Origin of the sequence: Streptomyces sp. GMY02, assembly GCF_019056675.1 — a bacterium.
Lineage (GTDB): Bacteria > Actinomycetota > Actinomycetes > Streptomycetales > Streptomycetaceae > Streptomyces > Streptomyces odonnellii.
The window spans coordinates 7,421,780-7,537,122 of sequence record NZ_CP077658.1; the positions used below are offsets into that span (position 1 = coordinate 7,421,780).

The following is a 115,343-nucleotide window of genomic DNA, read 5'->3' on the forward strand; positions in this document are numbered from 1 at the left end:
AGCGGCCTTGCCCGCCGTCACGGCCAGCTTGGCCCGTGGCGTCAGCGGGTCCGTGTTGCCTGCCATCGTCCTTGATCCTCCTTGCGTCGGTCCGGGGTCAGCCTATCGAGATCCGGCCAAGCGCCCGAACCGCGGCACCGGGCGGGAAGGCGGAGGTCACCGTGACCGTACCCTGACCGGCATGTCGAACCGTTCGATCCCCGGCAGCGCCGGGCGGGTACGCGCCTTGAGAACACTGGGCGATCCGGTCCTGCACGCCCCCTGTGAGCCCGTCACAGACTTCGGTCCGGCCCTGTCCGGGCTGATCGAGGACTTGTTCGCGACGATGTACGCCGCCCGGGGGTCGGGCTCGCCGCGAACCAGATCGGCGTGCCGCTGCGGGTGTTCGTGTACGACTGCCCGGACGACGAGGACATCCGCCACCTCGGACACCTCGTCAATCCGCGATTGACCCGGGCGGACGACATCGTGCTGCGCGGCCCCGAGGGCTGTCTCTCGCTGCCTGGACTCGAGGCGGGCACCGAGCGGTACGACCACGCCGTCGTGGAGGGCGTCGACCGCCATGGGGAGCCGGTACGGATCGAGGGGTCGGGCTTCTTCGCGCGCTGCCTCCAGCACGAGTGCGACCATCTCGACGGTACGGTCTACCCCGACCGGCTCAGCGGGCGCCGCCGCTCCCGGGTGCTGCGCGCGGCGCGCCGGGCGCCCTGGTCGGGGCTCGCCTGAGAGGGGCATTCCGGGGGTTCCGGATCCGGATCCGAAGCCGCTTCAGAACCCCGGCCCGCCCTCGCGGTCGTCGACCGTCGCCAGTCTGCCCCACAGCAGGTCCGCCAGGCTCCGTACCAACTGCTCGCGCGAGCAGGGCCGTTCACCGAGCCACCAGTCACCGGCCGCGTGCATCATCCCGACGATGCCATGGCCCCAGACCCGCGCGAGCTGCCCGCTGTCCGGGCCGAGGTCCACCCGCTCCTCGATGACCTTCGCGAGTTCCTCGCCGAGGCGGCGCAGCAGCGGGGCCGAGTGGCGGCCCACGTCGAAGCCCTGCTCGGGCAGTTGGCTGTCCTCGGCCGGGTGCATCAGGAACCGGTAGACCTGCGGGCGGGCCTCGATCGCGGCGAGGTACGTGTCGAGGGTGGCCTCCACCCGCTGGCGCCGCTCGGCGGGCGCGTCCAGCGCGGCCCGCAGGGCGTCCAGCAGCGCGTCGGTGTGGCGCTTGGCGAGGGCGCGGTACAGCCCGCCCTTGTCCCCGAAGTGCCGGTAGAGAATGGGCTTGGTGATGCCCGCCTCGGCGGCGATGGCGTTCATGGAGGCCTGGGGGCCGTCCCGGAGCACCACCCGGTCGGCGGCCTCCAGCAACTGGCGCCTCCGCTGGCGCGCGGACCGCTGCTGCTCCGCCTGCTGTGTGGTCTCCATAGCTGTGTCTCCCCGCCCATGCGATTGCCCGACGCACCGGCAACGTAACACCCTGCCCGCCGTCAATGCTGATCAGACCATGGCCGGTTGACATTCTCTACCTACGAGTAACAGACTGGGGTTACCGGGAGTAACGTCATTGGCGGCGCCATGGTGGCGGGGCGCCGACGCAGTGCTGGAGGGGAACATGGCCGAGTTCGCGTTCGAACTCAACGACGACCAGAAGCAGGTCCGCGACTGGCTGCACGGCTTCGCCGCGGACGTCATTCGTCCGGCCGCCGCCGAGTGGGACGAGCGCGAGGAGACCCCCTGGCCGGTCATCCAGGAGGCCGCGAAGATCGGCGTCTACTCCCTCGACTTCTACGCCCAGCAGTTCTTCGACCCCACCGGCCTCGGTATCCCGATGACCATGGAGGAACTGTTCTGGGGCGACGCGGGCATCGCCCTGTCGATCGTCGGTACGGGCCTGGCGGCCGTCGGCGTCCTCGCCAATGGCACCGACGAGCAGATAGGCACCTGGATCCCGCAGATGTACGGCGACACCCACGAGGTGAAGGTCGCCGCCTTCTGCTCCTCCGAGCCCGATGCCGGCTCCGACGTCGGCGCCATGCGCACCCGCGCGGTGTACGACGAGGCCACGGACGAGTGGGTGCTGAACGGCACCAAGACCTGGGCGACCAACGGCGGTATCGCCAATGTCCATGTCGTGGTCGCCGTCGTCGACCCCGGTCTCGGTACGAAGGGCCACGCCTCCTTCATCGTCCCGCCCGCGACCCCCGGTCTCTCCCAGGGCCAGAAGTTCAGAAAGCACGGCATCCGCGCCTCCCACACCGCCGAGGTCGTCCTGGGGGACGTCAGAATTCCCGGGCACTGTCTGCTCGGCGGCAAGGAGAAACTGGACGAGCGGCTCGCCCGGGCCCGCGAGCGCGCGAAGGAGACGGGCGGCGAGCGGGTGAAGAACGCGGCGATGGCCACCTTCGAGGCCTCCCGTCCGGCCGTCGGCGCGATGGCGGTGGGCACGGCCCGCGCGGCGTACGAGGTGGCGCTCGACTACGCCATGACCAGGAGCCAGTTCGGCCGTCCGATCATCGACAACCAGGGCATCGCCTTCCAACTGGCCGACATGCGCACCCGGATCGACGCCTCCCGGCTGCTGGTGTGGCGCGCCTCCTGGATGGCCGCCACGGGCAAGCCCTTCACCTCCGCCGAGGGCTCGATGTCCAAGCTGTACGCCAGCGAGACGGCCAAGCAGGTCACGGCGCAGGCCGTACAGATCCTGGGCGGCAACGGCTTCACCCGCGAATACCCGGTCGAGCGCATGCACCGGGATGCCGCGATCTACACGATCTTCGAGGGGACGAGCGAGATCCAGCGGCTGGTGATCGCCCGCACCCTGTCGGGCATGCCGATCCGCTGAGTCCGGACGCGGAGCCGGGGCCGCCACGGGCAGCCCCGGCCGTGGTGCGTCAGCCTGTCACCGGCCGACGTGTCACCGGCCTGCCTGTCAACCGGTCGGTCTGTCACTGACCGGTGTGTTGCCGGCCGGTCTGTCGTGGGTCAGCCGGGAAGCTGGGCCTCGATCGCCGCGATCACCTCGGGCGCCTCCGGCTCCGTACGCGGCCGGATCCGGGCGACGACCTCGCCCGTACGGGAGATCAGGAACTTCTCGAAGTTCCACTGCACATCGCCCGCCGCGCCCTCGGCGTCGGCCGTGGCCGTCAGCTCCGCGTAGAGCGGGTGCCGGGTCTCCCCGTTCACATCCGTCTTCTCCAGCAGCGGGAAGCTCACCCCGTAGGTTGCCGAGCAGAAGGTCTGGATCTCCTCCGCGGTGCCGGGCTCCTGCCCGGCGAACTGGTTGCACGGCACGCCGAGAACGGTGAAACCCCGGTCCCCGTACTGCTGCTGGAGCCGCTCCAGACCGGCGTACTGCGGGGTCAGGCCGCACTTGGACGCGACGTTCACCAGCAGTACGGCCGTGCCCTTGTAGGCGGCCAGGGAAGTGGGTTCACCCGCGAGGGTGCGCAGCGGGATGTCGTACAGAGTCATCAGGATCTCCTCGGTCTCCGGCGTTCTGCCCTCATTGTGGACCCGCCGTCCCGTGCCGCCGGAACAGCCCCTCCTGCACCACCGACACCAGCAGCCGGCCCGCGCGGTCGTAGATCCGGCCCCGGGCCAGCCCCCGGCCGCCCGTCGCGATCGGCGACTCCTGGTCGTACAGAAACCACTCGTCCGCCCGGAACGGCCTGTGGAACCACATCGCGTGGTCCAGGGATGCCATGTCAAAGCCCCGAGGGCCCCACAGCGGCTCGACGGGGATACGGACCGCGTCCAGCAGGGTCATGTCGCTCGCGTAGGTCAGCGCGCAGGTGTGCACGAGCGGATCGCCGCCCAGCGGCCCCACCGCCCGCATCCACACCGCGCTGCGCGGATCCGCGTCCTTGATCTCCTCCTGCGTCCAGCGCAGCCGCTCGACATACCGGATGTCGAAGGGCGTGCGCCGGGCCATCCGCTCCAGCGACTGCGGCAGTTGGCCCAGATGCCCCCGTACCTCCTCGGTGACGGTGGGCAGCGTCTCCGGGTCCGGGAAGTCCAGCCGCGGCGGCAACTGGTGCTCGAAATCGCCCTCTTCGGGGCGGTGGAAGGAGGCCGTCAGATTGAAGATCGTGCGGCCCTGCTGGACGGCGGTGACCCTGCGCGTCGTGAACGACCGCCCGTCCCTGATCCGTTCGACCTGGTAGACGATCGGCACGCCCGGCCGCCCCGGCCGCAGGAAGTACGCGTGCAGCGAGTGCACCGGCCGGTCCCCGTCGGTGGTACGGCCCGCCGCGACCAGGGCCTGGCCGGCCACCTGGCCGCCGAAGACCCGTTGCAGGGACTCCTGGGGGCTGCGCCCGCGGAAGATGTCGACCTCGATCCGCTCCAGATCGAGCAGATCGACCAGCCGCTCGGCGGGGTTCGTCATGGTGCGCTGTGCTCCCGTTCTCTGCTTGCCGTTCTCGGCCCCATTCTCAGTGCTTCACGCGTCTCAGAGCTGCCCGACGGCCGTGACACGCACCACTGCGAGACCCTCCTCGTCGGAGGCCGCGAGATCGACCTCTGCGCTGATGCCCCAGTCGTGGTCGCCATTGGGGTCGGCGAAGGTCTGGCGCACCCGCCACAGCCCGTGCGCCGGATCCTCCTCGATGGCCAGCAGCTTGGGCCCGCGGGCGTCGGGCCCGGTGCCCAGCTCCTCGTACTCGTCCCAGTACGCGTCCATCGCCTCGCCCCACGCGTCCGCGTCCCACCCCGACTCGGCGTCCAGCTCGCCGAGTTCACCGATCCGGTCCAGGGCCGCCAGCTCGACCCGGCGGAACATCGCGTTGCGTACGAGCACCCGGAAGGCGCGGGCGTTGGCCGTGACCGGCCTGACCTGATCGGCCTTCTCCTGCGCCTGCTCGGCCGTCTCCACCTCCGGATTGGCGAGCTGCTCCCACTCGTCCAGCAGACTGGAGTCGACCTGCCGGACCATCTCACCGAGCCATGCGGTGAGATCCTCCAGATCCTCCGACTTGAGGTCGTCCGGAATGGTGTGTTCCAGCGCCTTGTACGCGCCCGCCAGATAGCGCAGCACAATGCCCTCGGTCCTGGCCAGCTCGTAGAACGAGGTGAACTCCGTGAAGGACAGAGCCCGTTCGTACATGTCCCGGATCACCGACTTGGGCGAGACGGGATGGTCACCCACCCACGGGTGGCTCTTGCGGTAGGTGTTGTACGCGTGCACCAGCAGCTCTTCGAGCGGCTTGGGGTACGAGACCTCCTGGAGCCGCTCCATCCGCTCCTCGTACTCGACACCGTCCGACTTCATCGCGGCGACCGCCTCGCCCCGCGCCTTGTTCTGCTGTGCCGCGAGGATCTGCCGCGGATCGTCGAGCGTCGACTCGACGACGGAGACCATGTCCAGCGCGTACGAAGGCGATTCGGGGTCCAGCAGCTCGAACGACGCCAGCGCGAAGGTCGACAGCGGCTGGTTCAGCGCGAAGTCCTGCTGGAGATCGACGGTCAGCCGGACGATACGGCCCTCCGCGTCCGGCGTCGCCAGCCGCTCCACCACCCCGCCGTCCAGCAGCGAACGGTAGATGGCGATGGCCCGCCGGATGTGCCTGAGCTGCTGCCTGCGCGGCTCGTGATTGTCCTCCAGCAGCCGGCGCATCGCCTCGAAGGCATTGCCCGGCCGGGCGATCACCGACAGCAGCATGGTGTGGGTGACCCGGAAGCGGGAGGTCAGCGGCTCGGGATCGGAGCCGATGAGCTTCTCGAACGTCGTCTCCGACCAGGCCACAAAGCCCTCGGGAGCCTTCTTGCGCACCACCTTGCGACGTTTCTTCGGGTCGTCGCCCGCCTTGGCGAGCGCCTTCTCGTTCTCCACCACATGCTCGGGCGCCTGTGCCACGACCAGACCGGCCGTGTCGAATCCGGCGCGCCCCGCCCGGCCCGCGATCTGGTGGAACTCCCGGGCGCGCAGCGTACGGACGCGATTGCCGTCGTACTTGGTGAGCGCGGTGAACAGCACCGTACGGATGGGGACATTGACGCCGACGCCGAGCGTGTCCGTACCGCAGATGACCTTCAGCAGACCCGCCTGCGCCAGCTTCTCCACCAGCCTGCGGTACTTGGGCAGCATCCCCGCGTGGTGCACACCGATCCCATGGCGTACATAACGGGACAGATTCCGTCCGAACCGGGTGGTGAAGCGGAAGTTGCCGATCAGATCGGCGATACGGTCCTTCTCCTCCCGCGAGCACATGTTGATGCTCATCAGCGACTGCGCCCGCTCCACGGCCGCGGCCTGGGTGAAGTGCACGATGTACACCGGCGCCTGCCGGGTCTCCAGCAGCTCCGTCAGCGTCTCGGTGATCGGGGTGAGACGGTATTCGTACGACAGTGGTACCGGCCGGGTCGCGGACCGTACGACGGAGGTCGGCCGGCCCGTACGACGGGTCAGGTCCTCCTCGAAGCGCGAGACATCGCCGAGGGTCGCCGACATCAGGATGAACTGCGCCTGCGGCAGCTCCAGGATGGGGATCTGCCAGGCCCAGCCGCGGTCCGGCTCCGCGTAGAAGTGGAACTCGTCCATCACGACCTGGCCGATGTCCGCGTACTTGCCGTCGCGCAGCGCGATCGAGGCCAGCACCTCGGCGGTGCAGCAGATCACCGGGGCGTCCGCGTTGACGGACGCGTCACCGGTCAGCATGCCGACGTTCTCCGTACCGAACAGCTTGCACAGGTCGAAGAACTTCTCCGAGACCAGTGCCTTGATCGGCGCGGTGTAGAAGGTGACCTTGTCCTGGGCCAGCGCCGTGAAGTGCGCACCCGCCGCGACCAGGCTCTTTCCCGAGCCGGTGGGGGTGGACAGGATGACATTGGCCCCGGACACCACCTCGATCAGCGCCTCCTCCTGAGCCGGGTAGAGCGTGATGCCCTGGCCCTCCGCCCAGGAGGAGAAGGCCTCGAACAGGGCATCGGGGTCGGCGTCCGGCGGGAGCTGATCGATAAGGGTCACGCCCCCATCTTGCCTGCCTTCCCCCCGGATCAGGGAACCGGAGGCGGAAGCGAAGATCGCGGAAGGTACGCTGGCCTGTCAACTGAGCCCGGCCACGCGGGGTTTCTCCGCGCGGGGCTCCACCACAACTGCATTGGGGCGGGTACGAGCATGATGGGACCGGCACACTCCCTGTCAGGGGCGGCGGCCTGGCTGGGGGTGGGTGCCGCGGCGGCCGCCGCCGGGCACGGGATGCCCTGGCCGGTCCTGGTGGCCGGCGCGCTGATCTGCGCGGGCGCCGCGCTCGCGCCCGACCTGGACCACAAGGCCGCCACGATCTCCCGCGCGTTCGGCCCGGTGTCCCGGGGGCTCTGCGAGATCGTCGACAAGCTGTCGTACGCCGTCTACAAGGCGACCAGGAAGCCGGGCGATCCCCGCAGGAGCGGCGGCCACCGCACGCTGACCCACACCTGGCTCTGGGCGGTCCTGATCGGCGCGGGCGCCTCGGTTCTGGCGTACGCCGGCGGGCGCTGGGCGGTGCTCGCGATCCTCTTCGTGCATGTCGTACTGGCCGTGGAGGGGCTGCTGTGGCGGGCCGCGCGGGTCTCCAGCGATGTGCTGGTGTGGCTGCTCGGCGCGGCCGGTGCCTGGATCCTGACGGGTGTGCTGGACGAACCGGGCAACGGCGCGGACTGGCTGTTCACCGCCCCGGGGCAGGAGTACCTCTGGCTGGGCCTGCCGATCGTCCTGGGCGCGCTGGTGCATGACATCGGGGACGCGCTGACGGTGTCGGGCTGCCCGATCCTGTGGCCCATACCCCTGGGCCGCAAGCGCTGGTACCCGCTGGGCCCGCCGAAGGGAATGCGCTTCCGGGCCGGGAGCTGGGTGGAGCTGAAGGTGCTGATGCCGGCGTTCATGGTGCTGGGCGGAGTCGGCGGCGCGGCGGCGCTGAACGTCATATAGCGGCGGTACGGAGGGTCACGGCGGCCGGACCGCGGGACACGGCGGCCGGACGGGTATCGAGAGACCTACGGGTATCAAGGGGCCTACAGGTATCAGGGGGCCGGGGACACCGTCGCGGTGAGCCCCGGCCCCTTTCCGTGCTCACCCGTGCCAGGACCGCCACAGTGCCGCGTACGCGCCGTCCGCCGCCACCAGTTCGTCATGGCTGCCCAGCTCGCTGATCCGGCCCTCCTCGACCACCGCGATCACATCCGCGTCATGCGCGGTGTGCAGCCGGTGCGCGATCGCCACGACCGTACGCCCGTCCAGCACCCGGGCCAGTGAGCGCTCCAGATGCCGGGCGGCCCGGGGGTCGAGCAGCGAGGTCGCCTCGTCGAGGACCAGGGTGTGCGGATCCGCGAGGACCAGCCTGGCCAGAGCGATCTGCTGGGCCTGGGCCGGCGTCAGGGCCGTGCCGCCGGAGCCGACCCCGGTGTCCAGACCGTCGTCCAGGGCCCGCGCCCAGCCGTCCGCGTCGACCGCCCCCAGCGCCGCCCACAGCTCGGCGTCCGTCGCGCCCGTACGGGCCAGCAGCAGATTGTCGCGGAGCGAGCCCACGAACACATGGTGCTCCTGGTTGACCAGGGCGACATGCTCCCGTACCCGCTCGGCCGGCATGCGCGACAGCTCCGCGCCGCCGAGGGCGATACGGCCCCGGCGCGGCCCGTATATGCCCGCGAGTAGCCGGCCCAGGGTCGACTTCCCGGCCCCCGACGGGCCGACCAGTGCCAGCCGGGTGCCGGGGCTGACATCCAGGGTGACCTTGTGCAGTACGTCGACGCCCTCGCGGTAGCCGAAGTGCACCCGGTCCGCGCTGACGTCCCGGCCGTCCGGCACCACCGAGGCGTCGCCCGCGTCCGGCTCGATGTCCCGTACCCCGACGAGCCGGGCGATGGACACCTGCGCGACCTGGAGTTCGTCGTACCAGCGCAGGATGAGTCCCACCGGCTCCACCAGCATCTGGGCGAACAGCGCGCCCGTCGTGAGCTGGCCGACCGTGATCCAGCCCTGGAGGACGAAGGAACCGCCCAGCACCAGCACGGCCAGGAAGATCGTCGAATGGGTGAGGTTGATGGTCGGGAACAGGACCGACCGCAGCCACAGCGTGTACCGCTCCCAGGCGGTCCACTCCTTGATCCGCTGCTCCGACAGCGCCACCCGGCGCCCGCCGAGGCGGTGCGCCTCGACCGTCCGCCCGGCGTCGACCGTCTCGGCGAGCATGGCGGCCACGGCCGCGTACCCGGCGGCCTCCGAGCGGTACGCCGAGGGCGCGCGCCGGAAGTACCAGCGGCACCCGGCGATCAGCAGCGGCAGCGCCAGCAGCACCGCCAGCGCCAGCGGCGGTGCGGTGACCGTCAGCGCGCCGATCAGCAGCGCCGCCCAGACCACACCGATGGCGAGCTGCGGCACGGCCTCGCGCATCGCGTTGGCCAGCCGGTCGATGTCGGTGGTGATACGGGAGAGCAGATCGCCGGTGCCGGCCCGCTCCAGGACGCCGGGCGGCAGCGCCACGGACCGTACGAGGAAGTCCTCACGCAGATCCGCGAGCATCTCCTCGCCGAGCATCGCCCCGCGCAGCCGGACCAGCCGTACGAACACGGTCTGGACGACCAGCGCGAGCGCGAAGATCGCCGCTGTGCGGGCCAGGGGCAGTTCGCGCGCCCCTTCGGAGAGGTCCTCGACGATGCCGCCGAGCAGATAGGGGCCCACCATCGAGGCGATCACCGAGACCGCGTTGACGGCGATCAGCAGGATGAACGCCGTGCGGTGCCGGCTGAGCAGCTCCTTCACATAGGACCGTACGGTCGCGGGGGTCCCGACCGGCAGGGTCGTCGCCGACTCCGGGGCCGCCGGGTCGTACGCCGGTGGCGCCACGCCGATCATGCTGATTCCTCGATCTCTTCCCGTGCCCGCGATGCGGCGGGCTCCATGATGGGGTCCCGTTTCGCGCGCTGTTCCTGTTCCAGCTCTTGTCCGGCTTCTTGTTCGGCCTCGGTCTCACGGGTGACGACTTCCCGGTAGCCGGGCTCGTCGCGCAGCAGCTCCCGGTGGGCACCCACTGCCGCGACCTCGCCCTCATGGACGAACACCACCCGGTCCGCGTGATCCAGCAGCAGCGGCGAGGAGGCGAACACCACGGTCGTACGGCCGGCCCGCAGTTCCTTCACGCTCCGGGCGATCCGCGCCTCGGTGTGCGAGTCGACCGCGGAGGTCGGCTCGTCGAGCACCAGCACCTCCGGGTCGGTCACCAGCGAGCGGGCCAGGGCCAGCCGCTGGCGCTGGCCGCCGGAGAGCGAACGGCCGCGCTCGGTGATCCGTGACCGCATCGGATCGCCGCTGCCGTCCACCGACGCCTGCACGAGCGCGTCGAGCACATCCCCGCACTGGGCGGCGGCGAGTGCCTTCTCCGGGTCGACCGCGCCGGAGGCCGGAACGTCCAGCAGCTCCGTGAGGGTGCCGGACAGCAGCACCGGATCCTTGTCCTGGACGAGGACGCTGGCGCGCGCCGCGTCCAGCGGCAGATCGTCCAGCGCCACCCCGCCCAGCAGCACGGAAGGGCTCTTCTCCTCGACGGCCGCGTGACCGCCGAGCCGCTCGGCGAGCCGCCCCGCCGCGTCCGGATCGCCGCACACCACGGCGGTCAGCAGCCCGGCGGGGGCGAGCAGCCCGGTGGCCGGGTCGTACAGGTCCCCGGTCGGCCTGGCGTCGTCGAGGCCGCCGCGCTCGTCCTCGTACGCGGTCCGCTCCAGCGACAGCACCCGGGCCGCGCGCCGTGCGGAGGGCCGGGAGAACGAGTACGCCATCGCGATCTCCTCGAAGTGGCGCAGCGGGAAGAGCATCAGGGTCACCGCGCTGTAGACGGTCACCAGCCCGCCCACCTCGATACGCCCGTCCAGGGCGAGCCGCGCCCCGTACGTGATGACGGCCAGCAGCAGGGCTCCTGGCAGCAGCACCTGGACCGCCGAGATCAGCGACCACATCCGGGCGCTGCGGACGGCGGCCCTGCGGACCTCCTGCGAGGCGGCGCGGTAGCGGCCGAGGAACAGCTCCTCGCCGCCGATACCGCGCAGCACGCGCAGCCCGGCGACGGTGTCCGAGGCCAGCTCGGTGGCCTTGCCGGCCTTCTCGCGCTGGACGTCGGCGCGCTGGGTGGCGCGGGGGAGCAGCGGCAGGACGGCCAGGGCGAGCACCGGCACCGAAAGCGCGACCAGAACGCCCAGCGCGGGCAGATAGATCACCAGGCCCACACAGACCACCACGATCGCGAAGGCGGCGGCCAGGAAGCGCGAGACTGCCTCCACGAACCAGCCGATCTTCTCGACATCGCCGGTCGAGACGGCGACGACCTCACCGGCGGCGACCCGGCGGGTCAGCGCCGAACCCAGCTCGGCGGTCTTACGGGCGAGGAGCTGCTGGACACGGGCTGCGGCGGTGATCCAGTTGGTGACGGCGGCGCGGTGCAGCATGGTGTCGCCGATGGCGATGGCCGCACCGAACAGCGCGATCAGACCGCCGGAGAGCGCGAGCCGGCCGCCCGAGCGGTCGACCACGGCCTGGACGGCCAGCCCGGCGCCCAGCGAGAGCCCTCCGATACCGGTGAAGTGCAGGAGGCCCCAGGCGAGGGCCTTGAGCTGCCCGCCCAACTGGTTGCGTCCGAGCCACAGCAGGAACCGGGGGCCCGACCGGACGTCGGGAATCCCCGGATCGGGATACGGAAGGTCGCGAATCTGCATGATGTCCCATGACTCGTGGAGTGGCCCAGGCCGAGTGGCGCAAACCGTGCAAGGTTCGCCTCATTCGGCAGCTCACGGCAATGGGTTTTCCGTGCGGAGAGCCAGATCGAGCCAGCGGACGATGCGAAAGGCCCGGTCATACGGGGTCGCGTGGGTCTGGTGCGACCCTTCGGACGGGCCTGGCGACGCTCACCCGATGGTGGCTCACCCGGTCGTGACTCAGCAGGGGCGGTGGCCTCCGTCGACCAGCGTCGACAGCAGTCCGCCGAGCACTTCGCGCTGGTCGGGGGTGAGCGGCGCGAGTATGTCCTCAGCCGCGGCCCGCCGCGCGCCGCGCAGCGCCCGCAGAGTGGCCCGGCCGGTGTCGGTCAGCTCGACCCGGACAACCCGGCGATTGGTCCGATCGGGTGCTCTCCGCACCCAGCCGCTCGCCTCGAGACCGTCCACCAGGCTGGTCACGGCCCGGGGCACGACTTCGAGCCGCTCGGCCAGATCGGCCATCCGCGGCGGCTGTTCGTAATACGCGAGCGTGCGCAGCAGCCGGGCCTGCGCGGGGGTGATCCCGATCGGCTCCATCTGCCGCTTCTGGATGCGCTGGAGCCGACGGGTCAGCCGCAGCAACTGCTCGGCCAGCATGCCGTCCGCGTCGGGAGTGCTCATGGCGGGAACAATATCAGGAGCCCGTTCATTGTGTACATAGGTAACAGTGAGCTAGGCTCTCAAAGCCAAGCCCGACCAAGCGCTTCCACCGAAGCCGTTCCGCTCGTCGAAGGAGCCCATGAAACCCGAGGAATCCACCTGGTCACCCACGCCCCGCACCGAGCGTCCGGGGCAGCCGGAGCCGCCCGCGCAGCTCCGGCGCATCTTCCGCCTGTTCCGTCCCTACCGCGGCCGGCTCGCGATCGTGGGGCTGCTCGTCGGCGCCTCGTCGCTGGTCTCGGTCGCCTCGCCGTTCCTGCTCCGCGAGATCCTCGACACCGCGATCCCGCAGGGCCGTACCGGACTGCTCAGCCTGCTCGCCCTCGGCATGATCGCCACCTCGGTGGTCAACGGCGTCTTCGGCGTGCTCCAGACGCTGATCTCGACGACGGTCGGCCAGCGGGTCATGCACGATCTGCGCACCGGTGTCTACGCCCAGCTCCAGCGGATGCCGCTCGCCTTCTTCACCAGGACCAGGACCGGCGAGGTCCAGTCCCGTATCGCCAATGACATCGGCGGTATGCAGGCGACGGTCACCTCGACCGCGACATCCCTGGTCTCCAACCTCACGGCCGTCGTGGCGTCGATCGTCGCGATGGTCGCCCTGGACTGGCGGCTCACCGCCGTCTCGCTGATCCTGCTGCCGCTGTTCGTCTGGATCAGCCGTCTGGTCGGCCAGGAGCGGAAGAAGATCACCACGGACCGCCAGCGCCAGATGGCCACCATGGCCGCCACCGTCACCGAATCGCTCTCGGTGAGCGGCATCCTCCTCGGTCGCACGATGGGGCGCGCGGACTCTCTGACCAAGTCCTTCTCCGACGAGTCCGAGCGGCTGGTCGACCTGGAGGTACGGGCCAATCTGGCGGGCCGCTGGCGGATGTCCACCATCGGCATCGTCATGGCCGCCATGCCCGCCGTCATCTACTGGGCCGCGGGCATAGCTCTGGGCGCCGGGAGCACCGCCGTCTCCATCGGCACACTCGTCGCCTTCGTCTCCCTCCAGCAAGGCCTTTTCCGGCCCGCCGTGAGCCTGCTCTCCACCGGAGTGCAGATACAGACCTCACTCGCCCTGTTCCAGCGCATCTTCGAGTACCTCGACCTGCCCGTCGACATCACCGAGGCCGAGCACCCGGTCGGGATCGAGCAGGTGCGCGGTGAAGTGCGGTTCGACGGGGTCGACTTCAGTTACGACGACAAGGGCGGGCAGCCGACACTCAAGGGAATCGAGCTCACCGTTCCGGCCGGCGGCAGCCTCGCCGTCGTCGGGCCCACGGGCTCCGGCAAGTCGACCCTGAGCTATCTCGTGCCCCGGTTGTACGACGTGACCGGCGGCCGGGTCCTGCTCGACGGTGTCGATGTGCGCGACCTGGACTTCGACACCCTGTCCCGGGCGGTCGGCGTGGTCTCCCAGGAGACCTATCTCTTCCATGCCTCCGTCGCCGAGAATCTCCGCTTCGCCAGACCCGAGGCCACCGACGAGGAGATAGAGAAGGCCGCCAGAGCGGCCCAGATCCATGACCACATCACCTCGCTCCCCGACGGTTACGACACCCTGGTGGGTGAGCGCGGATACCGGTTCTCCGGAGGTGAGAAACAGCGGCTCGCCATCGCCCGCACCATCCTGCGCGACCCGCCCGTGCTGATCCTGGACGAGGCGACCAGCGCGCTGGACACCCGTACCGAACACGCCGTACAGGAGGCCATCGACGCGCTCTCGCGGGGACGCACCACGATCACCATCGCGCACCGGCTCTCCACCGTCAGGGACGCGGACCAGATCGTGGTCCTGGACGCGGGCCGGGTGGTGGAGCAGGGCACCCATGACGAGCTGCTCCAGCAGGACGGGCGCTATGCGGCCCTCGTCCGCAGGGACAGCCTGCCGGGCCACACCGATAACGACAGCCTGCCGGGTCACACCGATGAGGAACTGGCCCCGGTCGCCCCCTGAGTACGGCAGTGCCGCCGCTCCTTCGAGCCGGGAGCCGGCGGCACCGCATCCGGGGCAGCCGGGGGTCCATGACGCGGTCGCCATGCGTACATGGACTGGCGGAATATCCGTCCGTATGTATACGAACCGTGTCGCCGCACCGCAGGTGCCAGGATCGGTGATCACTCCGGGTTACCGTGCCCATATGATGAACGAGCTTCCGGATGCGAGACCCGGTGGCAGGCCCCGTCTGACCCGCCGTGGCCGACTGGTCCTGCTGGTGGCCGCCACCCTTGCCGTCGGAGCGGCGGTGCTGCTGCCCGTACTTCTCATGACCGAGGAGAGCGGCGGCGAGAAGACCTCGACGCTGGTCATCACGGAGGGGCGACGCGCCACCGATGTGTACGCCGCCGTCGACAAGGCCCTGGAACTGCCGACGGGCACCACCAGGAACGCGGCGGCCACGGCCCGGCTCAAGCTGCCGGAGGAGGCCAAGGGCAACCCCGAGGGTTATCTCTTCCCGGCCACCTATCCGATCGATTCCTCGACCACCGCGGCCGGTCTGCTGAGCTATATGGTCAACACCGCCAACAAGAGGTTCACCGGCGATCACATCACCGCCGGAGCCCAGCGCAATGGAATGACGACCTATGAGTCGGTCACCATCGCCAGCATCGTCGAGGCCGAAGCCGAGTCGGCGGCCGATATGCCCAAGGTCGCGCGGGTCGTGCACAACCGGCTGGCCCTGGGCATGCCGCTCCAGATGGACTCGACCCTCAACTACGCGCTCAACCGCAACACACTCGACACCACGCATTCCGATACGCGGATCGACAGCCCCTACAACACCTATCAGCACAAGGGTCTGACGCCGACACCGATCGGGAACCCGGGGGAGCAGGCGATGGACGCGGCGCTCAACCCCTCGCGCGGGGAGTGGCTGTACTTCGTCACCGTGGCGAAGGGGGACACCCGCTTCACCAACAACTACTCCGAACACCTCGCGAACGTCGAGGAGTTCAACGAGAACCGCGCAAAGGCAAAGGGCAGCGCCTCCGCCGACACGAACACCGAAGGCTGACCGTGGGCGCCGACTTCGACAACGCTGTTCAGGCCGCCGCCACGGGCTCGCGTTCCAGCAGCCGCTTGATCTCCCGTACCGCGGCCCGTCCGGCACGGTTGGCGCCGATGGTGGAGGCGGACGGCCCGTACCCGACCAGATGGACCCGCTCGTCCCGTACCGCGCGCGTTCCCTCGACGCGGATCCCGCCGCCGCGCTCGCGCAGGCCCAACGGCGCGAGATGGTCGATGGCCGCGCGGAACCCGGTCGCCCAGAGGATCACATCGGCCGGCACCGTGCGCCCGTCGTCCCAGGCCACCCCGTCCGGGGTGATCCGGTCGAACATTGGCAGCCGGTTCAGTACGCCTTCCTCCCGCGCCCGGACGATCGCCTCGTTCAGCGGAAGTCCGGTCACCGAGACCACGCTCCCGGGCGGCAGGCCCTGGCGTACCCGCTCGTCGACGAGCGCGACGGCCGCCCGCCCCTGTTCCTCGCCGAACGGTCCCTCGCGGAAGACCGGCGGCCGGCGCGTCACCCAGGTGGTGTCCGCCGCCACCTTCGCGATCTCCATCAGATGCTGGGTCCCCGAGGCGCCGCCGCCCACCACGACCACACGCAGTCCGGCGAACTCCTCCGGTCCCGGATAGCCCGCCGTGTGCAACTGGCGGCCCCGGAAGGTCTCCTGGCCCGGATAGCGAGGCCAGAAGGGGCGGTCCCAGGTGCCGGTGGCGTTGATCAGCGCCCGCGCCGACCAGTTCCCCTCGGAGGTCTCCACCAGCAGCCGCCCGCCGGTTCCCTCCCGTACCGCCGTCACATCGACCGGCCGGTGGACCCGCAGGCCGAAGCGCCGCTCGTACTCCGTGAAGTAGCCGCTGATCACCTCCGACGAGGGCCGGTCGTCATCGGCCGGCCCGGTGATCAGCTCCATACCGGGGAGCGCGTGCATGCCGTGGACCTTGCCGTATGTCAGCGAGGGCCAGCGGAACTGCCAGGCGCCACCCGGGTGCGGGGCATGGTCGAGTACGACGAAGTCCTCGTCCGGTACGAGCCCGGACCGCCGCAGATGGTGGGCGCCGGACAGACCTGCCTGTCCGGCGCCCACGACGACCACATCGATGTCCCGTGCCCCGTCCCGTACCCCGAAGTCGTTCACGTTTCTACAAACAGCCTTGGATCCGGGAATCTTCCCGCTTCCGGCGTGCCCAGAGCGAGGGCGCCTCGCTCGGCTCAGCGACCGCCGGCGAACAGCAGCGGAGCGCCGCCGGGCGCGGACGCCGGCCGCCCGTTGGCCGCGGGCACGCCCAGCAGCGGAGAGGGCGGCACCTGTGCCAGCAGCCCGCGCGCCGCCAGCTCCGGGGTCACGCCCTCGCCGAACCAGTACGCCTCCTCGAGGTGCGGATAGCCGGAGAGGACGAAGTGCTCGATGCCCAGCTCGTGGTACTCCTCGATCCGGTCGGCCACATCGGCGTGGCTGCCCACCAGCGCGGTGCCCGCGCCGCCGCGTACCAGACCCACCCCCGCCCAGAGGTTGGGCGAGATCTCCAGCCCCTCGCGCGAGCCGCCGTGCAGGGCGAGCATCCGCTGCTGCCCCACCGACTCGCTCCGGCCCAGCGCCTGCTGGGCCGCGGCGACCGTCTCGGGGTCGAGATCGTCCAGCAGCCGGTCCGCAGTGGCCCAGGCCTCCTTCGCGGAGTCCCGCGAGATGGCGTGCAGCCGGATGCCGAAGCGGACCGTACGGCCGCGCTCCTCGGCCAGCCCCCGGATCCAGTCGATCTTCTCCTTCACCTGGGCGGGAGGCTCGCCCCAGGTCAGATAGACATCCACATGCTCGGCGGCGACAGGGCCCGCCGCCGCGGACGAGCCGCCGAAGAAGATCTCCGGCAGCGGATCCGGCGGCAGCGCGGTGAGCCCGCCCTCCACCTGGAAGTGCTCACCGTCGAAGTCGTAGGGCCGTCCGCCCCACACCCCACGGATCACCGACAGGAACTCCGCCGTCCGCGCATAGCGCCGGTCGTGGTCGAGATGGTCACCGAAGCGCCGCTGCTCGGTCGAGTCACCGCCGGTCACCACATTGAGCAGCAGCCGGCCCCGGGTGACGCGCTGGTACGTGGCAGCCATCTGCGCGGCCAGCACCGGCGAGATCAGCCCCGGCCGGAAGGCCACCAGGAACTTCAGCCGCTCGGTCTGCTGCGCGAGCGCAACCGTCGTCAGCCAGGCGTCCTCGCACCAGGTGCCCGTCGGCGTCAGCACCGCTTCGAAACCGAGCTGTTCGGCCGCCTTGGCGATCTGCGCCAGATACTCGATGTCCGGCGCCCTGACCCCGCTCACCGGAGTGATCCTGGAACGCGTGATACCGCCGTCGGTGTACGCGTGGCGGTCCACCAGCGTCCGTCCGTCGCCCCCGGTCGGCAGGAACCAGTGCAGATGAATGCTCATCGGGAAGAGGCCTTTCCGTAGCTGCGCGCCGGGGAGGTCGACGGCGGCAGGTCCTTGTTGAAGCGGTCGTCCACGAAATCGGCGAAGTCGAAGCGGCGGGGGATGAGTTCGAGATCGGCGAAGGTGTCGGCGATGCTCTGTTCGGATGCGATGGCGGCCTGGTCCAGCGCGACCGGTACCCGGGTGCCGTGCGTGAGCTTGACGGAGTCCAGGGCCACTTCGTACGGCAGTCCGGTCTCCTCGGCCCAGACCTTCGCCCACTCCTCGGGGTGGTCGAAGACCCAGTCCTGCGCCCGGCGCAGCCGCTCGACATAGTCGCCGATGGCCGCGGCCTTGTCCTTGTCGGCGAGGGCGGACGGCGCGGCGACCTGGAAGTTCAGCCCGTTGACAACGCCTTCGCCGTCGGTCAGCACCCGGCCCTGTCCGCCGCGCAGGACCTGGGAGGTGTACGGGTCCCACACGGCCCAGGCGTCCACCTTGCCGCTGGTGAACGCGGCCAGCGCGTCGGCCGGCTGCAACAGCGTGACCTTGATGTCGTCCAGTGTGAGACCGGCCTTCCTGAGGGAGGCGATGAGCTGGAAGTGCGCCGAGCTGCCCTGGGCGACGGCGACCGACCTGCCCTTGAGGTCGGTGGTCCTGGTCAGCGGCGAGTCCTTGGGGACGAGGATCGCCTCGCCCCGCGAGCCGCCGTGGGTCGCGGCCACGACCGTGATCTTCGAACCGGCTCCGGCGGCGAAGACCGGAGGCGTGTTGCCTACGGAACCGACATCCACGGCCTTGGCGTTGACGGCTTCGAGCAGCGGCGGTCCTGAGGTGAAGGTCGACCAGGTGATCCGGTAGGGGAGATCGTCGAGTTCACCGGCGGCGCGCAGGACGGCCTCGGAACCGCCTTTCTGGTCACCGACGTTGAGGGTCACGGAACCCTTGCCGTCGGTGTTGCCGCCTGCGCCGCCCGAGCCGTCGGCGGAGGCGCCGGAGCAGGCGGCGAGCAGCAGGGTGAGGGGGAGTGCGAGGGGGAGGAGTACGGCGGGCAGGAAGCGTTTCATGGGAGAGGAGGCTTTCTGGGGAGGGGCGGGCCGGGGTGGTGGGGCCGGTTCCGTACGGGGTGACAAAGGGGGCGGGTCTGTACGGGCTGGCCAGGGGGGACGGTCCCGTAAGGGGCGGGCGGGGCGGCGGGGGAAGAAGCCGACCGGGCGTGCTGGGACGGTCCAGGCGGGCTCAAGCCGCTTCCGGGCGGGGCTCAGGCGGCGTCCGCAGCAGGTTCGTCGACACCGAGTTCGCCGAGCAGCCGGGAGCGCAGCGCGGCGAAACCCGGATCTCCCACGGAGCGCGGACGGTCCAGCGCGACCTCCGTCTCGTACGCGATGACGCCGTCGCGCATCACCAGCGCACGGTCCGCGAGCAGCAGCGCCTCCTCCACGTCATGCGTGACCAGCAGTACCGCGCAGCCGCGCCGCTGCCACAACTCGGCCACCAGACGCTGCGCGTTGAGCCGGGTCAGCGCGTCCAGCGCGCCGAACGGCTCGTCGAGCAGCAGCAGATCGGGTTCCCGTACGAGCGCCCGCGCGAGCGACGCGCGCTGGGCCTCGCCGCCCGAGAGCGTCTTGGGCCAGGCACCGGAGCGATGGCTCAGCCCGACCTCCTCCAACGCGCTCTCGGCGACCGCCCGTTGGGGCTTGCCGTCCAGACCGAGCAGCACATTGCGCCAGACCCGTTTCCACGGCATCAGCCGGGGCGCCTGGAAGGCGACCGCGCGCCGTTTCGGTACGAGCACCGTGCCCTCGATGTCGCGGTCGAGGCCCGCGAGCACCCGCAGCAGGGTCGACTTGCCGCAGCCGCTGCGGCCGAGCAGGACCGTGAACTCCCCGGGCCGCAGCGTCAGATCGAGCTTGTCGATCACCGGACGTCCGTCGAAGGCCCGGGTCAGCCCTTCGACCCGTACCGCCGCACCGTCCTGGCCGGAGGCGGCGGGGCGCGGGCTCACTGGCCCGTGAAGGTCGGTCGCCATTGCAGCAGCAGCCTTTCGAGAGTGCGGACGACGGCATCGGCGAGCAGCCCGAGAAAGGCGTAGACGACCAGGCAGACGACGATCACATCGGTACGGAAGAACTCCCTGGCCTGGTTCATCAGAAAGCCGATACCGGCGTCGGCGTTGATGGACTCGCCGAAGACGAGCGCGAGCCAGGCGGTGGCGAGCGAGTACCGCAGACCGGTCATCGCGCCGGGCAGCGCGCCCGGCAGGACGACATGCCGGATCAGCCCCCAGCGGCCGAGTCCCAACGACTGCCCGGCCTCGATGAGTTGCTCGTCCACCCCGCGGATGCCCGCGTACACATTGAGATAGAGGTGGAAGGCGACACCGAGCGCGATGAGCGCGATCTTGGGCGCTTCGCCGATGCCCAGCCAGATGATGAAGAGCGGGATCAGCCCGACCCAGGGCACGGTGCGCAGCATCTGTACGGTCGCGTCGACCAGGTCCTCACCGAGCCGTGAGAGTCCCGATACCAGGGCCAGCGAGATACCGATGACCCCGCCGAGCAGCAGTCCGACCGCGACACGCCGGAGCGAGACACCCATGGCGGAGGGCAGCGTGCCGTCGGCGATCAGATCGCCCGCGGCCCGGGCAATGGTGCCGGGCGAGGCGAGGACGTCCTCGTGCAGCACCCCGGTCGCACTGAGCACCTGCCAGGCGAGCAGCAGCAGCAACGGCCCCACGGTGCGCCGCAGCCACCGGGGTACGGAACGCCGCCGTGAGCCGGGTGCGGAGGCGGGGGTGATCGGCTCCAGGCCGGGCGACGGGTTCGTGGACGTGGAATTCCTGGACGTAGAATTCTCGGGCAAGGGGGAAATGTCGGGCGGGGCGTGGCCGAGGGTCATAACAGCTCCACGGGGGCGAAAGAGCGCGGAAAAGAAGAAGGGCGCGCCTCGACGGCCGTGTGCGGCGGCACTGCCACGTCACACGGTCAGGGGCTTGCGGCACTCATCCGAGAAGGAAGCCGGGGCGCCACCGGCGGAAAGAACGACAGGGATGCCAGGTCACGCAGATGCGGGATCACGCGGAGACGAGGTCACGCGGACACACAGGCGCCGGAAAGGATCAGCGGCCGCGACAACACGCGGCGGACGCCACCCGCAGCAGGTCGATATGACCGCGCGTGGTGAGCAGAGCTGAACTCAACATGGCGCTGAACGTAGCGAGCCTTTCCGGATCCGGTCAATGGTGTCTCGGCACGCGGACGGGCGATTCCGAGGGCCGGGCGAGAGGATGTCCGTATGTCCGACGCGTTCACCACCAGAATCCTGAACATCACGACCGGCACGCGCGAGGCCGTGACCGATCTGACCCACGCCTGCGAGGAATTCCTCCAGCAGACGGCCGCGGGCCGCGACGGCCTGCTCAATGTCTTCGTCCCGCACGCCACCGCAGGCCTGGCCCTCATCGAAACCGGCGCGGGCAGCGACGACGACCTGCTCGCCGCCCTCCAGTCCCTCCTCCCGCCCACCACCCCCTGGCAGCACCGCCACGGCACCCCGGGCCACGGCAGAGACCACGTACTCCCGGCCCTGCTACCCCCACACGCCACACTGCCGGTCATCGGGGGCAGGCTGGCCTTGGGCACATGGCAGTCGGTGTGCCTGGTGGACACGAACACCGACAACCCCGAACGTCAGGTGAGACTGAGCTTCCTGGGCTGAGCTTGCTGGCTTGAGCAAGATCGTCCTGGGTGTGGCCGCCAAATCTCCGTACCTTGCGTGTTCGAAACGGAGATGTCTTGCGCGGTACGGACCTGAACATGATCGAACGCCCCTACGACGGATGCGGGAAGTGCCTGCTCGGCGTGCGACGTCTGTCGCGGATGAAGCTCGCGACATCGTCGCCGGAGCGGCAACGGGAGGACGTGCTGACCGCTGCCGCGTCTGTCGGGGGCCACATCATCGGCTGGGCCGATGACTGGGAGGTGTCGGGCGCCACCGACCCGATGACCCGGCCGAAACTGGGCCCGTGGCTTCGCGATGAGGGGGGGCCTTACGACGGGCTGGTGGCTGCAGCCGTGGATCGGCTCGGCCGCAACGTCGAACATCCTTCTGTCTGAGGCGGCCCTGGGCTACTTGATGCACCAGGGGGGCGGCACGCCGAGGTTCGAAGTCGGCGTACCGGCCCGCGTGATCGCGGGCCGGTACCGGCTGCACACGCCCATCGGCGCGGGCGGCATGGGCGAGGTCTGGCAGGCCTACGACGAGCGCCTGGACCGCCGTGTCGCGGTCAAGATGATGCTGGCCGAGAGCCCGGTCCCGTCCGGCTTCCAGGGCGTGGCCTTCGAGGAGACCCTGCAGACCCGCCGCGCCCGCTTCCTGCGCGAGGTCCAGATCACCGCCGGCATCGAACACCTGGGTGTGCCGGCCGTCTACGACACCGGAACCGACGAGGCCAGCGGACGGCTGTTCGTCGTCATGCAGCTCCTCCAGGGACGCGAACTGCAGACATTCATCGACGAGACCGACTACGAAAGCGAGACGGTCTCCGTCTCCTGGGCCGCGGCCGTCGGCGCCCAGATCGCCTCCGTCCTCGACACCGTGCACCACCACGACGTCGTTCACCGCGACATCAAACCGTCCAACCTGATGCTCACCCCCGGAGGCGTGGTCAAGGTCCTCGACTTCGGCGTCGCCGCCCTGCGCGGAGTTGGCACCCTGCCCCGCCTCACCCAGGTCGGCATGACCGTCGGCACCCCGCCCTACATGTCCCCCGAACAGAGCCTAGCCAACGCCGTCGGCCCCGCCGCAGACGTCTACGCCCTTGCCTGCGTGCTCCACGAACTCCTCACCAGCAAAACGCCGTTCACCCCCGACGACAGCCGCTCCCACATGTGGCACCACGTCCACACCCCACCCCCGCCCATCCGCACCCTGCGCCCGGACGTGCCGGCCGACATCGAGAAGCTCCTGCTGGCGATGCTCACCAAGGAAGCCGAGCAGCGCATGGACGCGATGGAGGTCTACGACACCCTCCTGCCCTTCGTCCACGCCGCCACCGGCACCGCAGCTACGACCGACGAGGGCATCCTCGACCCTCGTCTGCCGTTCCTGCGGCCCTTCGGCGGCCGGACACCAAGCCCCGGTGTCGCCGCCTCGTACACCCCCACACTCGTCGTTCCCTCGCCGCTCGCGCCCCCATCAGTCGCCGTACCGCAGGGGTCTGTGCCAGGCCCCGCCGCACTGACCGAGCAAGAGGCGGACGTGTCTCCGACCGGGCAGCGCGGCTGGCTCAGGATGGCCAGTTCACCCAGGCGGCCGACGCACTTGCCGAAGCCATCGCCAGAGCTGCTGACCCGGAGCTCAAAGAAGGCATGCAGTTCAGTCTTGCCCAGGTGAAGTTCCTGGCCGGAAGCCATCGCGAAGCCCTCGTGCTCTTCGAGCCGCTCGCCCACCACTACACCGACCGCTACGGCGACCACGACGAGCAGGCCCAGCTGTGCTGGTACTACGCCGCGCAGTGCCGGATGGAACTCGGCGAAGCCATCGCCGCCATCCAAGCCTTCGATCGCGTAAGTGAGGCCACGCCCACCTCCGACGACGAGGACGCCGTCAACCGCTACTTGGACGCCCTTGCACGATTGATGGGGCTGCATGCCGCGTCGGAAAACCTCCCGCAGGCATTGCACGTAGGTGAACGGCTCCTATCGGAGACCTCGCGCCTCCGGGGATGCGACTGGCCCGGCTTGGGGCAGATCGACGCCTATCTTCGCCGCCTTCGCCAAGACCTGGGCTAATTGCTGGAGAAGAGCTATCGCGCCATTGATCGGCCCCACCCCCTGGAAGCGAGTGGAGCAGTAGACCTGGGTCTCGCCTTGGTAGCCAAGCTCGTCGACTGGATATCCGCCGACATAGGTGCAGTTGGAGAATGGCTCCCGAAGGATCGACCTATGGAGGTAAGAGATGGTGAGAAAAAGAGTCGAGATTGAGTACGAAGAAGGCGTACAGCTTGGGCGATCAAGAGACGGTGATGGTGCATCGAGTCCAAACCTGTTTATATCTGGCTCGAAAGGAGTTAAGGGGCAAGTCAAGATCTATGAAATCGACGAGGGTGAAGGGGATTCGCTGACGGGTTCGTCGTCGGTCGTCTATGTCACCGGTGAGTACGGGGCGGATTCTCGAGCGCAGGAGCGCTTGGAACCCGAGGAAATAATCGAGGCCCTAGTTATTCTCGTCAAAGCTGCTGAGAGGTCTGCACCCCACCTCAAGAGATGGTGGAATGATCAGGCCCGCCCGTTCATGAAATCGACGCGTAACAGACTTGTCCGGACTCGCAAGGCTGACAGTCAAGCCATCTCTCCTGAGCCGTCCACCCTGGTCGAATCTGCATCTTCAGAGGATTCGCGAGAATTGGCTACCGCCCTCGACGGGCATAGAGTCAGTATGAGTAGCGCGGAAGGGCAGGAGCGCTTCACTGCGGCTCTAGTGGCCAGGCTATTCAGTGAAGAGCAGTTGAGGATTCTGCGCAATGCTCGGATCGAGGATGAAGGTGATGCTTTGGAACTGAATGTCCCAACGGAGACGCTTACGCCTAAGCAGGTTGAGGACAGCATCATGCTGATGCTTGAGGCCAATCCTTCGTTGCTCGGCGAAGAGACGTTGGCTGAAATCGGGAAGATTCTCGGGGGAGGTCGAGTCGAGCGGGCGCCTTCGATTGAGAAGCGAAACGGGGAGAAGGGCACTACGTCTGGCTGACGGTGATGTGTTGCCCTCCCGTTGAAGTACCGAGAGCCTCTCCCGCGCAGCTGTTGCACAGTCGCCGGCGCATATAATAGGAGCGTGCCTGTGGCCGGAAAGTGGGTCCTCCTCACAGTCCGACCTCGGCCCATGAGGGGGCCGAAATGCCTCTGTGCTGTCCTGTCGTTGGTCAGGGGCAGTCGGGGAATCTGGGTACAGGCAGCGGGTTCGGGAGCGGGTGGCGCGTCCAGCCGGTGTCGTGGTCCCAGTGCAGGACGTGGGTCTGGTCCAGCAGGCAGCCCACCCAGAGGCCGGTGATGCCGCCCGGTACGTTCGGAGACCGCGGGGGCAGCAGGCCTGGAGCGGCGAGACGGTGCCATGCGGAGGAACGCATCCAGGTGAGCCAGAAGAACACCTCTCGGCGCGGTCGGTCGGAAGCCGCGTTGAGCTTCAGGGCCAGGTCCTCGTGCAGCCCGAACTCGACTTCCAGCAGGTCCACCAGATCCGTTCCGCCGTCGGCGTCAGCGATGGGCGGCGGGTTCGCCGGGAGCGCGGTCCGCCAGGTCAGGGATCGTGCGAGGTTGATCCGTTCGCTCACGTCCCGGCGGGCCAGTTCTGCGAGTTCGGCATCGGTGTGGCGACCGGGGAAAAGGGCTCGCGTCGTCTCGGCCGATTTGTGTTCGTCCTCGGCCCGGCGCTTCTCCAGTGAAGCGAGGAAGCCCGGATCGAACGACCACAGCACCGGGCCGATTCGGAGTGGTTCCGGGAGGGGAGAGGGCGGTGGGGGCTTTCCCTGGCGGCGGTTCTTCTCGGCCTTCCCGGCCCAGTGGTCCGGGTTGAAAGCCGGCATCTGGTCGGACCCCGTCAGCAGGCCGGCGCTGATGTAGCCGGTGGTCGTGTCGCTGGGCACGGAACAGCCGGAGACTACTCCGGCACTGCGCAGGATGCCGTACGGGCACGCCGCCTCGTGGAACGGATGCTCGATACAGGCCGTGCCAGGGGTGAAGAGGTGCACACCACGCCGTTCCAGCTCGGCCAGGGCCGGGCTGATGAAGGTTAGGGCATCCCTGAAGCGAGGGTTCCCCTTGCGGCCCCCGTAGGTTGCCTTCGCCGTACTCTCGAACACCACGTGCCAGCCCAAATTCAACTCGGGTACCGCACGCTTCTTGAGGTACGGCTCCCAGGAGCGCCGGTTCTGCTCAGCCACACTGCTGGTCACCTGTGTGACCTCGACTGCCCGATCATCGCCGCACATAAGGTCGAAGCGCCCGTCGGGGGCAGCGCGCACCTCGTGGAAATCACCGCACCGAGGGCAGCGGTCATACGGTTCGACGGTCTCACCCGTGCAGTACCGCAGGACGCCTGCCGCCCTCAGCTCCACCGGATCACTTGCTCGGGGCATGAGCCTTGTCCGTCCCGGCAGGCGCGTCCCAAGGGAGTACCAGCTGTTCCAGCGGCAGACGGGACAAGGTCTTGAACAAGTCGTCCCGGCGGTACCCGAGCCCCGCGGCAAGCAGAATTCGCACGTGCTGATCCAGTGCCTCGATCACGGTCGAGGGCAGGCCGACGGCCTGCGGGATGACCCACGCATCCCGCAAAAGCAGCGCCAGATCGGTATCGCCAACCGGCAGATGGAGATGCAGCTCCCACGGAGGGACGGTCCGCAGAGGGCCCCGTACCGCCCGGCTCCGCCGCGCGAGCAAGCGCCGACCGGCCACTTGGAGAGCACGCAGCACCGCCAGTTCGGCCATGGCCGCCGCCACGGTCTCACGAGGGCTCTGGATCATGATTCTCCTACTGGATCTCGGAGGCGTGCCGCGGCTGGAGGAACGGGATCAGCGGGGCCGGCAGCACGGCGGGGGATCCGAGCAGCTCCCATTGACAGTCCGGCACTTTGCCGTCGAGGTCGCGCAACGACCGCCGCATCATCAACAGGATCAGGGAGTCCGACGCCCGGTCTGTGGGGGACCAGTGGCGGTCTCCCACCTGGGCCGTCAGCAACAGCCCCGACACGAAGGCCCTGCCCATCAGCCAGGCGAGGGCCGCGTCGCCCAGCTCGCCGGCCTCGAGCTCCGCCTCGACCCGTGCGCACAGGTCCAGCGCCCACTCGCGGGTCGCCCCGCTCACCTCCCAGGCGTCCCGCAGGTCCTCCAGGGTGGCCGTCTCCGCCAGACTCAGCAGGGCGCCGCGGACGTCACCGTCGGGAACGGTGCTCATCCCGCCGTCCGGAAGGAACACCTCCTGGGCGGCATCAGGGACGTCATCGACCGTGTACTCGGCCAGTGACGCCCCCGGGTTGCCCCACCCCGTCGGCTGCACGGCCCGCAGCACGTCACCGATCCCCTGCGGCGTGACGGCGGCACCTCCACGCAGCACCGTGGTCACCGCGGCAGCCGTGACCTCCCCGCCGGACAGGCTCGGAGGTTCCGGGTTCGCGTCAAGGTCGGCCAGCTCGGGAGGGGGCCACACCACCCCCCGGTCACGCATGTACCGGGCGATGCCCTCATCGATCCGACGCACCCGCGCGGGAACGAGCCGCACCCGCTGCCCCGAGGCGACCACCTCGTCGGCGACGCGCTCCGCCCACTCCTCCTTGTTCTCACCCTCTTCCGGACATTCCTCGCCGAGCCCGGCGCCCAAGCCCCGGACCGCCTTGCCGAAGGCGTCCCGCACGGTCTCCTCCGGCACCGGGTGCCCTTCGCTGAACAGCGCCAGCGCCAGATGAGAGGGCCGAGCCCCCTCCGCGCCAGCCGGGCGAGCGCCACGACCAGACCGAATGCCTCATCGTCCGGAACCGACGTGCTCCCGCGCCCGCGGCCCAGCGCCCGCTTCGTGTGTGCCGGCAACAGCCCCGCCCGCCGCCACGACGCAAGCTGCTTCGCCGACACCACGAAACCGTGCTGGCGCGCGTGCTCAACGAGCTGCTGATCAGCAGAGACTGGACCAGGAGAAGACATGCCGCGAACCTACCCACTTCCGTCGGAAGAGGCCGCGCCTTCGGTAATTAGAGACCCCCTACCTTTACCCGGGCCGGGCGCACCACGCCTGGTGACCTGGGGGAACCGCCGCAGCGCACGGCCCGGCGACACATTAGGAGGAACCATGCTCACTGCACTGACCGCCCTGCTCCCGACCACCGGGCCCTTGCTCTGGGGCCTGATCACCGTCCTGCACATCTGGATCACCGTGTACGTCGTCATCGTCGGAGTCGCCCTGCTACACCCCCGCCGCTCCCGCCGGAGGGAAGCCCGCCAGATCCTCGACTGCCACCTCCTCGTCCCCAGGCCCCTGTGACCCTGCTGGAGAAGTGACCGCGGGGTTGAGGCAAGGGCCGGCCCCGGCCCTTGCCATCTAGGAGTGATCTCCGGCCGCACCAAGCGAGGAAATGTGCCCGGCTCAGGTCAAGGCCAGGTGAGCCGTTCCTCGCGGCGAAGGCGCAGCAGGGTGTAGGCCCACTTCCCCAGAAGTCGGCCTCACTGCCCGGAGTCAGAAGTCGCCGCCATGGCGTCTCGTAGCCATGCCCTGATGCCTCGGGACTGGGTGCGGAGCTCTTGGGCGGCATTCGATTGCTCGTTAACGTGGCGCTGGGTAACCGTCCAACCTTCGTCGGCCGTATCCTTGGCCTCTAGATAGTGGCCGAGCCTGGCAAGCCGCACGGCCAGGTTGTTCAAGCTCACGGCAAAGTCCGGGTAGACATCGACTTCTCTCAGCCCGGCGAGGTTGCGATACAGCTCGACAGCCTCCTCGGCGGCCCGCAATGCATCTCGGTGATGTCCGAGCCCCCTAGCCGGTTGCCCAAATTGGTCAGGCTGGTGGCGAGAGCACGTCCGTGCGTCGTGTTGGCGTCCAAGCCGACCAGAGCACGGTTGATGGCGACGGCTTCGCGGATCGTCTCAAGGGCTTGCTCCGAGTGCCCCGCAGCGGCCATGTGGTTGGACAGGTTGGTCATGACCATTGCGAGACCGGGACCGTACTTCCCGAAGTCCTGATCGCTCAGCTCTCGATGCATCTGTACGGCCTCGGTCAGGCGGGCGAGGCTTTCGTCTGCCCGACCCGCTTCGCCCAACCTGACAGCGAGATCGCCAAGGGACCTGGCGAGGTCGACCGGATAGGCCTCCTCGGTAGCCAAGGTCTTGTCCCGGTACAGAGCCACGGCTTCCTGAATGGCTCTCAGCGACTCGCTTGTCCGGCCAACGGTGGCCAGGTGGCCGGACAACCTCATGAGACTTACTGCCAGTTCGGGACCGTAGATGCGTGGATCGAGCCGAGCCAGCCGGCGGCCTCGTTCGACAGCAGCCTCATCGGTGGCGACGGCCTGCTCCAAGGTTCGAGCCATTGCCGATGGGCCGACCGACGCCGGGGAGAAGGCCGAGACCAGGTCGGCCGGGGAAGGACGACGGGCAGGGACGGCATCCAGACAGGTCCAGAGAGTTTCCAGGAGCTCTGGGTTCCATCGCCATGCGGCCAGGTTCGACCGGTTCCCCTGGTCGACGCTGAAGTCCTCCCATCGGCCAGTCAGAACAGACAGAAGTAGTGCGCCGATGGCATAGACATCGGCCTCCGGGGTGGGTGAGGACGCCGCATCACTCGCTACGAGGTACGAGTCGCTGACAGGGAACGCGTCGCGATGAGGGCTGTCGATTCCGTCGACGCTCGCCGTCATCCAGCCGATCAACCGAATGTCGCGGTCGGTTACCAGAACAGACCGCGGCGCGAGTGCGCCGTGCACGAGCCCGACGCCATGGGCATGCTCGAGGGCCTCGGCCAGGCCACGGCCGATCCGCAGGAAGAGTTCCGCCGAGATGGCTCCCTTGTGGGTATCAACGACCGTGCGCAGGTTTGACGCTGGCCAAGATGACGGATCGTCAGTGCGATTCACGCAAGCGGCGGCAACCCATGGCCGCCCATCGGAGTCCAATCCCTTGTCGATGAGTTCGGGCGCATACCTGCCTCCCATCCGCAGCAGGCTCTCGGCTTCCACGCGGATGAGGTCCCGAGCGCTCGGGTCGCTGATGTAGTGGGGGGACGGTGCTCGGACTGTGACGAGGGTGCCGATCTCGTCAACGGCCAGGTACATCGCCATGTGGGGCCAGCCACGGACACTACGGCCCTCGAGCTGGAATCGGCCGAGTCGCGCCGGGTCGCCCGGTTCGAGCGGTGCCCAGCCCCGCGGTAGATCGCTGAGCCGGTGGGCGTACGGCATGCCTGGTTCATCGATCTCCGCGGACTGCTCGTCCACCTCGTCGACGCCATGAGGCCGTTGTGTCACGGGTGTCGGCGGAGCTGCGGTCGCGGCTGTCACGCCGAGGCGTGTCAGCAACTGCTCTTTCAACCAGCCGAAAGAGCGCCCCGTGTCATCGATGACGGCGAAGCCCTCCGGGTGGCCGACCCAGGCAGGAAAGACCGGGGCGCGCCCCACGGCGGCCTCGATGCGCTCGGTGACGGTCGTGGTGGTGCGCAACAGCTCGCCGGGGGAGACGGCGCTGAGGAGGATGCGGCGGGCGTCGGCGGAGAAGTCGAAGCGCCGGTGGTGGGGCAGCCGGTCGGGTTCGTCGATGCCGAGCTGGTACATGAGGCCGCCCAGGAACACCTCCATGAGATGTCCGGGGTCGGTGGAAGGCCCGAGTGCGGTCTGCACCAACCGCATCACCGGCGGCGTGACGGGTGAGACCGCCGCCAGATGGGCCGCGAGCCGGTAGGCCTCGGCAGAAGCAGCCTCCCTGAAGCGCAGGATCGCCTCGGCGTCGTCGCTCTGGCCGGTCTCGGTGACAGGCTGTCCGGTGGAAGGCCGGCCGCTGGTCCACAGAGGAAGGAGCGCTGTTCCGCCAGGCGAGGCGATGAGCCGCGCCCAATCGGCTACGGCGGCGGGGCTCGGTTCAAGAACCGGGATCGGTACGGAGTCGAAGCTGACGAGGTCCGGCGGCAGGTCCGGATCGGTGACCTGCCAAGCGGCTGTCGGGCCACCGCGGCGGTGTGTGGTGACCTGCCAGCGTTGCGCGCTGATCCCGGTACTCGCCCAGAGTCTCGTGGGCAGCGCCTGGACGATCGCGGTGGGGCCACACCGAGCCCAGCGCTCCAGCACGTGCCGCATGCCGCCGGCCTGCCATGCCTCTCCCACGCCGTCGCTGACCACGAGGACGAGGGTGTTACGGGTGGGGTCGCTCAGCGTGTTCGGCGACTGGCGGCGGCCGCTGTCACGGTAGGGGCTGGTACGGATAAAAGGCGTGCCTTCGCGTGTGTGCAGCCCATAGACACGCACGTCGCGAAAGGCTCCGGCGCGTTCCATGAGCGCTCGGATCTCGGCGGCGAGACGCTGCCAGAGGATCATGGAGATGCCGTCGTCGATGACGAGGGCGAGGGAGAGCCAGCGGGTCGGCACGGGACGGGTAACGGTCTCGGGCATTCTGGTATCCGCCATGGCGGCGACGGTCCGGGCAACGTCGAGTTCGTCACGTCGGCGGTCGGGAAACCGCTGCCGCAGTGGACGGACTGCCTTCCCGAGCGGCAGCTGCCCGGTGCCGACGGGCCGGGTGTCCGGTGCGCGGACGGCGACCGCGCGCGAGGACGGCGTGTCCGTGTTCTCGTACGCGTGCTGCTGTGCCGCGGCCATGAGCGGGCGTGTGAGTTCGGCGTCCGTATGCTCGGCGGTCGTTACGCTGGGCTCTGCGAACTCCGACGATCGTGAAGGTGATCCGTCCGGTTCCCGACTGTCCGGTTGCGGACTGTCAGGGGCCGTCGCCGGTACGACGGCCCGGGCCAGGGCCCCGGCGCCCCTGGGCAGCTTTCCGGCGAGCCAGAGCGTGTCGAGCAGTTCCTCGTGAGAGAGCTCCGCCCCGCTGTCGGCCAAGACCTTCGTTACGCGTGAGATCACGGCGTCACACGGTTCCGCCGAGCCGGTGCAGGACGGCCTGCAGAAGGGAGCCGGCGTCGAGGTCGACGCCGCCCTTGCGGAGAAAAACCGCGTTCAGAAGCTGATCGGTGGCGAGTTCGCCGGAAACTCGGCGGTCGAGGAACTGCCGCAGCAAGTCGTCGACGCTGTCGAGAGCCCCGGGGCCGAGGTGTGCAGCGACAATGTCCCTCAGGCGCTGTTCGTCGGGCTCCGGGAGGTCCAGTCGGACACAGCGCCTGAGGAAGGCAGGCGGGAAGTCCCGCTCACCATTGCTCGTGATGATTACGACGGGGAACTCCCGACAGCGGACATGGCCGTGTGTGACCGGGGCCGGGGCACTCGGGTCGTCGGTCTGGACGTACACCGGCACATCGCCATTGGGCAGGCGGGTGAGCTCAGGAATAGTGAACTCACCCTCCTCGAAGACCGTCAGCAGGTCGTTGGGCAGGTCGACATCGCCCTTGTCCAGTTCGTCGATGAGGAGCACGCGGGGACGTTCCTGGGGAATGAGTGCGTTGCCCAGAGGGCCGAGACGGATGTATTGGCCGATGTCCGGTTCCCTGCCGTCCGCGTCGCGGCTCAGGTTGGCCTCCCGGAGCCGGCCGACGGCGTCGTACTGGTACAGGGCGTCGTGCAGGACGGAACGGCTGTTGACGGGCCACTGCAGGACACGGCCGAGCGCCAGTTCATGGGCGACGGCGTGGGCCAGCGAGGACTTTCCCGTACCAGGAGCTCCGGTCACCAGCAGCGGCCGACGCAGATGGAGCGCCGCGTTCACGACATCGGCCTCGTCGGGGCCGATGAGATAGGGCCGGGCAGCCGGGCTCACCCCTTTCGTCGGCGGTACTTTCGGCAGGTCGAAGCGGCGCCACGGCGGCGCTTCGGGAAACGGGACCTCGCGGCGCTCTCCGTCGCCGCGGAAGAGCCGCCAGCGGTCTTGGTCGGACGTGGAGGGCTGGGAGTACGTATCGCCCGCGGACTGGGGGGTGCTCATGACGCGTAGGTTCCTTTCCTGGGGTCCCTCAGCCGCAGCGGTCCAGGCCTCTGGTGCTGACCGCCGGGTTCCCAGACGAGGGCGGGGCGAGCCTGATGCTCTCCCGGGTAGGCGAGCGAGCGGCTCCGGTACTCGCGGACGCGCTCGGGAAGACCGTCCAGCTCGCCGCCAGGCGCGAGGCTTCTCAGCCTGGGCGAGTCAACGTAGCCGTCGGCGTCGCGGTCGAAGAGGATGACCGGAACCCCCAGAGCGAGGCAGAGTGCCAGCCAGGACTCTCGTTGATCGGCGGGGCCATTGAGTACAACCTGTGCGACGTCCCGGTGTTCGTTCTCGAGGAGATATCTGAGCTGCTGGAAGGTGACGGACGTGGAGTCGGTGACTAGAGCGCTCGTCTGTCCGAGCTTCCACCGGCGCGTCTGGTCCGTGTCACGTTCGGCTCTGAGGCCGCTCATCTCAGGGCAGCTCAGGGTCACGCGGTAGTCTGCCCCGATCGGCTGAGCGGGCATGAATTCGTCGAGACACGCAGGTGTCCACTCGTCGACGGCCAGATGGAGGCTTCTCCGCTCCACTACGACCGTCACCCATGGCACATGGTCCCCCTGCCCGGGCTCCTCCCTCGTGGCGGCTACGGCCTCGCGCAGACTGTGCGCGGCCTCCTGAGGCGTCTTCGCAGGCGATCCTGTCTCGTGGAGCACGCTGTGTGAGCCGTCCGTGCGGGCCAGCAGGAACTGGCACCGATACTGTTCGTCCCCCGCGGAGTCGTCGAGTTCCAACTTCATCACTATTCGCGCCACCGGCGCACTTTCGCGCTTCGCCCAGTGGGCGGCGTCCCGGCGCCGTTCGTCCAGGGCGTCGGGGTGGATACCGAGCCGGGTGGCGGTCGCCGACGTCCACGAGCGCAGTTTGACGGCCGTTTCGGGGCCCGACGCCGCCGCCACGTACTCGACGAGACGCAGGAGTGCCGGGACCGGTGGCGTGCCCTGGGGGACGCTCTCGCTGTCGAAGAGCGCCTCCAGTTCCACGATCGCGTTGTCGAGGAGGTCCTCCGTGAGACGGGGACGGGTGAGGCTCTCGGGAAGGACTGTGTAGCGCAGCGCCTCGCGTGCGGCCCGCGGCAGCAACGTCGAGTGCTCCTTGCAGAGCCCGTGCAGAAGGTCGAACAACTCCTCGTGCTCTGCCAGGGAGAGCAGGGAACCGCATTCGAGTATCTGGGCCTGGAAGAACAGGGCGGTAAGAGAGGCGCGGTTGGCTTCGCCTGCACCCGTCGCGGCGAGCGCGCCGCCGAGCGATGCGAGGGCGCGGGGGTGTGCCGCCAGGAGGGCAGAGAGGTCGGCGAGGGTGGGCTCGTAGCCCCCTATGTCGTAGCCCAGACCACGCGCCAGGTCCCGCGCGTGTGGTATTCGCAGGGCGGGATCGGCGAACAGCGGCGTGAGCAGCTTTTCAAGTTCGCGCTCGGTGGGCGTACGCCCGGCGGCGGGTCCGGCCTTCGGTAGCGCGGCTGCGTCGAGTACGGTCACGCCGGGGGACCCGCCACCGTGCTTCTCGACGTGGGCCACGAAGCCGGCGTCTTCGACAAAGGTGTGGACTGGGACGGCGAAAAGACGTCTTGCCGCGTATGTTTGCGGTTCCCGGATCACGACTCCGACGAGGTGGTCGTCGCAGAAGACAGCGGTTCCCGAAGCCCCGCCCCAGGCCATGCTGTCGCCAGACCCGGGAGCGGGCGCGGGGCCTTGGTCCAGGACGTAGCGGTCGCCAGAGCCTGACAGGGGTGAGAGGACGCCGCGTAGATGCTCGACTTGCCGAGTGTCGACGGCCGCCGCTTTCGGGAAGCCGAGACCGTCGTACTGCAGCGGTACCTTGCCTGCCGGACGGCCCCATCGGACGGGACCCGACACGTCCGTCTCGTGGTCGATGCGCAGAAGCGCGACGTCCAGCCCCTCCGGGTGTTCCCAGAGGAGTTCCGCCCCCACGTACGCCGTCAGGCCGTCACGCGGGTGGCCCAAACGCACCTGGATCTTCGGCCAGAGCTTTCCCGTGTCGGCTTGCAGCAGCACATGACGGGCGGTGAGCACCAATCGTGGGGCGATCAGATAGCCGGAGCCGACACTGTGGCGTCGCTGGTCGATCCCGCAACGGATCAGCGCGAGTCTGCGCGGATCCACGTCACTCCTCGTCCCAGGACCCGGATTCCGCGTCGCTGATCTCGGGGCTCGTGCCGCCTGCGGCACGATCGCGGACGGACAGCTTGAGGGTCAGCCGATGGGTGCGGACGCTGGAGACCTCCCCGCCGACTCCGACAGTGGCCACACCGAAGGTGAGCTTGCCGTCGCCCTTGCCGCTCTTGCGCAGTTCGAGTAGCAGCTCCAGTTCCGCCTCTTCGACGGTGAAACCGAACTGCTGCCCGGCGCCGAGGTCTTGTGCCTGGTAGAGCTCTTGCCGGAGCTCTTCGATGGCGGCGGCCAGCCCGATCGTCGACACCCTTGCCTCGCCCCCCGGTTCACGAAAATCCGCATGCCGTCGTTACGTTACAGCGCAGGCGAGGCGGCTCCAACCTCGATCATGGACAATCGAGACGGGTCGAAGTACTGAGACCGCGACCCGCGCACCGGCAGCTGAAGGAGCCCGATGGAACCGCTGGACGGACCCCCTGACGACCAGGCGGAGCTGCCGGACGCCGCAGATGCGGTGACTGTTCAGGATTTCCTGTGGCAGGCCGTCGACAAGCTCCGAGGTTCTGTCGACGCCGCCTTCCACAAGGAGTTCGTCCTTGGCCTTGTCTTCCTCAAGTACGTTTCCGAGTCCTTCGAAGAGCGCCGCAGGGAACTGGTCGGAGAACTCGCTGCGGACGGAGTCGCCGGGGATCTCGTGGACGCCCGTTTGGAGCGGCCCGAGGAGTACACGCGCGCCGGTGTGCTCTGGGTTCCGCAGACCGCGCGCTGGTCCCGGATCGCGGCCCACACCGACGGCCGGACGAGCGGCCGGATCCTCGATGAGGCGATGGACGCGCTCATGCGGGAGAACGCCTCCCTTCGTGGTGCCCTTCCAAAGAACTTTGAACGAAGCGCGGTCCAGCAGGTACGCCTCGACGAACTCGTCAGCCTCATTGACGGAATCAATCCCCGCGACGCGTCCGGAACGGCGCAGGACGTGGGCGGTGCCCTCTACGAATACGCCCTCGCAGGCTTCGCGGACCTGGAGGCCAGACGAGGAGGCGAGTTCTACACGCCCCAGTCGGTCGTCCGGCTGATCGTGGAGATCCTGCGGCCACACGAAGGCCGACTGTACGACCCGGCGTGCGGCTCGGGCGGCATGTTCGTCGAAGCGGCCAAGTTCGTCCGAGCCCACGGGGGAAGAGGGCACGAGTCCGGCATCACGGTCTACGGCCAAGAGGTCAATGCGCGGACCTGGCGCCTGGCCAAGATGAATCTCGCCGTCCACGGCATCCACGGCGACCTCGCCGGAAGCTCGAGCGACTCCCTCGTCGACGACCAGCATCCGGACCTCAAGGCGGACTTCGTCATGAGCGTCCCGCCCTTCAACGTGAAGTGGGGACTGAGCAACACCGACCCAAGGTGGCGGTACGGTGTTTCGCGGGGTACCAACGCCAACTATGCGTGGCTTCAGAACGCGATCGCCAAGCTCGACCAGCGCGGCACGGCAGCCATTGTTCTCGCCAACGGCTCGATGCACTCCACCGTGAAGGCTGACGCCGGGATCCGCAGGGCGATACTGGAGGCGGACCTCGTGGCCTGCGTCGTCGCGTTGCCGGATCGGCTGTTCCTGTCGACAGGGATCCCGGCGAGCCTGTGGATCCTCACCAAGGACAAGCCGACGGCCCGGCATGGCCAGATCCTCTTCATGGACGCTCGGCAATTGGGGAGTTTTGCAAGCCGGACGCGGCGTGTTCTGACAGACGCCGACCTGGCCAGAATCGCCAGGACGTACCACTCGTGGCGGGGGACGGCATCGGCAGGCGAACACGGAGTAACGTATGCGGACGAACCAGGGTTCTGCGTCTCGGAGTCGCTAGACAGCGTGTGTCAGCACGGCTTCATTCTGACACCCGGGCTCTACACAGATGCCTCACCAGCCCCAGCCATCGTGAAACCGGGCACGGCCGACCCGGATGACCTCGTCAAGTTGGCGAGTGACCTGTACGCCCTCTTCGACTGGGGACCGTCCGTACGAACAGCAACGACACGTCCGCCCCAGACGCAACCTAAGCGTCGCCAGGAGGAGGATCTGCCTCGTCGGCAGGATCCCGACGTTTCGGTCGGAACGCTGATCGGTGACGAGCGCGAGTTGCTGCGTCTGATCGCCCAGTCTCCGGAGCCGGTGGCTGCATCCACGTTCTTTGACGCGATCAACCCGCCGGACTTCGAGCGAAGCGCCGCGGAGGAAGACCCGCGCCGGGTGGCCTGGCAGGAGAAGCAGTTCGGTCTCTACCAGGCGGTGCTCGACTTGCACGACGGGGGTCTGATCCGGATCGTGCACCCGGCGAACGGAGCGCGGCCGGACCTTATGGAGGCCACCGAGGCCGGCTACGACGCGCTCGCTTGACAGTCGGGTTCAGCATGACCACTGCCGAGAAGGCAAGATAGTCCGAAGGTGCATGCCCGCCTGCTGGCATCTGCTGATGATACAAGTCGTCTGTCTGCAGCTTCGCCAAGCGCTCGGACCATCCGGAAGCCGGCCAAGAGCGGACAACCTCCGCCTCCCGCCCTGGAGCCTCGGTAGAGTTTGCGTTTTCTTTGCCCGTGTGGGTCGCTATCAAAGAGAGCTTGATGTGGTTGAAGTGCCACCGCTCAGGCTGGCGGCAGTCGCTCCGAATGACTGCGGCTCCGCGTCGGGAGTCTCTCCTCGAGGCAATAACCCTCAGACCTTCAAGTCGCGAAGGTTGCCATCCCCGAGCTGGCACCTGCTGACTGGAGCGGCCTGCGTTTCGCTACTCTCGGGTTGTCCTAACGGAGGTTGGCGGACACGAACACGAGTAACACGGACCGTCGGGTCCGGTTGAGCTTCCTGGGGTGACTTTCCTGCCTTCTGAGGAGTTGGTGGGCGGCCGTTGGTCGGGGACGTCGAGGGCACGTCATCCCGGTAGGCGCGTCATGCGGCGTTGATGTGGTCTCGATGACGCACCACGTGGAGTGTGTCGCCATCCTCGAACCGGCTGCGAATCCCTTCTGACCTGCGGTTTTGCCTGTGCGCATTATGTGCGGTGTGGGCGTTACGGGCGATATCTTGACGCTGAAATGACGCTCATTTGACGCTCGTTCTGATGGGGCGTCAGGTGACCTGTCGGGCAGGTCAGGCCCTGTGAGGGGGCGTGTTAGTAAGGCGCCGAGGGTGAGCGACGCTCTGCGTGGGGATGCTGGTTCCTGCTGGTCGGTTGTCGCGGATGAGACCGGCCAGCCCCGTGACATACCGCGATGAGTGGCTGATGACAGCTGACCTGCGCCAGGGCGCTTGCGTGGGGGGCATCGTTCATCCCCCTCAAACTGAGCCTGGATGAGAATCGTTACGATTTGGAGGAAATACGCAGGCGCCGACGGACCTGAGAGCGGTACTCTGCGGACTCCGCCCTGGCGTCGACCCGGCCAGGAAAAATGAGGACGGGGTCCTCTTCGAGCGTCTGGCCTGCGGCGTGGGCATCGGCGCCACCCGTCCGGGCGACTGTGGCTCGGAGGCTATCCGATGACGTAGCCGGCAGGTCCGGCGGGGTGCTGTGCCGGGCCGAAGCGGACGATGGCCTGCTCGGTGGTGCCGGTGCGCGGGTGGCTCGCGTCGATGAGCGCGGCCAGAAGCCGCGAGCGGAATGCGTCACGGAACGACCAGGTCGGCGGCGCAGGTGATGCGGCCGCCGGCAAGACGGCGCTGGCGTATGAGGCAAGCTGGGCGCTGACGAGGATGGGACCATCCCTGCATGCCGGGGGGAGGAGGTCTTGCTGGACGACGAGGTCGTGTACGAACTGCTCCCCGCCCGCGGGGATGGTCCCCAGCGGTATATTTCCGGGCTGACGACCCGGGTCTGCTCCCCGTGCCTGCGGGGATGGCTCATTCGGCTGCCGCACTTTCCCGTGAGGGCCGGCCCGGCCGACTGCGCCCGCCGCACCGGTCCGGTGACGCGCCCCGCCGGACGGCTGCCGCCACGCCTGGCCGCGCCGCCGTTCCGGGTGGACCCGGCACCCGCGCGTCAGACGGACCTGCTGCCCGAGTGCTTGCTTCCGTCAGGCGCCGGCGTGGAGGTAGGCGGCCCACAGGAAGGGAGTCCGGGGCCGGTCGAGCGGGCCGGGCAGGTCGTGGCCGTCTCGTACGCTGCGCACGGCCTGGTGCAGTGCCCAGGCTGCCCGGTTGGTGTCGATGGTTCGGTCGGGGGTGCGCAGGTGGGTGTAGAAGGTGTCGGCGACGGTGACGGCGATCTTGTCGTCGATCTCCCAGAGGGTGCCGACGACGTGGGGGAATCCGGCGAGCTGGAAAGCGGAGGTCAGGTGGATGGCCTCGTCGACCAGGTGTGCGGCGTCGAGGGCTGCGGTGCGGCAGGCGGACAGGTAGGCCAGCTGGGCGTGGTCGAGGCGGACTGAGGTGAGGCTGGCGACGGTGAGGGGGTCGCTTTGATGGTCGTGGAGCAGCAGCAGGCTCTGGGAGGGGTCTGCGGGATTGCTGGCGCCGTGGCAGGCGAAGTGGGCGATGTGGCAACGGGGGAGGTGGTCCAGGACGGCTGCTTTGGTCGGCCTGCTCGGTGGCGGGCCGGGAGAGTGGCTGCCGGGATCGGGTTCGCTCAGCAGCACGGTGCGCGGCAGGTGGCGGCGGAGCACCTCGGCTTCGGTACTGACGTGGTTCAGCCGGCCGTCGTGGGGGAGGCCGGGGGTTGTAGGCATCGCGACGACCAGTCCCTGGCCGGGGGTGTCCGGGTGCGGGGTGTGTTCCCGAGTGTGCTGGCGGGCGTAACGCAGGGCGCGGACTGTGGGGGTGTGGGACGAGACGACCCGGTCCATGACGGTGCGCCGGTGCGGGTCGTCGGCGGCGTCGGTGTGGTAGCCGGCGGCGTGCAGGGGCAGTAGTCCGAGCAGTCCGCCCGGTACCCACCACACCCGCGGCCAGTCGGTGTCCGCCGGAGGCTGGCGGTGATGGCCCAGTTGCTCCAGAACGGGCCCGGCTGCGGTATCCCACAGCCATTGCAGGACTTCCGTCATCACGTCCTGGGCCTGCCGCCGCTGGGCTTTGTCCCCGCTCGCGGTAGCGGTGTGCAGCGCCTGTCGGAAGGAGCCTGCCTTCTCGGACAGGGCGCCGGTTGTGAGCTGGGGGAGCTCCAGACAGGTGATGCCCGCCCGGGTGAGCAACAGAGCGTCGCTGCGGTAGTTGCTGACGTTGAACACGACGATGGGGCCCTGTTGCGCCTGGGCGAGAAGTTCCTCTGTGGCGGGTGGGAGGGCGAAGGAGGCGAATTCGTCCAGATCGCGGATCCCGGCCAGTGTCCGGGCGAAGTCGCGGGCCAGTTGGTGCCGGTCGTGTACGGCGCGGTCCTGGCGCACCGTACGGGTGCCCGTCTCACCGCTTCCGTCGGCGGCGGTGCCGGTGGGCTGGTCGAGCTGGTCGCGCAGCTGAACGAACCGCGCTGCCAGGTCGGGGCGCTGCCGGTCCAGGTCGTTGAGATCGCCGCGGGTATCAAGCGCTTGGCCGAGCAGCACCGCCCGCCCGGCCTCCAGCAGCCGCAGCGCGCGGGTGGCGCGTTCCTGCCGGGTCCCGCGGGGATCAGCGAGAGCCAGTGCTGTGGCGTCCCCGGCCAGTCCGGCGAAGCGGCCGAGCGCATGCTGGAGATCGCCCCGCCTCAGCTGGCGCAGGGTCACCTCGGGCAACAGCCGTACCGCGGCCTCGGCTGCCTCCGCCGCCCGCCCCGCATCAGACCGTGCGATGAGCCCCGCAACCGTCCACGCTGCCCGGATACGGACCGAAGGTACCGCCGAAACGGCACCGCCCGCCTCGCCCAGAACAGACACCGCCGCGTCCAGGTCCACCTGGTCCCCCGTCAGCCCGAACCGGTCCCGCAGTGCCAACCCTAGGTTGCTCAGGTACACCGCTCGGTCGGGGTGGCTGGCAGGCGCGGCCCGGACCGCGGCGTGGTGACAGTCGATGGACTGATCCAGGTCAGTCCGGTCCCCGGTCAGCCCGAACCGGGCCACAAGCGCCAGCCCGAGGTTGTTCAGGTGCCCCGCTCGGCTGGCATGGTCGGCGGGTGTGGCGTCCACCACTTCCTGTCCGATGACGATGGCCTGCTCCAGGTCTGACGGATCCCCCGCCCGTCTGAACCGGACGTGCAGGGCACTCCCCAGGTTGTTCAGGCGCTCCGCCCGGTTGGGGTGGTCGGTGGGTGTGGTGTGTACGGCTTCCTGTCCGATGGTGATGGCCTGGTCCAGGTCTGACAGATCCCCAGTCCGCTCGAACCGGAGTTGCAGCACACCCCCCAGACTGGACAGCGTCGATGCCCGGTCGGAGTGGTCGGCCGGCGGGGCGTGTACCGCGGCCTGGAGATCGTCGATGGCCTGGTCCAGATCCGTCTGGTCCCCGGTCAGCCCGAACCGGACATGCAACGCCAGCCCCAGGTTGGACAGCGTCGACGCTCGGTCGGGGTGGTCGGTGGGTGCGACCCGGACTGCGGCTTGGAGACGATCGATGACCTGATCCAGGTCAGACAGGTCCCCCGTCCGCTTGAACCGGTCCTCCAGCGTCAGCCCCAGGTTGTTCAGGTACTCCGCTCGGTCGGTGGGGTCGACGGGTGTGGCCTGGACTGCGGCTTGGAGGCGGTCGATGGCCTGACTTAGGTCCGACAGATCTCTCGTCCGCCCGAACCGTTCCCGCAGCGCCAGCCCCAGGGTATTCAGGTGCCCCGCTCGGTCGGTGGGGTCGGTGGGTGTGGCCTGGACTGCGGCCTGGAGATGGTCGATGGCCTGGTCCAGGTCCGGCAGGTCCCCGGTCCGCCTGAACCGGTCCCGTAGCGCCAGCCCCAGGTTGGACAGTATCAACGCCCGGCGCAGGTAGTTGGTGGGCGCGGCGCGTGCGGCTTCCTGCCCGATGACGATGGCCTGGTCCAGGTCCGACAGGTCCCCGGTCCGCCTGAACCGTTCCCGCAGCGCCAGCCCCAGGTTGGACACCAACAACCCCCGGTGGGGGTGGTCGGCGGGCGCGGCCTGCGCGATGCGCCGGCACAAGTCCACGGCGGCGGTGAGCAGGTCCGGGTCAGCGGAGTCACGTGCTTGCTGGAACAGGAGCTCAGCGTACGGTGCCGCGGTGTCGGCGAGAATCGGTAGGAGAGGTTCGGGGAGGGCGCCGGTGCCTGTGAGGAAGCAGGGCGTGAACGCTTTTACCGCGCTGCCCAGGTCCGTACCGCCTTGGCCGTCCGGGAGAGCCGTGTACCTGTGGAAGTGGAGCCAGCCAAGCGCGTACCAGGCTGTTATGTCGCTGAACTCAGCCGTGTTGGTGTGGAGGAGTTCGGTGAGCTGCCGGCCCTCGATGAGGGCCCGGGGTTCCAGTGCCGGGGAAGGATCGCCGGTGTCGGCGATCCGCTGTAACCGGGCCCACACCGCGGTCAGCCATTCCTCAAGCACTCCGGCCTCCTCTGTCCGCCATGTGTTCCGTGGCATGTACGCCCCGCCGTGCCGGAAGGACGCCCCGAGTACCCTCGTGGTGTCGGCCAACCCTGGTCCATTCCAACGTAGTTGGCCGGAGGCAGGCCGGTGACAAGAACGGGCAGGGCAGGCGGGAAGGGAACCCATGGCCGACGGGGGCGGGCTGGCGGCGCCGGACGGGGCGGAGAGGCTGGCCGCGGTCTGCGCGCATCTGGAGGAGATCCGCGCGGATCTACGGGACGGGCCGGGCGGGGAGCACGGCCCGGTGGAGCGGGTACTGGCCGCCGCACACGGCGGCGGAGACGTAGTGGCCCCTCTTGCCGTGCTGCACGCCGTCCTGCAGGCCGGCGGCGACCCTCAGGGCCTGGACGGCTACACCGACCACGCGGGCGCGATCCGTGGTCTGCGGCCGGCCGGGATCAGCACCACCCGCGCCGAGCAGGTGTATCTGTGTCCGGCAGGCAGGTGTGCCCGCTACTGGTGGCCCAAGGCCGCTGCCCCGGTGCCGCACTGCGCCATCAGCAACAGCACGCTGCGCAGGGAACGGCTGTAACCGGTGGGCGGCTTCCTGTCGGAGCTGGGCAAGAAACTCGCCGAGCGGTGGCTGTCCCTGCTGGTTCTGCCCGGCGCCCTCTACCTCGCCATCGCCGTGACCGCCCACACCCTCGGCCACACCCGCCCCTTCGACCTGCCACTCCTCACCCGACAGATCACCACCTGGGCAAACCACCCGGCCACGAGCAACACCGACGGCTACGTGGTGCTGCTGGCCGCGACACTGGCCGGCGCCGCAGCCACGAGGCTGGTAGCCCAGGCCCTTGGCTCCCTGACAGAACGGCTCTGCCTGGCCGCCGACTGGCACACCTGGCCACCCCCACTCCGCCGGCTCGCCGCCAGGCAAACGGCCCGGCGGCACGACCGCTGGACCCGCGCAGCCCGCACCTGGCATCACCACCGTGAGCAAGACGCCCAAGCCCTGGCCCACGGCCGACGCGCCGACCCTGCCGCACGCCGCGCCGCCGAACGCACCATGACCTGCATCGCACCCGAGGAACCCACCCGCCCCACCTGGAGCGGAGACCGCCTCAACGCGGCAGCCGTCCGCCTCGAGCGCGACCACCACCTCGACCTGGCCACCCTCTGGCCACACCTGTGGCTGATCCTCCCCGAGGAGACCCGCGTTCAGATCACCACCGTCCGTCAAAACCTTACCCGCGCAGCCACCCTGACCGCCTGGGCCCTGCTCTACCTCCCCCTCGCCGCCTGGTGGTGGCCCGCCGCACTCATCACCGCCACACTCACCCTCACCGGCCGGGCACGCACCCGCACGGCCACCGACACCTACGCGCTCCTCCTGGAAGCCGCCACCCGCCTCCACATCCGCGACCTCGCCGACCGCCTCGGCCTCAACCCCACGAGCCCCACCACCCCCGAAACTGGCGGCGCCCTCGGCCTCAACTCCACCGGTGGTCCCCTCACTTCCGAAGCCGGCGACATCCTCACCCGCCACCTGACACCCACGCCGCCCCCGCCTCCCGCGGGGTAACCATTCGTCACCCGGCGGGCCACGGGCCCACCAGACTGAACGGGAAGGACCCGGGACCCATCACCAAATGCACACGCCACGGGACGGGACCTCCGGCCCTGACTCTATTCCGCAACCACGGCCGCCGTCTTCCCAGATGTGCCGTCGTCTGTGGTGACTGACGCGGGTTTGGTGTCGTCGTCGGCGCCAGCACAACGTCAGAGAGGGGCAGGGGATATGGGCGACCGCTGGCGGTGTTGAGCCTTGCTGTCCAGGACCCGCTCCGTCCGCCGAACGATCACGGTGTGGCGTTCGGTAACGGACGAACCGTCACGCCAAGGGGTAGTTGCGGGGTGAAACGGACACCGATGGTCGGGGTGAACAGACGGCGGTGGGCCCGCAGGGTGGCGTCGTCCCACGCGCATCGCGCGCCGACACTGCTAACTGGCGGGGATAGAGCCGGGTCGGTCCTGCTGCATTGGCGGACGGCTATGCAGCCCGACCCGAAGTTGGTCGCGCAGCTGCGCCGCAGCCGACGGATCCGCCCGCCAGTTTCTGACCGCGTGGGTGTGCCTTGGGTTCGACGGTTTTGTCCGTGCTGACGAGGTCGAGGTCGGCGTGGCGTCCGGTGCCGCTGGCCGGGTCTTCGAAACGGACCGGGCCCGCGGCCAGTTCGGTGGTGAGTAAGCCGTCCTTGTTGACCCACGTCGTGGAGGTCTCGGTGCGTTCGGAGAGGGCTGCCGGACAGCCTCGCCGCCAACCGCGCGGAGGAGATGTCGGCAGCCTGGGTCGGTGCGGGTTTGTTCGTTGCGGCGAGTACCTGGGGTACGGCACCCATCGTGATGCTTGTCCCATCGAGCAGAGTCACGGCCGGAGTCAGGGCGAGACTTCCGGCTATGTAGCGCAGGCTCTCCCCGAAGTGTCATGAGTCCTCTGTCTCTTCAGAAGAAGCATGAGGGAAAGTACATCGTCACCAGTGACGCTTATGGTTCCGTCGAAAGGTACGGGGGCGGCATCAGTAAGGACCGTGCGTCAGTCAAGTATGCAGTCCGTGACGCGATGAAGAGCAAAGAGATGCTGGACGGGTTGAAAGGCTATTACCAGACACTTTCTTCGGGCTCCGGCTCTCCCGTGGAAAGGCCCAGAGGAATGACCGAATGCCCCCTTTCCTGAAACGGCAGCCGTCCAATTCGAAGCGGTGCGCCCCTTGTCCGATTCTTATGCGGCCACTCGGACACATCCGAGCGACTCGTCAACTGTTCTTGGAGTGGCGGCCCGGTCCCTGGAGCTGGCCGAGGAGGTGCCGCTGGGCGTTGCCGATCAGTTGCCGCTGTAACGAACGATCATTTCGACAGCGAATAAAGAGCAGCAGATGCAGACCGCTATCACGCCCAGCCGTCGCCCCATCGACATGGTGGCGAAACGAAAATATACGACCATGGCGCGGCGATGTCGATACCACGCCACCGCGCGGGGAACTGTCTCCGACGCCTTTAATGTCATTGTTGAAAATGAAATAAACAGGATGAGGCTGGCGAAAAGGATCGCACGTGTCAACAAATCGAGCTCGTCCCCTGCAAAAGGTAAGAGGGCGTACTGCAACGATGTCAGTCCCGCCACACAGCACAGCAGGGCCAGTGCATGCGTGCTGCCGGAATCGACTATCTCCGACCGGACCAGCGTTTCATGCCGCTGCTTCCATGTGGGGTGGGTCCGCCACAGATCGGTAAACCATCGCCTCGATGCGGCCCGCCGCACGTGCCCCGGGCCGACGGTGGCCCTGACCGCCTCGGCACGGTACGCGGTGTGCCACATTGCCGGATCGGCACCGATTGCGACTGCATCGAGATCGGCGACCAGTTCGCGTCGGCGAAGGGCGTCGGCCCGGGTCAGGTAGATCATGGCGGTGAGGAGCACGGACGACGCCACCCAGGCCAGGTCAGGTTCAGCGTCTTTCCAGGGGATCCTTTCCTCTCCCTGCCAGTGCCTTTCCATGAGCAGCCAGCAGGCGACAGCCTGACACGGCAGCAGTACGGCCGAGAGGTAGACCCGCCAGAGCGATAAGGCGACGTAGGTTATGTCCACGTCGCCGTTGCGGAGATGTGCCAGTTCATGCAGTACCACGGCTTGGAACATCTTCGGCTGCCTGTCGCGGAGTATCACCAGGCCAATGTCCAGGCACACCGTGTGCCTGCCGCCCCGGCCGAAGACGACAGCCCCCGTCGACAGCGCGCCGACGTCGACGACAAAGCTAGGCGGACGGCGGATGCCTCCCTGGCGCGTCAGTCGAGACAGATGCTCTGTCAGTGATTCGCGGGGACCGGGCGCCTCGTTCTCGGGCTTCTTCCCGTCTTCTCGTCGGTGCCATTCCTCGGCGGTCCAAATTCTTTGCCATTTCTGCTGCGGAGCGAGGACCACCGGTTCCGGAGGGGCCCCGGACCCGAACTGGGCAGCGGGAATCAGTCGTCGCCGGTGGCGCCGCCAGGACGGCAGGGTCCAGTACACGACCAGCGCCGTGCACAGAACCACTCCTGTCCCACTCAGCGCGGTGCGCAGCGCCCTGGACGCTTCTTTCTCACGGCAGTCGTCAAACTCGGCCAGTACAGCGCGGGCCGATTGCGCGGAACGGAGCATGTCGGCTTCCGCTCCCACGACGTCGGCGCAATACATGGACAACGACTCTGCCTGCAGTGCCAGGACCACAGCGCCTATCTGGGAGAGACATGACCCCATCAGCATGACCACTAGCAGCGCGAAGCGTCGTGCGGTCCCTCGTCCTTGGACGAGTTGGTCGACCGGATTCACAGGAGGATCTGCTTACTGGCTCTCGCGCGCCAGCCGCGAGACCACCGCGTCAGCCAGCAACTGGGCGTTTGCCCCCTCGATACCAGCATCGGCCGCCCGCTCAAGCACTCTACGGTGCACGGCGTCCAGTTGTTCGGCCGAGAGCGGGGGTACGGCCGCAGGCTCTGCCTGTGAACGCCGCAGCAGACTGCGCGTTCTGGACTGGAGACGGGCGAACAGGCTATCAGCCGCCATGCCCGCCCCTCGGTTGATCACTTCGCTGACCACCAACCAGACCACAGGAGTCACCAGGGTTGCGGCCTCCGTCAGACCGAATCCCAATGGGTCTGTTTTGCTGTTCTGGCGGCTGAGCAGACGAGTGATGTGCGCTTCGTCCAGCATCTGCAGGCTCTGGAGTACGGGGAGCTCTTGCGGAGCTGCAACTGCCACGACGTCCCTGGTCACCTCACGCCTGGTCGCACCCATATCACTAACTCTATTACAAGCAGGGCGAGTTGAGCGACACCCAGCCGCGCGCTGAGCGTGCCTGAGACTGCGTCGGCCGCTACGGCGAGGTGCCTCTGCTCTGGCTGTCCGATCGGACAGGAGCGAACCACCGGGCCGGTCGACGGGGGCGCGCTTCACGGTTTAAACGTGTGATTAGCGTCACGCCACGAAGAAGGGGTGCAGGTCACACGCTGCGTGACGTGGAGATGATCACCGTGTGTAAAGTGTTCGTGCCTCAGAGTTAACTTGGTTGGGTGTGCAGATCTCGTCAGCATCGTCCACGGAGGACAATCCCCGCAGGATGCGGTCAAGGACCTCATGTCACGCACAGCGAAACCCGAAATCCGGTAGCCGCCGTCCGCGAGCCGCTCTACTCGAACCGTCACGGATACGGGTGCCGCTGCCACCGGATGTCCGGTACCGACCAGAACGCCGGTGACGCGCTGCGGAAGCAACCGGCGCCAGCGGCGACCGAACACGGACGGCGGCCCATCACCGGCGCGGGTGGTCACCCCGGGCGACGCCTACAGACTTTGGGGGCGCTGGGCTCGGCGCCGAGTCGCCGTGATCTCGACCGGGAACCGTCTAGCTGTATCGACTTGTGGTTTCTTACGGTGCTGGTGGCTGGTCGGCTCGCGGGGGAGCGGCCGGGTGACCGAGGGGGTACGAGGTGAGTACGGGGGACGCGGGGGCGGCTTCGGCGCTTGCGGAGCGTATTGCTGAGCGGCGTGTGGGGGTGGGGGATCCGCGGGCGCTGGTGGGGGAGTTGCGGCGGGCGCTGGTGCTGGTGCCTTTGGAGGGCGGTGGGTTGTGGACGGCGGAGCTGGGCGGGGTGCGCTGGGTCTGCGGGTTCACGGACGAGGCCGCTTTGGCGCGGTTCGCGAAGGCGCGGGACGGCGGGGACGGGCAGGTGTCCGGGCGGGAGTGGGAGTTCGCGGAGATCCGGGGCGCGCGGCTGCTGGATGAGGTGATTCCGGCGATGGGGGTGTCGGCGGGGGTTGCGGTGAATATCGCTGATCCGGATGGGTCGATGCTGTTTCCGCCGGTGGTAGGGATTGTGCCGGACGCGGTGGCGGTCGACGGCGTCGACGCGAACGCCGACGCGCGTGACGGGGGGCGGGGCTGATGGGCGGTTTCGGGGATCTGCGGTTCGACGAGGAGAGTGTCCGGCGGATCACGGAGGGTCTGCGGGCGGCGGTCGGGGAGTTGCGGGAGGTCGGTACCGGTACGGGGGCGGTGCTGGGGAAGGGTTTCTCGGAGCTGGCCATGACGGGCATGGAGGCGGGGCATCGCGGGTTGTCGGTGGAGTTCGAGGATTTCTGTGAGCGGTGGGAGTGGGGGGTGCGGGCGCTGGTCCAGGATGCGAACACGATTGCGTCGACGCTGGGGCTGGCGGCGGGGCTGGTGTGGGAGGAGGACCAGTACATCCAGGGGACGTTCAAGGTTGCGGTGAACGCTGCGGTGGGCAATCCGCATGCCTCGGAGGAGGAGATCACCGGGCAGGGCTGGGGTGATGTGCTCACGCCGGATTATCTGAGTCCGGACTACAGTGCGGAGTCTTTCCAGCGGGCGGGGGACGAAGCGTTGCAGACGTGGCGGGACACGGGGCGGACGGTGCTGACGGAGGGGCAGGGCGGGCGGCAGTCGCGGATACTGAACGATCTGCTGGGGGTGGATGAGCAGTCGTGGGACCAGGCGCTGGACGACACGTTCGGCCCGTCTCCGGAGGAGCGCGCCCAGCAGGCCCAGCAGGCCGAGCAGCCGGACTCCGGGGGGAACTGATCCATGGGCATCGGTGATTTCGTTCCGGACGTCATCGAGGACGCGGCCGAGGGTGCCACGGAGTGGGTGGGCAACCGGGTTGAGGATGCCGGGCGGTGGACGGCGGACCGGCTGGAGGATGTGGGCTGGCAGTCCGGTGCGGATTGGGTGCGTGAGCAGTCGGGTTCGCTGGCGAACCGGATGGGTGCCGAGGTCGACGAGCTGGATCTCGGCCAGAGTGAGGACAGGACCAAGCTGGTCCACGGCAGTCCGGGCAGGATCCGCAGCACGGCCTCCCATCTCCGCGACCTCGAAGGCGCGTTCAGCAGTGTCGGCGAGGGTTTGCGCGGCCTGGACTCCAGCTCACTGCGGGGTGAGGGGGCGGACGCCTTCCGGGAGACGGTGTCGGTTGAGCCGCCGAAGTGGTTCCGGGGTGCGGAGGCGTTCGGGAAGGCGGCCGGGGCGCTGGAGTCGTTCGCCGGGACGGTGGAGTGGGCGCAGGGGCAGGCGCAGACCGCGATCGACAAGTGGAGGGCGGGTACGGAGGCGTCGGAGTCGGCGCGGGACACGTACAACGGGCGGGTTGACGCGTACAACCAGGCCGTCGACCGGTACAACGCGCAGCCCGCCGACCGGCGTGATCCGGCCTCGCTGCCGACGCGCCCGGGTGAGTTCAGTGATCCGGGGCGGGCGCGGATGGAGGAGGCGCAGGAGCTGCTGGCCGAGGCCCGCCGCCAGCGGAACTCGGCGGCGGAGACGGCGCGGAGTGCGGTCGCGGAGGCGCGGGATACGGCGCCGCCGAAGCCCTCGTACGCCGAGCAGGCCATGGACGGCCTGGACGAACTGGAGGTCATGCAGACGCATTTCGGTGCGGGCATTGTGCGGGGCACGGCGGGGCTGGTCAGTTTTGTACGGGGGATCAATCCGACCGACCCGTACAACATCACGCACCCGGCGGAGTATCTGCTGTCGCTGAACAACACGGCGGCGGGGCTGGTGCAGGTGGCGAACGACCCGTGGGGCGCGGGCCGTCAGATGGTCACCGACTTCATGCGCGACCCGGCTGAGGGCTTCGGCCGGCTCGTCCCCGACCTGGTCCTGACCGCCGCGACCGGCGGCGCGGGCGCCGGAGTCAAGGCCACCCGGCTGGCCATGGACGCCGCCGACGCAGCCGCCGACGCCAACCGCGCCCGCAGACTCCTCGACGATGCTCCCGAAGGCACCCACGACCGCAAACCCCGTGAGCGGGAGACGGGGCGTACCGATCCGGTGGACCTGGCGTCGGGCCGGATGTTCCTGCCTCAGACCGACGTGTCGCTGCCCGGGGTCCTACCGCTGGTCTTCACCCGCCGCACCGAGTCGGGGTACACGGCGGGTCGGTTCTTCGGGCCGTCCTGGTCGTCCACGGTGGACGAGCGCCTGGAGATCGACGCGAACGGTGTCATCCATGTCACCGCGGACGGCCTGCTGCTGGCGTATCCGCATCCGGTTCCGGGCGTGCCGACGCTGCCCGAGTCGGGCACGTCGCGCGGGGTGCTGGCCCGCGACGCCGACGGCGATTACACGGTCACCGACCCGGACACCAGGCTGGTACGGCACTTCACGGCCCCGCCGGGAGCGGAGCCGGGCGGCGACGGCGAGGCGTGGCTGACGCAGATCAGCGACCGCAACGGCCACACCATCACCTACGACCGGACCCCCGACGGCACCCCCCAGGCCCTGGCTCACTCGGCGGGCCACCACCTGACCGTGACGGTGGCAGGGGACCGTGTCACGGCACTGTCCCTGGCGGAACCGGGCGAGGGCGGTGCGAGCTGGAACGGCGCGGCCGACGGCGGTTCAGACGGGAGCGGTACGAGCCGGAGCACCGCGGACGAAGCCGGCCCGACCTCACCCGGCGTCGCCGCCCCCGGCCTCGGAGTGGCCGCACCCGGCGCCGCCGCGCACCGTGCCGCCCGTCTCCTCATGTCGTACGTCTACACCGATGGCGATCTCACCGGCGTCACCAAGCCCTCCGGCGCCACCCTCGCGTTCGCGTACGACGACCACTGCCGGGTCATCGCCTGGACCGACTCCAACAACAGCCGTTACGACTATGTCTACGACGACCTGCACCGTGTGATCGCCGAGGGCGGCGAAGCGGGCCATTTCCAGCTCACTCTCGCCTACAGCACCCCCGACCCCGCCACCGGCCACCGCACCACCACCCTCACCACCGCGCAGGGCCACGCCACCCGCCATCTCATCGGCGACGGCTGCCGCGTCCTGGCCACCACCGACCCCCTCGGCCACACCACCAGGTACACCTACGACGCCCGCGGCAACCAGCTCACCCGTACCGACTCCCTCGGCCGCACCACCGTCCACGCGTACGACGGCGACGGCCGGCTCACCACCCTCACCCGCCCCGACGGGAGCGAAGTGCGCGCTGTGCGTGATGGGTCGGGCCGTCCGGCCGAGCTGACTGGACCGGACGGTGCCCGCTGGCAGCAGGAGTTCGACGAGCGCGGCAACCGCACCGCCGTCACCGACCCCGCCGGCCACACCACTTACTACGGTTATGACACCGGCGGCCGGCTCGTCTCGGTCACCGATCCGCTGGGCGCCGTGACCCGGGTACGCTGCGACGCGGCCGGACTGCCGCTGGAGGTCACCGATCCTCTCGGCGCCACCACCCGCTACGAACGCGACCTGCTCGGCCGCCTCATATGCGTCACCGACCCCCTCGGCGCGGTGACCCGTCTGGAGTGGACCGCCGACGGCGAACTGGCGCGCCGCACCGGCCCGGACGGGACGACCGAGTCCTGGACGTACGACGGCGAGGGCAATCGCACCAGCCACACCGACCGCCTCGGGCAGACCACGCGCTTCGAATACACCCACTTCGACCTGCTCGCCGCCCGTACCACCCCCGACGGCACCCGCTACGAGTTCACCCACGACGCCGAGCTGCGCCTCACCGAAGTCCGCGGTCCGCAGGGCCTGACCTGGAGCTACGCCTACGACCCGGCCGGCCGCCTCACCTCCGAGACCGACTTCGACGACCGCACCCTCACCTACACCCTCGACCCGGCCGGACGGGTAGCGGCCCGTACGGACGCAGTCGGCCGGACTATCGCGTACGAACGGGACGCGCTCGGCCGGGTGACTCGCAAGGACGCGGCTGGTGAGGTGTCTACGTACGCGTACGACCGGGCGGGGCGGATGGTGCACGCGGCCGGCCCGGGCGGCGAGCTGGTCTACCAGTACGACCGCCGCGGCCAGGTCAAGACGGAGCTGGCCGATGGTCGCGCCATGACGTACGCGTATGACGCGCGAGGGCGCCGCGTTCGCCGTATCACCCCTACCGGCCGGGTCACTGCGTATGCCTACGACGCCGTCGGCCGTGCGACTCATCTGACCAGTGGCGATCACCGGATCGCGTTCATTCACGACGCGGCGGGCCGCGAGCTGGAGCGTGCCTTCGGCGAGAACCTGACCCTCACCTCCACCTGGGACGAAGCAGGCCGCCTGGCCACCCAGCAGCTCACGACCGGCACCCGTACGCTCAACCGCCGCGCCTACACCTACCGCGCCGACGGCTACCTCACCGCCCTCGACGACACCCTGCGCGGCACTCAGCACTTCGACCTCGACCCCGCGGGCCGGGTCACCGCCGTCACGGCCGCCGACTGGACCGAGACGTACGCCTACGACGCGGCCGGCAACCAGACCAGCGCAACCTGGCCCTCTTCCCACCCGGGCTATGACGCCACCGGGCCCCGTGCCTACAGCGGCACTGCCATCACCCGTGCCGGGAACGTCCGTTACCAGCATGATGCCCTGGGCCGCATCACCCTGCGCCAGAAGACCCGACTCTCCCGCAAGGCCGACACCTGGCACTACGAATGGAACACGGAGGACCAGCTCACCGCCGTCACCACCCCCGATGGCACTACCGCTACGACCCCCTCGGCCGCCGCACTACCAAACAACGCCTGGGCGGCGACGGCTCGACCGTGGTGGAAGAGGTCCTGTTCACCTGGGACGGCACAACCCTGTGCGAACAGACGACCAAAGCCGATGCGCTTCCCCGCCCGGTCACCCTTACCTGGGACTACCGCGGTCTGCGCCCTCTGGCCCAGACCGAGCGTCTCCTGACGGTCGACGCCTCCCAGGAGGCGGTCGACGAACGCTTCTTTGCCATCGCCACCGACCTGATCGGCACCCCGACCGAACTCGTCGACGAATCAGGCACCATAGCCTGGCGCACTCGCACCACCCTCTGGGGCACCACGACCTGGGCCAGAACCAGCACGGCGTACACCCCGCTCCGCTTCCCCGGCCAGTACTACGACCCGGAAACCGGCCTCCACTACAACCACCACCGCTACTACGACCCCGAAACCGCCCGCTACACCACCCCCGACCCCCTGGGCCTCACCCCCGCCCCCAACCCGACCGCGTACGTTCACAACCCCACCACCTGGACCGACCCCCTCGGCCTCGCACCCGTGGACGATTGCCCGCCCAGGGGAGAGCGTTCCAATCCGTTCGACCGTAGAGTCGACGCGGAGAGGGCGGCGTTCGACGCTGCGGGAGTGCCGTACGGTGAAACACCGGTCGCCGAGTGGGTGGTGACCGGGGACAGGAATCTCAAGCACGCTCCCGGGTACACGTACTCAAGCGACGAAAGCCATTGGGGTAATTTCCGGCAGTTCGAGACAGACCAGGGGTCCAGGGTTATCGTGGAGCATACCCATGATCCGGCGGGGCCACATTTCCACGCGGGAAAACCGAAGATCGATGACACCCGGAGTTTCGTCAACTTCGGCTGGGACAACAGCAGGGTGCAGCGGTCGGACGGTTCCTTCGGGTATCCCGAGAACATGGAAAGATACGCCAAGATAAACAAGCCGGGCGGAGACCATCATTTCTTCTACACAGGAGACTGACGGCGACGTCTGAACGTTCGGGAGAAGAGTCGCATGGCAACAACCGCCAGTTCCGGGAAACCTGCTTGGCAGGACACCCTTGAAGCCTCTGGACTGCTTGTTATCGGGATGGAGACGCCCGGTCCGCTCCCCGCTGTCCTGACCGCCATCCACGCCGTGACGGGAGTCGAGGTCACACCTGACGCGACGGTCCCGGAGTCGCACCCCGACGCGGCGGCGGAGCTGGATCGCCAATGGCAGGCCCGGACTTCGAAACTGCCCCTCATGTCGGACAACCGGGAATTCCTCATCCTGCCCCCAGGCCAGGGAGGCAGCTCAGTGGGCTGGGTGCTCGTCCGGGATGATTCCGAGAGCGGACTGCCTTCGCGCGTAGCTGCCGCCACGGGCTCACCAGAGTTTCTCGCGCTCTCCGCCGACGGCCGTCATCTCTGCGCCGTGTCAACAGAGGAAGACGAGTACTGGATCGTCGCGCGCACATTCGCCTGAAGTGCGTCAGATGACAGATGGCGTTCGGGGGCACCGGGCGTGGGCTCGGCCCGGGTGGTCGCGCCGGAGGCTGGCGGCGGGCGAGGAATTGGCAGCGGACCAAAGAGGGTAGCGTCAGCCGCGTCGTTGGGGGCGCTGCCGAAACATCCCTGGCTTCCGGGTTGGTTCAGACTCCACCGGAATCGCCTGGGACTCGGCGGAAGGCGTGGACTGGATAGTGTCCGTGATCTTGTGCTGAGACAATAGGGCGTCGGACGTCGGGCGCACGATGGGACTGACCGCGACCTCGACACTTATCTGGGCGCGGGAGATCCTGCGCCAACTCGGAGCGCCCGCCGACTGCACCCTGGAGGTGCTGGTGCCGGATGTCAGTGCGGAACCCGAAGTACCGTATGGCGAAGCAGCGTTCACCTCGCGCCTGGAGATCCAGGGCGGGGAAGCCGACGGGCCGTGGGTCGCCGATCAGCCCAACTGCCTAGGTGTCGTGCTCGCGTTTGACGACGCGTTCTCCACCAGCGTGCTTCTGGAGGATTTCCTGGACGAGACCGAGTCGGTGGTCTTGGTGGCCGAGCAGTTCCAGGACAGTGTGCTGGAGCACACAGGGGGCGTCCCAGCCCCGCCCTGCCCGGGACACAGCCACCCCGCCGTGGCCGGAGTGATGTGGCACGGCATCCTGGACCTGCCCACAGAGCGGCAGCCGGCACGGCCGGGACGGGAGCGCCAGAACGCGCCCCATCAGTGCCCTTCCCGGGCCTGCCCGACAGACGGCGTAACACCCGGTTCCCCCCTCGAAAAACCCAACGACGCAACAGACGAGCTGTCCTGAAGCCCCAGCGCACCAACATCGCTTCCCCACAAAACTGACAACGAGGACAGCGACCGGGGCTGCCTACGATGGGTCATGGCCGTGCCCCTAGTGCTCCTCTATACGGTCGCGGCCGGCTGCTGCTACTACGCGGTGACCATTTGCCCATCGGGCACCTGGGACAAGAACGACTACGCCGCGATCAGCCCGCTGTGCCTCCTCACCATCGCCACCAGCGCCCTCGCGCTGCTCCTCACGGTGGCCCCCGCCTCGGTGCGGCGCGCGATGGGCCGGTGGTGATGGGGCTCGTTGAATTTGGTTCTGGCCGCGCTTCCGTGATGGCTACAGCTGGAGGAGGATACGGGCTTCGACCAGAGCGAGGCCGCCGGAGACGGCGCGGAGGTCCTGGCGGACGGTGTCCGGGAAGATGCGTCTCGTGGCTGTGCACCAAGTGATGTGGTAGCCGAACGGGTGTAAGTCACCTAGCGGTTGAGATCTACGAGTCGGGGTCACCGACGGATCCGGCCTTATGCTGGCTGCGCAATCAGGTCATCAGTGGGCGGGGGCGGCGTGGACTTAATCATCTCTCTTTCTGACGAGTCCGAAGTGGCTTCGCTGGGCGCCTGGCTCCGGGAGGAACGCTCGTTCCCCGTCACTCTCGTTCCAGGTCCGCCGACGCCCGAGAGCCTTGGCTTGACGTCGCAGATTCAGGTGACCGTTACTTCGGCCTCGGCGCTCACCTCGGCGATTTTGGTAATCACAGACTGGCTGCGTATGCCGAGGAGGGCATCCGTCCAGCTCACCATTGAGGGCCCGTCGGACCAGCGGGTGATCCTCACAGCCGCGAGTCGCGACGACGCAGTCGAGCTCAGCCGTGTCCTGACGGCGCTAGGGGGCCAGCAGCGAGACGCATCGATCGCCACACCAGATGGTCACACCCCTCCCGGGCCCCCGCTCGACCCAGATGATGACTGGCCACGGGAAACACCGGAGCAGTAACCATGGGAGACATCGCCAAAGGCGTGCTTGGAGGCGGTTGGGCACTGCTGGTGGGGTGGATCCTGCCCACGGCTCTCAACCTTGCCATCTTTACCCTCGCCGTTGCCCCGAGTCTGCACCGCCCGACCGTGCTGGATCCTTTGTGGCCGGCATCCAACGGCCCCACCGCACTCCTGCTGCTTGTGGCCGCCGTCCTGCTCGGGCTCGTCCTGAACTCTCTGCAAACACCCCTCTACCGCATCCTGGAGGGGTACGCCCTGTGGCCGACCGCCGCATATGAGCGAGGCTGCCGGGTACAGCGATCCCGGCGCCAAAGGACAGCTGACCGCCTTGCCGACCCCACCTTCACCTCGCCCATCCGGCGAGCCATCCTCCGGGAGAAATTCAACCGCTATCCGGTGAGCGACAAACAGATCACCCCGACCCGGCTCGGCAACGCCATCCGCCGCTTTGAGGAGTACGGATACGACCGCTACCGCCTTGACACTCAGGTGCTGTGGAACGAACTGGCGAGCGCCGCCCCGGAGCCGACCACTAAGCAGGTCGTTACCGCCCGCACGAGCGTCGACTTCTTCGTAGCCTTGTTGTACGGGCACGTGGCCGTGGCCGTGGCCGCGTTCGCCTCGCTGTCTGCCTCCCACGCCCACCGATCAGTGCTCGTCATCACTGGGGTGACCCTGGCCGTCCTGACCCCGGCTTGGTACCACGGTGCAGTGGCCGCCACGGACGAATGGGCCGCAGCCGTACGGGCCCTGGTCAATCTGGGCCGCAAACCCCTTGCCGACGGGCTTGGCCTCGTCCTCCCCAAAAGCCTGGAGGACGAACGCCGCATGTGGCAGCTGGTTACACGTATGTCCACCAAGTCCTACGCTCCGGCCGCTGACACCGCTTTCGAGCCCTACCGCATTAACCCGACCCAGTCGAGTGGAGAGCCTCCACAGCCCACTTCTTGACCCTGATAGGGCTCTTTGAAATTCGCAGATCCCCATCAGTGGCGGCTTGTCCCGCCCTTGACCCTCATCGTAGTCGCCACAACTCGATGGATGTTGGGTAGCTGATGCTGCCATCGGGGTTGGATATCGTGCCGGTTGTCACCGTACGCAGCTCCGATACTTTGACTCCGCCAGCGGGTGCCCCAGTGTGCAGAGGCTTTTACCACGGCCGGCCTGCTCCTGGACAACCGCAGGCGAAACGCGGGCTGCACCTGTAGGGCATGTGGTGGCGATCGGCGGCCAGCCGGTCGAGCCCGGCTCCTGCCAGGCGTTCCTGTCCGGCGCGGCCGCGAGCTGGCGGCGCCTCGCGGCAAGCAAGCAGTACGGATCGAACGCAGTCGGCGCCTGTGGCTGTCGCTCTGTGCCGCTGGGCGCACCGCTGGCCTGCGGTGGAGTGAGCAGCAGCCCTTATCCGGCAGGCGCGGGGCGGTGGAGCTTTGGCAGGTCGTTTTCTCCTGCGTTGACGCGGGCAGGGCCCCGTTACGCTGCAGGGTCCGGGGTGCGAGGCCGGTTGGGTGGTGACGGCGGCGTTCACATGCCCGGCGGTGACGGCAGGGGCCCGACTGGGCGGGAGAGGGCGGATGCCGGGTGGCAGCCTCGTGTTGGTGGAACATCCCCGCGTGAGCGGGGAGCAAGGGTGTCCACTTTGTCACCCGGCCCTGCGGTAAATAAACGTACCGTACCGCCTTGGTGGGTGGGTGTCCAGGGCGGCGGCCTGCCCGGGGCGGTGCCCTGGTGGCGGGCGGACGGCGTGAGGGTGCCATTCCCGCGCAGGCCGCGTCGTCCCCGCGCAAGCGGGGCTGCCCCACCGGGCCGCACGGAGAACCTCCGGCCCTGCACCCCGCCCCCGCTCACCAAACGGCTCCCAGCCTGGCGCAGGCAGTGGTGGAGGCTGCGTACGAGGCGGGCGCCGAGGTTGCGCAGGGCGGTGTGGTGGGTGGCGCCGCGGTCCGGCTGCTGCCGGTAGTAGTGGGCGGCTCCCGGAGAGCGGGTGAGCGCGCAGAAGGCGGTCTGGTAGAGCGCCGCGCGCAGGGCGTGGTTGGCCGCGCGGCGGATGGAGACGCGTGCTGTGGTGCCCGATGCCCAGGTGACCGGGGAGACTCCGCCGTGGGCGGACAGGGCTTTCGCGTTCTTGAACTGGCCTGGCGCGTCGCCGATCTCGCCCAGGATCTGGCTGCCCAGAAGGTCTCCGACGCCGGGAGAGCTGGTGATGATTTTGTAGTGGGGGTGCCGGGCGAAAGCCTCCGCGGCCTGCCGGGCGAGGCCCTCGGCCTGCCGGCAGATATGGTCCAGGGCGCTGAGCTGGCTGAGCGTCTCGGCCGTGTGTGCGGCCTCGACGTCCTGATGCGTGGACAGGGCGGGGCGCCGGAAGTGCAGGCGCAGGCGGTGGGCTTCCTCGTCCACGGTGCGCCAGCGTCCGCCGGCGCGCAGGGCCTGCGCGATCTGGCCGCGGGTCAGCTGGGCGGCGATACGCGGGGACGGCGCGGGCCTGTGGATGGCGCAGGCCCATGCGGGGACCGGCGGTGACGGCTGCGGGGTAGTAGCTGACGAGAAGGGCTCGGAGGCGGTGCAGGGCCCGGACGCGTTCGTGGGCTGCGGCGCGCTGTGCCTGCGCGAGGATCCGGATGGCGCGGGCGGCTGGGGAGCTGAGGACGATCGGGGAGAAGTTCCCCGTGCGGATCATGTTGGCCAGCAGGTATGCGTCCGCCCGGTCGGACTTGGTGGCGCCGCCCACTGTTGCGGCCTTGCGGGCTCGTGCCGCCAGTGTGGCGTCCACGTGTATGACGCTCATCCCGCGGTCCATCAGGGCCTGGCCGAAGAGGATGTGCGGGTCTTCGATCGCGGTGGGGATCCTCCGCCACCGGCGGTTGAGTCCGCGCAGGAAGTTCAGGTATTCCTCGACGGGATCCGGGCTGTCGGCGTAGACGATCCGCTGGTGCCCGAGGGGGTGCCGTCACGGCGGACGACGGCGCAGTCCATCCAGCCGTCTGCCCAGTCCGCTCCGGCGTACATCGTCGTCATTTCACCGTGCCGGAAGTGATCAGAAACAGGGACGTAAGTGCTCTCGGGCATACCCCCCGGGGATCAGCCCCGGTCGGCAGTGGTAAATAAACGTACCATTGGTGGGGCGGCGGAACGGCCGCGCTCCCAGCCCGCGAGAATCCGAGCTGACAGACATGACCGTGGTGCTGACGACATTGCTGGGATGGGACGTGCGCAACCCCAAGGACGACCCGCCCGCGGAGTACGCGCGCTCCAATGGCGAGTGGCCCGAGGTGGACCTGGTCGACGACGCTCCGCCCACCGCGCACATCGGCCGGGCGCTGGCACAGCGGCTCCAGGCGGTCATGGATGAGAAGGACCTCAGCACTCGCGGTGTGGCGGCGGCTGCCGGATGCACCCATCCGACCATCTCCCGGATCCTCGACGGCACCGGACTACCGGACACCCGCACCGTCTTCCTGCTCGAAGTAGCCCTCCAGGTCCCCCTCTGGCCGCACGCCCTGTACAGCCGTTTCACCCTCCGTCTGGAGAAATGACCCGCTGGCGGAACCGGGCTAGGGGCTCTCTTACGGATCACTTGGCGGGGTTCGATCTCCGGGCCTGCTGGCACTGGCGGGGCCGTTCCCTGCGACGATGCGCTTGTGAGTTATGACCTTGCGGTGTGGGACGGCGACCGTCCACTCGACGACCGCCAAGCGGGCTTGACCTACGACCAGCTCTACGGGCGCTACCTGGAGTCAGACGATGTCGTCGTGCCTCCGGCGCCACGCATCGTGGCGTATGTGGAAGCACTCGTCGCGCGATATCCGGACGACGTCGATCGCAGTGTCGTATGGGCGTCCCCGCCGGCTATCGAGGAAGCATCGGGCCCGATCGTGTACTTGCTCATGTCCTATGGCGAGGCGGAGGAGGTGTCCGAGTACGCCGCTACGCTGGCTCGCGAGCACGGACTCGTCTGCTTCGATCCGCAGGGAGAATGCCTCCGGCCCTGATCTGCTTGTTCGTTCAGCGGGCAGACCAGAGGAAGATGCCCGCGATGAGGAGGCCGGCGCCGTAGACCGTGGCGGTCTTCTCGTAACGGGTGGCGATGCCGCGCCACTGCTTCAGCCGGTTGATACACCGCTCGACCGTATTGCGCTGCTTGTACGCCTCACGGTCGAAGGCGGGTGGGCGACCGCCGAGGCTGCCTCGACGAAGACGGTGGCCCCGCTGGTCCGCCGGAACCGGAATCACTGCCCGGATGCCGCGCTTGCTCAGGTGGTCACGAATAGCGCGTGAGGAGTACGCCTTGTCGGCCAGGACCACATCCGGCCTGGTGCGAGGTCGTCCGCGTCGGCGCGGGACACGCAGGCGGCCCATCACCTCTGCGAAAGCGGGTGCGTCACCGGCCTGGCCGGCGGTGAGCACGAAGGCCAGCGGCCGACAGTTGCTGTCGGCGGCGAGGTGAATCTTCGTGGTCAGCCCGCCGCGGGAGCGGCCGATGGCATGGTCGCCTGGCTCCTGGGCCGGGGCCCCTTTTTGCGAGCGCCGGCAGCGTGCTGGTGAACGCGCACGATGGTGGAGTCAACCGCAACGACCCAGTCCAGGTCGCCGTCGGCATCGGCCTGGGCGAGAAGCGCGGTAAACACACGCTCCCAAGTGCCATCGATGGCCCAGTTTCTTAGCCGCGTATAGACGCCCTTCCACGAGCCGTACTCGGCGGGCAGGTTCACCCACTGGGACCCCGTCCGGAACTTCCAGGCGATCGCATCGATCACCGATGATCACGCCACCGCCCGCCCCGCCTCGGCGTCCGATCAGGCAACAACGGCTCTATTCGCGCCCACTGCGCGTCAGTCAACGGCACAGGCAGACCAACGATCCGATGATCGGAAAGAAACGCCCTAGGTGCCCGACTGTTCACCGCCCGCGCACGTGGCAGTCCGCCGAAGAGGACGTGCCGGGCAGCAGGTCCAGCCCCCGGTCGAGCACCACACTCTGCCTGGCTGTCCCGGGAGATCTCCTCGTCGAGGCGCAGTGGCGCCTCCGCTCATGTACAGCTTCAACGCCCCTTAAGATTCTCCGAACTCGCGCGCTTCGCAGAGGCCGGTGGGGTTTGCGTGGCTCTTCCGTCTCGGGTGTGGCTGGACAGCTGGGTGCGGCCCGGTCGTCAGTCCTGCTGGACGGTGTCCGTGCCGGGCCCGCCGAACAGCTTGTCGTCCCCTCTGTCGTGCTCGTTGTCGTTGGCGTTGTCGCCCTCCAGCAGGTCGTCGCCGCTGTTGCCGTAGATGACGTCGTCGCCGACGCCGCCGTACAGCCGGTCGTCGCCGGGACCGCCGTAGATGAAATCGTCGCCTTGGTCGCCGTGCAGTCCCTGGCTGCCCGCGCCGCCGTAAAGCACGTCGTCGCCGGGGCCGCCCAGGCCGCCGGCGGTCTCGCCGTCGGCGTAGATCGTGTCGTTGCCCTCGCCGCCTTCGGCATGCGCGCCCGTGTGCACCGTGAGGGTGTCGTCGCCGTTGTCGCCGTAGACGGCCTGGGCCTCGCGTCCGGTGCCGGTCCAGGTGTCGTTGCCGGCGCCCAGGTGGATCACGTTGTAGCCCATCTGGAAAAGGTCGCGGGGGGTGTTGTCGTGCACGGTGGCGGTGTCATCGGAGTCGCCGAGGTTCAGCAGGAGCGTACGGTACGGGCTCGTGGCCATCTCCTCGATCGCGATCCTGCAGGCGACCTTGGTGCGGTCCTCGTCGTCGGGGTAGGTGCAGCCGCGCCCCGACGCCTTGATCGGGACCACGTCGTCGATCACGTACGTGATGATCCTTCCCCCTCTGTCTTGCGTCTGCGTGACGGTCACGTGGTTGGCCTGATGACGGGCGGCCGTGTAGACAACCTCGATGCCCACCAGGGCCGTGGTCGGCGCGGCCACGGCCGTGGCCGACGGCCCCTTGTAGGGCGCGGGCCCGCTCAGCGTGATCCGTACGGCGAGGCTCGCCGCGAGCGCCAGTGCCAGTACCGCTGCGACGAGGAGCCCCCGGTGACCGGCGAGTCGAGAGAGCATGGCGGTACCTCCGTGGGCCAGTTGTGGATCCGACACCACGACCGACCGTCGGCCCGCACCTCTGGTTGCCCGGCACTTCCCAGCGTTCGCCGAGCGTTCATATACGTGGTCCGCCTTAAGAAGCCATCTCATTTGGAAAGTCTGCGGTAGCAGATGCGGGGTGCAGGCGATGCTGGTGAAGGCGAGGAAGTGGTCGGCTTTGCGTTCGTAGCGGCGGTGGAGTCGGCGGCATCCGGCGCGCCAGGTCATGGTGCGTTCGACGGTCCAGCGGTGGCGGCCCGGTCGCTGTGAGGACTCGATTCCCTTGCGGGCGGTGCGCTGCTGGATGCCGCGCTGGCGTAACCATTGCCGCAGGTGGGAGTAGTCGTAACCTTTGTCGGCGTGGAGCTTTTCGGGTTTGCGGCGCCGTGGCCCGCGGCGCCAGCGGATCGGTGGTATTCCTCGCACGAGAGGGATCAGCGCTTGACTGTCGTGCAGGTTCGCCCCCAAGACCGTAACGGAGAGGGACAGACCGGTCCGCTCGGCGATCAAGTGAATCTTCGACCCGTACTTGCCCCGGTCGACAGGATTCGGACCTGTCAGGTCCCCCTTTTTCAGGGCCCGCATGGTCACCGAGTCGATCGCGCACCGGGACCTGTCCAACTCGCCGCAGGCCCCGAGCCCGTCGAGGACCAGGCGGTGGAGCCCTGTCCACACCCGCGTCTTCGTCCACTCCGCAAACCGCCGATGAGCCGTAGCCCCCGACGGCCCGAACGACGCCGTGGGCAACTGCTGCCACGTACAGCCCGACGTGGCCACGAACACGATCGCGGCCAGCACCTCACGATCACCGTGCCGACGCTGGCCGCCACCTTGGGGCCGCGAGGGTGCCTCCGGCACCACCCGCTGGAACAACTCCCACAACTCATCAGGCAGAGATGACCTCTTAAGGAGATTGAGTTTCCTGTCCGAACCAATGAAGAAGCTTGCGCCGAACGCGAATGGGCAGGCTCGGTACCGGTTCGTGGTCGATAGGGCTCCGCGCAGGCTATCGGCGGCCATTCGCCCTCGGCAGACAGGAAAGAAGCCCAAAAGGCTGGAACCTCCGCCGGGGCCATGTCAACGTAACAACGTCCCGGGAAACGCCAGGTCAGATGATGTGGTTACTCCGGTGTGGCCTGGGTTGCTATTGATCCGTAGCCCTGTGCTGCACCAGGCCGCCTCGCTGGCGTGGTCCCTACTTAGGAGGCCCGTCTGTCGGATTTCGCTATTCGGTCCGCCCGTTTTGCTTTCCCCGTCCTGTTTGTGCTCGGCGCGCTGAACGCTTGGTCCGGCCAGGTGGCGGGGAACTACGGTGCTGTGTCCACCGGGCTGTGCGTTTGCGCCTGTGCGGCTGGCCTGTTCGGCAAGGGTCTGCTGCAACGCGGCTATCGTCGGGACCAAGCAGTCCTCGCTCACGTTGCGGTGCACCCCGGAGCTGCAACTTGGCACGTGGCGCGTGCCATTGGGGCGCCCGAGCGTGTTGCAGCACGAATTCTTGACCGCCTTACTGATGACGGTCTGCTGGTGTTCGTTGCGGACCGCGACCCCACCCTTGTGCTCATGTCGGCTGGCTTCCTGACCGCGGCCAGCCCGGGAAGCTGTCGGATTTATCTGATGCGGCGCGCAACATAGACGACGATCGCCGGTTAGCCAAACCGGCGATCGCCGCGACCATTGAGGAGTTCGCGTTCGGCTGTGCTTGGCGGTGGAGCCGTAGCGGACGCAGTGGAGCGAGTCGTGTTTTGGAGGACTGCACCGTCCCTCTGCTGCCCAGATGACCGCGGTGCCGTCGCTGAACCGCATGAGATGAAGGACCCTTTCATGTCTGCACGTTTGCTCTCCATTCCCGCTGTTGCCGCCGTTTTGGACGTCGACCGGCGTACCGTATACCGCTTCATCGCCGCTGGCGAACTCCCGGTCGTCGATCTGCGTACCGGACCGGGTCGCTCTCGCGTCCGTGTTCCGGCTGCGGGGCTGGAGGAGTTCATCTCCAGCAGGTCGGTCGCAGTCTCGCGGCCGCGTCGCTGACCTCCTGTCGTCGGCTCCGTTTTCCTCGCGTTCGGATAAAGGAGTAGTACCGCGTACCTGCGCAAATTGAAGTCCGGTAAGTGGCAGGCGACCGTACGCAACCGGGCAGGAGACCGGTTCAGCGAGTCGTTCCCTCTCAAAGTCCAGGCGCGGGCCTGGGGCATCGAGCTGGAGACCCAGTTCGCCCGCGGGGGCCTGCGCGACCCGCGGGCCGGTGAAGCGTCGTTCCGCGAGTGGCACGACCGCTGGTGGAACGCCCGTGTGGTCGAGCCCCACACTTTGCGGGGTGACGCGTCCAGCATCAAGAACCACATCATGCCTCACTGGGCGGACTGGGAGATGCGGGCCATCACCCGTATGGACGTTCAGAGCTGGATCCGTGTCCTGATCGAGAACGGCGCAGGTGCTTCCGCGATCAAGCGGGCCTACAACCTGACGTCCTCCATCATGCGGGCGGCCGTCGATGACGACGTGATCGCGGTGAGCCCCTGCCGTAACATCGACCTGCCGGCCATCGCAGTCAAGCCGCCGCAGTGGTTCACGCTCGACCAGGCCCAAAGCATCCTCGACGAACTCCCGGCCGCCTGGCGCACCATGTGCCTGCTCGGCCTCTACACCGGGTTGCGCTGGGGCGAGCTCTCCGGCCTTCACCGGCACCGCATCGATCAGCGCCGCTCGCGGCTGTTCGTGGTGGAGGTCAACACCAAGAGTGGGATCAAGGAATACCCGAAGAGCTCCAAGAGCCGCCGGGAGGTCCCGCTCCCGCCCCACGTCCTGGAGGCCCTCGAACGCCACATCCACCGGCTGGAGCGGGACGCCGTCGTGTTCACCACCATCACCAAGGGCCGGGCCGGCCGCCTCCTCGATGACGGCAACTGGCGCCGGCAGACCTGGTGGCCAGCTGTCGAGGGCGCCCATTACTTCGACGATGACGGCGAACAGCAGCTCGTCCCGCACTACCCGCCGCACTCCATGCGCCACACCTGCGCCTCGTGGCTGGTCCAGAAGGGAGTCTCGCTCTACGAGGTCCAGCACCTCCTCGGCCACGAGAGCTTCCGGACAACCCAGCGTTACGCCCACCTCCAGCCGGACGCCCACAAGGCCGTCCTCGGAGCGTGGGAACGCATGGAAACCCCGCTCACCAACGCCGCATGAACGTTCCTTCGCCCGTCCTTAACGGACGGGTAAAGGTGCCTCGCGGCTGAGCAACCTGAGAAGCGTGTGTATCAGCTCCGGGCGGGCCGCCCGGGTGCCGCTGTCCCGCCGTCACTGGGCCGTCCCTCATCTCCCCGGTCCGTGTCAGTGCCAAGCTCAAGTACGGCCAGGTCGTGGCGAGGCGGCCCGATGTCGGGGCCCGGAGTGGTGTAGCGACGGGCAAGTCGACGAACTCGCCAAGGCGACGCTATCGGGCCCCTGCTTCGTCCGGACCAATCCTCTGTGCGGGTGGTGTGCGCGCGTGGCTGTTCGCGACCGGGCGTACGTGAGCTACGGTATGTCGTGCCTGGCCTCTGACGCGGCCAGTTCTGGATGCTGACCCGACCTTCAAGCATCGGCAGAGAACCCACGTCCGTCGATCAAATCCTGTTCGTCGCGTTCTGTTTCTGTGTTGAAATGCGGCTTTGTCGCCAAGGTCGGGGGCGGCTCGGAGGACGCATCATGTTCGACATCGATCAGATCAGCAACGCGGCCGCGGAGCTCACCGGCGAGTCCCTGGAGGATGCGCGTCGGCGGCTGGGCAACCGGAGCAGGTACGACCACTTGATCCCGGACGCCGACCGGTCGGGCCAGGCGCTGTTGGAGTCCACACTGCTGTCCGCACTGGGAGCGACGACCGGCGGCGACCGTCCGTTCGGGATCCGCGAAGCCAAGATCACCGAGCATGGCCTGGACCTGCGTGTCGAGCGGGCAGAAGATGTGCGGGCTCTGCTCGGACTTCTGCCGCTGCGTACGAAGTGGGGACCGTGGCGGGGCGTGCGCGAACTGACCGCTCAGCCGGTGCGTACCCGACTGCGGTTCGGGCTCCGCGAGTGGGTGTACAACCCGGAGGGGTACGGTCGTAGCCCGGCACCTGAGGTACGAGTCGCCGGGCCGCACGGAGTGGACCTGGAGGTTCTGCTCACCGCCCATAGGAAGCAGACCGAGTCTGCGGGACACACCGTGCGCTGGGATCCGCAGGACACCGAACCGCAGCCCAAGCGGCAGGAACCGATCGCGCGAAGCCTGGTGCGGCAACTCAGCGCCTCCTCCGCCATGGGGAGCCGCTTGCTACGGCGCCCGCGCCTGTGGGACCACCTAGCCGGCTACGCCGGGGTACACCTGAGTACCCACATCACTGACTACGGGCTCGACTGGATCCTCGAACGCCAGATCGCCGGGCCGCACCTCGACCACGAACGCCTTCTGGCCGTACTCACCGACCCAGTGGTCGGCTACGGCTTCGCGGCGCTCGACCACGTATGCAGCACTGAGGAGTGCACGATCCGAGCGGTCCACCCGGGCCGCTGGAACAGCCGGGGTGTGCTCACCGTGCGCAGCCGCCAGGCGCCGATCACCGCCGAGCCGCCGCGCCCCAGCCTGCCACTCACGATGCTGGGTGAACGCCCCCGCGCCAGCCGCCCACGCGCACAGCGGCAAGCAGGGCCGGTCGAGCCCGACCGCTCCGGTGTAGTCCTGCAGTTGTTGGGCGACGGCGGCCGGGACCAGCTCGTGTGGGTAGCTGAACGGATCGCGGCGGCCTGGGCGGCCGAGGGCCTGGTTACCGCCGTGGTCGCAGCCCGGGCCCACAAAGGATTCGTCTTCCGGGATCCGAGTCAGCCGGACTGGGCTACCGCATCAAGCCCCACAGCGGAAGCCGGGTGGCAGAGGCTGCGCATTGTCTCCCCGCCCGGGCAACTGTGGCTGCGGGAGCCTGCACGGTCGGCAGGACCGGTCGCCTCCGCCGTGGCGGAAGCACGTCGCTTTGCCGACCGGGTCGTGCTGGTCTCCCGGGACGCGGACTACGTCCTGGAGGAAGCGAAGTACACCCAGCTCGTGGATGTGCGCCTCCTGGTACGAGGGGCCAGCCGTTACCAGCGGCACCTCGCTCTCCCTCCTTCCTCATGCGGGGCCGCCAGCGCCGTGGCGCTGACCCCGGCCGAATCCGCTATCGACTGGCGCCAGAAGAACTGGTCATACGAGACAGCGCGTCTTCCCGTGACCGGTCTGCTCCTCCTGCTCCATGCAGATGAGGACGAGGCTCTCGACGAGTTCGATCACGCGGTGGAGGAGCAACTCGCGCGCTACGGCACCCCGGTTCTCGGACGGTTTCCGGATCACGGCCCGATCGTCCGCGGCATGAGTCACAGCACGCACCCTCCGACCGTCCTGGATCCGGAAACGGCTCCGTCAGCGCACGCCCGCATGATGAAAGCCGCTGCCGATCTCGGGCAACGTCTATCGCCCGAACTGCCTGCCGGCACCAGGGCGACACCGCCGGACGACGTGGCCACGGCACCGGTGACACCGACGCCGTAAGCCGCCGAAGCAACAGTCGGGTGAACCCCGGCCTTTAGGCGCCACTTGGGATACCTGCCGCACGTTGGCATGCATAATTACACGGAGAGGAGCTTGCTGTGCCGACGTGGCAGGACGAGCCCGGAGCCAAGCAGTGGCGGCAAGCCGAGTACACGAAGGACCAACTTCGCCGAGGACGTGCTGTTCGACTCGACGGACTAGTCACCCGCCGACTGACCAGCGGTGGGTCCACTCCAGAGGGCCAGCCTCAGTCCTACTGGGATTCGTCGGAACCGTCTTGGCTCGCTCCAGCGATCTTGCCGCCGACGAATACCACGCCCAGCCCGAGGGCGGCTGCACCGGCGGCTGCCACCACCTTCATCCCCACCCCCAGGAATTGCTTGCTCTCGCTGTCCTTCTCGCCCACCCGCTGTACGTTTTGGTCGAGGCGGTCATGGAGGGCCTCCCGTTGCGCCCAGCTGAGGTCGTCTCGACCGAGGTCGGCCTGCAGAGCGTCCCGCTGGTCCTGCGAAGCCTTGTAGAAGTGGTTCTGGCTGTTCTCGTTGGCTACAAGAGTGGACTTGTGGGCCTCTGTGACCGCATCGATGTCGGCCTTGCCCAGGTCCTTGAAGGCTGGGAACTGCTCGATGAGCTTGAGCCGTACCTCGGTGGCCATCTCGGGCATCGCTGCCGCGAACTTCAGCACCTTGTCCTTGGACAGGTTCCGCCAGTTCGGGATACCCAACTTCCGCTTGACCGCTGCTTCGTTCACGTAGCCATTCCCTGAGTCCGCTCGTCGTCCCGTTAGGCATCCTGGATAGTAGCGGTGCCCACCGACAAGCCCCTCGTCCTCGGCCTACTCGCCATGAGTCTTTGAGCGTATTCGGGGGACAGGTGCTCTCACTGCGCGTCAGTCAACGGCGCGACCCGACCGGCGGTCGCAGGGTTGGGACGGCATGACCGCAGAAATCAGCTCATCTCCGAATGCCGGTCAAGGTCGAGAACCGGGCTGGCCGCAGGCCGCATCCGCAGATCGCCAGCCTGGCGAACGAGGAATGCTCCCGGTCCAGATGAAGCCAGACGCGAAGTTCTTCGTAGCCGAGAATGATCTAGGCAGTGCTCGTTGCACAGCCAGTTCCCCATGCTCATCCATGGGACGGTGACGCCTTGCACCCCGTCGCCCGGATGGTCTTGAGCAGATCAACGCTCGCGTCGTCAGGGGAGGTACCCCACAGCATGTTCCAGTCCAAGATGATCAAGTAGGTGGCTCCGTTCCCGTCTGGCATGTAACAGACGGGGCGAGCCTCCCAGGCACGGAGCGGCCTCGTCTGCGATTTTCGATCACACTGCCTCTGTAACGGCGGGACTCTCGTACGTACTGGCCGCACCGGCGTGACTCCACCGGCGTGAGGCTCCGTACCGGTGGAGGCGCTGCGCACTAGGGGGTGTCTTGTCGATCACCGGATCGTTGGTCTGGTTGTGAGGGATGGGGAGATTTCTGACGCCGCGTGGGCGGTGATCGTGCCGTTGCTGCCGCCTGCGGGCCGGGCTCGTGGCCGGTGGCGTGACCATCGTCAGGTTCTTGAGGGCATCGTGTTCAAGTTCCGTACCGGTCTGCCCTGGAGGGACCTGCCCGAGCGGTTCGGCCCGTGGCAGACCGTCCACGGGCGGTTCGCCCGCTGGGCGGCCGACGGCACCTTCGACCGTCTCCTGGCCGCGGCCCAGTCCCGGGCCGGGGTCGACTGGCTGGTCGCGATCGACTCCACGATCGTCCGCGCCCACCAGCACGCCGCCGCCAAAGGGGGCTCGAAGACCGCGGGCTCGGGCGCTCCCGCGGCGGGCTGACCAGCAAGGTCCACCTCGCCTGCGACGGACGGGGCCGTCCCCTGGCCTTCCTGGTCACCGGCGGCAACCGCAACGACTGCACCCGGGCCGAAGCCGTCATCGGCCGCATCCGCGTCCCCCGACCGGGACCGGGAAGACCCCGGACACGGCCCGGGCATGTCGTCGCGGACAAGGGCTACTCCGCCCGTTCCTTCCGCGCCTACCTCCGCCGGCGCGGGATCAGAGCCACGATCCCCGAACGCACCGACCAACTCGCCGGCCGCAGACGTCGTCGGGAGCGGCCCTGCGGATTCGACAAGACCGCCTACAGGCGCCGCAACGTGGTCGAACGCTGCTTCCACCGCCTCAAACAATGGCGCGGCATCGCCACCCGCTACGACAAACACCCCGACCGCTACCTCGCAGCCATCACCCTCGCCAGCACCCTCATCTGGCTCGACACATGATCGACAAGACACCCCCTAGCGCCGGCATCGGTCGGACTTCGTTGGCTGTACGTGTCCTGTCTCAGCCGAATCGGTCCCGGTCTCCATCGATCGGGTCCGATTCGCTCACGGTCTCCGGTGAACCGGTCCGGCACTGATACTTCGGAGAATCTCGCCCGTCGTGAACCGGGTAGGGCTGCGAAGTTACGGCGCAGTGGGCACGCTTGTGAGCACAGCAATCTCACACCCTCGTACGGGCTGTCGGCCCCGGTATCTACGGAGCCCGGCCAGGGACCGGCTGAGCAGGCCCGCTCCCGGTCAGGGTCGGGTAAAGGCTGTCTGGAGGAGGCCGGTGAGGAGAGCCGCGCAGGAGCCGTCGGGGTCGAGATCGGGGTCGTAGATGGTGAGGTTCAAGCCTACGCAGCGCTCCGATCGCACCAAGGTCCGCAGCAGCGGGGCGAGTTCGTCGGGCATGAGCCCTCCGGGGTCGGGGCTGTCAACGGCGGGCATGACGGACGGGTCCAGCACATCCGCGTCCAGATGCACCCAGAACCCCTCGGTCACGGTCACTTCAAGTGTCTGCACAACCGCGCCCGCCAGCTCCTCGGCACCCCACTCCCGGATCTCCCCGACCGTCGCGTTCATGATCCTCACTCGGCGAGCTCGGCCCGTTGTGCGTCGTAGTCCCGGATACCGAAGACCCGTACGTCCTCGTCCCTGACATACGGCCGCAGCCCTTCGAGGTCCGTCAGATCCGCCTGGCCGCGGCCGGTCGCGATGGCCAGCTCTTCGCCGCCCGCGGCACCGATACGGTCGGAGTTCCCGGGGTGCCGGAAGTCGGCGGATCCGTCGATGACGGCGAGTCCGTACCGCCCGATGCGGCGCAGGGCGAGCGAGGCGCCGAGCTGGATGGAACAGTCCCCGCCCAGGACGACCGGGAAGTCCCCTGCCCGGACATGGTGCTCGATGCGGTCGGCAAGCTTGCGGGTGTACGTGGCGATCGCCTCGGCGTTGAACACGCCGTCGCCTTCCCGCCAGCCGCCGCGGTCGTAGCGGGGCGGAACGACGACTCCGCCCTCGTACGCCCCGATCCGCTGCACCAGCCGCTGTTCACGCAGGGCGCCCGCCAGCTTGTAGCACCCGGGCACGGTGCCTTCGGCGGGCGGCCGGAGGCCGAGGTTGGACGGGGCGTCAATGACAACGAGACGGCGCATCCGGCCATTCTGACCTCGCCGGGACAGCACGTGCCACAGCGTTTCACCGCGTGCGGAAACGGGGCAGCCGACAGCGGGCCCCCGGGATGGTCGGGGACGGCCCTGGCCGGATCACCGGCAGGTGATTGACGGGGTGTTGTGGCGCTTGCGGACCGGTGGGCCGCGGCGGGACCTGCCGGTGCGGTACGGGCCGTGACAGCCGGTCCATGAGCAGTTCGCCCGGTGGAGGCCGACGGCACGTGGGCCCGGTTGCTGGAGCACGTTCAGGTCCGTGACGATGCGGTCGCCCGGCCGGAGTCGACTTTCAGTGGACTCCACCGGCAACCAGGCTCACCAGCGTGCTGCCGGTGCCCGGAAAAAGGAGACCCGGGCGGAGACAGGATTGGAGAATCCGCAACGCTCGGCAGCGTGGCAGGCCCTCGGCCGTCCCGAACGCTCCGACCGGGTGGCCAACCGAAAGCGACGCGGCACCCTCGGCGGCCGGCCACCGGCCTTCGACGAAGAGCAGCACAAAGGCCGCAACGTAGTCGAGCGCTGCTTCAGCCGCCTCAAGCAGTTCCGCGCGATCGCGAACCGCCTTCCGATCATGGCGTGAAGGGACCGTTGGGCCGGAGGCTCAGGCGGCACTTTGCTCAACCCCGATCATCTGTTTGCCCACGGGGAAACCGAGCCGTCAGTAGAGCCTCCCTTCAGGCGTGAAGCGGCTGCATTTTTCAGTCAATCCATCGAAGCGCACGTGAAGTTGGTCATGCATCAGACATATGCTCCCCCAGGTTCAAACAGAATCACGCATTCGCCAACGCCAAACCGACGTCGGCGAACCACACAACGGGAGGAGTCTTATGAGCACCAACCTTCTGCTGGAAGACACCACCGACCTCACCGAGCTGGACCTCGATATCCAGATCTCGGAGACCGACAGCGAGGGCCCCGCGTTCGCGGCGGGCGGCGCCACCTCACCCAGCACGTTCGGGTCGCCCTGCAACCTCTGTTGCGCCTGAGCACACCCCGTCGCACCCGCGTGGGGCGGGCTCTGTCGCCCGCCCCACGCGGTTCGTGCCCGGCCTGGAACCGAGGGGAGGCGGAATACGTGCGGGACGACGACCACTACACGCACTACACGCCGCAGGACTGCTTGTTCCTGCGTATTTCAGCGCTGCCCCGCACGGGACCGACCGGCCGCCTGCTCGGCGACTCCGCCGAGCAGGTACGCGAAGCCGCCTCCCATCCGCTGTTCCGCGAGGCCCTTCACGTAGCCAGCGGCAGCCTCGCCGACTCCCTCGACCGGCTCGACTCGGGCGCGCACCCAGGAGCCAAGCGGCTGCGCCGTACGGCACTGGCCCTCTCCCGCTACGCGCTGCGGGCCGAGACCAGGCCCACGCCGTTCGGCCTCTTCGCCGGTGTGGCACCGGGGCGGGCGGCGGACACCACGAAGGTGAGCCTGGCCGGTCCCGGGCGGAAGGCCGTACGGCTGGACGCCGCCTGGCTGACGCGACGCGTCACGGAATGGCTCGCGCTGCCCGAGGTGAGGCGCGGCATCGACGTCGTGCTCAGCGATCTCTGCCGCATCCGCGGCGACCGGCTCGTCGTTCCTGGGAACGGCAGCGAGGCATCCGTCCGCAACACGGCCCTGGTGAGCTGGGTATGCGACCGGACGACACGGCCCGTCCCCTACGCCAGGCTGCTGGACCAGGCCGTCGACGTCTTCCCTCGATTCGGCTCCGACCAGGTGGACGCCGCGCTGTTCCAACTCGTGCGGCACGGCTTCCTGCTGACGTCCATCACCGTGCAGGACCTGGACGATGCGCTGTTCGATCGCATCGCGGCGGCTGTCTCCCGCGTGCCCGGGGCGGCGGAGGAACTCCGGTCCGTTCGCGCGGCGCTGGACGACTACGCCGCGACACCACCGGGCGAGGGCCACGCGGCGTGGCGCAGGCTCATGCGGCTGGCCGATCCCGAGGGTACCGCTGCCCGCCCACCCGTCCACGTGGATCTGCGCATGGATGCCGACGTCCAGATGTCGCGGGCGGTGACTGAGGAGGCCGCCCGGTATGCCTCAGCCATGTGGGAGCTGTCCGCCGACTGGCTGACGCACGCCCACATGCGGACGTACCGTGACCGGTTCGTGGAAGCGTACGGCACCACCGGAGTGGTTCCCCTGGGCCGCCTCGTCGATCAGCACCGGGGCATCGGCTTCCCGCCCGGCTACGGAGAACGCGGCGACGCCCAGTCCCCGGGGCAGCGCGAAGGGGAGCCGCTGCCCAAGGCACGTCGCCTCCTCACACATGACCTGGTGCAGGAGGCGCTGCTGAGCGGTGACGACGAGGTCCGGCTCACCTCCGACCTCATCGACCGGCTGGCCGCCGGTGGTCAGGCGACGGGTGCGACCGTCAGCCCTCCCAGGTCGCTGGAGCTGTGCTTCCAGTTGCTGGCCGAGAGCGGCGAGGCCATCGATCGCGGCGACTTCCGGCTCGTCTCCCCGGCGTACCCGGGTTCCTGGGTGGCCGGGGCGACCTTCGGCAGATTCGCCGAACTCACCGGAATGCAAACCGAGTTGCGGTCACTCCTCACGGGGCTCGGTGACACCGCGACGGTACCGGCCCAAGTGCTCTACCGCCCACGCACGGAGCGCGCGCTCAATATGGCGCAGGTCCCGCGCCTGCTGCCGTACCAGATTCCGGTGGGCGTCTACGCCGACCGAAACGCGCCCGGCGTCCTGGACTGGCGTCAACTCCTTGTGACACCGGACGCGTCAGGGCTGCGGTTGCTCCTGCCGGACGACGGACGCGAGGTGATTCCCGTCGTACCGCACATGGTGGCCCTCGAACGGGAGGCTCCGCCCGTGGCCCGTCTGCTGGTGGACCTCGTCTTCGGCAGGGCCAGGACATGGACGGGGTGGAACTGGTGCGGGCTGGAGGCACTGCCGTACCTCCCCCGGGTGACGTACGGCCGCGTCACGATCTTCCCCCGACGCTGGGTGCCCGACCGGCATCTGCGCGACGCGGCGGACGGCAGGCCGGGAGAAGGCACGTCCGGATGGGACGAGGCGGTCGCGGCGTGGCGCGTGCGCTACCGCGTGGCGGACGAGGTCAACCTCGCCCGGTGGGACCGTACGTACCGCGTTGACCTCACGGATCCCTGGCACCGGGAGGTGTTCCGCCACGAGGTCCGGCAAGGCGACTCCCTGGCGATCATGGAGGATCTGACGGACGGCGGTCGCGCACTGGGCTGGTCCGGCGGACACAGCGGCGAAGTCGTCATCCCCCTTGCCCGGACCACTGCGCCGGGACCCGACCCGCGGCCGGCCGACGGCGGCGTACGACGGAACGATCAACGGCAGACCACACGTCTGTCGCGCACCCCGGTGCCGGCGCGTCGGCCCACGGACCACAGCATTCAGCACCTGCCGGGTGAGGAGTGGCTCTACGCCAAGTTCTACGCGGTGGAGGACACGCACGACGATTTCCTGCACACCTGCCTGCCTGCTCTCGTCCGCGCGGTCGGGGATGAAGTGCGCAGTTGGCACTTCATCCGCTACCGCGATCCGGACCCCCATATCCGACTCCGCCTGCACGGCGCGGCCGAAGCCCTGCGCACGACGGTCCTGCCCCAACTCGCCGCTCTGAGCCGGGGCTGGCAGGACGCCGGGCTGATCAGAACCACGACCCTGGACACCTACCGGCCCGAGACCGACCGCTACGGCGGGCCGGACGCCCTCCCCACGCGGAGCGGATGTTCTGCGTGGACAGCCGGTCGGCACTGGCGCAGCTCGGGATGCGGGCGCGGGGCCGGCTGACCCTGTCCGCCCCGGTGCTGGCGGCCGTCAACCACGCGCTGCTGCTGGAGTCGCTCGGCGACTGGGACTGGTCGGCGTGGATCAGCCGCGTCGTACCCAAAGGCCCTGCCCATTCCGACTACCGGCGATATCAGGAGCAGGCCAGGTCGCTGATCGTCCCGGGGCGTACCGCCGAGAGCGCGGCCCCGGTACTCGGCGCTCCCCTCGCCGGCCTGTGGACCAACACGCCCGAGACCAGGAAGTACGGTGCGCTGCTGCTGTCCGAAGCGGGAGCAACGCCCGGTACCGGTGAGCACGCCGAGACCGTCCTGTCGCTGCTGCACATGCAGCACAACCGTCTTCTCGGCATCGACAGGGCCGGGGAGGACATCGGATACGCCGTGCTGCGCGGCGTCGCCCGTGACCACCAGGGCCGCCTGGCGCACGCCCGGGACGAGGAGGAGGCCGAATGACCGCGCCCCGGCACGCGGGCGAGGCACGAGACGTCGCCGCACAGGTCTTCGACCGGCTCGCCGACCCCGATGCCACCGCTGTGGATGCCCTCAATCCGGGCCTTTCGTCACCGTTCATCGTGCGGGAGCTCCTGTGGTCGGACCTGTCCCTTTCCAGCGGCTACCCGGGAGTGTCGTTGGCCTACACCGGGCGCGGTCGCCCCGGCGCCGAGGACGCGGCGCGAGCGCATGCCCACCTCGTCCGCGCAATGCGGGCGATGGCCGCCACCGCCCATGCCCCGGCCGGCATCTACACGGGCCCGGGCGCCGTCGCCGTCGCCGTCCTCGTCGCCCACCGCGCCACCGGCGGCTACCGCTCGGCTCTGGAGCGGCTCGACGACCATCAGCGCCGCCTGGTCCGCCGCGCGCTTCCCGCAGTACGTGACACCCCGGCGACCACCAACGGGGAGTTCGAGCTGGTTCGCGGTATGAGCGGTGTCGGCCGCTATCTGCTGGCCCGCCGTGAACAGTGCGATGAGGAACTGGGCCTCGTCCTCACCTACCTGACACGCATGGCACACGGCGAGATCACCCACCGGAGCCGACAGGTGCCCCGCTGGTGGACATGGGCGGCGCCCAGGCTGGGGCAGGAGGTCGAGATGCCCGACGGCCATCTCAACCTCGGGCTCTCCCACGGTGTGGCGGGGCCACTGGCCTTGCTGTCGCTGGCGTGGCAGCAGGGCGCGGTCGTGGACGGGCAGCGCGAAGCAGTCGAGCAACTGGTCGGACTCCTGCGGACACGGGCTTTCGAAAGCGAGGACGGCAGCGGACCGGTCTGGCCGAATCACGTGACCCTTGAAGGCTGGGCGGCCGGACCTCAGGGGCCACTGCCTCGCCGACGCCCGTCCTGGTGCTACGGCGCCCCGGGGATCTCCCGTGCGATACAGCTCGCGGGGCAGGCGTTCGACCGGGCCGAGTGGCTCCGGCTGGCTCACCACTCCCTGCTGCCGCTCCTGGCCACGGATCCGGAGACATGGAGCATCGACAACCCCAACCTGTGCCACGGGTGGAGCGGTCTGATGCACCTGCTGGCCGTCCTGAACGAGTCCATCGGCGACAAACGCCTGGCCGACCTCGTCGACGACATGGCGGCCCGCACCCTCGCCCAGTTCCGCCCCGAGTCCCGGTTCGGGTTCCAAGCCGCCCTCACGGACGTCCCGCAGCCGAGCGACACCCCGGCGTTCCTGGAAGGCGCCGCCGGGACGGCTCTCGCCCTCGACGCCTACGCGGACGGCCGCACCACGACCGACTGGGACATGGCGCTGCTCTTGGCCTAGGGGGTGTCTTGTCGATCAGGCCGGATCGGTGAGCGGGGTCCGGTGCGTGCGATCGCAAGGCGGAGGAAGGAGCCCACGCGGAGCGTAGGCGACCGACGACAACGCCGCGAGCGTGCGTGCCGGACCCCGCGAGCCCGGCAAGATCGGCGAGACACCCTCTAGATGAATGAGTCCGATGTTTGTGCTGGCCGCGACTATGGCGAAGGGCGCCCGCTGGCTTGGGTGTGAAGACCAGCCTGGACGCCCTTCTGGCGGCACTGTACGTGTTCATCGACGACCATGTGGCCCCTTGTCGCCGGATCGGGCGACCTCCGAAACTGACGGACGCCGAACTGCTGTGCCTGGCGGTCGCCCAGGTCCTGCTGGGTTTTCCCTCGGCCCGGCACTGGATCCGCTTCGCCCATGCCCGTCTGGGACACCTCTTCCGCTACCTGCCCCAGCAGTCGGCCTACAACAAACGGCTCAACGCCGCCGGCCCGCTCATCAGCCAGGTCATCGAGGCCCTGGCCAGGCAGGTGCCCACCTGGCACGACGACCTGCGGCTGATCGACTCCACACCACTGCCCTGCGCGGCCTCCCGCGAGACCGTCAGACGCTCCGAACTGGCCGGGCAGGCCGGCTACGGCTACTGCCGCTCCCATTCCCGCTTCTTCTGGGGATTCCGGCTCTACCTGCTGACCACCGCCGAAGGCATGCCGGTGTCCTGGTGCCTGGCCAACCCGAAACCCGGGGAACGGCAGGTGATGACCGCGCTGCTGGAACGCGACCACCACCTCGTCCGCAGCGGTCAGGTGATCCTCGCGGACAAGGGCTTCGCCGGGCGGGAGTTCGAGACGTTCCTCACCGAACGCCTCGGCGTCCATCTGGTACGGCCCGACCGGAAGGACGAGCCCGCCCGGCACGGCCGCCTCGCCCGGGCCCGCCAGTGGATCGAGGCCGTCTTCGACACCCTCAAAGGCCAGCTCAGCCTGGAACAGCACGGCGGCAGAACCCCGGCCGGAGTCTTCGCCCGCACCGGCCAACGACTCCTCGCCCTCGCCACAGCCATCTGGCACAACTGGACCACCGGCGCCAAGACCAAACGATCACTCATCGCCTATGACCACTGAGAACATCGGACTCATTCATCTAGGGGGAGCCATGACGGGCCAGAGTTCCGGTGCCTACCTATGCAGGGTCGTGACGCTCATTTGACGCTCTGGGCGCCCGGCGGCTCTCATCCGGGCCCCGAAAGCAGCTCTGACCTGCTACTTTTCTGCCTGCGTCCAGGCCGACATCTTTCCGATGACGCACCATGTGGAGTGTGTCGCCATCCTTGAACCCGCCGCGAAGAGCTCCTGACCTGCGATTTTACGCATGCGCATTATGTGTGGTGCGGGCGTTACGGGCGATATCTTGACGCTGAAATGACGCTCATTTGACGCTCGTTCGGATGGGGTGTCAGGCGCCTTGTCGACAGGTCGGATCCTGTCAAAAGTGGCGAGCATCGATGGGGCACCGGGGGTAGGGGGTGATCGCGCCTCCGTGCGTTGGTGCGACGCGCGCGGCATATGTACGTTCACGTCGTCAACGTGGTCTCGTATGCGTCATCTGGCACTGCGGTAATATGCTCCGTTTGTTCGGTTTGGGTGAATTTTTCCGTGACGGAAAACGCTGAGGCGTCCGCGGTGTGCCCAGGCAAAGTGATGAATGTGCCGCAGAGATGCCAGGAGTGGGCATAGTCTGCGGGATCACCGCAGACGAGCCGGGGCGAGTTCGTGGTGGGGGCGGAGGTGCCATGGGTGGGGACCCGTACGAGTCGGCTACAGACAGTGAGTCCGGGGGAACGGAGGTGCCCGATCCGTATGGGGAACGGGCGCTGCTGACGCCCGCCATGACGGCAGGGCACGACGCGGTGCCCGAGCAGGAGCGGGAGCGGCTGCGAAGTTACCTTCAGGCTGTCGTGGCGGCCCGTCGGGCACCTGTGCACACCGCGGTCGCCTTCAACGCCGCGTATTTCGGGTACGACCTCGGCGGGGAGGGGTACGGCGCGAGCCCCTTGCGCCCCGAGGACTTTCCTGTGATCACCCTCGGTGAGTGCGCTCCGGTGCTGCCGGTCGGCGCGATGGTGTGCGTGACCTCAGGATCGGATCCGCTCTTCGCGGAGATCGTTTACCGGGAGGGCGCTCACCCGGAGGCGAGCGTGCACGGTGACGTGCCGGCGTGGGTGTCGGGGGCTCCCGCGGGGGCCGAAGGGCCGGGCGAACCGGGGGAGGGGGCCGCGCCGCGACGCAGGGAACTGCTTGTGCCCGACCTCGATGCCTTCGGACCTGCCCTGCGTCTTTCGCCGACCCAGCTCCATCGCCTGCGTACCCGTCAGCGGTGGATCAACGCGGACGGACATCTGGTGGTCGACGTCTGCTACCCCTCCCAGGAGGCCGCCCGGCGCGACGAACTGTCCGCGTACGCTGACCATTTGCTGAGCACCGCCCGGGACCAGCTACTCAGCCCTTTCGTCCCCGTCTCCCTCGCCGAACTGGTCGGCGGGACGCGTGATGAGGATCTGCGGGCGGGGCTGGCCGGCATCTTCGACACGATCCGGGGTGCCCTGGACTCCAGCGAACTGCTGCGTACATGGGGCCAGTACGCCATGACCAAGACCTCCCTGGCCGAGTGCTGGCGGGACACCGGCCCGCTGGGCGGCGACGACCTCAGATCCCTGGCGGCGGCGGTGGAGCACGCGGCCGTGCCGGTGAAACGACGTTACATGCACACTTCCGCGCACCCCGTATACATCGCCGTAGGCCCGAGGCTGCGCGCCTTCCCCGGAGCGGCGGATCTGCTCACCGGAACCGGATACGTTGCCGCGGTGTGCCGGGCGAACATGGCGCTCGCCGATGTCGTCCAACGGGACAGCGAACAGGGCCTGTTTGTGAGCGGATCGCTGATCACCCTCGACGACGCCTTCGAAAGCGGAGGCGTCTGGCGGTCCCACCACCCCGGCGCACCGGAGCCCTCGGGGGACCCCCTCATACCGGCCGGGCGCGGTTGGGCCTCGACCCTCCCCCCGGAGGCGGAGCCCGAGCCCTGCGTGGACCTGGAGCCGGTCGATCTGCCGCTCGCCGACGACACCTCTCTCGGCTCCGGTGAACTTCTGCGCAGCGACGGCACCGACGTCGTCTGGCGGGCGCCCCTGCGGCTGACCCACCTCATCGACGGCTGGTTCCCCCTGCCCCCGGAGGCCGTACGCGACCTCTGCCGGTCCCACGACCGGTACCCGACTCTGCGCCTGGAACTGCGCCACCCGGGGCAGACGGTGGATGAGAAGGAGGCGGAACAGGTTGTCACCGTGGAGCTCGGCCACGAGGCGCTACGGCTGACCGGGATCCTCTGGCCGCTCGACTTTTTCCCCGGACTGATGATCGAGGTCCACCACAGTCTCGGTGGCGCTACGATCCGCATGACCACCACGCTCCTCCGCGAGCGGGTACTGATCGGCGATCGCGAGACCGGCCACTGCTACGACCCGCGCGTGCTCACTCGCGAAGACGTCCCGGGCAGCGACCGCCACGGAGACAGTGCCGCCGGACTCGGCCCACGACAGTTGGTCATGCGCACCGTGCGGCGCTGTGGCCTGCTCACCCTCGACGGGCACGCCCTCATGGACCGTGCGGCACTGCCGACCGCCGCCTACGGGCACCGTCCGGCCCGCGCACAGGCCGCCTCCCTGGAGTCGGCGGTCATGGAACTGTTCGCGGAGCGGGTGCTGGAACCAGCACTCGGTAGCCGGGACGCCATGGGGCGCCCCCACCACCCGGTGCGCGATGGACAGCCGGTCATCGCACTGATCGGCTACCGACCGCTGGAACGACGAGTGATACGTCCCTGGGGCGGTACGGACGAGGGCGGTGCGCTGCTCGGCGTCCAGTTCGTTCCCGGTCATCTGCGCCGCCTGCGCCCGGGGTGCTTTCCCAGCGAGGTCCAGCGTGCGGCCTTCCGCGACTACTGCCGCCGTCTCGGCAAGGCGGACGGCTGGGAACTACCCTACGGCTACACATTCGTCACCGAGCACACGCGTGGACACTGAGAGGTCCGCGCGTGTGCTCCGTCGATCCCGGAGGTCCACACCGATTGTGCGACCTCGGTCGATCGCCCGAGCGCCATCCCCCTCCCGCACCGCCGGGCTGGCCCCGAGTCCGCCTCCGTAGACACCACACCTGCCAGGGCGGGCCTGCATCTGTCAGGCCGGATCCTCGTCAGTCAGGCCCAGCCCGCACACCGTTCAGAAGCACGAGGAAACGGAGTACCCGCCCGTATGCGAGACCGCTACCACGTCGTCACGGGGCCACCGCTGTCCCCGCAAGGCGTCCCCGCCGAGGAACTCGAAGGTCTGGCAGAGGCGCTCAGGGCCTTGACATCGCCAGCTGTCGCCGCTGTGCACGAACTCCCCGTCAGCGCGGTGGAGCTGGCGTTCAACTCTCTCTTACCCAAGGGCCGTCAGCATCTGCTGGACAGCCTGGGCATCCGCATCGCGGCACCACGGCGGGCAAGCAAGTCCCTGTGCCGGGATGTGCTCGGCAGGCTTCAGCGTGACGCGCGGCAGCATGCGTGCACCTGCGCGGTCAAGACGCTCACGCATACCGTGATGAACCAAGTCGGCCAGCATGCCTGCGCCCCCTCGGGGGACGCGGCGTCCGACCCGGTGTCCCGGTGGGGAGAGCCACTGGTCAGGGCCACGGTCTTCGTATGGTGCAACGCCTCGGTCGGCGACGCCCACATTTTGGCCTGGGCCGCGGACCAGGACTGGTTCGCCGGGAACGCGGGCGAGGAGGAGAAGGCACGCTTCGACAGGGTCGGCGAGCTGGCCAGGGAGATCGCGGCCGCCTACCCCACCTTCCAGCCCGGCATGCCCGGAGAGCGGAGAACCACGCCCGAGGACAGCGCGCACCGAGGGATGCCGCCGACGGCTGCGGACATCGTCGCCGCCGAGGCACCAGGGGCAGGTGAGGGGGCGGGGCCGGAGCCGGACGAGATTTGCCGAGAGCTGGAGTCGGCCCTTGTCCTCGCCCGGCAGGCCGCTGAGAAGGTGATTGTCGCGGTCGCGGACGGAAGTCCGCCACAGGGCGAGGACCTGCTGCGGCTGACCGCGCTGAACGCCCTGTTCGACCGTGCGGAGGCGGCGTTCGGCGCGGCCGGGATCAAAGGGGTGTCCCGCCGTCTGGAGGACATGGTCCGCGCCGCGGACTCGCACCGGGCGGCAAGTGAACACGACGTACTGGCGCGGGAGGCCCTGCGGGCACTGCTGGATGTCGTATGCCGCCCCGGCAGCGCCGCAGCCTCGGCCACCGAGGCCGCGCGGGAAGCGGCGCGGAGCCTGCTGAGGGAGCAGATGTGGGGGGAGGAACAGCGCGAGGAGAGCGCGGCTCTCCTGGCGCTGGCGCGGATCGTCCGACTGGGGCGTCAGGCGGACGCGGCGGCGGAGATCCTCACTCTTCAGGAACAGGTCGTACGGATACTGCCTGCCTGTGCGATGGCCGCCGTTATGGTCACTGATCTGTCGTTCCCGCAGCTCGAGGCGCCCCTCCGCACGTCGGCCGGGGCTGAAGCGAAGGCGGAGGCCGACGAGGGACAGGGCGGCGCGACGGACGAGGAACCTGCGGAGGGACCGCCTCCCGCATCGGCGGATCCGGCCCCGGTGGATGACGCCGCCGCTTACCCCCGCAAAGCCACGTCCGACTCCGCCTCCGAGAAGCGGACCGCCCCGCCCGCGAAGACGGTTCCCGAACCCTTCGGCCTCGCCGCCCAGCCGCCCACGGCATCCACGGACAGCACCCCGGCGACCACGCTCGAAACCGTCCCCGGGCCCATGCCCACCAGCGCGATCGCGAGTTCGAGCGCGCCCACCGTGGCGTCCGCGGACGTGGCCGCTGACTCGCCCGGCGAACGCGTGTCCTCCCCTGGGACCGTCCACGCCCAGGAGCCGTCCCGGCATGACGGCGGCCCTTCTGCGGACGGAGATCCGGATGAGGAGAGCGCCGAGGAGGCCGTCGCCGAGCGGGTCCTCGCCCGCTTGATCGTTGAGCGGCGCTTCGGGCTCGCGCATCAAATGGCGCGCGCCGTGGGTCGTCCCGAGCCGCAGGCGGCGGCGCTCCAGCTGGCCGGCGCCGCCGGGCTGCTCAGTTCCGGCGACAGCCGCGGCGCGCGGCTCACCACCGACCTTCTGGAGAGATACGGAGGTTACGCGGGCCGCGACACTGAGGGCAGCGAACTCCTCCTGCTCCCGGCCCTATTGCGGACAGCGCTGATCACCGGAGACCATCTGGCGGGGGCTCAGCTGAAGGCGCTGGTGCCCCGTCTGCCCGACCAGCTCGGCGGCGCGGCGACCGCGGTCGCCGACCGTGCGCTCAGCGGTGCCCTGATCGCGTCGCCGCTGGTCGTCATCGCCGATGATGCCGAACGCGACGCAAGCCTTGCGGAGTTGCGCAACCACTGCAACACGCTGCTGGCGCCGCAGCGGCTGCGGTTCGCGCGGGCGACGGAGATCGCCAAGCGATGGCTGGCACCCGAGGGCGGGCTGCTCGGCTCGCTTCTGACGGCCGTCGCGCTGGACGACCGGGCCGCGATCCAGCATGTGCGGGAGCAGGCGGAACGCCTGTCGAAACTGACCGAGGTCAACAGCGAGATCGACCGGATGGACCGTAAGTATCGCTCGTCGAGCGGCAAACCCCTTCAGGGGTCCGGACGGCAGGACCTGGTGCACCTCGTGGACCGCGCCGTCGGTCCGGCCAAGGAGTGGTGCCTGGTGGTGGACGGCACCCGCCGGGGCGACCGGTCCGACCGCAACCGCGCGGTGAAGGAAATCTCCTCTCTTCGGCAGTCACTCCTGGACGGCAAGGACGGCGTGCTGGGGGAACTGAAGCAGCTCGCCGGCCACTCGGCAGGTCTCGCTTCCGCGAAGGCGTGGGCGGCCCGTGCCTCGATGAAAGAGCTGTACGCTCTGCTGACCGGGGACAACGCGACCATGCGGACAGGCGGACCGATCCCTCCTGAAGTCGTGCTGGACGCGGAACTGCTCAAGGTGTGCGACTCGGTGGAAGAGCGGCCGTCGTCGGCCGTACTGCTCGCCGCGGTCGACCGGAGCTGGCCGGAAGCCGTCGCCGAGCGACTGGACCACGATGCCTTCACCGCGGTCCGTACCATCGTGGAACTGGCCGAACGCGGGGTGCTGCCCGCCGCCCGGGCCGGGGAGTTCCTGCCGCCCTCGCTCACCGAGGTCGAGGAGCGGGAGAGCGTCCGGCGTGTGGAACTGCGTGGGGAACACGACGAACTCGTAGCCGAACTGCACCGTGCGCAGGCGGACGGCGCTGTGACCGACGATCAGGATCTGCGCCTCCAAGAGCTGCTCGCGGATGCCGGGGAGCGGCTCGACAAGACCGAGACGCACGACCTGGTCGCCGTACGGCGCGGCCTCGACACAGTACGCAGCAGCCTCCCCGACTTTCGGCGAGAGGCGGCCGACCGAATCCGGGCCCGGCTCGACGTGCTGGACAGCACCGCTGACCAGCGGGCGCAGGTGCTGCGAAGCCTGGAGACCAACGACCTGGCCACCGCCGCCGACCTTGTCTACTTCCTGGAGATCGGCGAGGACGTCCCCGAGATCGAGAACGGCGAGTCCCATCTGGCGGAGTTCTTCCCAGCGGTGCCCGACGGACTGCGCGGCGGCATCGACCGCGACCTGGTCAGCCTGGTGCGGTCCTGCGGCACGCATCCCGCCGTTCCCGTGCTGGACTACAGTGCGCTGTCCACCGACGAGGCGGCGCTTGCGGCCGACGCCCTCGACGAGTGGCGGCTCATGGGCACCACCGAGCCGAAGGACAGGCTGCACGTGGCGCACACACGGCGGGTGCCGCCGCTCCTCAAGCTGCTCGGCTACGACGCCAAGAGTGCACGGCAGCTCGACGAGCGGTCCCAGCACCGGCGCGAGTACAGGCTTGTCGAGGCGACCGATGTAGTGATCAACGGCAGGGCCAAGGCGCCGGCGTTCGGCTCGCAGATCCGCGAACACGGCGGGAACCTGCGGGTGATGATGGTGTGGGGTCGGCCGCCCGCCAAGGTCGTAATGAGCTGGGCCGAGCGCGACACCAGTGGAACAAGCCTGGTCGTGCTCTATTTTGGCACCCTCAGCCGGGAGGCGCGCATCGAGCTCGCTGTGGGCTCGGGGCGGCTGTCCCAGCCGCTGCTGGTCGTGGACGACGCCGCACTTGCCTACCTCGCGGCCCATGGCAACCGCCAGGTGAGCATCGCGACCCAGACCCTCTTGCCGTTCTCCGGCGTCAACCCGTACATCAGGGAGAAGCGAGGTCGGATCGGCGGCGAGATGTTCTACGGCCGGGACGCCGAACGCAAGAGCATCCTTGACCCGCGCGGCACCCAGGTCATCTTCGGCGGCCGGGGCCTCGGCAAGTCGGCGCTGCTCGCCGACGCCGGGGACAAGTTCATGGAGCAGTACCCCGATTACCATCTGTCGGTGTACGTGAACCTCGACCAGGAGAACATCGGCAAGGGCAGCTCGCTCGGGCCGGAGACGCTGTGGAGCGTCCTGGACCGCAAACTCACCGAGGCGCAGGTGCTGGGCCCTCCTCAGGGCCGTAAGCCCGTGAAGGACATCTCCGAACGGGTGCGCGCGGGGATCCAGGCATGGACCGACGGTGACTCACGTCGGCGGCTGCTGATCCTGCTCGACGAATGCGACCAGTTCTTCGAGGCGGACGCTCCCCGGTTCAACCAGACCAAGAAGCTCAAGGGCCTGGGGGACGACACCAAGGACAGGGCCAAGGTCGTCTTCGCCGGCCTGCACTCCGTGCAGCGGTTTTCCAAGATGGCGAGCAACGGACCGTTCGGCCATCTCGCTCAGACCCCCAAGGTGATCGGTCCGCTCGCTCCGCAGTTCGCCGCCGAGCTGCTGGTCGAACCGATGCGGGCCCTCGGCTTCGAGTTCCTCGACCTGGACCTGGTCAACCGGGTCCTCGGATACTGCTCCTACCAGCCGTTCCTGCTTCAGATGTTCGGGCACCGGCTGGTGGAGGTGATGCACCGGAAGCGGGCACGACGTGGGCCCAACGGACCGGCTGGGCCGTTGTACAAGGTGGAACTGGCGGACATCGAGGTAGTGGAGTCGGACACCGGGCTGCGGGACAGCATCTCGGCCGCCTTCAAGGACACGCTGAGCCTCGACCACCGCTACGACGTGATCGCCAACGTGCTGGCCTATCACGCCCGGCACCGCGGCCTGGAGGTGCGGCTGAGCGACACCGAACTGCGTGAGGAGTGCGAGACGTACTGGCGCAAGGGCTTCGAACAGCTCGATACCGAGGGTTTCCGCGCCTACCTCTCCGAGATGGTCGGCCTAGGCATCCTCGCCCCCAACCACGACGGTCTCGGCTGGCACTTGCGGGGTCCCAGCGCCCTGCGGATGATCGGCAGCTCCCACGAGGTGGAGGCCCGACTGCTCAGGGCCGAACAGGACTGTGAACTCCAGGAGAGCATCGTGCTGGAGGGCCGTCCCGAGCTGCCGGACGGTCGGCCTGCCCCGCTCACCATCACTCAGCTCGACGATCTGCTCGGGGAGCGGTCCAACCAGGCGCGGGTCGTCCTGGGCAGCGCCGCGACGGGTGTCACCGACGTCGGCGACACCCTGCGCAGGGTCGCAGGACGCATTGCCGACTGGCAGCTGCCGGCCGTCGGCAACGGGCGCGTGTACCGGCAGGAACTCACGGGCGGAGCGCCGCGCGAACGAAGGGTTGTCATCAGCGACTTCGCCAACTATCCGGCCCGTCCAGAGGCGTGCCGGGAGGCCGTCGACCAAGCCGAGACGCTGCTTCCGGGCACGCCGGGCGTGACTCGAGCGGTCGTCCTCGTCACCGATGTCGACCAACTTGACCTGTGGCGAACGCTGTTGACGGGCGCTGAGCACACCCCTGCGGCCCCGGTCGTGCTGCGCCGCCACGATCGCCGCAGTCTGCGGGGCTGGGCGCAGCGCGTCGAGATGTTCCACACCGAGGACCGTTTGGACCGACTCCACGAACTGACCGGAGGCTGGCCGCTCCTGGTTGACCGGGCGCACCGGCTGCACGGCGAACGGGGCGACGCCGACGAGGTGTTCCGCCAGCTCGCCGACATCCGCATGGACCGGGCGGACGCCCGCGCCTTCGCCGAGGCGACCGGGGTCTACGCGAACCCCGTGCTCGCCGCCGGTTATCAGACGCTCGCCGCCGAGTTCAAGGAGGACCGGTTCGACCTGGTGAGCGCGGTGACCGCTGTGGCACTCGCGGTGGCGGGGCTGGAGGACGAGGAGGAGGCCCGATGGATCGTCTCCTGCCTCGACGCCCTTCAGGTCTTCGACCGGGAGGACGGACACCTTCGACTGGAACCGCTCCTGCGGGAGTGCGTGACGCTCCACACGTGAGGCCGTGACCGCGGCCGAGCCGCGTCACCCGGCCCGAGGACGGAGGAGGAGCAGAGCAACAGAGGAGCAGGGCCCGGAGGGGCAAGGCAGAGGCCGGAGCGGGCGGGGCCGGGGCCGGAGAGGCACGATCCCGCCGCAGCCCATGAAATTTCGCCCATGCGGGATGTCGGGTCCGAAGGACCGGCACGGTGCGTATGCACCAGCTCGTAGAGCGGCGTGCGTTTAGCTATCCTGGGGTGCCTTAACGGAGGTTGGTGGACACGAATACGGACAACCCCGAACGTCAGGTGAGACTGAGCTTCCTGGGCTGAGCGAGACCGTCCCGGGGTGGCCGCGCCGCGCCACCCGCTACGAGACGACCGCGACCGTCCGGGACTACGTCCTGGCGATCTCTTGCCGGAGCTGATGGGTGAAGCGGCGAAGCAGATCCAGTGTCTCCGTGTGCTCGGCCCTGCGGTCGTCTCTGCCCTCGCTGGGCCGGGAGCTCCAGACCCGGCGCGCGAGAGCGTTGGCGAGATCGACGGTGTCGTCGGCGCACAGCAGGTAGAGGGCCGACCGGGCTTCCTGCATCCGGCCCGCCAGCTCGTTGCCGCCGGCGCCGTCGTCGCTCAGTTGTGTTTCGCGAAGGTAGTCGATGCGCTGAGTCACGGCCGTGTTGAAGGCGACCCCGGCTTTCAGCTTCTGTTCGCGCAGCCACATGCGGTCCTGTCGGCGCGCGGTGAACCACGAGCCGAACACGATCCCTATGAGGCCGATACCGGCACCGATGGCTACAGACAGGATGTTCTCCAACGCTCAGCTCCCCCCGATACCAGGCCGACAGCAGGCTACTGAAGCCATGTGATCCGAACGAGACGTTCAAGGCGAGAACAAGACTGCTCCGGGTCATGGGCGGCCGGTTCAGGACGCCGAGTACTCATTGAGGCGCGAGTACTCACTGAGGCGGCAGTTGGCCGGTGCAGGTGGCGCGGCCGTACTGGCCGGTGGCGGTGGCGCTTTGGACGTGTTGGCCGGGGGGAACGGTGTTTTTCGTGGGGTGGGGTGTCCGGGCTGCTGAGGACGGTGTAAGAGGACGAGCGCGGTGCATATGACCAGGACCGCGGCGGCGCTCACCAGGCCGATGCGGCCGGTGCGCCGGCCGGCCGGTTCCCGGTGGGCGGGCTCCCCGCCCCCGGTGTTCGGGCGTGCGTCGCTGCCTGGCCGCAGATCAAGAACCTGGACGACTTCACTCCGATCAAGATCAAGATCGAATGGTAGGGATCGCACGGTGAATTCCGAACTCCGGCGGGTGGTGGAGGAGTTGCGCGCCGCCATGGCCACCCGGCATGAGTGGCGCATGCTGAACTCGCTGCCCGCCGGGGCCCGGCCCGAGACGATCGGGTCCGGGCCGCCGGCTGCCATCCGTGAGTTCCTCGCGGCAACCGACGGCGCGACGTGCGGAGATGTCACGCTTTTCGGCACCGCGACGGTCGACAGCATGCAGTTCTACGCGGACCCGGTCGACGGGGCCCCGGTGGTACTCGGCCGTGAGGAATGGTTCTGTCCGGGAGTCATTTCCGACGAGCCGTTCTTCGTCAACCGGTCGAACGGCTCGGTCTGGTATTTCCCCGACACCGGGGTCGAATGGTGGATGTCGTCCGTCTTCGAGAAAGCCGCGGACGACTTCACCACCTTCTTCCTGGAATGGGTGTCAGGACCCGGATATCTCCGCCTGACCGGCTCCGAACCGGAGGAGCAATGGCCCGAACTGCTCGAACGGGTCGGCCGACTGCGGGAATGAAGAAACGAGAGAGGCACCCGTCCGGGCACATCCGGCCGGGCGCCTCTCATCGCTGAGCGTTGCGCTGCGCGCCCGCAGTGAATGGCGGGCGCGCAGCGCGCTTTCCTCGTGCCGTTTCGGGCTAGGGGCTGGTGAATTCGATCGCGTCCACGTCGAACGAGTTGTTCTGCGGGGACGTGAAGACCAGGTACAGCCGGTGCGTGCCCGGGAGGGGCTTGACCGGGGTGGGTGGGGTGGGGCGGTAGGTGTCCCAGCCGCCCGTGTTGGGGACCGGGGTGGTGGCGAGGAGTTCGCCGTCCGGGGCATCCGCGCGGAGTTCGATCGCGCCGACGCCGTACGGGGACGACAGTGTGTAGCCGACCTCGCCGATGCCCTCGACGCTCATCGGGTCAAAGGCGATCCAGTCGCCGTTGCTGATGTCGCCGATGCGCTGCCCGTTCTCGGCGCCGGACTGTGAGACCACCCGGGTGCCCGACTGCGCGTCGTAGTACTCGGCCTGCTTGTGGCGGGGTTGCAGTACGGCGCGGCCGTAGCCGGTGAGGGCGGAGGTTCCCGGGGCCCCCTGGTCCGTGTACTTGGCGTTGAGTACGTAGGTGAGGTCCGCGCCTTCGGGGTGGCCGCCCAGGTCACCGGTGTCGACGGTGCCTTCGCAGCCCGGGATGTCGGTGGTCGGGTGCTCGTGGTCGTCGTGTCCGAGGGCCGGGTTGACGGTGACCCGGGAGCAGTCGACCGGCCCGTCCTCCGGGTCGGTGACCGTGACCTTGTAGGGGATGTGGTCCCCGAACGAGATGAGCTTGCCGTTGACCGGGAAGTCGATGGTCACCTTCGGCGCGGTGTTGCCCGCGGTCACCGGGATGTTGGCGTAACCCGACCTGCCGGTGGAGTCGGTGACCTTGAGCTGGGCGGTGAAGTCCCCCGCGGTGGTGTACGTGTGAGTGGGGGCCGCCTCGTCCGAGTCGTACGTACCGTCGCCGTCAAAGTCCCACGCGTAGGTCAGCGCGTCGCCGTCCGGGTCCGTGCTGCCCTCGCTGGAGAAGGCGACTTCGAGCGGCAGCGGCCCGTTCGTGGCGGAGGCCGTGGCCTTGGCGACCGGGATGCGCTGCCCCTGGGCGTAGTCGACGCGGTACAGGCCCGAGTCGTTGTTGCCGCCGCCGAACGAGCTGCCCCATTCGAGGACGTACAGCGAGCCGTCGGGGCCGAACGTCATGTCCATCGGCTTGTTGAACGTCACCGACGACAGAAAGTCGTTGATCTTGAGGAGTTTCTCGTCGCTGTCGAACCGGATCTCCTTCACGTAGTTGCGTGCCCACTCGTAGAAGAAGCTCGCTCCCTCGAAGTACGCGGGGAACTTCGTCGTGGAGGGGTTCGCCGGGTCGTAGTGGTAGACCGGGCCGCTCATCGGGGCGGAACCGCCGGAGCCCATCTCGGGGAACTCCTCGGAGACGCCGTAGCCGTACCACAGCTCCGGCTGCGTCAGGTCCGGCAGATCGGTGAGCCCGGTGTTGTTGGGTGAGGGGTTCGTCGGGTTCGCGCAGTCGAACTTGGCGCCGACCGCCCCGGTGTCCGGGTTGTACGGGGCGTACGCCTGGTTGTTGCCGTGGCAGAACGGCCAGCCGAAGTTGCCCGGCTTCTTGATGACGTTGTACTCGACGAGGCCCTCGGGCCCCCTGTCGGTGGCGGGGGCGCCGCGGTCGGGGCCGTAGTCGGACACATGGACGTACCCGGTCTTCGGGTCGACGGTGAAGCGGAACGGATTGCGGAAGCCCATCGCGTAGATCTCCGGGCGGGTCTTCTTGGTGCCCGGCTTGAAGAGGTTGCCCTTGGGGATGGTGTAGCCGCCGCTGCGCGTGGGCTTGATGCGCAGGATCTTGCCGCGCAGGTCGTTGGTGTTGCCCGCGGTACGCGCGGCGTCGAGCATCTGCTTGCCCGGACGCCAGTCGATCGGCGCGTACCCCTGCCAGTCGGGGTCGAGGTTGGGCGGTACGTCGTCGCCGACACCGAGATAGAGGGTGCCGTCCGGGCCGAACTCGACCGCGCCGCCGGTGTGTCCGGGCTCGGGGAAGGTGCGGTCCCGGTACGCCGGAACGTCGAGGAGCTTCTTCTCGCCGGCCGGGTCGAGTGTGTTGCCCTTGATGGTGAAGCGGGAGAGACGGTTGATGTCCTGCGTGGCTCCGGCAGGGGAGTGGTACAGGTAGATCCAGCCGTTTCTGCCGAAGTCCGGGTCCAGCTCCATGCCGATCAGGCCGTCCTCGCCGCCGGTGTACACGTCGAGCGTGCCCGCGGTGACGGTGGAGTGGGCCTCGGGGTCGAAGATCTTCACTTCGCCGCTGCGCTGGATGTAGACGACCCGGCCGTCCTCGGCGACATCGAGTTCCATGGGGTCGGCGGTGTTGTCGTCGAGGGTGACCTTCTCGTAGCCGCTCCAGACGGTGCCGCCGCAGTCGCCCGCCTCGTTGCCCGCGGCCCACTTCAGTCCGCCGATGACATGGTCACGGAAGAAGTCCTCGCTGTACGCCGGGGTGTCGTGCCCCATCGCGGTGGCCCAGACCTTGCCGCCCTGGGTGTTGCGGCACCAGGAGATGGGATGGTCGGCGCCCATCGCGGAGCCGCCCGGGTCGTATGTCGTCTCGTCCGCGGTGACCAGGACATGCACGTCGCCACGGGGGTTGCGGTCGAAGTTGTACCACTCCTCCGGGCGCTCCCAGCGCTCGGGCAGGCTCTTGGTGGAGGGGTGGACACGGTCGGCGACCTTGGCCGTTCCCTGGAGCACACCGGGTGAGTGGGCGGGCATGTGCACGCCGCCGTTGATGGTCTCGTCCCACCACGGGAACTGTTCCTCGACGCCCATGTCGAGTGTGTTGTGGATGGCGACGACGCCCTTCCCGCCGCGTACGTAGTTCTCCATCGCGTCGCGCTGTGCGTCGGTGTCCCAGACCATGCCGGAGTTCTGCAGCATGACGACGGCGTCAAAGTCCTTCAGCTTCTCGTCGTCGAAGACGGCGGGGTCGGCGGTCTGGACGATCTCGAAGTTGTTCTCGGCCGCCTCTTCCTCGAACATCTTGATGCCCGCGGGGATGGAACCGTGGACATAACCCACGGCGCGGGTGAAGAGCAGGGCTCGGAAGGCGGGTTCGGCGCTGTCGGCGGCGGTGGCGGCGCCGGCGGGAATCGCGGCAAGCCCGAGCAGTAACGCGCTCGCCGAGGCGACGACCGCCCTTCGTATGCCGCGAGCATGACGGCTCATGACCGGTCCTCTCTGGAGGGGGTTCGGTGTGCGGGTGCGGTACTGATCAAGGGGGCGTACTGATCGAGCGGGTGCGGCAGGGATCGAGCGGGGTACCGGCCGAGGCGGGGTCCGGTCAAGGAGTCGCCGGTCAGGGGCTGTCGAGAACCCGGCGGAGGAAGGCCAGGCCCTCGGTCGCGATGCCGTCCTGAGTGGGGGCGAGCGGACGCCAGACGGACGCGGCGACGGCGATCGTGTTGTTGTGCGCGGTGAAGGACTCGATGCACAGAGCGCCCCGGTAGCCGCTCATCTCCAGCGCGCTGAGGAATCCGGCCCAGTCGAGATGGTCGGCACCAGGAGTGCCGCGGTCGTTGGCACACACCTGCACATGGACGATGCGGGAGCCGGCCTCGCGTACGGCACCGGGCAGACCGCGCTCCTCGATGTTCTGGTGGTAGGTGTCGAGGGCGACCCCGACGACCGAGTCGTCGAGGCCGTCGAGCGCGGTGAGGGTCTGGCCGACGGTGTTGAGCAGGGCGGTCTCGTACCGGTTGAGCGGCTCGACCCCGATCCGTACGCCCGCGGCGCGCGCGTGGCCGACGACGGGCGCGAGGTTCTCCCGCCACTCCGCGCAGGCGGCGGCCCGTTCCGCGGCGGTCATCCGCCAGGTGCGTCCGACAGCCGTGTACACCGGACCGGCGACGACGGGAGCCGCCACCGCGTGGGCCGCGTCGACGCACCGCCGCAGATAGTCCTGGGTGGCCCGTACGGTGCCCGGACCGGTCCGTACGAGATTCCGGTCGGGCGGCATGACCGCGATCACGGCCGCCGGGGCGAGCCCGGTCGAGTCCAGCAGCTTGGCGGCGGCTGCGGGATCCCAGTCCCCGGCCTGCTCCAGCGGCAGTTCGACGCAGTCGAAACCCCAGCCGGCCAGTCTCGGAAGGACCTCGGCGAGGACGGTGTTCCCGACGGGGGAGTGCCAGATCCAGGGGTTGGCGCCGAGCGGGAACCGGGTCATCCCTTGCCTCCCCACTCCTCGGGGAACCCGGGCAGATCGGCGCAGCCGCACATCGCGTAGTGCAGCGGAGGCATGCCCGGCCGGAGGTACTCGTCGAGGGTGTCCTCGGTGACGGAGGGCTGCGGGAGCTTCCACTCCTTGGGGACCTGCTGCCCCTGGAGGATCTTCAGAGCGGCTATGACCGGGGTGCGCCACTGGAACGTCGGGTACGCCGGGGCGATCGCAGTGAGCTTCTTGTCCTTCCACGCCTGGAGGAAGTCCTGCTGGTCCTCGCCGGTGATGGGCGGTACGTCCTGACCCGCGTCCTCGAACGCCTCCACCGCGGCCACGGCGGTGGCGCCGGAGTCCATCCACACACCGTCGATGCCGCCGTGCCGGGTCAGCGCGTCAGTGACGACCGACTTCGTCCTGGCCGGGTCACCATCGGTGAACTTCACGTCGACGACGTCGAGTTCACTCTTGTCGAAGGCGACCTCCGCGGCCGACCAGCGGGTCTCCAGCGCATCCACACCGGGCGAGATGCGCAGGGCGAGGATCTTGCCCCCGGGCCTGACCTTCTCGACGAGGAAATCGGCGGCGACCGCCCCGTACGCGTAGCCTCCGACCGGATTGATGAATGTGACCGCGCAGTCCGTTTCCACACCGCGGTCGAAGACGATGACCGGCACCTCGGCGCAGGCCTGCTCGACGGCGGGGGTGAGCGTGGCGGTGGTGTTCGGGGAGACGATCAGGGCGTCGCAGCCCTTGCCGGTGAGTTCCTGGATGTCGGAGATCTGCTTGTCGTCCTTGCCCTGCGCGTCGAGAACGGTGAACTCGGTGATCTCCTTGTGCAGTCCGACCTCCGCCCTCATGTTCTTCAGGCCGACCTGGCGCCAGGGGTTGAAGACACCGGCGTTGGAGAAGCACAGATGGACACCGCCCGCCGTCTCCTTCTTGTAACGCGCGGTGTCGGTGAACTCGGGCCGGAGCATCTGTTCCCACGGCTTGTCGGCCGGACCCTGGGGCTGCTCCTTCGCGAGGGCCAACTCACGCTCGTACTCGGCCTGTTCGAAGAATTCCGACTGCTCGCCGCTGCCGGAGCTGTCCGCCGTGGCGGTGGCGCTGCCGGGGGCGGCCGGCGCGTCCGGTGGTGTGTCGCTCGTACAGGACGCGAGGAGACCGGTCGCCAGCAGCGCGGCGGTGGCCGGGATGAGGGCGCGTACGCGGAGCGGACGTCCGCGCAGGGGGCGGGGCGCTGTCATAAGGGTTGTCCTTCCGAGGGGTTCGTACGTCGGCGGCGCAGCCGGGACCAGTCGGCGGCTCCCAGCCCGACGGCGGCAATGACGATGCATCCTTGGACGGTGGACTCCAGCGCGCCGGAGACGCCCTGGAGGTTGAGCAGGGTGAACAGCGCCTGCAACGAGAAGGCGCCTGCCATGGCGGCGACGATGGAGCCCCGCCCGCCGCCCAGCACGACTCCGCCGAGGACGACAGCAGTGATGGCCTCGAACTCGTAGCCCCTGCCCGCCTGGGCGGAGACGCCCGAGAAGCCGCCGACCAGGACCGCGGCGGTCGCCGCGGCGACCCCGGAGAGGACGAAGGCGATGATCCGGGCCCGGGCGACACGTACCCCGGCGAGGGCCGCGGCACGTTCACTGTCACCGGTGGCGACGAGCGTACGGCCGAAGTCCGAGCGCATCAGCAGCATGGCGGCGGCACCGGCGGCAAGGCAGACGATCACCGCCCATGGCAGCCAGCCGAACGCCGAGCCGCGCCCGAGCTCGCGGAAGGCGGCCGGCAGGGCGCCGTGCGGGGAGCCGCCGGTCCAGAAGAAGACCGCGCCTTCCAGGATCAGCATCATGCCGAGGGTGGCGATGAACGACGGCACACGCAGCGCCGTGCTGATCAGCCCGTTGACACATCCGACCACTCCGCCCGCGACGAGCAGCAGAGCGGTGACGAGCGGCCAGGGGGCGCCCGGGAACGAGCCGTACAACTCGGCGGCGACCACAACACCCGCGGTGACGACCGCCCCCACGGAGAGGTCGAACTCGCCGCAGACGATGACCAGATACTGGCCGGCGGCGAGGATCACGAGCGGCGCGGCGCGTTTGACGAAGGAGAGGAAGCGGTCGGGTTCGTAGAAGCCGGGATCGGTGAGGGCCAGCGCGGCGAGCAGCACCGCGAGGAGTACGAAGACGGGGGCGCCGGTGCCCAGCGCCCGTACGACGTGCTTGCCGTGGCGGGTGACGGTTGCCGTGGTCATGCGGTCGGCCTTCCCTTCGCGGCGCGGCGGGGCCGGGCGTAGACGGCGACGGCCGCGATGATGACGACACCGCGGAGCACGTTCTTGAAGAACGGGTCGACGGCGAGCTGGTTGAAGACGCTGTCGAGAACGGCGAGGACGAGGACCCCGCCGAGAGTCCCCGTGACTCCGCCGCGCCCGCCGGCCAGCGCGGTGCCGCCGAGGACCACCGCGGCGATCGATTCGAGGTCGTAGCGGGCCTCCGTACCCGCCCAGGGCGCTCCCGCGCCGAGGCGCGCCGCGAGGAAGAGCGCGGCGGCGCCGACGCACAGGGAGCAGATGACATGCGCGACGACGACGGTACGGCGGGTACGTACGCCCGAGAGCCGCGCGGCGTGCTCGTCGCCGCCGGTCGCGTACATGTGATGGCCCAGCCGGGTACGGCGGGTGATGAACCACACCGCGCCGGCCACCGCCGCGAGGAGGAACACCGAGACGGGGACCGGACCGACACGGTTGTAGCCGAGGTGCTGGAAGGAGGCCGGTACCTTCCCGGCGGGGCCGGTGTAGTTGTCCTCGATCCAGCCGCGCAGGATGAACGCCGTGCCCAGCGTGGCGATGAACGCGTTGACCTTCAGGCCGGTGACGACCAGTCCGTTGGCGAGCCCGACCGCGGCCGACAGGGCGAGGACGGCGATCACGGCCGTCACGACGCCGCCGCTCGCCACGGTCTCCGCCGCGACGAGTGTGCCGAGGCTGATGAGATACGCGACCGACAGGTCCAGCGAGCCGGTGAGGATGACAACGGACTGACCGACGGCGACCAGGCCGAGCGCGACACTGTTCTGCAGGATCGTGACCACATTGGTGGTCGTGAGGAAGTCCCCGCCACGGGCCGCGACGACGATCCAGCCGAGGACGGTGACGGACAGCACCGCGAGCCACACACCTGCGACGGGATCGCCGAGCCGTGATCCGCGCGTACGGGCGGTGGCCCGGGGCGGGGCTAGGTCCTGTCCGGTGGGTTTTCGGGGATCAGCCCGGGGCGGCTGGTGCGGTGCATCGCAAGGCGGAGGATCGCCCGTGTACTGGATGTACTCGGGCGACTCCGACAACGCCGCGAGGTGCCGTGCCAGGCGTCGCGGGCCCCCGAAGATCCGCCGGACAGGGCCTAGCGGCCCGGGATCGGTCGCGGTCACGCGGCGTCCTCCCGTCCGCCCCGGTGGCCGCCGGTGGCGAGCCGCATGACGCTCTCCTCGTCCGCGCCGGCGGGTAATCCGCCCACGAGACGGCCCTCGGACATCACAAGGATCCGGTCGCTCATGCCGATCAGCTCGGGGAGTTCGGAGGAGATGATCAGTACGGCGAGTCCTTCGCGGGCGAGTTCCCGTACGAGGGTGTGGACGGCGGCCTTGGCGCCGACATCCACACCGCGGGTCGGCTCGTCGAACAGGAGCACCTGAGGCCGGGCCGCGAGCCACTTGGCGATGACGACCTTCTGCTGGTTGCCGCCCGAGAGATAGAGCGCCTGCTGGTCCTCGCCACGGGCCTGGAGGCGCACGCGTCCGAGGAGCGCCGTGATCTCCCGGCCCGTCGGCGGTCCGCCGCGCGGGGGGACGGCGCGGGTGACGAGCAGCGCGTTGTCCCGTACGGACTGGTGCAGCGCGAGGCCCTCCGTCTTGCGGTCCTCGGTGACCAGCGCGATGCCGGCGCGGATGGCCTGGCGCGGGCGGCGGGGCCGCAGCGGTCTGCCGCCGACGGTCATGGCGCCCGTGGTGAACGGGGTCGCGCCGAACAGGGCGCGCGCCAGTGATGTACGCCCCGATCCCTGGAGGCCGGCGATGCCGACGACCTCTCCGGCCCGCAGGGTCAGGTCGATGTCCCGGATACGGTCATTGCCGCCGCCGGAGACCGTGAGCCGCTCCGCGCCGATCTCCTCCGGGCGGGCACGCGGCGGGTAGTAGGCGGTCAGCTCGCGCCCGACCATGCTCCGTACCACCTCGTCGGCGTCGGTGTCGGCGGTACGCAGTGTGGTCACGCGGCGGCCGTCCTTGAGGACCGTGATGCGCCGGGACAGGGCGAAGACCTCCGGCAGGCGGTGCGAGATGTAGAGAATGCCGAGGCCTCGCGCAGTGAGCCTGCGTACGAGCGCCGCGAGGCGTTCGCTCTCGTGGTCGGCGAGGGGTGCGGTGGGTTCGTCCATGACGAGGACCCGGACATCCGAGGCGAGTGCCTTGGCGATCTCGACGATCTGCTGCCGCGCGACTGACAGGTCCCTGACAAGCATGGACGCGGTGATGCCGGTCACGTCGATCTCGGCGAGGAGTCCGGCGGTGCGGCGCTCCATGGCTCCGCGATCCACCAGCCCGCGGCGGACCGGTTCACGGCCGAGGAAGACGTTCTCGGCGACCGTGCGGTGCGGAAGGAGCGCGAACTCCTGGTGGATGATGCCGATTCCGGCGTCCCGCGCCTGCGCCGGGTGTGTGAAGGCGTGCGCGGTGCCGTCGATCGTGATGGTCCCGGTGTCGGGGATGTGCTCGCCGGCGAGGATCTTCATCAGGGTGGACTTGCCGGCGCCGTTCTCGCCCACCAGGGCGTGCACTTCACCCGGTTCGAGGTCGAGCGTCACATCATGGAGCACCCGCACCCCCATGAAGCTTTTGGACACGCCTTGCATGGTCAGCATCAGCCGGCTCCTCGGTCAGCGGTCTGCAGTGCAGAGTCGTGACACATCTTTGACCTGTCAAGGGTCCAAGGGGCTTTGTTTTCAGGTGAGTTGACGGGGACTTAGGCCGACCGGCGAACGGGGAATGCCTTGTGAGCAGCGGAAGTCGTCCCTAGGGTGACTGTCATGCCTGTGCCGTCGGATCCCAGTGTTTCCGCCGCACACTCGCCCGGCGAGGTGCTGGCGCTGATCAGTTCCGGAGCCGTGACGACGCGCGCGGACATCGCGCGGATCACCGGACTGGCCCGCTCCACGGTCTCCCAGCGCGTCGACGCCCTGATCGCGCACGGCCTCGTCGACGAATCGGCCCCCGCCCCCGGCGACTCGACCGGGGGCCGTCCGCCGCGCCGGCTCCAACTGCGCACCGCCGGACATCTGGTGGCCGGTGTGGACCTCGGCGCCTCGCACTGCGCGGTGGCGCTGACGGACATCGCGGGAACGATGCTGGCCACGCACAACGAGCCGCTGTCGATCGCGGACGGTCCGGAAGCGGTACTTCGCCGGGTCGAGCGGACGCTGCAGGCGCTGCTGAAGGAGACGGGACGGGATCCGCGGACACTGCGCTCGATCGGCGTCGGGGTGCCGGGACCTGTCGAGTTCTCGACCGGCCGCCCCATCGATCCACCGATCATGCCGGGCTGGCACCAGTATCCGATCCCGGAGTTCTTCGCCTCGCGCTTCGGGGTGCGGGCGCTGGTCGACAACGACGTGAACGTGATGGCGCTGGCCGAGCAGCGCCGTGCGTTTCCCGACACCCGCTACCTCCTCTACATCAAGGTGGGTACGGGCATCGGCTGCGGCATCGTGGCCGACGGCAGGCTCCACCGGGGTGCCCAGGGCAGCGCCGGCGACATCGGGCACATCCAGGTCGGGGACCAGGCGGAACCGTGCCGGTGCGGCAATACCGGCTGTCTGGAGGCGGTGGCGGGCGGAGCGGCGCTCGCGGCGAAACTGGCCGGTCTGGGGCTGGACGCGGCATCGGGCAGCGATGTGGTGCGGCTGGTGGCCTCCGGCAACCGGGACGCCGTACGCATGGTGCGCGAGGCGGGCCGGGCGGTCGGCGAGGTCCTGGCGGGCCTGGTGAACTTCTTCAACCCGGACACGGTGGTGCTCGGCGGCGCGCTGGCCGCAGTGCACGACCAGCTTCTCGCCGGGGTACGGGAGGCGGTGTACCGGCGCTCGCATCCGCTGGCCACCCGTGTGCTGCGGATCGAGCCGAGCCGTACGGGCGAGAACGCGGCGGTCATCGGGGCGGGGATTCTCGCCGCCGAGCAGGCCATGTCGCCGTCGCAGGTGGACCGCCGGCTGGCGCGGGCGATGGCCTGATCCCGCGCCCGGCCGGTCTTGACCCGTCTTGGCCGGGCTTGGGCCGGGCTTGATACGGGGGCGGCTTGATCAGCCCCATGACGCTTCCCCCGGTCGTCTCCGGCCGGGGGAAGCGTCAACGTACCGCCGGGGCGCCGCGCGGCGATCGGCCAAGGCCGGTCCGGATCGGCCAAAGGTCGGCCGGGGCCGGTCCGGCTCGTCCAGGTCGGTCCAGCGGTTCGACCACGTCAGTCCAGCGGTTCGACCCACAGGTTCCTGAAGCGGACCTTGTTGCCGTGGTCCTGGAGCCGGATCGCCCCCGTCGCTGCCGATTCGGCGTCGCCGCTGCCGGTCGGGCCGTCCACGGCCACGTTGTCGTGCACCTTCGTGCCGTTCCACACCACGGTGACTCTGGCGTCCTCCGTCTTGTTCCCCGCGGCGTCGAAACGGGCCGCGCGGAAGACGATGTCGTACGTCTGCCAGGTCTCGGGTGCGGTGGCGGCGTTCAGGTCCGCGGCCTTCTTGTTGTAGATCGCCGCGGCCTCGTTCGTCGCGAGTTTCTCCACACCGAACGAGTCCAGGATCTGGATCTCGTACCGCTCCTGGAGATAGACACCGCTGTTGCCGCGGTCCTGGCCGGTGACGTCCGGCGGCAGCTTCGGCACCCGGAACTCGGCGTGCAGCCTGAAGTCGCCGAAGGACTGCTTGGTGCGGATGTCGCCGCAGCACACTTCGACGGAGTTGTCGGCCGTGCGCGGCCATTCGACACTGCGGCCGTCGTTGTGCTGCCAGGCGGAGGAGACGCTGCCGCCGGAGAACAGATCGATACGGCTGCCGCGTGGGCGTACCTCGATCATGTCGAGGTTGACATGGCCGGTGTCCTCGGGCCGGTAGGTGTACGAGACGGTGTTGCGCCCCTTGCGGAGCTCGAACCGTTCGGTCCGGGTGGACCAGCGGTTCCAGGCGCCGGTGGAGGGGAGGCTGACCTGCCGCGTCTGCCCGCCGTTGACGCCGGCGCCGATCGTCTTGGTGCCGGTGAAGGGGTGAGGGCCGTTGGCGTAGCGCAGGCTCACGTCATAGGTGCCCTTGGCGGGGACGTCGACCTCGAAGGTGGCGGTGGCGCCCTGGGTGCCGAAGCCGTCGACGAAGCCGCCGCCCGTGTAGCCGGCGTGCTCGGTGTCGATGTCCGCGCCACCGGAAAGCCGCGCGGACTCGGCGTCGTACGACGTGACAGGTTCCTCGGGACCCGGCCGCGCGTTCAGGGTGTACCAGGCCTCGGTGGACCACAGTTGCTCGCCGTCGGCCGAGGAGAACGGGCGCGGCGAGCGCACATGCACCACCCGGTCCGTCTTCAGCCCGGGGATGCTGAGCCGGACCGTACGGCGGTCCTCGGAAATCCGGGCCGCCGCGACGGACAGGCTCTCCTCGTCCACCTTGGGGCCGCCGTACGCCGGCGTGGGAACGTAGCGCCACTGCTCCACGGAGTAGCCCCCGTCCGTCAAGGCGGCGGCGGTCTCCTCCGACAGGGGCTTCGTGTAGGTGAGTTCGAAACCGTCGCGGGTGGCGCGCATGGTCTTGATGTCAAAGACGTTCGTGCCGTTCGGAGCGAGTTTCTGAAGACCGAAGCGGAGTTTCCCCTCCTGGCCCCAGTTCCCGTCCGCGCCGAGGCCGCCCGCGTAGATGGCACCGTCCGGTCCCGTGCTGATCCGGGTGATGCCGGCCTCCAGACCCTGCGTGTGACGGAACACCGCGCCCTGGTACTCGCCGTCCACCTTCTCCAGATCGGCGCGCTGGAGGCCGCCGTAGGTGACGTCACCGAAGAGCAACTGACCCGCGTAGGTCCCCTTCTTGACCACCATCGGTGTGCTCGGCGAGTTAGCGATCTCGTTCTGCGGCAGCCAGAGCACCGGCTTGGTGACCGTACGGTCGTCGAACGGGCCGTCCGGGTTGGTGTAGTGGTTGAAGAACCGGTCCTGCTTCACCTGGACGAGCTTCGAGGCGGGCAGCCAGCCGCCCTGGTTGTCGGTGACGAAGAGCTCGCCCTCCGGACCCCAACCGATCCCGTTCGGGGTGCGGAGACCACCCGCCACATAACTGACCTCTCCGGTCGCCTTGTTCACCTTGACGGTGGTGCCGCGGTTCGCGGCGGGCTGCGGATCGGTCGTCGCGCCACCGTAGTTGATGGCGACCGAGAGATTCAGATAGAAGTACCCGTCCTTGTAGAGCAGTCCGAAGGCGAACTCGTGGAAGTTGCCTCCGTACGGCCAGGCCGCGACCTTGCGGGTCGTATCGGTGACGTCGTCGCCGTCGGTGTCGGACAACTCGGTGAGCTGGTGCTTCTCCGACACGTACAGCTTTCCGTCCACGTACTTGATGCCCATCGGCTCTTTCAGCCCGTCGGCGATCTTCTTGTACGTGACCTTCTCCGGAGCGGTGTCACCCGTGACACCGTCGAGGAGGTAGACCTCTCCCACGGTGTTGTCACTGCCGCCCCAGGTGGTCACGGCGAGTCGGCCGTCCGGCAGCCAGTCCATGGCGGAGACCTGCGGCTCGAAGCCTTCGGGGCGCAGATCGGTGAGGGTGTAGCCGGGATTGACCGAGGTCAGCGGGAGGCCGTCGCCGGGGGTGTCGTAGCTGCCCTCGCACTCCTTGCGGCCGGGGGCGGTGACGCGCACCACGCCGGCATCGGTGCTGAGCACGGAGTTCGGGACGAGTGTGAACTCGGTGGCGCCCGGCGGCTTCCACTGGAGGGTCACCTGCTGCTCGCCGCCGCGGTCGAAGTGATCGATGTGGAGCGCGTGGTAGCCGGGGGTGAGGGTGATCTCGCCGTCCTTGGGTTCGGCGCCGTGCAGTCCGTCGTGGTCGATGACCTGCTGGTCGCCGATGAAGAGACGTGAGCCGTCATCGCTGATCAGGCGGAAGGCGTACGTGCCCTCGGCGGAGACGTCGACATTGCCGATGATCTGCGACATGAAGTTGTCGCTGAAGCCGAAGCCCTCGGTGGACGACCAGTCGACCGTGGGAATCAGCTTGTCGACATTGGGGGTCTGGGCCGGCTTCAGGTCGCAGAGCTTGCTGAGCGGGGACTGGACGTCGAAGACACGCAGGGTGACGCCGGGTTCCTGGGGCGGCAGTTCCGCCGGGGCCCTCGTGTCCAGGGGGACCCTTGTCTCGGTGGGGGCTTTTGTCGCCGCGGCGGCCGGTGTCTCCGCGCCGACCGCGGGTGCCGCGAGACCTCCGGTCACGAGGGCGGCGAGGAGCAGACCGGTGATGGTCCGTGGTCCGCGTCGGCCGCGGCGGGCGCTCTGGTATTCGTGTGGCTGCACTCGTCCTCCTGCTGGGGGCTGCGAGTGGGCGAGGGCCTGGGCGGCCCGCGCCCGCGGAGTGGAGTTCGTACACGTACCGTCGGTGCGGTGGCGGAGTTCCGCCGCGCTCCACGCATACTTCTGCGCGAGAACGACGCCCAGAGTATGGACGGCCGACGCATCGGTCCATACTTTGTCCTCAACGGGGAGAAACTGGCCGGGTGTTGGAGGAGCCGGGCATGGCCTGGCTCGCGGTGGCTTCCGCCGAGCCGCGGACAGGCCGGGGCGGGGGCGGGCCGAGCTGTGGGCGGGCCGGAGCGCGGGTGGTCGGGGAGCGGGGGCAGGCGGAGCGCGGGCTGCCGGGAAGCGTGCCGGGGTTCTTCAGCGATGCCCGGGCGCCGGGCCCGTGGACTCCCGTACGACCAGGTGCGGCACAAACGCTTCCTGCCGCCGCGGAGCGTCCGGATCGGCGATACGGGCCCTGAGAATGTCCGCGGCCCGCCGGCCGATGTCCGTCTTCGCCGGGGAAACGGCGGTCAGGGGCACCTCGCACAGATCGGCCACCTCGTTGTCGTAGCCGATCACGGAAAGATCCCCGGGAACACTCAGACCGCGCCGCCGCGCCGCCCCGACCAGCAAGGACGCTTCACGGTCCGCGAAGCAGAGCGCGGCCGTCGCCCCCTCGTCCAGCAGACGGCCGAGAAAACGGTCCGCGTCCTCCGCCGTCCAGCGGGGCAGTGAGACCGCGGCCACGGGAGCGGCATCGAGCCCGGCGTGCTCCAGCCCGACGGCGAGGCCCGACCGGACCTGCGGGGCCGTGTGCGGACTGGTCCTCTCCATGTAGCCGATCCGGGTGTGCCCGAGCCGCAGCAAATGCTCGACAGCCGTACGCGCCCCGGCCGCGTGGTGGGAACAGACGAACTCGTGCGAGGTCGCCGGCAGGTCCATGCCCCGCTCGACGAGCACCGCGGGCACGGCGAGTTCCCCCGCGTCCCCGAGCCAGTGCCGCGGGCCGTCCTCGCCGAGCGTGGGTACGAGTATCAGCCCGGCGGAGCCCGACCGGATCAGTTCCTCGACGGCTCCGTGCTCCATGCCGGGGTCCCAGTCGGTGCAGCGCAGCAGCATCCGTGAGCCGTGGCGGGAGAGTTCGCGTTCGATGCCGGCGATGACGCGCGGGTAGTAGTAGGTCAACGAGGGAACGACGACGCCGACGGCGTATCCGGTACCCGGTGTCCGGGAGGCCGAGATGTACGTTCCGGATCCCTGGCGGCGGTAGACGAGCCCCTCCTGGACCAGCAGATCGACGGCCCGCCGTACGGTGTTGAGGCTCACCCCCTGGTCGCGGGCCAACTGCTGTTCCGTCGGCAGCTTCCCGGCCGGCCAGCGCAGTTCGGCGATGGCCCGGCGCAGCTCGTCCGCGAGATGCCGCGTCTTGTGTCCCCGTACGGCGGTGCCGGCAGGAGCGCGCGACGAACTCATCGCATCCCCCCTTCGATCTGTACTGACACCGGCCCGCCCGATGTGACGAGCTTAAGACCCTACCCACCATGGAGCTGCCCATGGTGGAGCTCTGCTGACAGGACGTCAACTGCCATTCATTCCAATGAATCTGTTGACGCGTGGCATGACTTGACCCAAACTCCTCACCAGGCGCAGCGCGAGTCACCGCGAATCCCCCATGCTCCTCACGCTTCCACCCGCGCTCCTCACACCTCCCACACCCTCCACAAGAAGCCGAGGTCTCCTCGTGGCCGTCACCATGTCCATCAGCAGAACCAGCAGGCGCACCGCACTCGTCACCTGTGCGGTGCTGGTTCTCGGGTTCCAGGCCGACCCCACGGCCTTCGGGACCGGAACCTCACCCGCCGCAGCCGCGGCCACCGCCTACTACGTCGACCCGGCCGTGGGTTCGGCGAGCAATCCCGGTACGGCCGACCGCCCGTGGCGGACACTGCAGGAGGTGTTCGCGTCGGGGAGGACCTTCGCCGCCGGCGACATCATCTATCTGCGCAACGGAAACCACGGAAGCCCGGTCATCACCGGAGGCGTCGCGTCGGGCGTACGGACCATCAAGGCGGCGCCCGGCGCGACGCCCCGGATGAAGACCCTGCGGTTCGCGTCCGGGGCGACACGCTGGACGGTCGACGGGGTGCTCGTCTCTCCCCAGGAGGCGGACGGTACGTACACGACGGGCAACCTCGTGCAGTTCGACGCCGGCGCCACCCAAGATGTCCTCCAGAACTCGCAGGTCCGAGCCGCGAGCGACGCCTCGGCGGACACCTGGTACAACAACGACTGGGTCGGCCGCAGTGGTACGGCGGTCCTGGTCATCGGCGCCAACAACCAGGTCCTCGACAACCGGATCCGGAACGTGCGCAACGGCGTGATGCTGGAACGTACGTCCCAGGCCGGTGCCGGCGCGACCGGAGCGGTGGTCAGGGGAAACAGCGTCGACCACTTCTGGGAGGACGCGTTCCGCTGCAAGGTCAGCGGCTGCCTGTTCGAGTACAACTCGGCGGTGAACAGCTACGCGGTCGTACCGGCCGGCACGGAGGCCGACCCGCCGCACCGGGACATGTTCCAGAGCTACCGCGGCGACGGCAGCTTCACCCCGGTCACCGACGTCGTACTGCGCGGAAACGTCTTCATCAGCCGCACGGGCACCCGCTACGCCAAGATCCCCTTCCAGTACAACGGCAAGTACACGATCCAGGGCATCGGCGCCTTCGACGGCCCCTACCGCAACTGGACCATCGAGAACAATGTGGTCCAGGTGGAGGTCGGGCTCGCCATGGGCCTGTACGGCATGAACGACAGCAGGATCGTCAACAACACCGTGGTCCCGCGCTATCCGGCCACGGACAGCGAGATCCGCCTCACCAACCAGAAGGACGGAACGCCGTCGAACGGCGACATCATCCGCAACAACCTGGCACGCACCTTCAACACCGGCGCCGCGACCAACACCCAGCACTCCAACAACATCACGGTGGGTACGGCCTACTCCACCTACTTCACCGACTACCCGTCCGGGAACCTGCACCTCAAGCCGGGCTCCCCCGCCATCGGCGCGGGCACAACCAGGGAAGCCCCCACCCTCGACGCCGACCGAAAGCAGCGATCGAACCCCTTCGACGTGGGCGCCTACGAGTTCTGACACCAATACCGACACCGACAGCGATACCGGCATCGGCGCTTGGCCGCGGGCCGCAATGGCCGGCCCGCGGCTGTTCCTCGCGTATGGGCGATGGCCCCTGCGTCAACCGGCCTCGGGTGAGGCTCCGTCGTCGTAGTTGTCGGTGACGCCGTCGTTGAAGACGATGGTCAAGGGGGCCTTTCCGGCCCGGCGGGTCTTGCGGAGGTCTTCGGCCATGCGCCGGTAGAAGGCGGAGGCCATGGCCCAACTGCCGTCGAAGACACTGCCCTTCACCCGCGCTTCGCGCAGGGCGATGAGTACGCCGATGAGGGAGCGGCCGGAGAGGATGATGCGTACGCGGCCGTCGCCGTCGTCGGTGATTTCCGGAGTGGGATTGAAGTGCTCCTGGCCCGAGGCTAGTCCGGCGACGAAGTTCCAGGCGTCCCGGTGGCAGACGAGCACGATGGAGGCGATCGGCGCGGCGCCCAGCAGGAGCGCGCCATGGCTTACTTCCTCGCTCGGTTCGGTGCCGGAGTCGAGCGCTTCGCTGGACTGCTTGCGCTGGTCGGTCTCGTCCGGCTCCCCATCGGGAAGAACGCCGGTCCGGCCGGTGCTCATCGAGGCCGGCGTCTCGGTCTCCCGCGCCCGACCGTTCGCAGAAGGCTCCACGGCGGGCACCTCGGCCTCGGCGGCGGGGGCGGCGGCAGGGCCGGTCCAGGGCGTCGACGTATCGAAAACCTGGTGACCGGCCAGGTCGTTGACCAGGCTGTGGAGATCGGCCACCGCCTGCCGGATCTCGTGCAGATCCTGGCGCAGCGCGGTGACCTGCCGGGTGACCTCGGTCGTGGCCGAGGAACCGTTGTTCACGCGGGCGCGCGTTTCACGGATGTCGTCGCGGAGGCTCTCCACCTCGGCGGTGACGACCTGACGCAGTTCCTTCTCCGCGCCCTCGACGCGGTCGCCGACCGCGCCGATCTGGTCATTCAGCTCACGCCGAGTGTCCAGCAAGGCCGTCATCAGGTCGTTGTTGCGTGCCACAGCTACCTCATCGCACTAAAAGTATTCGTGTAACTCCGTCTTGTAGTTTCTCCTGGTCATATGGGTGCTCAGTGCCATCGGAAGGGATTCGGCCTGGATACGGCCGAAACTGATCCGCTTCCGGTGCCGTACCTCCCGCCGCTGGTCAGAGGGGGTGCGCGCGGAGGTGTTCAAGGTTTCCGCAAGGTCGGGCGAGCACCATGGCGGCGGGCTCGGGGAACCGCCCCGAGCACGGGGGAAGGAAACGGATCATGCACAGGCCCGCAGCAGTGGCACTCACACTCACCTGTCTGATGGCCGGAGGCACACTGACCGCCGTACCGGCGGGTGCTGTCACCGCAGGGACGGTCACGGTGTACGTGGACCCCAGCGCCCGGGCGAGCGGCAACGGGCTCGCCCGGACCAACGCCGTGCGCACTTTCGCGGAGGCGGAGAAGCTCCTCAAGAACAAGCGCGCGGTCAACGCCACCATCCTCACGCCCGGCGGCACGTACTACCCCGACGAGGAGATCAAGTGGACCTACGACCCGCCGGGCGGCCGTTTCACCTTCGCGGCGGTGCCGGGAACCGGTGAGGTCGTCATGGACGGCTCGCGGGCGAAGCCCGGCTACTTCATGACCATCAGCTCGCCGAACAGCAGCTTCACCGTCTCGGGCAAGACCATCAAGAACTACACCAACGGCGGTATCCGGGTCCGGGGGATGAAGGGCCCGGGCCGGGTGACCATCAAGAACAACCTGTTCCAGTACCTGGGCAACAAGAGCAACCCCGGCGGACCCGGCTACGGAGCCGTTCACGTCACGGAATCCGCCAGGCTCACCATCACCGGCAACAGGTTCTACAACCTGGAGAACAGCGACGGCCCCGCCGAGATCCACGGGGTCTATCTCGCCACCCGCACCAGCTCCACCACGATCCGTGGAAACCGGTTCGGATACATCACGGGCGACCCGGTCCGTACCCGGAACGGCAGTAACAACAACATCGTCGACGGCAACAGGTTCTGGCGTTCCGGTTCCTACGCCACCTTCAGTGACTGGCGGCCGCAGGACAAGGAGGTGTGCGGAAAGGGCAATGTCTTCAAGAACAACAAGGTGGGCAGGACCACGTACTTCGGCAAGAAGTTCGGCTCGGACACCTATGGGGCGGGAAAGATCAAGGTTCAGCTTCTGCTCTGGGGGCACCACAAGCCGACCGCGGCGAATGTGGGCGGCTGTGCGACCCGGCCCATCACCAACGGCGGCGGCAACAAGTACGTGACGACCCGCCCCTGGTGACAGCCCCGGCGGGGCCACAGCCGACCGTAAAGATTGGACTTGCTGGTCCATTTTGAACGAGGTACTTGTGGACCGAACAGTCCAGTCGGACGGCACGGCCCGCCCGTCCCTGGCCCGGCGACGAGCCCGGCCGGGGCGGGCTCGCCATGGGCCGGCCATGAGCGGAGTGAATCCAGTGGATCTGCAATTGAACGGCAAGCGGGCGCTTGTGACCGGGTCGAGCAGCGGACTCGGCGCGGAGATAGCCAGGGTCCTGGCGGCCGAGGGGGCGGCGGTCGTCGTGCACGGGCGCGACGAAGCACGGGCCACGGCAGTCGCCAAGGCCATCCGGGCGGACGGCGGTGACGTCACCGTCGCGATCGGCGATCTGGCCACCGACGCCGGAGCCGACGCGGTGAGAACGGCGTCCGCCGGCACGCCGGTCGACATCCTCGTCAACAACCTCGGTGTCTACGACCCGACGGCCGCCTGGCCCACCACCGCGCCCGCCGAGTGGGCCGCCATCTACAACACCAATGTCGTCTCCAGTGTGCGGACGATCCAGCGCTTCGTACCGGACATGCGGGCGCGCGGCTGGGGACGGGTGATCCAGATCAGCAGCGTCCTCGGCCACCTGCCCGCGGCGAGCCAGCCGCACTACGCCGCGACCAACGCCGCCCGGGACAATCTCGCCGTCTCCCTGGCCCGCGAACTCAAGCACTCCGGCGTCACATCGAACGCGGTCGCGGCCGGCGGCATCCTCACCCCCTCCGCGCAGGCGTACGTCCTCGACCTGGGCAGGCGGAACGGCTGGGGCGAGACCTGGGAGGAGGTTGAGCCCAGGGCCATCAGCGCGCTGTCGCCCAACGACGTCGGCCGCATCGGACGGCCGCGCCAGTACGCCGACCTCGTCGCGTTCCTGGCCAGTCCGCTGTCGGGGTACATCACCGGTGCGACACTGCGCGCGGACGGCGGCTGGCACGACGCGTAGCCGCGGGCGCCCATATGGCCCGGCGCCTGTACGGTCGGGCGCCCGTACGGTCCGGCGCCTGCCTGTATGGTCCGGCACCGGTATGGTCCGGCACCCGTACGGTCCGGTGCCCGCGTCGCACGGTGACGCACGCGGGTACCGGACCCGCCCCCGGCCCGTCGTGTTCACCCGGACAAGCAGTTGCGGCAAGGGTTGACAGTGGTCAGTCACTACAGCACTCTCTCGGGAGAGCGCTCTCCTCAAGATCGATCCGTCGTGGAGCGCCGAGTGTCGAGTTCGGACCCACCGACAGCCACCCTTCCCGCGCCGTCGCCGAGCGTGCCGCGGGGTTCTGGTGGAGAGGCATCACACCCCGTGGAGATGTACATGAGCCTCCTGTCCTCCTTACGCCGAGCCGTTCGGCGTCGCAGACCGCTGGTCGCCGCCGCCGTCGCGATGTGTCTCGCGATGGGCGGTGCCGTCGGATCGTCGGCCGGGGCCGCCCAGGCGGCCGACACCCTGCTGTCGCAGGGCAAGGCCGTCACGACCTCCTCGACCGAGAACGAGGGAACGCCCGCCTCGGCGGCCGTCGACGGCAACGCCGGGACCCGCTGGTCCAGCGCCGCCGCCGATCCGCAGTGGATCCAGATCGACCTGGGCGCCACCGCGGCGATCAGCTCCGTCGTCCTCAACTGGGAGACCGCGTACGCCACTTCGTACAAGATCCAGGTGTCGGGCGACGCGCAGAACTGGACCGACATCTACTCCACGACGACCGGACCCGGCGGCAACCAGACGCTCGCCGTCAGCGGTTCCGGGCGGTACGTGCGGATGTACGGTACGGCCCGGGCCACCGGATGGGGCTACTCCCTCTGGGAGTTCCAGGTCTACGGCACGGCCGGCAGCGGCCCGGGCCAGGAGCCCTCCGGGACGGCGATCTCCGCGTTCAAGCAGGTCACGGCCTCTACCTGGGAGGGCGCCAACGCTCCGGCCGCCGCGCTGGACGGGCGTACCGACACCCGCTGGTCGAGCGAGTTCGCCGACAACCAGTGGATCCAGGTGGACCTGGGCGGTGCGGCCAGGATCAGTGGCATCGTGCTGAACTGGGAGTCCGCCTACGCGACGGGCTACCGCATCGAGGTGTCCGACAACGCCTCGACCTGGTCGACCCTCCACTCCACCACCGCCGGCCGGGGCGGGACCGAGACACTCGGCATCACCGGCCAGGGGCGGTACGTCCGGCTCTACGCGACCACCCGGGCCACCGGATACGGTGTCTCGCTCTGGGAGTTCCAGGTCTTCGGGTCCGTCGACAGCTCCTCGTCCGCCCCGCCCCTGCTCTCCGGACCCACCAAGGCACCGGCGACCCTGAACCAGTTCGCGCTCGGCGCGCCCGCGGACCGGGCCCTGATCACCAACACCCGCAGGCCCGCCTTCTCCTGGGCGGCCGTCCAGGGCGCCGTCCGCTACGAGCTGTGGCTCAATGTCAGCCGTACCGACTACGACTTCACCGCCTCGGGCAATCTCCTCGACCTCTACACCAAGGTCGCCGAGCCCACCGGTACCGGCTACACACCGAGTTGGGACATCACCGACCGGTGGACCTACAAGTGGTTCGTCGTCGCGGTGAGCGGCTCCGGTGCGAAGACCACCTCCAACATCCGTACGTTCAGCGTCTATCTGCCCGAGATCGAGACCGTCAACGACGGTGTCGCTGTCATCAACGGCGCCCGCGACCTGAACAAGAACGGGGCCATCGAGCCGTACGAGGACTGGCGGCAGCCGGTCGAGACCCGGGTCAGTGATCTCCTCGGCAGGATGACGCTGGAGGAGAAGGCCTACCAGATGTTCTACAACGTCCAGTCGTACCCCAGGTCCGGCTGGCACTTCGGACCGGCCCAGCCGGCCGATCTGCACAACACCCTGCTCACCACGGCGGCCACCAGGCTGGGCATTCCGCCGGTCTCCGCCGGTGACACCACCGCCGGCTACCAGACCACGTACCCGCTCCAGAGCACCCTGGCCGCGGCCCGGAACCACGGGCTCGAATACCAACTCGCCGACATGCAGCGCAAGGAGCAGCTCGAGGTCGGCACCCGGGGAACGCTCTCGCCGCTCGCCGAGGTCGGCACCAAGGTGCTCTACCCCCGTATCCAGGAGGGCGGCGGCGAGAACGCCGATGCCGTGGGGGCCCAGCTCCGTGCCCTGGTGGCCGGTCTCCAGGGCGGCCCTGAACTCAACCCGCAGTCCGTCCTCGCGACCGTCAAGCACTGGCCCGGTGAAGGCGCCGGCGGCGAGGCGGGCATCGTCTACGACGGGGTGACCATCAAGTACCACATGATCCCGTTCCGGGCGGCGATGGAGGCCGGGGCCGTCAACATCATGCCGGGCTACGCGGGCAGTTCGTATCTCGACCCGGGCGGTCCCGGTGCGGGCGACAGCGCCAAGATCCTCGCGTACCTGCGGCAGAACCTCGGTTACACCGGCCTGATCACCACCGACTGGCTGCCCTCGGGTGCCTGGGTGAACGCGGCCAACGCCGGCTCCGATGTGATGGGCGGGGCCGACCCGGGCGCCACCGGGTTCAGTATGGCCACCTTCCAGGCGCAGGTGCCGCTCGCCCGGATCAATGACGCGGTGACGCGGATCCTCCGGCTGAAGTTCCAACTGGGCGTCTTCGACCGGCCGTACGGCGACCCGGTCAACGGCCCGTACCGGTTCCACCAGCCGAGCTATGCCGCGCTGGCCAACCAGGCCGCCCGCGCGTCCAACACCCTGCTCAAGAACAACGGTGTCCTCCCCGTCAGGCTCAACCGGGGTGACAACATCGTCGTCGCGGGCGCCCGGGCCACGGACGGCGCCGCGTGCTGCATCTGGTCCAGCTACTTCCACCCCAACTACGGTTCGCTGACCACCCTGGAAGCCATCCGGGCCAGGGCGTCCACAGCGGGTGTCAATGTGTACCAGGACACCGGGCCCGCGCCGAAGCTCGCTGTCGTGGCCGTCGGCGAGCCGTCGTACACACACGCCACGGCGTGGCCGAACCTCGAACCGTATCTGCCCGCTGATCAGCTCGCCCTGATCCGGAACTTCAAGAATCAGGGAATTCCGGTGGTCGTGGTGCTGACACTGCCCCGGCCCATTGTGATCAGCGACTGGAACGGTCTGGCGGACGCCATCGTGGTCACCTACCGGGGTGGTGAGGAAGTGGGACCCGCCACGGCCTCCCTGCTCTTCGGCGACTACACGCCCAGCGGAAAGCTGCCCTGGCAACTGCCCAGGAGCCTGGACCAGATCCTGAAGCCAGGTGGCGGTGATGTACTCGGGGACGCCAACGAGAAGTGGGATCTTCCGTACGATCTCGGCGCCACCGACGCCGAACGCGCGGAGATCCGGGCGAGGATCGACGCCGGACAGCCGGTGCCGACGACCCGTGGCAACCCGCTGTACCACTACGGCGCGGGACTCACCGGCTGGAACTAGTGCCGGTTGCGGCACCTGCCCCGGCGCAGGCCACACGTAAGCCCTCATGAAGGAGCGCTCCCCACCGGACTCGTCCGGTGGGGAGCGGTCGCCGCGGTCGCCGCAGTCACAACGGCCGTCACACACCGCCTCTCAGCTCAGATGCTTGGCGATCTCCCAGCTCGCCGCCAGTTCCACATCGCCATTGATCTGTACGTCGACGAGCACCGGCCCGTCCTCCACCGCCAGCGCCCTGTCGATCTCGCCGAAGTCGTCGGGCGTGCGGACGGAGAAGCCCTTCGCGCCGAAGCCGGCGGCCAGTTGCGCGAAATCGGGCTCCCGGATCTCGGCGTACGACGCGTTGAGCTTCTTGTGCACCAGATCGTGCTTCTCCTGGCCCACCGCGTTGTCGTTCATGACAATGACCGTGAGCGGCAGTCTGTGGCGTACGGCGGTCTGGAAATCGGCGACGTTCATCATGAACGAGAAATCGCCGGTCACATGCGTGACACGCTCCCCGGGGCGTGCGAAACAGGCGCCGATCGCGAGCGCCAGGCCCTGGCCGATGGCGCCGAAGTCCCAGGCGATGCCCCAGTTGCCGGCGCGCGGCACGGTGAGGATCTTCGTACAGACCATCGCCGCGTGACCGCCGTCCACCACCAGAATGCGGTCGTCCTTCGGCAGTCTGTCCTCCAGATACTGGGCCGCCCGGCGCGGATCCGTCGCGTCCCCGTCGGCGTACTGCGCGATCCACAGCTCCTGGTTCCGGATCCGGTCAGCGAATCCGCGGTCGAGCGGGCGCGCACGCATGGTCGCGCCGATCCGGTCGGCCAGTTGCGCCACGGCCGTCTTGGCATCGGCCGTCATACCGACCGCGACCCGGGCGAACCAGCCGAAGGCGTCCGGCCGGTCGTCGATCTGGATGATCTTCTTCCCGTTCTTCAGGAGCTTCCCGAAGTCCGTCGTCCATTCGTTGAGGCTCGCTCCGACGACCACCATCACATCGCTGTCGGCGAGGGTGTTCACCGTGAGATCCGAGCCGAGCCCGCCGCTGATTCCCAGATAGAGCGGATAATCCGCGCAGAATCCCGAGGCGAGAATGGACACCCCGATGGGCGCGCCGAGTTGCTCGGCCAGTGCCCGGACTTCCCGTTCCGCCTTGGCATTTGCCGCACCGAGTCCGCAGAGGATCGTCGGGCGCTGGGCGGACGCGAGCAGCCTGGCCGCCTCCTCGACATCTTCCGTACGCGGTGGTTGGAGCGCGTTGGACCGATACATGGGCCGGTACGTCCACGCGGAATCCGGCATCTCCATTTGCTGCACGTCCTGGGGCAGATTCAGAATGAACGGCCCCTTCCGTGTCTTGATCTGCCGGAATGCCTCACCCAGGCAGTAGTCCACATTGTGGACCGAATCCAGCCGTTCGGTGGCCCCGGTGGTGAGTTTCGCGAGCGCGGGCTGGTCCACCATTCCCTGCGGGTTGTACGGGTCGCGGAGTGAGGCGTGTCCGGCGAGCACCATCAGGGGCGTACGGTGCAGCCGCGCGGACACCAGCGAAGTCGTCGCGTTGGTGTAGCCGGGGCCCTGGGTGACCGAGGCGAGACCGGGCCTGCCACTGAACCTGGCGTACCCGTCGGCCATACCGACCGCGCTGGATTCATGATGGGCGTGCACGAATGTCATGCCGTGGCGCTCGCCCAGGTCCACGATGATGTCCTGGTTCGCGTCCCCCATCACGGCGAACAGGTGGTCGAAGCCCTCGGCGGCGATCGCGTCGGTAATGGCGTGGAACGCCTTCATCGGAGTTTTCCTCTCGGTTCGCGTCGTTTCGTTTCTGGAGATTCCACCTCTCAATACGCTGCACTCGTCCGGTGTTCTCTGCTTCCCGGCGCATCTGAATGGCCCGCCCGTATGCGGAAAGGACACCGCCCCGGCCGACGGGAAGGTCGGCCGGGGCGGGAACCGGTAATACGGAGGCCAATACGGTGGCCGGTTATACGTAGGCCGTGACACGTAGGCCGTGATACGTGGGCCGTGGTACGGAGGCTCAGCCCAGTGTCGCGATCGCCTGGTTGAAGGTGGCCGACGGACGCATGACCGCGGCGGCCTTCGCCTCGTCCGGCCGGTAGTAACCGCCGATGTCGGCCGGCGAGCCCTGCACCGCGATCAGCTCGTCGACAATCGTCTGCTCCTGCTCGGTCAGCGTCTTGGCGAGGTCCGCGAAGGCCTCCGCGAGGTCCGCGTCGTCCGTCTGCTTCGCCAGCTCCTGGGCCCAGTAGAGCGCCAGGTAGAAGTGGCTGCCCCGGTTGTCGATACCGCCGAGGCGGCGGCTCGGCGACTTGTCCTCGTTCAGGAAGGTGGCCGTCGCGCGGTCGAGTGTGTCGGCGAGGACCTGGGCGCGCGCGTTGCCCGTGGTCTGCGCGAGGTGCTCGAAACTGACCGCCAGCGCCAGGAACTCGCCCAGGCTGTCCCAGCGCAGATAGTTCTCCTTGACGAGCTGCTGTACATGCTTGGGCGCGGAACCGCCCGCACCCGTCTCGAACAGCCCGCCGCCGTTCATCAGCGGAACGACCGAGAGCATCTTCGCGCTCGTGCCGAGTTCGAGGATCGGGAAGAGGTCGGTGAGGTAGTCACGCAGGACATTGCCGGTGACCGAGATGGTGTCCTCGCCCCGGCGCACACGCTCCAGCGAGAACGCGATCGCGTCCACCGGCGCCATGATCTCGATCCGCAGGCCCTCGGTGTCGTGGTCGGCGAGATACGTCCTGACCTTGGCGATCAGGCTCGCGTCGTGCGCGCGCCCCTCGTCGAGCCAGAACACCGCCGGATCGCCGGTCGCGCGGGCGCGCGTGACGGCCAGCTTGACCCAGTCCCTGACGGGCAGGTCCTTGGTCTGGCACATGCGCCAGATGTCGCCCGCGCTCACCACGGTCTCCAGCACGGCGTCGCCCGAGCCGTCGACGACCCGGACCGTACCCGTGACGGGGATCTCGAAGGTCTTGTCGTGGCTGCCGTACTCCTCGGCCTTCTGCGC

Annotated in this window: 78 protein-coding genes and 7 pseudogenes (2 of these 85 running past the window's edge); 42 read left to right on the top strand and 43 right to left on the bottom strand. The window is 68.8% G+C overall.

All coding sequences use genetic code 11. The annotated features are described in order from the left end of the window. Nucleotides 1–66 carry the beginning of a MurT ligase domain-containing protein gene (locus KQY30_RS31685; protein ID WP_217309976.1) on the bottom strand. It extends 1,173 nt beyond the left edge of the window, so 66 of the gene's 1,239 nt are visible here — the first part of the coding sequence; the start codon lies at nt 64–66; its stop codon lies off the left edge, out of view. Nucleotides 67–181: 115 nt separating this feature from the next. Between KQY30_RS31685 and def the strand changes: the two are divergent. Further along, nucleotides 182–726: pseudogene (gene def, locus KQY30_RS31690) on the top strand (peptide deformylase). A 42-nt stretch (nt 727–768) separates the two neighbouring features. Here the strand turns inward: def and KQY30_RS31695 are convergent. Beyond that, nucleotides 769–1,413, bottom strand: a complete 645-nt coding sequence (locus tag KQY30_RS31695; RefSeq protein WP_217309977.1) for a TetR family transcriptional regulator — start codon at nt 1,411–1,413, stop codon at nt 769–771. Nucleotides 1,414–1,600: 187 nt separating this feature from the next. On the opposite strand from KQY30_RS31695, the gene KQY30_RS31700 reads away from it, so the two are divergent. After that, nucleotides 1,601–2,830 (top strand): acyl-CoA dehydrogenase family protein, encoded by a 1,230-nt coding sequence (locus KQY30_RS31700; protein ID WP_217309978.1) that lies wholly within the window; start codon nt 1,601–1,603, stop codon nt 2,828–2,830. 140 nt (nt 2,831–2,970) lie between these two features. Here KQY30_RS31700 and KQY30_RS31705 read toward each other — a convergent pair whose 3' ends face one another. The 3 genes from KQY30_RS31705 to KQY30_RS31715 form a co-directional block, all read right to left on the bottom strand. Next, nucleotides 2,971–3,459 carry a glutathione peroxidase gene (locus KQY30_RS31705; RefSeq protein WP_217309979.1) on the bottom strand — a complete coding sequence of 163 codons (489 nt, stop codon included), beginning with the start codon at nt 3,457–3,459 and terminating at the stop codon, nt 2,971–2,973. 31 nt (nt 3,460–3,490) lie between these two features. Further along, nucleotides 3,491–4,375 (bottom strand): acyl-CoA thioesterase II, encoded by an 885-nt coding sequence (locus KQY30_RS31710; RefSeq protein ID WP_217309980.1) that lies wholly within the window; start codon nt 4,373–4,375, stop codon nt 3,491–3,493. 63 nt (nt 4,376–4,438) lie between these two features. After that, nucleotides 4,439–6,952: an RNA helicase gene (locus KQY30_RS31715; protein ID WP_217309981.1), complete on the bottom strand. Its 2,514-nt coding sequence runs from the start codon at nt 6,950–6,952 to the stop codon at nt 4,439–4,441. A 150-nt stretch (nt 6,953–7,102) separates the two neighbouring features. Here KQY30_RS31715 and KQY30_RS31720 point away from each other — a divergent pair, with 150 nt between their 5' ends. Beyond that, nucleotides 7,103–7,894 carry a metal-dependent hydrolase gene (locus KQY30_RS31720; protein WP_217309982.1) on the top strand — a complete coding sequence of 264 codons (792 nt, stop codon included), beginning with the start codon at nt 7,103–7,105 and terminating at the stop codon, nt 7,892–7,894. Nucleotides 7,895–8,035: 141 nt separating this feature from the next. On the opposite strand, the gene KQY30_RS31725 is transcribed toward KQY30_RS31720, so the two are convergent. The 3 genes from KQY30_RS31725 to KQY30_RS31735 all read right to left on the bottom strand — a co-directional run bounded on the left by KQY30_RS31725 (nt 8,036) and on the right by KQY30_RS31735 (nt 12,327). Then, nucleotides 8,036–9,817: an ABC transporter ATP-binding protein gene (locus tag KQY30_RS31725; RefSeq protein ID WP_217309983.1), complete on the bottom strand. Its 1,782-nt coding sequence runs from the start codon at nt 9,815–9,817 to the stop codon at nt 8,036–8,038. Further along, on the bottom strand, nt 9,814–11,667 hold the full coding sequence (locus KQY30_RS31730; RefSeq protein WP_217309984.1) for an ABC transporter ATP-binding protein: 1,854 nt from the start codon (nt 11,665–11,667) through the stop codon (nt 9,814–9,816). Before KQY30_RS31730 ends, KQY30_RS31725 begins: the two co-directional genes overlap by 4 nt. Nucleotides 11,668–11,886: 219 nt before the next feature. Further along, on the bottom strand, nt 11,887–12,327 hold the full coding sequence (locus KQY30_RS31735; RefSeq protein ID WP_217309985.1) for a MarR family winged helix-turn-helix transcriptional regulator: 441 nt from the start codon (nt 12,325–12,327) through the stop codon (nt 11,887–11,889). A gap of 118 nt (nt 12,328–12,445) precedes the next feature. Here KQY30_RS31735 and KQY30_RS31740 point away from each other — a divergent pair, with 118 nt between their 5' ends. Next, nucleotides 12,446–14,314: an ABC transporter ATP-binding protein gene (locus KQY30_RS31740; protein WP_217309986.1), complete on the top strand. Its 1,869-nt coding sequence runs from the start codon at nt 12,446–12,448 to the stop codon at nt 14,312–14,314. Nucleotides 14,315–14,498: 184 nt separating this feature from the next. Then, on the top strand, nt 14,499–15,374 hold the full coding sequence (mltG, locus tag KQY30_RS31745; RefSeq protein ID WP_217309987.1) for an endolytic transglycosylase MltG: 876 nt from the start codon (nt 14,499–14,501) through the stop codon (nt 15,372–15,374). 28 nt (nt 15,375–15,402) lie between these two features. Here the strand turns inward: mltG and KQY30_RS31750 are convergent, their stop codons facing one another. The 6 genes from KQY30_RS31750 to KQY30_RS37515 all read right to left on the bottom strand — a co-directional run bounded on the left by KQY30_RS31750 (nt 15,403) and on the right by KQY30_RS37515 (nt 20,970). Continuing rightward, nucleotides 15,403–16,506 (bottom strand): NAD(P)-binding domain-containing protein, encoded by a 1,104-nt coding sequence (locus KQY30_RS31750; protein WP_217309988.1) that lies wholly within the window; start codon nt 16,504–16,506, stop codon nt 15,403–15,405. A 74-nt stretch (nt 16,507–16,580) separates the two neighbouring features. Beyond that, nucleotides 16,581–17,789 carry an LLM class flavin-dependent oxidoreductase gene (locus KQY30_RS31755; protein ID WP_217309989.1) on the bottom strand — a complete coding sequence of 403 codons (1,209 nt, stop codon included), beginning with the start codon at nt 17,787–17,789 and terminating at the stop codon, nt 16,581–16,583. Continuing rightward, nucleotides 17,786–18,835, bottom strand: coding sequence for an ABC transporter substrate-binding protein (locus tag KQY30_RS31760; RefSeq protein WP_217309990.1), 1,050 nt, complete (start codon nt 18,833–18,835; stop codon nt 17,786–17,788). The genes KQY30_RS31755 and KQY30_RS31760 overlap by 4 nt, the downstream gene beginning before the upstream one ends. Nucleotides 18,836–19,029: 194 nt before the next feature. Next, complete coding sequence (locus KQY30_RS31765; RefSeq protein ID WP_217309991.1) at nt 19,030–19,797, bottom strand: ABC transporter ATP-binding protein; 768 nt, start codon at nt 19,795–19,797, stop codon at nt 19,030–19,032. Next, nucleotides 19,770–20,666 (bottom strand): ABC transporter permease, encoded by an 897-nt coding sequence (locus tag KQY30_RS31770; RefSeq protein WP_217309992.1) that lies wholly within the window; start codon nt 20,664–20,666, stop codon nt 19,770–19,772. The genes KQY30_RS31765 and KQY30_RS31770 overlap by 28 nt, the downstream gene beginning before the upstream one ends. A 220-nt stretch (nt 20,667–20,886) precedes the next feature. After that, on the bottom strand, nt 20,887–20,970 hold the full coding sequence (locus KQY30_RS37515; protein WP_367997488.1) for a putative leader peptide: 84 nt from the start codon (nt 20,968–20,970) through the stop codon (nt 20,887–20,889). A 92-nt stretch (nt 20,971–21,062) separates the two neighbouring features. On the opposite strand from KQY30_RS37515, the gene KQY30_RS31775 reads away from it, so the two are divergent. From KQY30_RS31775 to KQY30_RS31790, 5 genes are all read left to right on the top strand, one after another. Next, entirely contained in the window at nt 21,063–21,485 is a 423-nt protein-coding gene (locus tag KQY30_RS31775) for a YjbQ family protein (RefSeq protein ID WP_217309993.1), read from the top strand. A 98-nt stretch (nt 21,486–21,583) separates the two neighbouring features. After that, nucleotides 21,584–21,883: a recombinase family protein gene (locus KQY30_RS31780; protein WP_254407406.1), complete on the top strand. Its 300-nt coding sequence runs from the start codon at nt 21,584–21,586 to the stop codon at nt 21,881–21,883. 19 nt (nt 21,884–21,902) lie between these two features. Beyond that, nucleotides 21,903–23,162 carry a serine/threonine-protein kinase gene (locus KQY30_RS31785; protein WP_254407721.1) on the top strand — a complete coding sequence of 420 codons (1,260 nt, stop codon included), beginning with the start codon at nt 21,903–21,905 and terminating at the stop codon, nt 23,160–23,162. Then, nucleotides 23,138–23,560, top strand: a complete 423-nt coding sequence (locus KQY30_RS36825; protein WP_254407407.1) for a hypothetical protein — start codon at nt 23,138–23,140, stop codon at nt 23,558–23,560. Before KQY30_RS31785 ends, KQY30_RS36825 begins: the two co-directional genes overlap by 25 nt. Before the next feature lie 166 nt (nt 23,561–23,726). After that, the gene (locus KQY30_RS31790) at nt 23,727–24,518 is read left to right on the top strand and encodes a hypothetical protein (RefSeq protein WP_217309995.1); all 792 of its coding nucleotides are present in this window, start codon (nt 23,727–23,729) and stop codon (nt 24,516–24,518) included. Between the two features lie 172 nt (nt 24,519–24,690). Here KQY30_RS31790 and KQY30_RS31795 read toward each other — a convergent pair whose 3' ends face one another. From KQY30_RS31795 to KQY30_RS31805, 3 genes are all read right to left on the bottom strand, one after another. Further along, entirely contained in the window at nt 24,691–25,707 is a 1,017-nt protein-coding gene (locus KQY30_RS31795; protein ID WP_217309996.1) for a hypothetical protein, read from the bottom strand. A 178-nt stretch (nt 25,708–25,885) separates the two neighbouring features. Continuing rightward, the gene (locus KQY30_RS31800) at nt 25,886–26,287 is read right to left on the bottom strand and encodes a hypothetical protein (protein WP_217309997.1); all 402 of its coding nucleotides are present in this window, start codon (nt 26,285–26,287) and stop codon (nt 25,886–25,888) included. A 7-nt stretch (nt 26,288–26,294) separates the two neighbouring features. Continuing rightward, nucleotides 26,295–27,188: a hypothetical protein gene (locus tag KQY30_RS31805; RefSeq protein WP_254407408.1), complete on the bottom strand. Its 894-nt coding sequence runs from the start codon at nt 27,186–27,188 to the stop codon at nt 26,295–26,297. A 414-nt stretch (nt 27,189–27,602) separates the two neighbouring features. On the opposite strand from KQY30_RS31805, the gene KQY30_RS31810 reads away from it, so the two are divergent. Next, nucleotides 27,603–27,794: a hypothetical protein gene (locus tag KQY30_RS31810; protein WP_217309998.1), complete on the top strand. Its 192-nt coding sequence runs from the start codon at nt 27,603–27,605 to the stop codon at nt 27,792–27,794. Between the two features lie 412 nt (nt 27,795–28,206). Here KQY30_RS31810 and KQY30_RS31815 read toward each other — a convergent pair whose 3' ends face one another. The 4 genes from KQY30_RS31815 to KQY30_RS31830 are packed head-to-tail and all read right to left on the bottom strand — an operon-like array spanning nt 28,207 to nt 34,861. Next, nucleotides 28,207–31,371 (bottom strand): tetratricopeptide repeat-containing protein kinase family protein, encoded by a 3,165-nt coding sequence (locus KQY30_RS31815; RefSeq protein WP_302185348.1) that lies wholly within the window; start codon nt 31,369–31,371, stop codon nt 28,207–28,209. A 4-nt stretch (nt 31,372–31,375) separates the two neighbouring features. After that, nucleotides 31,376–32,383 (bottom strand): MoxR family ATPase, encoded by a 1,008-nt coding sequence (locus KQY30_RS31820; RefSeq protein ID WP_217310000.1) that lies wholly within the window; start codon nt 32,381–32,383, stop codon nt 31,376–31,378. Continuing rightward, nucleotides 32,380–34,611 (bottom strand): trypsin-like peptidase domain-containing protein, encoded by a 2,232-nt coding sequence (locus KQY30_RS31825; RefSeq protein WP_367997452.1) that lies wholly within the window; start codon nt 34,609–34,611, stop codon nt 32,380–32,382. Before KQY30_RS31825 ends, KQY30_RS31820 begins: the two co-directional genes overlap by 4 nt. Next, nucleotides 34,547–34,861 (bottom strand): trypco2 family protein, encoded by a 315-nt coding sequence (locus tag KQY30_RS31830; protein ID WP_123544716.1) that lies wholly within the window; start codon nt 34,859–34,861, stop codon nt 34,547–34,549. The genes KQY30_RS31825 and KQY30_RS31830 overlap by 65 nt, the downstream gene beginning before the upstream one ends. 147 nt (nt 34,862–35,008) lie before the next feature. Here KQY30_RS31830 and KQY30_RS31835 point away from each other — a divergent pair, with 147 nt between their 5' ends. Beyond that, nucleotides 35,009–36,943 (top strand): class I SAM-dependent DNA methyltransferase, encoded by a 1,935-nt coding sequence (locus KQY30_RS31835; protein ID WP_254407410.1) that lies wholly within the window; start codon nt 35,009–35,011, stop codon nt 36,941–36,943. Nucleotides 36,944–38,610: 1,667 nt separating this feature from the next. On the opposite strand, the gene KQY30_RS31845 is transcribed toward KQY30_RS31835, so the two are convergent. Further along, nucleotides 38,611–41,985: a CHAT domain-containing protein gene (locus KQY30_RS31845; protein WP_217310002.1), complete on the bottom strand. Its 3,375-nt coding sequence runs from the start codon at nt 41,983–41,985 to the stop codon at nt 38,611–38,613. A 166-nt stretch (nt 41,986–42,151) separates the two neighbouring features. Here KQY30_RS31845 and KQY30_RS31850 point away from each other — a divergent pair, with 166 nt between their 5' ends. Further along, entirely contained in the window at nt 42,152–42,559 is a 408-nt protein-coding gene (locus tag KQY30_RS31850; protein WP_217310003.1) for a hypothetical protein, read from the top strand. A 3-nt stretch (nt 42,560–42,562) separates the two neighbouring features. Further along, the gene (locus tag KQY30_RS31855; protein WP_217310004.1) at nt 42,563–43,552 is read left to right on the top strand and encodes a hypothetical protein; all 990 of its coding nucleotides are present in this window, start codon (nt 42,563–42,565) and stop codon (nt 43,550–43,552) included. A 1,299-nt stretch (nt 43,553–44,851) separates the two neighbouring features. Here KQY30_RS31855 and KQY30_RS31860 read toward each other — a convergent pair. Both KQY30_RS31860 and KQY30_RS31865 read right to left on the bottom strand, forming a co-directional pair. Further along, entirely contained in the window at nt 44,852–46,234 is a 1,383-nt protein-coding gene (locus KQY30_RS31860; protein WP_217310005.1) for a M48 family metalloprotease, read from the bottom strand. 114 nt (nt 46,235–46,348) lie between these two features. Then, complete coding sequence (locus KQY30_RS31865; RefSeq protein ID WP_217310006.1) at nt 46,349–46,801, bottom strand: hypothetical protein; 453 nt, start codon at nt 46,799–46,801, stop codon at nt 46,349–46,351. Nucleotides 46,802–47,492: 691 nt separating this feature from the next. Here KQY30_RS31865 and KQY30_RS31870 point away from each other — a divergent pair. From KQY30_RS31870 to KQY30_RS31900, 8 genes and pseudogenes are all read left to right on the top strand, one after another. Then, on the top strand, nt 47,493–47,948 hold the full coding sequence (locus tag KQY30_RS31870; RefSeq protein ID WP_217310007.1) for a hypothetical protein: 456 nt from the start codon (nt 47,493–47,495) through the stop codon (nt 47,946–47,948). Next, the gene (locus KQY30_RS31875; protein WP_217310008.1) at nt 47,948–48,604 is read left to right on the top strand and encodes a hypothetical protein; all 657 of its coding nucleotides are present in this window, start codon (nt 47,948–47,950) and stop codon (nt 48,602–48,604) included. The genes KQY30_RS31870 and KQY30_RS31875 overlap by 1 nt, the downstream gene beginning before the upstream one ends. Before the next feature lie 3 nt (nt 48,605–48,607). After that, nucleotides 48,608–53,517, top strand: a pseudogene (locus KQY30_RS31880) (putative T7SS-secreted protein). Between the two features lie 33 nt (nt 53,518–53,550). After that, nucleotides 53,551–54,003: a hypothetical protein gene (locus KQY30_RS31885; protein WP_217310010.1), complete on the top strand. Its 453-nt coding sequence runs from the start codon at nt 53,551–53,553 to the stop codon at nt 54,001–54,003. 268 nt (nt 54,004–54,271) lie between these two features. Beyond that, nucleotides 54,272–54,829 carry a hypothetical protein gene (locus tag KQY30_RS31890; protein WP_217310011.1) on the top strand — a complete coding sequence of 186 codons (558 nt, stop codon included), beginning with the start codon at nt 54,272–54,274 and terminating at the stop codon, nt 54,827–54,829. 75 nt (nt 54,830–54,904) lie between these two features. Next, complete coding sequence (locus KQY30_RS31895; RefSeq protein ID WP_217310012.1) at nt 54,905–55,108, top strand: hypothetical protein; 204 nt, start codon at nt 54,905–54,907, stop codon at nt 55,106–55,108. A 306-nt stretch (nt 55,109–55,414) separates the two neighbouring features. After that, nucleotides 55,415–55,807, top strand: coding sequence for a hypothetical protein (locus tag KQY30_RS37520; RefSeq protein WP_367997489.1), 393 nt, complete (start codon nt 55,415–55,417; stop codon nt 55,805–55,807). A gap of 2 nt (nt 55,808–55,809) precedes the next feature. Then, a complete protein-coding gene (locus KQY30_RS31900; protein WP_217310013.1) occupies nt 55,810–56,760 on the top strand; it encodes a hypothetical protein in 951 nt (316 codons plus the stop codon). A gap of 570 nt (nt 56,761–57,330) precedes the next feature. Here KQY30_RS31900 and KQY30_RS31905 read toward each other — a convergent pair. After that, nucleotides 57,331–58,203 (bottom strand): transposase, encoded by an 873-nt coding sequence (locus tag KQY30_RS31905; RefSeq protein ID WP_217310014.1) that lies wholly within the window; start codon nt 58,201–58,203, stop codon nt 57,331–57,333. Between the two features lie 142 nt (nt 58,204–58,345). Next, nucleotides 58,346–58,729 (bottom strand): annotated as a pseudogene (locus KQY30_RS37525) (transposase); the annotation flags it as partial. Between the two features lie 247 nt (nt 58,730–58,976). On the opposite strand from KQY30_RS37525, the gene KQY30_RS31915 reads away from it, so the two are divergent. Both KQY30_RS31915 and KQY30_RS31920 read left to right on the top strand, forming a co-directional pair. Continuing rightward, entirely contained in the window at nt 58,977–59,339 is a 363-nt protein-coding gene (locus tag KQY30_RS31915; protein WP_217310015.1) for a helix-turn-helix domain-containing protein, read from the top strand. Between the two features lie 105 nt (nt 59,340–59,444). Next, the gene (locus KQY30_RS31920) at nt 59,445–59,795 is read left to right on the top strand and encodes a hypothetical protein (protein WP_217310016.1); all 351 of its coding nucleotides are present in this window, start codon (nt 59,445–59,447) and stop codon (nt 59,793–59,795) included. A 13-nt stretch (nt 59,796–59,808) separates the two neighbouring features. On the opposite strand, the pseudogene KQY30_RS31925 reads toward KQY30_RS31920, so the two are convergent. The 3 genes and pseudogenes from KQY30_RS31925 to KQY30_RS31935 form a co-directional block, all read right to left on the bottom strand. After that, nucleotides 59,809–60,655, bottom strand: a pseudogene (locus tag KQY30_RS31925) (IS5 family transposase). Nucleotides 60,656–60,952: 297 nt separating this feature from the next. Continuing rightward, nucleotides 60,953–61,966 carry a calcium-binding protein gene (locus KQY30_RS37530; RefSeq protein ID WP_367997453.1) on the bottom strand — a complete coding sequence of 338 codons (1,014 nt, stop codon included), beginning with the start codon at nt 61,964–61,966 and terminating at the stop codon, nt 60,953–60,955. Next, nucleotides 61,963–62,791 (bottom strand): IS5 family transposase gene (locus KQY30_RS31935; protein WP_217311428.1). Its coding sequence is split into 2 segments (ribosomal slippage): nt 61,963–61,992 and nt 61,994–62,791, totalling 828 coding nucleotides; the frame shifts between segments, so codons are not numbered across the junction. Before KQY30_RS31935 ends, KQY30_RS37530 begins: the two co-directional genes overlap by 4 nt. 885 nt (nt 62,792–63,676) lie before the next feature. On the opposite strand from KQY30_RS31935, the gene KQY30_RS31940 reads away from it, so the two are divergent. From KQY30_RS31940 to KQY30_RS31950, 3 genes are all read left to right on the top strand, one after another. Continuing rightward, entirely contained in the window at nt 63,677–63,883 is a 207-nt protein-coding gene (locus KQY30_RS31940) for a helix-turn-helix domain-containing protein (RefSeq protein ID WP_217310018.1), read from the top strand. Nucleotides 63,884–63,949: 66 nt separating this feature from the next. Continuing rightward, nucleotides 63,950–65,038, top strand: coding sequence for a site-specific integrase (locus KQY30_RS31945; protein WP_217310019.1), 1,089 nt, complete (start codon nt 63,950–63,952; stop codon nt 65,036–65,038). 501 nt (nt 65,039–65,539) lie between these two features. Continuing rightward, entirely contained in the window at nt 65,540–67,396 is a 1,857-nt protein-coding gene (locus KQY30_RS31950) for a hypothetical protein (RefSeq protein ID WP_217310020.1), read from the top strand. Nucleotides 67,397–67,649: 253 nt separating this feature from the next. Here the strand turns inward: KQY30_RS31950 and KQY30_RS31955 are convergent, their stop codons facing one another. Further along, complete coding sequence (locus KQY30_RS31955; RefSeq protein ID WP_217310021.1) at nt 67,650–68,147, bottom strand: hypothetical protein; 498 nt, start codon at nt 68,145–68,147, stop codon at nt 67,650–67,652. Nucleotides 68,148–68,854: 707 nt separating this feature from the next. Between KQY30_RS31955 and KQY30_RS31960 the strand changes: the two are divergent. Beyond that, nucleotides 68,855–69,666: pseudogene (locus KQY30_RS31960) on the top strand (IS5 family transposase). A gap of 297 nt (nt 69,667–69,963) precedes the next feature. Here the strand turns inward: KQY30_RS31960 and KQY30_RS31965 are convergent. After that, nucleotides 69,964–70,859 (bottom strand): annotated as a pseudogene (locus KQY30_RS31965) (arginase family protein). Between the two features lie 85 nt (nt 70,860–70,944). On the opposite strand from KQY30_RS31965, the pseudogene KQY30_RS31970 reads away from it, so the two are divergent. The 8 genes and pseudogenes from KQY30_RS31970 to KQY30_RS32000 all read left to right on the top strand — a co-directional run. Then, nucleotides 70,945–71,451 (top strand): annotated as a pseudogene (locus KQY30_RS31970) (transposase); the annotation flags it as partial. Between the two features lie 250 nt (nt 71,452–71,701). Further along, the gene (locus KQY30_RS31975; RefSeq protein WP_217310022.1) at nt 71,702–71,860 is read left to right on the top strand and encodes a hypothetical protein; all 159 of its coding nucleotides are present in this window, start codon (nt 71,702–71,704) and stop codon (nt 71,858–71,860) included. Nucleotides 71,861–71,949: 89 nt separating this feature from the next. Next, complete coding sequence (locus KQY30_RS31980) at nt 71,950–74,655, top strand: lantibiotic dehydratase (RefSeq protein WP_254407411.1); 2,706 nt, start codon at nt 71,950–71,952, stop codon at nt 74,653–74,655. Beyond that, nucleotides 74,601–75,107 (top strand): lantibiotic dehydratase C-terminal domain-containing protein, encoded by a 507-nt coding sequence (locus KQY30_RS36835; protein ID WP_254407412.1) that lies wholly within the window; start codon nt 74,601–74,603, stop codon nt 75,105–75,107. The genes KQY30_RS31980 and KQY30_RS36835 overlap by 55 nt, the downstream gene beginning before the upstream one ends. Next, nucleotides 75,104–76,423: a lanthionine synthetase C family protein gene (locus tag KQY30_RS31985; protein ID WP_217310023.1), complete on the top strand. Its 1,320-nt coding sequence runs from the start codon at nt 75,104–75,106 to the stop codon at nt 76,421–76,423. The genes KQY30_RS36835 and KQY30_RS31985 overlap by 4 nt, the downstream gene beginning before the upstream one ends. Before the next feature lie 224 nt (nt 76,424–76,647). After that, nucleotides 76,648–77,532 carry an IS982 family transposase gene (locus tag KQY30_RS31990; protein WP_217311429.1) on the top strand — a complete coding sequence of 295 codons (885 nt, stop codon included), beginning with the start codon at nt 76,648–76,650 and terminating at the stop codon, nt 77,530–77,532. Between the two features lie 722 nt (nt 77,533–78,254). Next, complete coding sequence (locus tag KQY30_RS31995) at nt 78,255–80,489, top strand: hypothetical protein (protein WP_254407413.1); 2,235 nt, start codon at nt 78,255–78,257, stop codon at nt 80,487–80,489. A 228-nt stretch (nt 80,490–80,717) separates the two neighbouring features. After that, nucleotides 80,718–86,867: a hypothetical protein gene (locus tag KQY30_RS32000; protein WP_217310025.1), complete on the top strand. Its 6,150-nt coding sequence runs from the start codon at nt 80,718–80,720 to the stop codon at nt 86,865–86,867. 375 nt (nt 86,868–87,242) lie between these two features. Here the strand turns inward: KQY30_RS32000 and KQY30_RS32005 are convergent, their stop codons facing one another. Beyond that, on the bottom strand, nt 87,243–87,659 hold the full coding sequence (locus tag KQY30_RS32005; RefSeq protein WP_217310026.1) for a hypothetical protein: 417 nt from the start codon (nt 87,657–87,659) through the stop codon (nt 87,243–87,245). Between the two features lie 475 nt (nt 87,660–88,134). Between KQY30_RS32005 and KQY30_RS32010 the strand changes: the two genes are divergently transcribed. Then, nucleotides 88,135–88,647, top strand: a complete 513-nt coding sequence (locus KQY30_RS32010) for a hypothetical protein (protein WP_217310027.1) — start codon at nt 88,135–88,137, stop codon at nt 88,645–88,647. Nucleotides 88,648–88,768: 121 nt separating this feature from the next. On the opposite strand, the gene KQY30_RS32015 is transcribed toward KQY30_RS32010, so the two are convergent. The 6 genes from KQY30_RS32015 to KQY30_RS32040 form a co-directional block, all read right to left on the bottom strand. Beyond that, a complete protein-coding gene (locus tag KQY30_RS32015) occupies nt 88,769–91,891 on the bottom strand; it encodes a ThuA domain-containing protein (RefSeq protein ID WP_217310028.1) in 3,123 nt (1,040 codons plus the stop codon). A gap of 130 nt (nt 91,892–92,021) precedes the next feature. Next, complete coding sequence (locus KQY30_RS32020; RefSeq protein WP_217310029.1) at nt 92,022–92,888, bottom strand: sugar phosphate isomerase/epimerase; 867 nt, start codon at nt 92,886–92,888, stop codon at nt 92,022–92,024. Then, on the bottom strand, nt 92,885–94,129 hold the full coding sequence (locus KQY30_RS32025) for an ABC transporter substrate-binding protein (RefSeq protein WP_217310030.1): 1,245 nt from the start codon (nt 94,127–94,129) through the stop codon (nt 92,885–92,887). The genes KQY30_RS32020 and KQY30_RS32025 overlap by 4 nt, the downstream gene beginning before the upstream one ends. Further along, nucleotides 94,126–95,133, bottom strand: coding sequence for an ABC transporter permease (locus KQY30_RS32030; protein WP_217310031.1), 1,008 nt, complete (start codon nt 95,131–95,133; stop codon nt 94,126–94,128). Before KQY30_RS32030 ends, KQY30_RS32025 begins: the two co-directional genes overlap by 4 nt. Beyond that, nucleotides 95,130–96,059: an ABC transporter permease gene (locus KQY30_RS32035; protein ID WP_217310032.1), complete on the bottom strand. Its 930-nt coding sequence runs from the start codon at nt 96,057–96,059 to the stop codon at nt 95,130–95,132. Before KQY30_RS32035 ends, KQY30_RS32030 begins: the two co-directional genes overlap by 4 nt. 248 nt (nt 96,060–96,307) lie before the next feature. Beyond that, nucleotides 96,308–97,798, bottom strand: coding sequence for a sugar ABC transporter ATP-binding protein (locus tag KQY30_RS32040; protein ID WP_217310033.1), 1,491 nt, complete (start codon nt 97,796–97,798; stop codon nt 96,308–96,310). Between the two features lie 165 nt (nt 97,799–97,963). On the opposite strand from KQY30_RS32040, the gene KQY30_RS32045 reads away from it, so the two are divergent. After that, the gene (locus KQY30_RS32045; RefSeq protein ID WP_217310034.1) at nt 97,964–99,163 is read left to right on the top strand and encodes an ROK family transcriptional regulator; all 1,200 of its coding nucleotides are present in this window, start codon (nt 97,964–97,966) and stop codon (nt 99,161–99,163) included. A 227-nt stretch (nt 99,164–99,390) separates the two neighbouring features. Here the strand turns inward: KQY30_RS32045 and KQY30_RS32050 are convergent, their stop codons facing one another. Together KQY30_RS32050 and KQY30_RS32055 are read right to left on the bottom strand one after the other, a co-directional pair. Beyond that, nucleotides 99,391–102,468 (bottom strand): family 16 glycoside hydrolase, encoded by a 3,078-nt coding sequence (locus KQY30_RS32050; RefSeq protein WP_254407414.1) that lies wholly within the window; start codon nt 102,466–102,468, stop codon nt 99,391–99,393. 360 nt (nt 102,469–102,828) lie between these two features. Further along, nucleotides 102,829–103,926, bottom strand: a complete 1,098-nt coding sequence (locus tag KQY30_RS32055) for a GntR family transcriptional regulator (RefSeq protein WP_217310035.1) — start codon at nt 103,924–103,926, stop codon at nt 102,829–102,831. 280 nt (nt 103,927–104,206) lie between these two features. On the opposite strand from KQY30_RS32055, the gene KQY30_RS32060 reads away from it, so the two are divergent. Further along, nucleotides 104,207–105,604 carry a choice-of-anchor Q domain-containing protein gene (locus tag KQY30_RS32060; protein WP_217310036.1) on the top strand — a complete coding sequence of 466 codons (1,398 nt, stop codon included), beginning with the start codon at nt 104,207–104,209 and terminating at the stop codon, nt 105,602–105,604. A gap of 102 nt (nt 105,605–105,706) precedes the next feature. Here the strand turns inward: KQY30_RS32060 and KQY30_RS32065 are convergent, their stop codons facing one another. Beyond that, nucleotides 105,707–106,621 carry a hypothetical protein gene (locus KQY30_RS32065; protein WP_217310037.1) on the bottom strand — a complete coding sequence of 305 codons (915 nt, stop codon included), beginning with the start codon at nt 106,619–106,621 and terminating at the stop codon, nt 105,707–105,709. Between the two features lie 251 nt (nt 106,622–106,872). On the opposite strand from KQY30_RS32065, the gene KQY30_RS32070 reads away from it, so the two are divergent. The 3 genes from KQY30_RS32070 (at nt 106,873) to KQY30_RS32080 (ending at nt 112,330) form a co-directional block, all read left to right on the top strand. After that, on the top strand, nt 106,873–107,898 hold the full coding sequence (locus KQY30_RS32070; RefSeq protein ID WP_217310038.1) for a right-handed parallel beta-helix repeat-containing protein: 1,026 nt from the start codon (nt 106,873–106,875) through the stop codon (nt 107,896–107,898). Between the two features lie 175 nt (nt 107,899–108,073). Then, nucleotides 108,074–108,868 (top strand): SDR family NAD(P)-dependent oxidoreductase, encoded by a 795-nt coding sequence (locus tag KQY30_RS32075; RefSeq protein ID WP_217310039.1) that lies wholly within the window; start codon nt 108,074–108,076, stop codon nt 108,866–108,868. A gap of 366 nt (nt 108,869–109,234) precedes the next feature. Continuing rightward, a complete protein-coding gene (locus KQY30_RS32080; RefSeq protein ID WP_217310040.1) occupies nt 109,235–112,330 on the top strand; it encodes a discoidin domain-containing protein in 3,096 nt (1,031 codons plus the stop codon). Nucleotides 112,331–112,462: 132 nt separating this feature from the next. On the opposite strand, the gene KQY30_RS32085 is transcribed toward KQY30_RS32080, so the two are convergent. Continuing rightward, nucleotides 112,463–114,109 carry a thiamine pyrophosphate-binding protein gene (locus KQY30_RS32085; protein WP_217310041.1) on the bottom strand — a complete coding sequence of 549 codons (1,647 nt, stop codon included), beginning with the start codon at nt 114,107–114,109 and terminating at the stop codon, nt 112,463–112,465. A 247-nt stretch (nt 114,110–114,356) separates the two neighbouring features. After that, on the bottom strand, nt 114,357–115,343 hold the 3' end of the coding sequence (locus KQY30_RS32090) for an NADP-dependent isocitrate dehydrogenase (protein ID WP_217310042.1). It continues 1,233 nt past the right edge of the window; 987 of the gene's 2,220 nt are visible here — the last part of the coding sequence; the start codon falls outside the window, past its right edge; its stop codon occupies nt 114,357–114,359.

Bases quoted from the DNA above. Each gene is read 5' to 3' on its own strand.
- KQY30_RS31695 (WP_217309977.1), bottom strand. From the start codon at position 1,413: ATGGAGACCACACAGCAGGCGGAGCAGCAGCGGTCCGCGCGCCAGCGG.
- KQY30_RS31700 (WP_217309978.1), top strand. From the start codon at position 1,601: ATGGCCGAGTTCGCGTTCGAACTCAACGACGACCAGAAGCAGGTCCGC.
- KQY30_RS31705 (WP_217309979.1), bottom strand. From the start codon at position 3,459: ATGACTCTGTACGACATCCCGCTGCGCACCCTCGCGGGTGAACCCACT.
- KQY30_RS31710 (WP_217309980.1), bottom strand. From the start codon at position 4,375: ATGACGAACCCCGCCGAGCGGCTGGTCGATCTGCTCGATCTGGAGCGG.
- KQY30_RS31720 (WP_217309982.1), top strand. From the start codon at position 7,103: ATGATGGGACCGGCACACTCCCTGTCAGGGGCGGCGGCCTGGCTGGGG.
- KQY30_RS31725 (WP_217309983.1), bottom strand. From the start codon at position 9,817: ATGATCGGCGTGGCGCCACCGGCGTACGACCCGGCGGCCCCGGAGTCG.
- KQY30_RS31730 (WP_217309984.1), bottom strand. From the start codon at position 11,667: ATGCAGATTCGCGACCTTCCGTATCCCGATCCGGGGATTCCCGACGTC.
- KQY30_RS31735 (WP_217309985.1), bottom strand. From the start codon at position 12,327: ATGAGCACTCCCGACGCGGACGGCATGCTGGCCGAGCAGTTGCTGCGG.
- KQY30_RS31740 (WP_217309986.1), top strand. From the start codon at position 12,446: ATGAAACCCGAGGAATCCACCTGGTCACCCACGCCCCGCACCGAGCGT.
- mltG (WP_217309987.1), top strand. From the start codon at position 14,499: ATGATGAACGAGCTTCCGGATGCGAGACCCGGTGGCAGGCCCCGTCTG.
- KQY30_RS31755 (WP_217309989.1), bottom strand. From the start codon at position 17,789: ATGAGCATTCATCTGCACTGGTTCCTGCCGACCGGGGGCGACGGACGG.
- KQY30_RS31760 (WP_217309990.1), bottom strand. From the start codon at position 18,835: ATGAAACGCTTCCTGCCCGCCGTACTCCTCCCCCTCGCACTCCCCCTC.
- KQY30_RS31765 (WP_217309991.1), bottom strand. From the start codon at position 19,797: ATGGCGACCGACCTTCACGGGCCAGTGAGCCCGCGCCCCGCCGCCTCC.
- KQY30_RS31770 (WP_217309992.1), bottom strand. From the start codon at position 20,666: ATGACCCTCGGCCACGCCCCGCCCGACATTTCCCCCTTGCCCGAGAAT.
- KQY30_RS37515 (WP_367997488.1), bottom strand. From the start codon at position 20,970: ATGTTGAGTTCAGCTCTGCTCACCACGCGCGGTCATATCGACCTGCTG.
- KQY30_RS31775 (WP_217309993.1), top strand. From the start codon at position 21,063: ATGTCCGACGCGTTCACCACCAGAATCCTGAACATCACGACCGGCACG.
- KQY30_RS31780 (WP_254407406.1), top strand. From the start codon at position 21,584: ATGATCGAACGCCCCTACGACGGATGCGGGAAGTGCCTGCTCGGCGTG.
- KQY30_RS31785 (WP_254407721.1), top strand. From the start codon at position 21,903: ATGCACCAGGGGGGCGGCACGCCGAGGTTCGAAGTCGGCGTACCGGCC.
- KQY30_RS36825 (WP_254407407.1), top strand. From the start codon at position 23,138: ATGCAGTTCAGTCTTGCCCAGGTGAAGTTCCTGGCCGGAAGCCATCGC.
- KQY30_RS31790 (WP_217309995.1), top strand. From the start codon at position 23,727: ATGGTGAGAAAAAGAGTCGAGATTGAGTACGAAGAAGGCGTACAGCTT.
- KQY30_RS31800 (WP_217309997.1), bottom strand. From the start codon at position 26,287: ATGATCCAGAGCCCTCGTGAGACCGTGGCGGCGGCCATGGCCGAACTG.
- KQY30_RS31810 (WP_217309998.1), top strand. From the start codon at position 27,603: ATGCTCACTGCACTGACCGCCCTGCTCCCGACCACCGGGCCCTTGCTC.
- KQY30_RS31820 (WP_217310000.1), bottom strand. From the start codon at position 32,383: ATGAGCACCCCCCAGTCCGCGGGCGATACGTACTCCCAGCCCTCCACG.
- KQY30_RS31835 (WP_254407410.1), top strand. From the start codon at position 35,009: ATGGAACCGCTGGACGGACCCCCTGACGACCAGGCGGAGCTGCCGGAC.
- KQY30_RS31850 (WP_217310003.1), top strand. From the start codon at position 42,152: ATGGCCGACGGGGGCGGGCTGGCGGCGCCGGACGGGGCGGAGAGGCTG.
- KQY30_RS31865 (WP_217310006.1), bottom strand. From the start codon at position 46,801: ATGGGTGCGACCAGGCGTGAGGTGACCAGGGACGTCGTGGCAGTTGCA.
- KQY30_RS31875 (WP_217310008.1), top strand. From the start codon at position 47,948: ATGGGCGGTTTCGGGGATCTGCGGTTCGACGAGGAGAGTGTCCGGCGG.
- KQY30_RS31885 (WP_217310010.1), top strand. From the start codon at position 53,551: ATGGCAACAACCGCCAGTTCCGGGAAACCTGCTTGGCAGGACACCCTT.
- KQY30_RS31890 (WP_217310011.1), top strand. From the start codon at position 54,272: ATGGGACTGACCGCGACCTCGACACTTATCTGGGCGCGGGAGATCCTG.
- KQY30_RS31895 (WP_217310012.1), top strand. From the start codon at position 54,905: ATGGCCGTGCCCCTAGTGCTCCTCTATACGGTCGCGGCCGGCTGCTGC.
- KQY30_RS31900 (WP_217310013.1), top strand. From the start codon at position 55,810: ATGGGAGACATCGCCAAAGGCGTGCTTGGAGGCGGTTGGGCACTGCTG.
- KQY30_RS31915 (WP_217310015.1), top strand. From the start codon at position 58,977: ATGACCGTGGTGCTGACGACATTGCTGGGATGGGACGTGCGCAACCCC.
- KQY30_RS37530 (WP_367997453.1), bottom strand. From the start codon at position 61,966: ATGAGATGGCTTCTTAAGGCGGACCACGTATATGAACGCTCGGCGAAC.
- KQY30_RS31940 (WP_217310018.1), top strand. From the start codon at position 63,677: ATGTCTGCACGTTTGCTCTCCATTCCCGCTGTTGCCGCCGTTTTGGAC.
- KQY30_RS31950 (WP_217310020.1), top strand. From the start codon at position 65,540: ATGTTCGACATCGATCAGATCAGCAACGCGGCCGCGGAGCTCACCGGC.
- KQY30_RS31975 (WP_217310022.1), top strand. From the start codon at position 71,702: ATGAGCACCAACCTTCTGCTGGAAGACACCACCGACCTCACCGAGCTG.
- KQY30_RS31985 (WP_217310023.1), top strand. From the start codon at position 75,104: ATGACCGCGCCCCGGCACGCGGGCGAGGCACGAGACGTCGCCGCACAG.
- KQY30_RS32000 (WP_217310025.1), top strand. From the start codon at position 80,718: ATGCGAGACCGCTACCACGTCGTCACGGGGCCACCGCTGTCCCCGCAA.
- KQY30_RS32015 (WP_217310028.1), bottom strand. From the start codon at position 91,891: ATGAGCCGTCATGCTCGCGGCATACGAAGGGCGGTCGTCGCCTCGGCG.
- KQY30_RS32020 (WP_217310029.1), bottom strand. From the start codon at position 92,888: ATGACCCGGTTCCCGCTCGGCGCCAACCCCTGGATCTGGCACTCCCCC.
- KQY30_RS32025 (WP_217310030.1), bottom strand. From the start codon at position 94,129: ATGACAGCGCCCCGCCCCCTGCGCGGACGTCCGCTCCGCGTACGCGCC.
- KQY30_RS32030 (WP_217310031.1), bottom strand. From the start codon at position 95,133: ATGACCACGGCAACCGTCACCCGCCACGGCAAGCACGTCGTACGGGCG.
- KQY30_RS32040 (WP_217310033.1), bottom strand. From the start codon at position 97,798: ATGCTGACCATGCAAGGCGTGTCCAAAAGCTTCATGGGGGTGCGGGTG.
- KQY30_RS32045 (WP_217310034.1), top strand. From the start codon at position 97,964: ATGCCTGTGCCGTCGGATCCCAGTGTTTCCGCCGCACACTCGCCCGGC.
- KQY30_RS32055 (WP_217310035.1), bottom strand. From the start codon at position 103,926: ATGAGTTCGTCGCGCGCTCCTGCCGGCACCGCCGTACGGGGACACAAG.
- KQY30_RS32060 (WP_217310036.1), top strand. From the start codon at position 104,207: ATGTCCATCAGCAGAACCAGCAGGCGCACCGCACTCGTCACCTGTGCG.
- KQY30_RS32070 (WP_217310038.1), top strand. From the start codon at position 106,873: ATGCACAGGCCCGCAGCAGTGGCACTCACACTCACCTGTCTGATGGCC.
- KQY30_RS32080 (WP_217310040.1), top strand. From the start codon at position 109,235: ATGAGCCTCCTGTCCTCCTTACGCCGAGCCGTTCGGCGTCGCAGACCG.
- KQY30_RS32085 (WP_217310041.1), bottom strand. From the start codon at position 114,109: ATGAAGGCGTTCCACGCCATTACCGACGCGATCGCCGCCGAGGGCTTC.